The 109,364-nt window shown below is 60.4% G+C and carries 116 protein-coding genes (2 of these 116 cut by a window edge); 51 read left to right on the top strand and 65 right to left on the bottom strand.

What is annotated here, in order from left to right:
* The 4 genes from WNY37_RS02915 to WNY37_RS02900 all read left to right on the top strand — a co-directional run.
* Positions 1 to 82, top strand: partial view of a twin transmembrane helix small protein gene (locus tag WNY37_RS02915; RefSeq protein WP_342971961.1) — the 3' end only. The gene continues 122 nt to the left of window position 1, outside the view; the window shows 82 of its 204 coding nt (coding positions 123–204); its start codon lies beyond the left edge, outside the window; its stop codon occupies positions 80 to 82.
* A 9-nt stretch (positions 83 to 91) separates the two neighbouring features.
* Positions 92 to 664, top strand: coding sequence for a cob(I)yrinic acid a,c-diamide adenosyltransferase (locus tag WNY37_RS02910; protein ID WP_342971960.1), 573 nt, complete (start codon positions 92 to 94; stop codon positions 662 to 664).
* A gap of 10 nt (positions 665 to 674) precedes the next feature.
* The gene (locus WNY37_RS02905; RefSeq protein WP_342971959.1) at positions 675 to 1,097 is read left to right on the top strand and encodes a hypothetical protein; all 423 of its coding nucleotides are present in this window, start codon (positions 675 to 677) and stop codon (positions 1,095 to 1,097) included.
* 62 nt (positions 1,098 to 1,159) lie between these two features.
* Complete coding sequence (locus tag WNY37_RS02900) at positions 1,160 to 1,414, top strand: DUF3297 family protein (protein WP_342971958.1); 255 nt, start codon at positions 1,160 to 1,162, stop codon at positions 1,412 to 1,414.
* A gap of 10 nt (positions 1,415 to 1,424) precedes the next feature.
* On the opposite strand, the gene WNY37_RS02895 is transcribed toward WNY37_RS02900, so the two are convergent.
* The gene (locus tag WNY37_RS02895) at positions 1,425 to 2,840 is read right to left on the bottom strand and encodes an alpha/beta fold hydrolase (protein ID WP_342971957.1); all 1,416 of its coding nucleotides are present in this window, start codon (positions 2,838 to 2,840) and stop codon (positions 1,425 to 1,427) included.
* Between the two features lie 199 nt (positions 2,841 to 3,039).
* Between WNY37_RS02895 and WNY37_RS02890 the strand changes: the two genes are divergently transcribed.
* Complete coding sequence (locus WNY37_RS02890) at positions 3,040 to 3,786, top strand: electron transfer flavoprotein subunit beta/FixA family protein (protein WP_342971956.1); 747 nt, start codon at positions 3,040 to 3,042, stop codon at positions 3,784 to 3,786.
* Entirely contained in the window at positions 3,786 to 4,715 is a 930-nt protein-coding gene (locus tag WNY37_RS02885; protein WP_342971955.1) for an electron transfer flavoprotein subunit alpha/FixB family protein, read from the top strand. Before WNY37_RS02890 ends, WNY37_RS02885 begins: the two co-directional genes overlap by 1 nt.
* Positions 4,716 to 4,771: 56 nt before the next feature.
* On the opposite strand, the gene WNY37_RS02880 is transcribed toward WNY37_RS02885, so the two are convergent.
* Together WNY37_RS02880 and WNY37_RS02875 are read right to left on the bottom strand one after the other, a co-directional pair.
* Positions 4,772 to 5,527: a Sir2 family NAD-dependent protein deacetylase gene (locus WNY37_RS02880; protein WP_342971954.1), complete on the bottom strand. Its 756-nt coding sequence runs from the start codon at positions 5,525 to 5,527 to the stop codon at positions 4,772 to 4,774.
* Between the two features lie 22 nt (positions 5,528 to 5,549).
* Entirely contained in the window at positions 5,550 to 6,251 is a 702-nt protein-coding gene (locus WNY37_RS02875) for a glutaredoxin (protein ID WP_342974864.1), read from the bottom strand.
* Between the two features lie 189 nt (positions 6,252 to 6,440).
* Here WNY37_RS02875 and WNY37_RS02870 point away from each other — a divergent pair, with 189 nt between their 5' ends.
* Together WNY37_RS02870 and WNY37_RS02865 are read left to right on the top strand one after the other, a co-directional pair.
* Positions 6,441 to 7,157, top strand: coding sequence for a TMEM175 family protein (locus WNY37_RS02870; protein WP_342971953.1), 717 nt, complete (start codon positions 6,441 to 6,443; stop codon positions 7,155 to 7,157).
* Between the two features lie 138 nt (positions 7,158 to 7,295).
* Positions 7,296 to 8,174, top strand: a complete 879-nt coding sequence (locus WNY37_RS02865) for a 3-hydroxybutyryl-CoA dehydrogenase (RefSeq protein WP_342971952.1) — start codon at positions 7,296 to 7,298, stop codon at positions 8,172 to 8,174.
* A 1-nt stretch (position 8,175) separates the two neighbouring features.
* Here the strand turns inward: WNY37_RS02865 and WNY37_RS02860 are convergent, their stop codons facing one another.
* A complete protein-coding gene (locus WNY37_RS02860; protein ID WP_342971951.1) occupies positions 8,176 to 8,805 on the bottom strand; it encodes a MarC family protein in 630 nt (209 codons plus the stop codon).
* Positions 8,806 to 8,913: 108 nt separating this feature from the next.
* Complete coding sequence (locus tag WNY37_RS02855) at positions 8,914 to 9,354, bottom strand: MarR family transcriptional regulator (RefSeq protein ID WP_342971950.1); 441 nt, start codon at positions 9,352 to 9,354, stop codon at positions 8,914 to 8,916.
* Positions 9,355 to 9,409: 55 nt separating this feature from the next.
* Between WNY37_RS02855 and WNY37_RS02850 the strand changes: the two genes are divergently transcribed.
* A complete protein-coding gene (locus tag WNY37_RS02850; RefSeq protein ID WP_342971949.1) occupies positions 9,410 to 10,123 on the top strand; it encodes a DUF1428 domain-containing protein in 714 nt (237 codons plus the stop codon).
* A gap of 3 nt (positions 10,124 to 10,126) precedes the next feature.
* Here the strand turns inward: WNY37_RS02850 and WNY37_RS02845 are convergent, their stop codons facing one another.
* Positions 10,127 to 11,239 carry an aromatic ring-hydroxylating dioxygenase subunit alpha gene (locus WNY37_RS02845; RefSeq protein WP_342971948.1) on the bottom strand — a complete coding sequence of 371 codons (1,113 nt, stop codon included), beginning with the start codon at positions 11,237 to 11,239 and terminating at the stop codon, positions 10,127 to 10,129.
* 108 nt (positions 11,240 to 11,347) lie between these two features.
* Here WNY37_RS02845 and lepA point away from each other — a divergent pair, with 108 nt between their 5' ends.
* From lepA to WNY37_RS02830, 3 genes are all read left to right on the top strand, one after another.
* Positions 11,348 to 13,153 carry a translation elongation factor 4 gene (lepA, locus tag WNY37_RS02840; RefSeq protein ID WP_342971947.1) on the top strand — a complete coding sequence of 602 codons (1,806 nt, stop codon included), beginning with the start codon at positions 11,348 to 11,350 and terminating at the stop codon, positions 13,151 to 13,153.
* Positions 13,154 to 13,241: 88 nt separating this feature from the next.
* Positions 13,242 to 15,095 (top strand): polysaccharide deacetylase family protein, encoded by a 1,854-nt coding sequence (locus WNY37_RS02835; RefSeq protein ID WP_342971946.1) that lies wholly within the window; start codon positions 13,242 to 13,244, stop codon positions 15,093 to 15,095.
* 130 nt (positions 15,096 to 15,225) lie between these two features.
* Positions 15,226 to 16,071, top strand: a complete 846-nt coding sequence (locus tag WNY37_RS02830; protein WP_342971945.1) for a rhamnogalacturonan acetylesterase — start codon at positions 15,226 to 15,228, stop codon at positions 16,069 to 16,071.
* Here the strand turns inward: WNY37_RS02830 and WNY37_RS02825 are convergent.
* Together WNY37_RS02825 and WNY37_RS02820 are read right to left on the bottom strand one after the other, a co-directional pair.
* Positions 16,068 to 17,822: a hypothetical protein gene (locus WNY37_RS02825; RefSeq protein ID WP_342971944.1), complete on the bottom strand. Its 1,755-nt coding sequence runs from the start codon at positions 17,820 to 17,822 to the stop codon at positions 16,068 to 16,070. The genes WNY37_RS02830 and WNY37_RS02825 overlap by 4 nt on opposite strands.
* The gene (locus WNY37_RS02820; protein ID WP_342971943.1) at positions 17,812 to 17,946 is read right to left on the bottom strand and encodes a hypothetical protein; all 135 of its coding nucleotides are present in this window, start codon (positions 17,944 to 17,946) and stop codon (positions 17,812 to 17,814) included. The genes WNY37_RS02825 and WNY37_RS02820 overlap by 11 nt, the downstream gene beginning before the upstream one ends.
* Positions 17,947 to 18,039: 93 nt before the next feature.
* On the opposite strand from WNY37_RS02820, the gene WNY37_RS02815 reads away from it, so the two are divergent.
* From WNY37_RS02815 to WNY37_RS02800, 4 genes are all read left to right on the top strand, one after another.
* Entirely contained in the window at positions 18,040 to 18,621 is a 582-nt protein-coding gene (locus WNY37_RS02815; protein ID WP_342971942.1) for a shikimate kinase, read from the top strand.
* Positions 18,614 to 19,744 carry a 3-dehydroquinate synthase gene (gene aroB / locus WNY37_RS02810; RefSeq protein WP_342971941.1) on the top strand — a complete coding sequence of 377 codons (1,131 nt, stop codon included), beginning with the start codon at positions 18,614 to 18,616 and terminating at the stop codon, positions 19,742 to 19,744. Before WNY37_RS02815 ends, aroB begins: the two co-directional genes overlap by 8 nt.
* Positions 19,745 to 19,747: 3 nt before the next feature.
* Complete coding sequence (locus tag WNY37_RS02805) at positions 19,748 to 21,019, top strand: HlyC/CorC family transporter (RefSeq protein ID WP_342971940.1); 1,272 nt, start codon at positions 19,748 to 19,750, stop codon at positions 21,017 to 21,019.
* A 92-nt stretch (positions 21,020 to 21,111) separates the two neighbouring features.
* Positions 21,112 to 22,521, top strand: coding sequence for a VWA domain-containing protein (locus WNY37_RS02800; RefSeq protein ID WP_342971939.1), 1,410 nt, complete (start codon positions 21,112 to 21,114; stop codon positions 22,519 to 22,521).
* A gap of 3 nt (positions 22,522 to 22,524) precedes the next feature.
* On the opposite strand, the gene WNY37_RS02795 is transcribed toward WNY37_RS02800, so the two are convergent.
* Positions 22,525 to 23,310, bottom strand: a complete 786-nt coding sequence (locus WNY37_RS02795; protein WP_342971938.1) for a 3-hydroxybutyrate dehydrogenase — start codon at positions 23,308 to 23,310, stop codon at positions 22,525 to 22,527.
* Positions 23,311 to 23,387: 77 nt separating this feature from the next.
* Between WNY37_RS02795 and WNY37_RS02790 the strand changes: the two genes are divergently transcribed.
* The 6 genes from WNY37_RS02790 (at position 23,388) to WNY37_RS02765 (ending at position 29,406) form a co-directional block, all read left to right on the top strand.
* The gene (locus tag WNY37_RS02790) at positions 23,388 to 23,819 is read left to right on the top strand and encodes a DUF350 domain-containing protein (protein WP_342971937.1); all 432 of its coding nucleotides are present in this window, start codon (positions 23,388 to 23,390) and stop codon (positions 23,817 to 23,819) included.
* Positions 23,820 to 23,834: 15 nt separating this feature from the next.
* A complete protein-coding gene (locus tag WNY37_RS02785) occupies positions 23,835 to 24,665 on the top strand; it encodes a serine protease (RefSeq protein WP_342971936.1) in 831 nt (276 codons plus the stop codon).
* Entirely contained in the window at positions 24,662 to 25,543 is an 882-nt protein-coding gene (gene pyrF / locus WNY37_RS02780; RefSeq protein ID WP_342971935.1) for an orotidine-5'-phosphate decarboxylase, read from the top strand. The genes WNY37_RS02785 and pyrF overlap by 4 nt, the downstream gene beginning before the upstream one ends.
* Positions 25,544 to 25,657: 114 nt before the next feature.
* Positions 25,658 to 27,934, top strand: a complete 2,277-nt coding sequence (locus tag WNY37_RS02775) for a PQQ-dependent dehydrogenase, methanol/ethanol family (RefSeq protein ID WP_342971934.1) — start codon at positions 25,658 to 25,660, stop codon at positions 27,932 to 27,934.
* 79 nt (positions 27,935 to 28,013) lie between these two features.
* Positions 28,014 to 28,547 (top strand): TerB family tellurite resistance protein, encoded by a 534-nt coding sequence (locus WNY37_RS02770; protein ID WP_342971933.1) that lies wholly within the window; start codon positions 28,014 to 28,016, stop codon positions 28,545 to 28,547.
* 43 nt (positions 28,548 to 28,590) lie between these two features.
* Entirely contained in the window at positions 28,591 to 29,406 is an 816-nt protein-coding gene (locus tag WNY37_RS02765) for a sulfotransferase family protein (RefSeq protein ID WP_342971932.1), read from the top strand.
* Here the strand turns inward: WNY37_RS02765 and WNY37_RS02760 are convergent.
* The 3 genes from WNY37_RS02760 to WNY37_RS02750 are packed head-to-tail and all read right to left on the bottom strand — an operon-like array spanning position 29,384 to position 31,342.
* On the bottom strand, positions 29,384 to 30,061 hold the full coding sequence (locus WNY37_RS02760) for a glutathione S-transferase (protein ID WP_342971931.1): 678 nt from the start codon (positions 30,059 to 30,061) through the stop codon (positions 29,384 to 29,386). The genes WNY37_RS02765 and WNY37_RS02760 overlap by 23 nt on opposite strands.
* Entirely contained in the window at positions 30,058 to 30,351 is a 294-nt protein-coding gene (locus tag WNY37_RS02755; RefSeq protein ID WP_342971930.1) for a YciI family protein, read from the bottom strand. Before WNY37_RS02755 ends, WNY37_RS02760 begins: the two co-directional genes overlap by 4 nt.
* Position 30,352: 1 nt before the next feature.
* Positions 30,353 to 31,342 (bottom strand): NAD(P)H-dependent glycerol-3-phosphate dehydrogenase, encoded by a 990-nt coding sequence (locus tag WNY37_RS02750; RefSeq protein ID WP_342971929.1) that lies wholly within the window; start codon positions 31,340 to 31,342, stop codon positions 30,353 to 30,355.
* A 78-nt stretch (positions 31,343 to 31,420) separates the two neighbouring features.
* Between WNY37_RS02750 and WNY37_RS02745 the strand changes: the two genes are divergently transcribed.
* Positions 31,421 to 32,035, top strand: a complete 615-nt coding sequence (locus tag WNY37_RS02745) for a TetR/AcrR family transcriptional regulator (protein WP_342971928.1) — start codon at positions 31,421 to 31,423, stop codon at positions 32,033 to 32,035.
* 313 nt (positions 32,036 to 32,348) lie between these two features.
* On the opposite strand, the gene glmS is transcribed toward WNY37_RS02745, so the two are convergent.
* Positions 32,349 to 34,187, bottom strand: coding sequence for a glutamine--fructose-6-phosphate transaminase (isomerizing) (gene glmS / locus WNY37_RS02740; RefSeq protein WP_342971927.1), 1,839 nt, complete (start codon positions 34,185 to 34,187; stop codon positions 32,349 to 32,351).
* A 228-nt stretch (positions 34,188 to 34,415) separates the two neighbouring features.
* Between glmS and glmM the strand changes: the two genes are divergently transcribed.
* Positions 34,416 to 35,762 carry a phosphoglucosamine mutase gene (glmM, locus tag WNY37_RS02735; protein WP_342971926.1) on the top strand — a complete coding sequence of 449 codons (1,347 nt, stop codon included), beginning with the start codon at positions 34,416 to 34,418 and terminating at the stop codon, positions 35,760 to 35,762.
* Between the two features lie 100 nt (positions 35,763 to 35,862).
* On the top strand, positions 35,863 to 36,633 hold the full coding sequence (locus WNY37_RS02730; RefSeq protein WP_342971925.1) for a formyl transferase: 771 nt from the start codon (positions 35,863 to 35,865) through the stop codon (positions 36,631 to 36,633).
* Here WNY37_RS02730 and tilS read toward each other — a convergent pair.
* The 15 genes from tilS to htpX form a co-directional block, all read right to left on the bottom strand.
* Positions 36,597 to 37,772, bottom strand: a complete 1,176-nt coding sequence (tilS, locus tag WNY37_RS02725) for a tRNA lysidine(34) synthetase TilS (RefSeq protein WP_342971924.1) — start codon at positions 37,770 to 37,772, stop codon at positions 36,597 to 36,599. The genes WNY37_RS02730 and tilS overlap by 37 nt on opposite strands.
* Positions 37,773 to 37,789: 17 nt before the next feature.
* Positions 37,790 to 38,764 (bottom strand): tol-pal system protein YbgF, encoded by a 975-nt coding sequence (gene ybgF, locus WNY37_RS02720; RefSeq protein WP_342971923.1) that lies wholly within the window; start codon positions 38,762 to 38,764, stop codon positions 37,790 to 37,792.
* A 101-nt stretch (positions 38,765 to 38,865) separates the two neighbouring features.
* Positions 38,866 to 39,414: a peptidoglycan-associated lipoprotein Pal gene (gene pal, locus WNY37_RS02715; protein ID WP_342971922.1), complete on the bottom strand. Its 549-nt coding sequence runs from the start codon at positions 39,412 to 39,414 to the stop codon at positions 38,866 to 38,868.
* 136 nt (positions 39,415 to 39,550) lie between these two features.
* Positions 39,551 to 40,909 (bottom strand): Tol-Pal system beta propeller repeat protein TolB, encoded by a 1,359-nt coding sequence (gene tolB, locus WNY37_RS02710; protein WP_342971921.1) that lies wholly within the window; start codon positions 40,907 to 40,909, stop codon positions 39,551 to 39,553.
* A 20-nt stretch (positions 40,910 to 40,929) separates the two neighbouring features.
* On the bottom strand, positions 40,930 to 41,832 hold the full coding sequence (locus tag WNY37_RS02705) for a hypothetical protein (RefSeq protein WP_342971920.1): 903 nt from the start codon (positions 41,830 to 41,832) through the stop codon (positions 40,930 to 40,932).
* Between the two features lie 6 nt (positions 41,833 to 41,838).
* On the bottom strand, positions 41,839 to 42,285 hold the full coding sequence (locus WNY37_RS02700) for a biopolymer transporter ExbD (RefSeq protein WP_342971919.1): 447 nt from the start codon (positions 42,283 to 42,285) through the stop codon (positions 41,839 to 41,841).
* A 3-nt stretch (positions 42,286 to 42,288) separates the two neighbouring features.
* A complete protein-coding gene (locus tag WNY37_RS02695) occupies positions 42,289 to 42,993 on the bottom strand; it encodes a MotA/TolQ/ExbB proton channel family protein (RefSeq protein ID WP_342971918.1) in 705 nt (234 codons plus the stop codon).
* Between the two features lie 183 nt (positions 42,994 to 43,176).
* Positions 43,177 to 43,620: a YbgC/FadM family acyl-CoA thioesterase gene (locus tag WNY37_RS02690; RefSeq protein ID WP_342971917.1), complete on the bottom strand. Its 444-nt coding sequence runs from the start codon at positions 43,618 to 43,620 to the stop codon at positions 43,177 to 43,179.
* 3 nt (positions 43,621 to 43,623) lie between these two features.
* A complete protein-coding gene (gene purH, locus WNY37_RS02685) occupies positions 43,624 to 45,210 on the bottom strand; it encodes a bifunctional phosphoribosylaminoimidazolecarboxamide formyltransferase/IMP cyclohydrolase (RefSeq protein WP_342971916.1) in 1,587 nt (528 codons plus the stop codon).
* A gap of 78 nt (positions 45,211 to 45,288) precedes the next feature.
* Positions 45,289 to 47,166 (bottom strand): nucleoside-diphosphate sugar epimerase/dehydratase, encoded by a 1,878-nt coding sequence (locus WNY37_RS02680; RefSeq protein ID WP_342971915.1) that lies wholly within the window; start codon positions 47,164 to 47,166, stop codon positions 45,289 to 45,291.
* Entirely contained in the window at positions 47,163 to 48,890 is a 1,728-nt protein-coding gene (locus tag WNY37_RS02675) for a heparinase II/III family protein (protein ID WP_342971914.1), read from the bottom strand. Before WNY37_RS02675 ends, WNY37_RS02680 begins: the two co-directional genes overlap by 4 nt.
* A gap of 31 nt (positions 48,891 to 48,921) precedes the next feature.
* On the bottom strand, positions 48,922 to 49,578 hold the full coding sequence (gene rpe, locus WNY37_RS02670) for a ribulose-phosphate 3-epimerase (RefSeq protein ID WP_342971913.1): 657 nt from the start codon (positions 49,576 to 49,578) through the stop codon (positions 48,922 to 48,924).
* A gap of 87 nt (positions 49,579 to 49,665) precedes the next feature.
* Positions 49,666 to 50,160: a glycine zipper 2TM domain-containing protein gene (locus WNY37_RS02665; RefSeq protein WP_342971912.1), complete on the bottom strand. Its 495-nt coding sequence runs from the start codon at positions 50,158 to 50,160 to the stop codon at positions 49,666 to 49,668.
* Between the two features lie 107 nt (positions 50,161 to 50,267).
* Entirely contained in the window at positions 50,268 to 51,557 is a 1,290-nt protein-coding gene (locus WNY37_RS02660) for a transcription antitermination factor NusB (protein ID WP_342971911.1), read from the bottom strand.
* Positions 51,554 to 52,459, bottom strand: coding sequence for a zinc metalloprotease HtpX (gene htpX / locus WNY37_RS02655; protein WP_342971910.1), 906 nt, complete (start codon positions 52,457 to 52,459; stop codon positions 51,554 to 51,556). Before htpX ends, WNY37_RS02660 begins: the two co-directional genes overlap by 4 nt.
* A 112-nt stretch (positions 52,460 to 52,571) precedes the next feature.
* Here htpX and WNY37_RS02650 point away from each other — a divergent pair, with 112 nt between their 5' ends.
* On the top strand, positions 52,572 to 52,757 hold the full coding sequence (locus WNY37_RS02650; protein ID WP_342971909.1) for a DUF1674 domain-containing protein: 186 nt from the start codon (positions 52,572 to 52,574) through the stop codon (positions 52,755 to 52,757).
* 151 nt (positions 52,758 to 52,908) lie between these two features.
* Entirely contained in the window at positions 52,909 to 53,496 is a 588-nt protein-coding gene (locus tag WNY37_RS02645; RefSeq protein ID WP_342971908.1) for a hypothetical protein, read from the top strand.
* 75 nt (positions 53,497 to 53,571) lie between these two features.
* On the opposite strand, the gene WNY37_RS02640 is transcribed toward WNY37_RS02645, so the two are convergent.
* Entirely contained in the window at positions 53,572 to 54,342 is a 771-nt protein-coding gene (locus tag WNY37_RS02640; protein WP_342971907.1) for a glycerophosphoryl diester phosphodiesterase membrane domain-containing protein, read from the bottom strand.
* A gap of 74 nt (positions 54,343 to 54,416) precedes the next feature.
* Positions 54,417 to 55,406 (bottom strand): DMT family transporter, encoded by a 990-nt coding sequence (locus tag WNY37_RS02635; RefSeq protein ID WP_342971906.1) that lies wholly within the window; start codon positions 55,404 to 55,406, stop codon positions 54,417 to 54,419.
* Between WNY37_RS02635 and WNY37_RS02630 the strand changes: the two genes are divergently transcribed.
* Positions 55,405 to 55,689 carry a hypothetical protein gene (locus WNY37_RS02630; RefSeq protein WP_342971905.1) on the top strand — a complete coding sequence of 95 codons (285 nt, stop codon included), beginning with the start codon at positions 55,405 to 55,407 and terminating at the stop codon, positions 55,687 to 55,689. The genes WNY37_RS02635 and WNY37_RS02630 overlap by 2 nt on opposite strands.
* A 4-nt stretch (positions 55,690 to 55,693) precedes the next feature.
* Here the strand turns inward: WNY37_RS02630 and WNY37_RS02625 are convergent, their stop codons facing one another.
* Positions 55,694 to 56,575 carry an SDR family NAD(P)-dependent oxidoreductase gene (locus tag WNY37_RS02625; RefSeq protein ID WP_342971904.1) on the bottom strand — a complete coding sequence of 294 codons (882 nt, stop codon included), beginning with the start codon at positions 56,573 to 56,575 and terminating at the stop codon, positions 55,694 to 55,696.
* Positions 56,576 to 56,701: 126 nt separating this feature from the next.
* Positions 56,702 to 58,900 carry a prolyl oligopeptidase family serine peptidase gene (locus WNY37_RS02620; protein ID WP_342971903.1) on the bottom strand — a complete coding sequence of 733 codons (2,199 nt, stop codon included), beginning with the start codon at positions 58,898 to 58,900 and terminating at the stop codon, positions 56,702 to 56,704.
* A 146-nt stretch (positions 58,901 to 59,046) separates the two neighbouring features.
* Here WNY37_RS02620 and WNY37_RS02615 point away from each other — a divergent pair, with 146 nt between their 5' ends.
* Positions 59,047 to 59,529, top strand: a complete 483-nt coding sequence (locus WNY37_RS02615) for an arsenate reductase ArsC (protein WP_342971902.1) — start codon at positions 59,047 to 59,049, stop codon at positions 59,527 to 59,529.
* 69 nt (positions 59,530 to 59,598) lie between these two features.
* Here WNY37_RS02615 and WNY37_RS02610 read toward each other — a convergent pair whose 3' ends face one another.
* Complete coding sequence (locus WNY37_RS02610) at positions 59,599 to 60,111, bottom strand: hypothetical protein (RefSeq protein WP_342971901.1); 513 nt, start codon at positions 60,109 to 60,111, stop codon at positions 59,599 to 59,601.
* Positions 60,112 to 60,213: 102 nt separating this feature from the next.
* Here WNY37_RS02610 and WNY37_RS02605 point away from each other — a divergent pair, with 102 nt between their 5' ends.
* Positions 60,214 to 60,672 (top strand): helix-turn-helix domain-containing protein, encoded by a 459-nt coding sequence (locus WNY37_RS02605; protein ID WP_342971900.1) that lies wholly within the window; start codon positions 60,214 to 60,216, stop codon positions 60,670 to 60,672.
* A 2-nt stretch (positions 60,673 to 60,674) separates the two neighbouring features.
* Here WNY37_RS02605 and WNY37_RS02600 read toward each other — a convergent pair whose 3' ends face one another.
* From WNY37_RS02600 to WNY37_RS02590, 3 genes are all read right to left on the bottom strand, one after another.
* Positions 60,675 to 62,213, bottom strand: a complete 1,539-nt coding sequence (locus WNY37_RS02600; protein ID WP_342971899.1) for a TadE/TadG family type IV pilus assembly protein — start codon at positions 62,211 to 62,213, stop codon at positions 60,675 to 60,677.
* Positions 62,214 to 62,336: 123 nt separating this feature from the next.
* Positions 62,337 to 62,882, bottom strand: coding sequence for a DUF1465 family protein (locus tag WNY37_RS02595; protein ID WP_342971898.1), 546 nt, complete (start codon positions 62,880 to 62,882; stop codon positions 62,337 to 62,339).
* A 108-nt stretch (positions 62,883 to 62,990) separates the two neighbouring features.
* On the bottom strand, positions 62,991 to 63,161 hold the full coding sequence (locus WNY37_RS02590; RefSeq protein ID WP_342971897.1) for a DUF1192 domain-containing protein: 171 nt from the start codon (positions 63,159 to 63,161) through the stop codon (positions 62,991 to 62,993).
* An 82-nt stretch (positions 63,162 to 63,243) separates the two neighbouring features.
* On the opposite strand from WNY37_RS02590, the gene WNY37_RS02585 reads away from it, so the two are divergent.
* From WNY37_RS02585 to WNY37_RS02565, 5 genes are all read left to right on the top strand, one after another.
* Positions 63,244 to 64,221 (top strand): NAD(P)H-quinone oxidoreductase, encoded by a 978-nt coding sequence (locus WNY37_RS02585; RefSeq protein WP_342971896.1) that lies wholly within the window; start codon positions 63,244 to 63,246, stop codon positions 64,219 to 64,221.
* 126 nt (positions 64,222 to 64,347) lie between these two features.
* Positions 64,348 to 65,766, top strand: coding sequence for an HWE histidine kinase domain-containing protein (locus WNY37_RS02580; protein WP_342971895.1), 1,419 nt, complete (start codon positions 64,348 to 64,350; stop codon positions 65,764 to 65,766).
* Positions 65,767 to 65,820: 54 nt separating this feature from the next.
* Positions 65,821 to 67,470 (top strand): serine hydrolase, encoded by a 1,650-nt coding sequence (locus WNY37_RS02575; protein WP_342971894.1) that lies wholly within the window; start codon positions 65,821 to 65,823, stop codon positions 67,468 to 67,470.
* Positions 67,471 to 67,566: 96 nt separating this feature from the next.
* Positions 67,567 to 69,261, top strand: coding sequence for a DUF4332 domain-containing protein (locus WNY37_RS02570; protein WP_342971893.1), 1,695 nt, complete (start codon positions 67,567 to 67,569; stop codon positions 69,259 to 69,261).
* Positions 69,262 to 69,404: 143 nt separating this feature from the next.
* Positions 69,405 to 70,073: a cell cycle transcriptional regulator TrcR gene (locus WNY37_RS02565; RefSeq protein ID WP_342971892.1), complete on the top strand. Its 669-nt coding sequence runs from the start codon at positions 69,405 to 69,407 to the stop codon at positions 70,071 to 70,073.
* A 69-nt stretch (positions 70,074 to 70,142) separates the two neighbouring features.
* On the opposite strand, the gene WNY37_RS02560 is transcribed toward WNY37_RS02565, so the two are convergent.
* The gene (locus WNY37_RS02560; protein ID WP_342971891.1) at positions 70,143 to 71,057 is read right to left on the bottom strand and encodes a methyltransferase domain-containing protein; all 915 of its coding nucleotides are present in this window, start codon (positions 71,055 to 71,057) and stop codon (positions 70,143 to 70,145) included.
* Here WNY37_RS02560 and WNY37_RS02555 point away from each other — a divergent pair.
* From WNY37_RS02555 to WNY37_RS02540, 4 genes are all read left to right on the top strand, one after another.
* Complete coding sequence (locus tag WNY37_RS02555; RefSeq protein WP_342971890.1) at positions 71,056 to 71,826, top strand: ComF family protein; 771 nt, start codon at positions 71,056 to 71,058, stop codon at positions 71,824 to 71,826. The two genes, WNY37_RS02560 and WNY37_RS02555, sit on opposite strands and share 2 nt — an antisense overlap.
* Positions 71,827 to 71,854: 28 nt before the next feature.
* Positions 71,855 to 72,115, top strand: a complete 261-nt coding sequence (gene grxC, locus WNY37_RS02550) for a glutaredoxin 3 (protein WP_342971889.1) — start codon at positions 71,855 to 71,857, stop codon at positions 72,113 to 72,115.
* Positions 72,116 to 72,127: 12 nt separating this feature from the next.
* Positions 72,128 to 72,565: a DUF1178 family protein gene (locus WNY37_RS02545; protein WP_342971888.1), complete on the top strand. Its 438-nt coding sequence runs from the start codon at positions 72,128 to 72,130 to the stop codon at positions 72,563 to 72,565.
* Between the two features lie 98 nt (positions 72,566 to 72,663).
* Positions 72,664 to 72,966, top strand: coding sequence for an aa3-type cytochrome c oxidase subunit IV (locus WNY37_RS02540; protein WP_342971887.1), 303 nt, complete (start codon positions 72,664 to 72,666; stop codon positions 72,964 to 72,966).
* Positions 72,967 to 72,975: 9 nt separating this feature from the next.
* Here the strand turns inward: WNY37_RS02540 and WNY37_RS02535 are convergent, their stop codons facing one another.
* From WNY37_RS02535 to WNY37_RS02515, 5 genes are all read right to left on the bottom strand, one after another.
* Positions 72,976 to 74,139 carry an epoxide hydrolase family protein gene (locus tag WNY37_RS02535; RefSeq protein WP_342971886.1) on the bottom strand — a complete coding sequence of 388 codons (1,164 nt, stop codon included), beginning with the start codon at positions 74,137 to 74,139 and terminating at the stop codon, positions 72,976 to 72,978.
* A gap of 74 nt (positions 74,140 to 74,213) precedes the next feature.
* Positions 74,214 to 74,384 carry a Flp family type IVb pilin gene (locus tag WNY37_RS02530; RefSeq protein WP_342971885.1) on the bottom strand — a complete coding sequence of 57 codons (171 nt, stop codon included), beginning with the start codon at positions 74,382 to 74,384 and terminating at the stop codon, positions 74,214 to 74,216.
* Positions 74,385 to 74,394: 10 nt separating this feature from the next.
* The gene (mutT, locus tag WNY37_RS02525; RefSeq protein ID WP_342971884.1) at positions 74,395 to 74,799 is read right to left on the bottom strand and encodes an 8-oxo-dGTP diphosphatase MutT; all 405 of its coding nucleotides are present in this window, start codon (positions 74,797 to 74,799) and stop codon (positions 74,395 to 74,397) included.
* Positions 74,796 to 76,046 (bottom strand): bifunctional glutamate N-acetyltransferase/amino-acid acetyltransferase ArgJ, encoded by a 1,251-nt coding sequence (gene argJ, locus WNY37_RS02520; protein WP_342971883.1) that lies wholly within the window; start codon positions 76,044 to 76,046, stop codon positions 74,796 to 74,798. The genes mutT and argJ overlap by 4 nt, the downstream gene beginning before the upstream one ends.
* On the bottom strand, positions 76,046 to 77,026 hold the full coding sequence (locus WNY37_RS02515; protein WP_342971882.1) for a peptidylprolyl isomerase: 981 nt from the start codon (positions 77,024 to 77,026) through the stop codon (positions 76,046 to 76,048). Before WNY37_RS02515 ends, argJ begins: the two co-directional genes overlap by 1 nt.
* Before the next feature lie 190 nt (positions 77,027 to 77,216).
* Between WNY37_RS02515 and secA the strand changes: the two genes are divergently transcribed.
* Entirely contained in the window at positions 77,217 to 80,009 is a 2,793-nt protein-coding gene (secA, locus tag WNY37_RS02510) for a preprotein translocase subunit SecA (protein ID WP_342971881.1), read from the top strand.
* 83 nt (positions 80,010 to 80,092) lie between these two features.
* On the opposite strand, the gene WNY37_RS02505 is transcribed toward secA, so the two are convergent.
* Both WNY37_RS02505 and WNY37_RS02500 read right to left on the bottom strand, forming a co-directional pair.
* Positions 80,093 to 81,283, bottom strand: coding sequence for a mechanosensitive ion channel (locus tag WNY37_RS02505; RefSeq protein ID WP_342971880.1), 1,191 nt, complete (start codon positions 81,281 to 81,283; stop codon positions 80,093 to 80,095).
* An 88-nt stretch (positions 81,284 to 81,371) separates the two neighbouring features.
* Entirely contained in the window at positions 81,372 to 82,259 is an 888-nt protein-coding gene (locus WNY37_RS02500; RefSeq protein WP_342971879.1) for a 1-acyl-sn-glycerol-3-phosphate acyltransferase, read from the bottom strand.
* A 231-nt stretch (positions 82,260 to 82,490) separates the two neighbouring features.
* On the opposite strand from WNY37_RS02500, the gene WNY37_RS02495 reads away from it, so the two are divergent.
* The 3 genes from WNY37_RS02495 to zapE are packed head-to-tail and all read left to right on the top strand — an operon-like array spanning position 82,491 to position 84,773.
* The gene (locus tag WNY37_RS02495; protein WP_342971878.1) at positions 82,491 to 82,925 is read left to right on the top strand and encodes a response regulator; all 435 of its coding nucleotides are present in this window, start codon (positions 82,491 to 82,493) and stop codon (positions 82,923 to 82,925) included.
* A 57-nt stretch (positions 82,926 to 82,982) separates the two neighbouring features.
* Positions 82,983 to 83,600, top strand: a complete 618-nt coding sequence (locus tag WNY37_RS02490) for a rhomboid family intramembrane serine protease (protein ID WP_342971877.1) — start codon at positions 82,983 to 82,985, stop codon at positions 83,598 to 83,600.
* Between the two features lie 6 nt (positions 83,601 to 83,606).
* A complete protein-coding gene (gene zapE / locus WNY37_RS02485; RefSeq protein ID WP_342971876.1) occupies positions 83,607 to 84,773 on the top strand; it encodes a cell division protein ZapE in 1,167 nt (388 codons plus the stop codon).
* On the opposite strand, the gene WNY37_RS02480 is transcribed toward zapE, so the two are convergent.
* Together WNY37_RS02480 and rpmE are read right to left on the bottom strand one after the other, a co-directional pair.
* On the bottom strand, positions 84,732 to 85,442 hold the full coding sequence (locus WNY37_RS02480; RefSeq protein ID WP_342971875.1) for a hypothetical protein: 711 nt from the start codon (positions 85,440 to 85,442) through the stop codon (positions 84,732 to 84,734). The genes zapE and WNY37_RS02480 overlap by 42 nt on opposite strands.
* A 174-nt stretch (positions 85,443 to 85,616) precedes the next feature.
* On the bottom strand, positions 85,617 to 85,832 hold the full coding sequence (rpmE, locus tag WNY37_RS02475; RefSeq protein WP_342971874.1) for a 50S ribosomal protein L31: 216 nt from the start codon (positions 85,830 to 85,832) through the stop codon (positions 85,617 to 85,619).
* Positions 85,833 to 85,959: 127 nt separating this feature from the next.
* Here rpmE and WNY37_RS02470 point away from each other — a divergent pair, with 127 nt between their 5' ends.
* A complete protein-coding gene (locus WNY37_RS02470; protein ID WP_342971873.1) occupies positions 85,960 to 87,795 on the top strand; it encodes an ABC transporter transmembrane domain-containing protein in 1,836 nt (611 codons plus the stop codon).
* A 48-nt stretch (positions 87,796 to 87,843) separates the two neighbouring features.
* Here WNY37_RS02470 and WNY37_RS02465 read toward each other — a convergent pair whose 3' ends face one another.
* Together WNY37_RS02465 and efp are read right to left on the bottom strand one after the other, a co-directional pair.
* Positions 87,844 to 88,653: an inositol monophosphatase family protein gene (locus WNY37_RS02465; RefSeq protein WP_342971872.1), complete on the bottom strand. Its 810-nt coding sequence runs from the start codon at positions 88,651 to 88,653 to the stop codon at positions 87,844 to 87,846.
* Positions 88,654 to 88,661: 8 nt separating this feature from the next.
* Positions 88,662 to 89,228 carry an elongation factor P gene (efp, locus tag WNY37_RS02460; RefSeq protein WP_342971871.1) on the bottom strand — a complete coding sequence of 189 codons (567 nt, stop codon included), beginning with the start codon at positions 89,226 to 89,228 and terminating at the stop codon, positions 88,662 to 88,664.
* A 145-nt stretch (positions 89,229 to 89,373) separates the two neighbouring features.
* On the opposite strand from efp, the gene WNY37_RS02455 reads away from it, so the two are divergent.
* The gene (locus tag WNY37_RS02455; protein ID WP_342971870.1) at positions 89,374 to 89,640 is read left to right on the top strand and encodes a DUF4282 domain-containing protein; all 267 of its coding nucleotides are present in this window, start codon (positions 89,374 to 89,376) and stop codon (positions 89,638 to 89,640) included.
* Positions 89,641 to 89,712: 72 nt separating this feature from the next.
* On the opposite strand, the gene thiE is transcribed toward WNY37_RS02455, so the two are convergent.
* Complete coding sequence (thiE, locus tag WNY37_RS02450) at positions 89,713 to 90,378, bottom strand: thiamine phosphate synthase (RefSeq protein WP_342971869.1); 666 nt, start codon at positions 90,376 to 90,378, stop codon at positions 89,713 to 89,715.
* 44 nt (positions 90,379 to 90,422) lie between these two features.
* Complete coding sequence (locus tag WNY37_RS02445; protein ID WP_342971868.1) at positions 90,423 to 91,205, bottom strand: glutathione S-transferase family protein; 783 nt, start codon at positions 91,203 to 91,205, stop codon at positions 90,423 to 90,425.
* A gap of 149 nt (positions 91,206 to 91,354) precedes the next feature.
* Between WNY37_RS02445 and WNY37_RS02440 the strand changes: the two genes are divergently transcribed.
* Entirely contained in the window at positions 91,355 to 91,831 is a 477-nt protein-coding gene (locus tag WNY37_RS02440) for a VOC family protein (protein ID WP_342971867.1), read from the top strand.
* Here the strand turns inward: WNY37_RS02440 and WNY37_RS02435 are convergent.
* The 6 genes from WNY37_RS02435 to gap all read right to left on the bottom strand — a co-directional run bounded on the left by WNY37_RS02435 (position 91,828) and on the right by gap (position 96,698).
* Entirely contained in the window at positions 91,828 to 92,061 is a 234-nt protein-coding gene (locus WNY37_RS02435; protein ID WP_342971866.1) for a DUF1272 domain-containing protein, read from the bottom strand. The genes WNY37_RS02440 and WNY37_RS02435 overlap by 4 nt on opposite strands.
* Before the next feature lie 98 nt (positions 92,062 to 92,159).
* Positions 92,160 to 93,053, bottom strand: a complete 894-nt coding sequence (locus tag WNY37_RS02430) for a fructose bisphosphate aldolase (RefSeq protein ID WP_342971865.1) — start codon at positions 93,051 to 93,053, stop codon at positions 92,160 to 92,162.
* A gap of 53 nt (positions 93,054 to 93,106) precedes the next feature.
* Positions 93,107 to 93,796, bottom strand: coding sequence for a hypothetical protein (locus WNY37_RS02425; RefSeq protein WP_342971864.1), 690 nt, complete (start codon positions 93,794 to 93,796; stop codon positions 93,107 to 93,109).
* Between the two features lie 24 nt (positions 93,797 to 93,820).
* Positions 93,821 to 95,020, bottom strand: coding sequence for a phosphoglycerate kinase (locus WNY37_RS02420; protein ID WP_342971863.1), 1,200 nt, complete (start codon positions 95,018 to 95,020; stop codon positions 93,821 to 93,823).
* Positions 95,021 to 95,024: 4 nt separating this feature from the next.
* Entirely contained in the window at positions 95,025 to 95,660 is a 636-nt protein-coding gene (locus WNY37_RS02415; protein WP_342971862.1) for a class I SAM-dependent methyltransferase, read from the bottom strand.
* A gap of 30 nt (positions 95,661 to 95,690) precedes the next feature.
* Complete coding sequence (gap, locus tag WNY37_RS02410; RefSeq protein ID WP_342971861.1) at positions 95,691 to 96,698, bottom strand: type I glyceraldehyde-3-phosphate dehydrogenase; 1,008 nt, start codon at positions 96,696 to 96,698, stop codon at positions 95,691 to 95,693.
* A 204-nt stretch (positions 96,699 to 96,902) separates the two neighbouring features.
* Here gap and WNY37_RS02405 point away from each other — a divergent pair, with 204 nt between their 5' ends.
* A complete protein-coding gene (locus tag WNY37_RS02405) occupies positions 96,903 to 97,661 on the top strand; it encodes an autoinducer binding domain-containing protein (RefSeq protein WP_342971860.1) in 759 nt (252 codons plus the stop codon).
* A 3-nt stretch (positions 97,662 to 97,664) separates the two neighbouring features.
* On the opposite strand, the gene purT is transcribed toward WNY37_RS02405, so the two are convergent.
* The 3 genes from purT to WNY37_RS02390 all read right to left on the bottom strand — a co-directional run bounded on the left by purT (position 97,665) and on the right by WNY37_RS02390 (position 100,458).
* Positions 97,665 to 98,849 (bottom strand): formate-dependent phosphoribosylglycinamide formyltransferase, encoded by a 1,185-nt coding sequence (gene purT / locus WNY37_RS02400; RefSeq protein ID WP_342971859.1) that lies wholly within the window; start codon positions 98,847 to 98,849, stop codon positions 97,665 to 97,667.
* Between the two features lie 3 nt (positions 98,850 to 98,852).
* On the bottom strand, positions 98,853 to 99,317 hold the full coding sequence (locus tag WNY37_RS02395) for an ABA4-like family protein (RefSeq protein ID WP_342971858.1): 465 nt from the start codon (positions 99,315 to 99,317) through the stop codon (positions 98,853 to 98,855).
* Between the two features lie 73 nt (positions 99,318 to 99,390).
* Positions 99,391 to 100,458: a citrate synthase/methylcitrate synthase gene (locus WNY37_RS02390; RefSeq protein ID WP_342971857.1), complete on the bottom strand. Its 1,068-nt coding sequence runs from the start codon at positions 100,456 to 100,458 to the stop codon at positions 99,391 to 99,393.
* 77 nt (positions 100,459 to 100,535) lie between these two features.
* Here WNY37_RS02390 and WNY37_RS02385 point away from each other — a divergent pair, with 77 nt between their 5' ends.
* A complete protein-coding gene (locus tag WNY37_RS02385) occupies positions 100,536 to 101,666 on the top strand; it encodes a citrate synthase (RefSeq protein WP_342971856.1) in 1,131 nt (376 codons plus the stop codon).
* Here WNY37_RS02385 and tkt read toward each other — a convergent pair.
* Positions 101,663 to 103,630 carry a transketolase gene (gene tkt, locus WNY37_RS02380; protein WP_342971855.1) on the bottom strand — a complete coding sequence of 656 codons (1,968 nt, stop codon included), beginning with the start codon at positions 103,628 to 103,630 and terminating at the stop codon, positions 101,663 to 101,665. The genes WNY37_RS02385 and tkt overlap by 4 nt on opposite strands.
* 96 nt (positions 103,631 to 103,726) lie before the next feature.
* On the opposite strand from tkt, the gene WNY37_RS02375 reads away from it, so the two are divergent.
* From WNY37_RS02375 to WNY37_RS02365, 3 genes are read left to right on the top strand one after another with little or no spacing between them, the layout of a single operon-like run.
* Positions 103,727 to 104,002 (top strand): DUF4164 family protein, encoded by a 276-nt coding sequence (locus WNY37_RS02375; protein ID WP_342971854.1) that lies wholly within the window; start codon positions 103,727 to 103,729, stop codon positions 104,000 to 104,002.
* Positions 104,002 to 104,307, top strand: a complete 306-nt coding sequence (zapA, locus tag WNY37_RS02370; protein ID WP_342971853.1) for a cell division protein ZapA — start codon at positions 104,002 to 104,004, stop codon at positions 104,305 to 104,307. Before WNY37_RS02375 ends, zapA begins: the two co-directional genes overlap by 1 nt.
* A complete protein-coding gene (locus tag WNY37_RS02365) occupies positions 104,304 to 105,101 on the top strand; it encodes a glycosyltransferase family 2 protein (RefSeq protein ID WP_342971852.1) in 798 nt (265 codons plus the stop codon). The genes zapA and WNY37_RS02365 overlap by 4 nt, the downstream gene beginning before the upstream one ends.
* Here the strand turns inward: WNY37_RS02365 and WNY37_RS02360 are convergent.
* The 5 genes from WNY37_RS02360 to WNY37_RS02340 all read right to left on the bottom strand — a co-directional run.
* On the bottom strand, positions 105,071 to 105,514 hold the full coding sequence (locus WNY37_RS02360; RefSeq protein ID WP_342971851.1) for a bifunctional diaminohydroxyphosphoribosylaminopyrimidine deaminase/5-amino-6-(5-phosphoribosylamino)uracil reductase RibD: 444 nt from the start codon (positions 105,512 to 105,514) through the stop codon (positions 105,071 to 105,073). The two genes, WNY37_RS02365 and WNY37_RS02360, sit on opposite strands and share 31 nt — an antisense overlap.
* The gene (gene purU, locus WNY37_RS02355) at positions 105,511 to 106,365 is read right to left on the bottom strand and encodes a formyltetrahydrofolate deformylase (protein WP_342971850.1); all 855 of its coding nucleotides are present in this window, start codon (positions 106,363 to 106,365) and stop codon (positions 105,511 to 105,513) included. The genes WNY37_RS02360 and purU overlap by 4 nt, the downstream gene beginning before the upstream one ends.
* Positions 106,366 to 106,371: 6 nt before the next feature.
* The gene (gene gpmA / locus WNY37_RS02350; RefSeq protein WP_342971849.1) at positions 106,372 to 107,085 is read right to left on the bottom strand and encodes a 2,3-diphosphoglycerate-dependent phosphoglycerate mutase; all 714 of its coding nucleotides are present in this window, start codon (positions 107,083 to 107,085) and stop codon (positions 106,372 to 106,374) included.
* Between the two features lie 124 nt (positions 107,086 to 107,209).
* Complete coding sequence (locus WNY37_RS02345) at positions 107,210 to 108,562, bottom strand: aromatic amino acid lyase (RefSeq protein ID WP_342971848.1); 1,353 nt, start codon at positions 108,560 to 108,562, stop codon at positions 107,210 to 107,212.
* Positions 108,540 to 109,364: the 3' portion of a hypothetical protein gene (locus tag WNY37_RS02340; RefSeq protein WP_342971847.1), read on the bottom strand. It continues 525 nt past the right edge of the window; only the last 825 of its 1,350 coding nucleotides appear in the window; its start codon lies beyond the right edge, outside the window; it ends in the stop codon at positions 108,540 to 108,542. The genes WNY37_RS02345 and WNY37_RS02340 overlap by 23 nt, the downstream gene beginning before the upstream one ends.

Genomic DNA, 109,364 nt, shown 5'->3' with positions numbered 1-109,364 from the left:
GATGCGCCTGAGGGTGCTTATTCAGGCCATTGCAATTGCGCTGCTTTGCGGTCTCGGCTTTGTTGTGGGCGCGTTCAACTAGGCAGGAGCCATGGTCAAACTCGACAAGATCTACACGCGCAGCGGTGACAAGGGCAAAACCCGGCTCGCTACAGGTGAACCTGTCGACAAATGGGATGGCCGCGTCACAGCCTATGGCAGCGTGGACGAGGTCAACGCTGCACTGGGCGTCGCTGCCCTTGAAGCCAGGGACGAAATGGCGAGCGCCATCCACCGCGTCCAGAACGATTTGTTCGACCTTGGCGCAGACCTGGCCACGCCAGACCGCGGCAAGGAGCTCGGATGGGAACCGCTGCGTATCGTCAAGTCACAGACAGAGCGGCTGGAGCGCGAAATCGACGCGATGAACGCCGATATCGCCCCACTCGACAGCTTCATCCTGCCGGGCGGCTCGGCCCTCTCAGCCCATCTTCACGTCGCCCGCACGATCTGCCGGCGCGCCGAACGCGATGTCGCCAAGCTTGCGGCCAATGAAGACGAGCGTGTCAGCGCGCATGCCCTGTCTTATATCAACCGCCTGTCGGACTGGCTCTTCGTGGCCGCCCGCGCGGCCAATGAGAATGGCACCAAAGACGTCAAATGGGTGCCCGGCGCGAACCGTTAGGAGTCGCCCCATGAGCGAAAAACTGCATCAACGCTTTATCGGCCACTGGGAGCTGGACCCATCATCCTGCGACTACAAGCAGGGCGACCCGCCAAAATCCGGCACCTATGTCATTCGCGAGGATGGCGATGAGCTGATCTTCGACATGGCCTGGACCGATCTGGCCGGCCAACCTCACGAAGCTTCGTTCAAGGGAACGCCCGATGGTGAACCGAAGCCCTTCAATGGCGGCGATCTTGTCGACAGCCTCACCATCACTGCCGAAAGCCGCAGCGAGCTCAATTCAAGCGCGGGCATGAAGGGCCAGACGCTGATGCATGCCACCCGCACCCTGATTGATGATGATACGATGCGCGTCGTCCAGATCGTCTATCTTCCGGACGGCACAGCGCCAACGAACAAATCGGTCTATCATCGCCAGTCTGTCGCCTGAAATGTCGCCAAAAGCGCTTCAGGGCTTGAGTGTTCGCTACTCTCAGGGCAAAGCATGGCGCCATGAGTGATACACCGCCTGACCGCCTGAGCCTTGACCCTCGCAGCCCGCACTATGACGAAGCGCTGATCGCGCGCGGCGTCGGCGTCCGCTTCAAGGGACAGGAACGCACCAATGTCGTCGAATACTGCCTGTCAGAAGGCTGGATTCGCATCGTCGCCGGGAAAGCCGTCGACCGGAAAGGCCAACCCCTTACGCTCACGCTGAAGGGTCCGGTAGAGGTATGGTTCGAAGACGCCCAGAAAGACGCCGAGTAAGCCCTAGGGCTCACTCCGAAAGAACGTCGTCCAGCCAGTCGCTCATCGTATCGAGCGCGACCGGATCGAACGTCGTCTCAATCGATATGTACTCATCTGGTGAGCCAGTCCCCGCAGGCTGGAACAGATGGTTCAACCCGTCCAGCACGACCACTTCGGACTGCGGATTGGACAGCGCCTCTTCCATGAGCGGCGCGCTGGTCTGCGCTGACACCTGCAGGTCCTTCGACCCGTAAAGCGCCAGGACCGGCCCCTGATAGGCCTCGAGCGCCGGGACCGGATCATAGTCCAGCGCCCAGGCAAGCCACGGGCCCTGAATCTGTTTGAACGTCGAGTCTTCGAGTGACGGCGGCAGGCCTGAGTCTGCGATAATCTCCTTCAGCGCCGCGCGCATCTCCTCCTCGCTCATGCCCTCGCGGATGAGATTGAATGTCTTGCGGCTGAAATTGGCGGAGGCCTCCACCGCACTGTCCGAGGCACCCGCGGCGCGCGAAATGTCTTCCGACTGCTCCAGCATCACCTCACCAAGCGTCACCGCAGGTCCCGCCAGCAAGACCAGAGCGGCAGCCTCCTCGGTCTGGGTGGCGAGCGGCGCGGCCAGCCCGCCTTCGGAGTGGCCGATATAGGCCGTCCGCTCCGGGTCGATCCGTGGGTCTGCCTTCAGATAGGCAAGCGCCGCCGCCGCATCGAGCGCAAAATCTTCCGTTGTCGCCTGTCCGAAATCGCCTGTGCTCTCGCCGAATCCCCGGTCGTCATAGCGCAGCACAGCATAGCCTTTCCGTGTCAGGTCGTCGGCGATCACGAGGAATGGCTTGTGGCCCGCCAGTTCCTCATTGCGGTCCTGCGGCCCTGATCCGCTGATCAGCACGGCCGCCGGGAACGGCCCCTCGCCCTCCGGCAGGGTGAGCTCGCCCGCCAGCATGACGCCATCCTCCGCGCCGGGCACACGGACCGCTTCCACGACATAATCCTGGCTCTTGGGTTCCTGCGGCCTGTCCAGCTCTGGCGACCGGTCGCCGGGCTTGAGCGTGAACGGCATCGGCATTCCCTGCAACCACACGCCGTTCATCTCGTCGCCCTCGCCGGGCCGCATGGTGAAGGTTGCGCCAAGGGCGGGAAATTCGGCAGAGAAGACCCCCTCCTCGATTTTCGCACCCTCGCCGGGAATGCCGTTCACGCTCTGGGCGGGACTGTCCATCGTTACCGCAAGCGCGCCGTCCTCGCCTTCCGTGACATGAAAGATCAGCCACAATTGCGGCCCGCCCGGGATGTTCAGCTGGCCGGACCAGTCACCGATGACGCTCGTCGCCGTGAGCTCGCCGGTCTCGCTGCTGGCCTGCAGGTCGGCTTCGTCCGGCGCGTCGGACGGCTCGGGTGAGCAGGCTGCGCAAACAAGGAGGAGGATAAGGGCGCTCAGATACTTCATGTCGGGCTCTCCGCTTTTGAGCCATGCAATCGAAGCCCCGCCCGATTGTCCAGCGCTTACAGGTTTTCGCGGCGACAAATGCCGCCCATGCCCATTACAGCGACGATTTGACCCTTACGTTAGCGTTAAGCTTGATTGTTGCGCCCGCCTCTTCTAGTTCTCCACCAGATTTCAGGATCAATTTATAAGGAGCCAGCCCATGAAGGTGCTCGTGCCCGTCAAACGGGTGATCGATTATAATGTCAAAGTCCGGGTCAAGTCTGACCAGTCGGGCGTTGACCTTGCAAACGTCAAAATGTCCATGAACCCCTTCGACGAAATTTCCGTCGAAGAAGCCGTCCGCCTGAAAGAAAAAGGCGCGGCAGAGGAAGTGGTCGTGGTTTCCATCGGGCCGCAACAGGCGCAGGAAACCCTCCGCACCGCGCTCGCCATGGGCGCTGACCGCGGCATCCTGGTCAAAACCGACGATACGGTTGAGCCTCTGGCGGTCGCCAAGATCCTCAAGGGCATTGTCGAGGCCGAGGGCCCCGATCTCGTCATCCTCGGCAAGCAGGCCATTGATGACGACTCCAACCAGACCGGTCAGATGCTGGCCGCGCTGCTTGACTGGCCACAGGCAACTTTCGCCTCCGAAGTCGTGCTGGAAGCTGGCAAAGCCACCGTCACGCGCGAAATCGATGGCGGCCTGCAGACGCTATCGCTTCAGACGCCGGCAATTGTCACGACTGACCTTCGCCTCAACGAGCCACGCTATGCGTCGCTTCCAAACATCATGAAGGCCAAGAAAAAGCCGATTGATGAGAAGGCCCCTGGCGATTTTGGCGTCGACACCACACCGCGCCTCAGCGTTGTGAAAGTGACCGAGCCACCGGTTCGCGAAGCTGGTGAGAAGGTCGAGGACGTCGCCACGCTCGTCTCCAAACTCAAATCGAAGGGAGCAATCTAATGGCTGTTCTCGTAATTGCTGACCACGACAACTCCACCCTGACTGACGCCACCCACAAAACGGTGACGGCTGCTGCCGCTTTCGGCGGTGACATCGACGTCCTCGTCGCTGGCAAGGATGCAGGCGCTGTCGCAGACGCGGCCGCCAAGATTGACGGCGTCCGCAAGGTTCTGCTGGCTGAAGGCGATGCTTATGAAAAGCAGCTCGCTGAAGCCATGGAAGCTCTGATCGTCCCGCTGATGGACGGCTATGACGCGCTCTTCTCGCCTGCTACCACGATGGGCAAGAACGTTACCCCACGCATCGCGGCCAAGCTCGACGTCATGCAGATCTCCGACATCACCGGCATTGAAGGCACCGACACGTTCGAGCGCCCGATCTATGCTGGTAACGCGATCATGACCGTCAAATCGTCCGACGCAAAGAAAGTCGTCACCGTTCGCGGTACGGCCTTTGATGCGGCTGGCGAAGGTGGCTCGGCATCGGTTGAAAAGATCGACGCGCCAGCTGGCCCGTTCAAGTCAGAGTTCGTCGAAGAAAAGATCGTCCAGTCGGACCGTCCGGAACTGACCTCCGCCAAGACCATCGTGTCCGGCGGCCGTGCGCTCGGCTCGAAGGAAGAGTTTGACCGCCTGATGATCCCACTGGCTGACAAGCTCGGTGCTGGTATCGGTGCCTCGCGCGCCGCTGTCGACGCAGGCTACGCGCCGAACGACTATCAGGTCGGCCAGACCGGCAAGATCGTCGCGCCAGAACTTTACATCGCCATCGGTATCTCGGGCGCCATCCAGCACCTTGCTGGCATGAAGGACTCCAAGATCATCGTTGCGATCAACAAGGACGAAGAAGCGCCAATCTTCCAGGTCGCCGATTACGGCCTGGTTGCAGACCTCTTCAACGCTGTGCCTGAGCTAACCGAAGCTCTCTAGGCCAGCGCCAGATCGATAATATCGAAAAGCCCCGGGTCCATGGCCCGGGGCTTTTTTTAATCCATGGCCTCCAGCTCGCTCATGACATCCTGCATGAGCGGCCCGATCTCGGTGTTGAGTACCAGATGGGCGTAGGGGTCGAGGTCGGTCGGCTCACGGTTGACGATGACCAGGCGCGCACCGGCCCGCACAGCCATAACCGGAATACCGGCAGCCGGATAAACAACGAGCGATGAGCCGAGCACGATGCAGAGGTCGGAGGTCTCCGCCTCTGCCGTGGCGCGCTCCATCTTGTCTTCGGGCATCGGCTGGCCAAACGAGATCGTGGCCGTTTTCAACAAGCCCGCGCAATTGACGCAGATGATCTCCTCATCGGCTTCCCAAGGCGCGCGAAGCTCTTCCAGCTCATGCCGCATGCCGCAGTCGAGGCATTTGGCGTAGGACGCATTGCCGTGGATCTCGATCACCTTGTCGTCGGGCACGCCGCCATCCTGGTGGAGATTGTCGACATTCTGCGTAACGACCGCCGTCACCTTTCCCATGTCGACAAGCTTGGCGATGGCGCGATGTCCGTCATTCGGGCTCGCGCCGACCCATCCGGCCGACTTGTTGAACACCCGCGTCCAGGCTTCACGCCGCTTTTCGCGCGAGGCGACAAAGTCCTGAAAGTAGATTGGCTCCATCTTGGACCAGACGCCGCCCGGGGAGCGAAAGTCCGGAATGCCGCTTTCGGTCGATATGCCGGCGCCGGTGAAGACCACCACCCGGTCAGCCGCCTTGATCAGTTCGGCGAGTTTTTTTGCATGGCTCATAGGACGCTAGCTTATACGAGGCCTAGAACAGCATCCAGATGCCCATGAAGATCATCATGAGATTTTCTGTCAGCGAGATGAACCCGAGCGGCACGTTTGAATTGCCGCCGACACAGGCACATTTGAGGTCACGCTTGTCGATATAGACGGCCTTGAACACCGAGATCGCGCCCACCGACCCGATGAAGATCGCAATCGGTGAGGCAAGCCATAACAGTGCGCCCGCGATCATCAGCACACCCGCCAGCGCCTCGCCGAAGGGGTAGAGATAGGCGTATCGCACCCACTTCTGGGCCAGCAGGTCATAACCGAGGAACTGATTGGAAAAGCTTCGCAGATCGCGGAGCTTCTGAACGGCCAAGAGACACATGGACATGGCGACAAACCACTCCAAAGCCCGCCAGGTGAAGACCGTTCCAAAGACGGCCCAGCTCGTCGCCAGCGCCATAAGCGCGCCCATGGCGAAGATTGCGAGCACCGGCGTGTAGGTCTTCTTGTCCGGATCGGGCAGCGGCTCGCCAAAATATTGCTTCAGCGCGTCATAGCCACCGATCCGCTCGCCATCGATGAAGGTCTGCGGCGTTGTCTTTACATCGTGTTTTGCCTTGAAGGCATCCGTCTCCTCGCGGGTGGCAAGATGATGATTTTCCACCTCGAAACCCTTGCGTTTCAACAGGTCACGCGATTTGAGGCCGAACGGACAGATATGTTTGTCCATCACCATGCGGTAGAGAATGGCCTTTTTTGCGCCGGAGGCGCGATCGTCATTTTGAGGGGCAGGATCGACTGGATGTGTATCGGGCATGGTGCTTAGTAAATGGGCCTCACCCACAGCTTGTTCCACGCCCGGCTGCTGGCCTATTCCCAAAGGCCCGGCGGGCGATTACGCTGAACACCTGCTTGGGAGATGCCCATGATCCGCGAAACGGCGATGAGGGAACTTGACCATGATCCGCGCTTTGAATGGCGCGGCGGGTCAGTCACCCGCATAGAGAACCTGTCGGATATCGTTTTTGCCTTGGCGCTCGGTATGATCGTGTCTTCCGCATCAAGGCCTGAGACGTTTACTCAGCTCACCGATCATCTTTTCACGATCCTCCCGGTCGGCGCCGCCTTTGTTCTGCTCTTCATGATCTGGAACCATCACTATGTCTTCTTCCGCCGATACGGCGTGGCCGACGGCAAGATCATCGTCCTCAATTGCATCTTGCTTCTGCTTGTCCTGTTTATCGCCTATCCGCTGCGCTTCATTTTCGACGGGCTTTACGGCTTTGTCGAAGGCTTGATGGGCGACTGGAGCCGTCTTGAGGCGGCCGGCATCACCTATTCAATCGCCGGCACCATCATGGGTTACTTCGCCCTGGGCTATGGGCTCATTTACCTCATCATCAGTCAGATGTACGCGCACGCCCTGAAAAAGGCAGACCAGCTGGGCCTGACGCCGTCTGAGCGGGCAATGACGCGGCAATCCATCTGGGTGTTCCGCGTCCAGATCATCGCTGTGACCATCACCGGCCTGTGCGCCACCTTTACGCCGATGTACGCCTTTTCGGGCTGGTTGATGATCCTGATCTGGCCAGGTGCCCTGCTCGTTGACCGTTTGGTCCCCATCCCTGAGGTGGAAGACTGAGCGGGTCGGAATGGCCGCCTGTGCCCCCCGCGCCACAAAGTCCCCCCGATTGTGCGTCGATATGCTGACAGGTCTTGATCTTTGACGCGCTGCACAATCAGTCTACGTGTCTAGGTTTTGCCTCTGATGGAGGGCATTTTGGGCCAGATAGAAACGATTGGTGTCATTGGCGCCGGACAGATGGGTAATGGCATCGCGCATGTATGTGCGCTTGCGGGGTATGATGTCAGGCTGAATGACATCTCCGATGAGGCCCTCAGTAAGGGCATTGAAACCATCGAAGGCAATATGGCCCGCCAGGTCGCGCGCAACATGATCACGCCAGACGCGATGACCACGGCGATCAAGCGCATCAAGCCTTCGACCAGTCTTGATACCTTCAACGCCGTAGACCTCGCCATCGAGGCTGCGACGGAAAAACGCGAGGTCAAGGAAGCCATCTTCAAGGATGTCTGTGAGGCCGTCCCTTCGAACGCCTACCTCGCCACCAATACCTCTTCCATCTCGATTACGCGCCTGGCGGCCACGACAGATCGCCCTGAAAAGTTCATCGGCCTGCACTTCATGAACCCCGTGCCGCTGATGAAGCTGATGGAGGTCATCCGCGGCCTCGCCACCGATCAGCAGACCTATGAAATGGCGCTTGGTTTTGCAGACCGTCTCGGCAAGACGACGACGAATGCCGAAGACTATCCGGCCTTCATCGTGAACCGCGTTCTGGTGCCGATGATCAATGAAGCCGTCTACGCCCTCTACGAAGGCGTCGGCACGGTCGAAAGCATCGACACCGCGATGAAGCTCGGCGCGAACCATCCGATGGGGCCGCTGGAGCTGGCCGACTTCATCGGTCTCGATACCTGCCTCTCCATCATGCAGGTCCTGCATGACGGGCTCGCCGATACCAAATACCGCCCTTGCCCGCTTCTGGTGAAGTATGTTGAGGCCGGCTGGGTTGGCCGTAAGGCCAAGCGCGGCTTCTACGACTATCGCGGCGACGCGCCCGTCCCGACGCGCTAGGCTATATTTCGACTGTCCTGATCAGTTCGATCACTGCCAGAATAACCGTATTCACCGCAACGGCGGCGAGGATCATGCCCATGATCCGGCTGACCAATGCGGCGCCTGTCATCCGAATGACCTTGAGGATCGGCGTTGCCGACAGCATCAGGATCAATGCCGCCAACATCACCAGCAGCATGATCCCGGCCGTCACAGCCTGCTGCTCAATGCTGAACCGATTATTGTCCGTCAGCACGACGATAGCGAGAATGGCGCCGGGCGATGCAAGCGATGGCATGGCCAGAGGAAAGATCGCGACCGAGCCTTCTGCCTTTGTGCGGGTATAGCCTTCCGCCTCGGACTCCGGCTTGGAATCACCGAAGATCATCGTCAGCGCGAACAATAAAAGCACGATACCGCCAGCGATCTGAAACGCTGGCAGGCTGATCCCGAGCGCATTGATCAGGAATTGACCCCCGATCAGAAACAATAGCAGCACCATCGTCGCTGCAAACACGGCCTGTATCGCAATTTTCCATCGCTTCTCGGCAGCGACCGAAGCCGTCACGGCAATAAACACCGGAATTGTGCCGATGGGGTCGATGACGACCCAGAGAAGTATGAATTGCTCAAGCAGATTATGGCTCATCCGGAGGGGTGCGCCCTTTGTCGATTTAAATGTGGTAGAGACCATTCAAATCGGCGCACAGCCGGGATTTGCAAGCATCGCACGCCGCGAAACCTGTATATGCCACTGCTATGCCAGCGCGCTGAGACCTTTGCGCAACACATCTGGCTGGAGCGCCTCGATTTCTGCGTCGATGGCCGCGTGCTCACTTTTCCAGATGGGCACGGCTTGCTGGAGAAGCTCATGGCCAGCATCCATCAGCTTCAACAACCGGCTTCGTTTATCGGCCGGGTTCTGGATAATTTTGACAAGGCCCCGCCGCTCGAGCGGCTTCAGATTTGCGGTCAGCGTGGTGCGATCCATGGCCAGAAGTTCGGCTACCGGTCCGAGCGGCGGCGGCTCCGGGCGGTTCAGCGCCATCAGCAATGAATACTGCCCACTAGTGATGCCGAGCGGACGAAACGCTTCATCAAATCGGCGCGCTAAAGCGCGGGCTGCCCGCTGCGCGGCAAGGCACAGGCAGTGATCCTTCACCTGAAGCGTTGTCTCGTATGGAATTTGATTCGTCATTGACTCTCTTATTTATGTTGATATCAACATTTTTAGTCAAGGAAAGAAGGCGCCCATGACTTACATCCAGGGCTTTGTTGTCGCCGTCCCCGAAGCGAACAAGGAACGATACAAAAAGCACGCGTCCGATGCTTTCCCGCTCTTCAAGGAATTCGGCGTCACCCGCATGGTCGAAAGCTGGGAAGACGACGTGCGGGATGGCAAAGTCACCGATCTCCGCCGCGCCGTAAAAGCCGAACCTGGCGAGAAGATCGTCTTTTCCTGGTTTGAGTTTCCATCAGCGGACGTCGCAGAATCCGCCAGCAAGAAAATGATGGAAGACCCGCGCATGGAGCAGTTTGGCGGCGAGATGCCGTTTGACGGCAAGCGCATGATTTTCGGCGGCTTCGAGGTGATCGCCGATACCGGCTCTGCCGACGGCATGGGCTATATCAGCGGCACCGTCATTCCCGTCCCCACGGCCCGAAAGGACGATTACGCCGCCTCCGCCAAACAGATGGGAGCGCTGTTCTGTGAACATGGCGCCGGCCGCGCGGTCGATGGCTGGGCTCACCACGTGCCCGAAGGACAGGTGACCGACTTTCAGCGCGCTGTGGCCCTTGAGGACAACGAAACAGTCGTCTTCGGTTGGGTGGAATGGCCGTCAAAGGCGGCTAGCGGCAAGGGATGGGAAAAGATCATGCAGGATGAGCGGATGGGCGGCGATATGCCTTTCGATGCCGGACGCATGATTTTCGGCAGTTTCACGCCGCTGCTGTACCTGAGCTAGGCTCTAGCTCCGCCAGCGCAGTGTCACCGGCTTGATCGGATTTTCGAACGGGCGGTCTTCGGTTCTGGAGCCTGCCCATTCCTTTTTCAGCGTGCGGTACCATTTGGCCTGAACGTCGATATCGTCGATCCAGATCATCGCCTTCTGATACTTCATGCCTTCATTCTGAAGGTCGACAATGTCGCCGTCCTGGCGAAGGAATTTCCGGGCCGCAGGCTTGAAGATCGGGATGGCCAGATTGAGCAGCGGCGCCCCGGTAAACCAGGTCACCTGCGTGATCACCGTCTTCTTCTTGTAGACCGGCGTGAGGCAGGTCAGCGTCAGCAGCCGCGCCTTCTCATTCTCGACGATCTCCCAGCGATAGCCCGGCAGCTGGAAAATGATCTCCGTCGTCACCTTGCCGCCGAAGATGGCCTTATAGGCCAGCGAATTTGAGGATGGCTGGTGGCGATCAATTGCCCAGCCCCGGTCGCGCGGCACAAAGGGCTTCTCTTTCAGTTTCAGGCCAACACTCGGTGGGCGCCACCACCATTGCGAATGGACGAAAGCGACATGCGCCGGATCCATCAGACCGACGACGGCGTCATCCATATGCGCGTTAAACGCTTCCTGGATCACGAATTTCGGCGTGTCCGGCAGCGCGCCAAAATCCGGCGGCGGCACGTCCGGTTCGCCCTCGAACTTCGGATCATGCGCAATGAAGACGAAAATCATCCCGTTCTTTTCGTGCACCGGATAGTTGCGAACCTTGAACCGGCTCGCCTCATAGGGCTGCTCTTCCAGCACGGAGGGCATATGGCGGCAGACACCATCGGTCCCGAAGCGCCAGCCATGATACGGACACTCGACCGTGGGCTCGCCCGCCGTGTCGATCATCTTGCCCGCCGAAAGCGGCACAAGGCGGTGCGGGCAGACATCGCGCAGCGCGAACGCCTCCCCCTGCTCTGTGCGCCCAATCACAATCGGCTGGTCCAGCATGATGACATGCTTCAGCCCGCCGGGTTTCAGCTCTTTCGACGTACAGCCCAGATACCAGCTATCGGTCAGCCATCCTTCCGGCGTGATGCCGGGCTGGGTCTCGACAGTCTTGTCTATGAGGGTCTGCGTATCTGGCATTTGAGCCTTTTATACTGCGCGAGTGTTTACAGAAACCCTGTGGCTCACCCGCATTGACAGCAAGTCCCCGCTAGTCGCAGCGGCCAAGCCCCGCTATATGCCGCAGACATGACACCTCGCGATAAGATCCGCAATTTTTCCATCGTGGCGCATATCGACCACGGCAAGTCCACCCTCGCTGACCGGCTGATCCAGGTCACGGGCGGCCTCACCGATCGCGAAATGCGCGAACAGGTGCTCGATTCCATGGATATCGAGCAGGAACGCGGCATCACGATCAAGGCCCAGACTGTGCGCCTCAACTATACCGCCAAGGATGGCGAGACCTATGTCCTGAACCTGATGGACACGCCGGGACACGTCGACTTTTCCTACGAGGTCAGCCGTTGTCTCGCGGCCTGCGAAGGCTCGTTGCTGGTGGTCGATGCCTCGCAAGGCGTCGAGGCCCAGACCCTCGCAAACGTCTACCAGGCGATTGAGCAGGACCATGAGATCGTGCCCGTCCTCAACAAGATCGACCTGCCAGCCGCCGAACCCGACCGCGTGAAAGAGCAGATCGAGGACATTATCGGCCTCGATGCCTCCGACGCGATCATGACGTCTGCGAAGAATAATATCGGCATCGAGGATGTGCTCGAAGCCATTGTGACCCGCCTGCCGCCGCCGCATCAGGGCGACCGCGACGCGCCCCTCAAGGCGTCGCTGATCGACGCCTATTACGACCCCTATCTCGGCGTGGTTGTCATCGTCCGCATCGTCGACGGCGTGATGACGAAGAAGCAAAAAATCCGCATGATGCGCGCCAAGTCGACCTATGAGATCGACAAGGTCGGCATTTTTGGGCCGAAGCCGACAGATGTCGACGAACTCGGTCCGGGCGAAGTCGGCTTTTTCGTCGCCTCGATCAAGGAAGTCGCCGATACGGCCGTTGGCGACACGATCACAGATGAGCGCAATCAGGCCACCACGCCGCTGGCCGGCTATAAGGAAGTCGTTCCGATGGTGTTCTGCGGGCTTTTCCCCGTCGACGCCGGCGATTTCGACGATCTGCGAGCGGCAATGAGTAAGCTGCGCCTCAACGATGCGAGTTTTACCTGGGAGATGGAAACCTCCGCCGCGCTCGGCATGGGCTTCCGCTGTGGTTTCCTTGGCCTGCTTCACCTTGAAATCATTCAGGAAAGACTGTCACGCGAGTTCGACCTTGATCTCATCGCGACTGCGCCATCGGTTGTCTACGAGATGTCAATGACAGACGGTACCGAAATAGAACTTCATAATCCGGCAGACATGCCAGACGTCGTCCGCATCGCCGAAATCCGCGAACCGTGGATTTCCTCGACGATTTACACGCCGGATGAATATCTGGGTTCCATTTTGCAACTTTGCCAGGATCGCCGCGGTATCCAGAAAGAATTGTCCTATGTCGGCGGCCGCGCCATGGTGAAATATGAGCTGCCGCTGAATGAAGTCGTGTTCGATTTCTATGACCGTCTGAAATCCATCTCCAAGGGCTATGCGAGCTTCGATTACGAGATCATCGGCCACCGCCCCGAGAACCTTGTGAAGATGTCGATCCTCGTCAATGACGAGCCGATCGATGCGCTGTCCATGCTGGTTCACCGCGACCGCGCCGAAGGCCGGGGCCGTCAGATGTGCGAGCGCCTGAAAGACCTCATCCCCCGCCAGATGTTCAAGATCCCGGTCCAGGCTGCCATTGGTGGCCGCGTTATCGCGCGCGAGACCATTTCGGCGCTGCGCAAGGACGTGACCGCGAAATGCTATGGCGGCGACGCGACCCGCAAACGCAAACTGCTCGACAAGCAGAAAGCCGGCAAACAGCGCATGCGCCAGTTCGGCAAGGTCGAAATCCCGCAGGAAGCCTTCGTCGCAGCCCTGCGCATGGATAATGACTAGGCCTCTTTGCCTGGCACTCTCCATAGCGGCCAGAACAGCCTGACCCGCGATTGATCGGCTGTTAAAGCTTGCCCGCTAGAGATGGGCAATGCGCCTTTTCTATGCCGGTCTGATACTCCTCGTCCTTATGGGCGTGGTCCTTGCGCTGGCTTTCCTGTTCCAGCCTGATCGGATGAGTTTGTGGGAACCGCTCGAAGGCCCGGAACAACCGAGCCTGATCGAAGAGCTGCCAATCGCGCAGCTTTCTGACTATGGCACTGGTGATGAAAACCGGCTCGCCGTCCTCGTTACAAGTGACTCATCAAACTGGCTCGGTCTCGCCCATGGCCTGAAGACAATCGGCGTGCCTTTCATCATGACGACGGACGTTCAACGCGCCCTCAGCCATGATGTCGTCCTCGTCTATCCCGTCATTTCCGGCCGCGAAGTGGACACTGACACACTGCGCGCGCTGGCAAGGTTTCCGCAGAATGGCGGCACCCTGATCGCGACCAATGTGCTCGGCGGCGGCCTCGCGCCAGTCTTCGGCTTCGACAGCGTGACCGAATCGCGCGCCCACACCCACCTCGTCTTTGATGGCGCATACGACATCACCGCCGATTTCGAAGCCCTGGGCCAGTCGAGGATCAAGATTGGCAGTGCGACCAAGCTTGCGACCAATCCCGGCACAAATGCCTATCTCTCACCGCTCCAGCCGCCGGTGGCCGTTTACGAGGATGGCTCAGCCGCAATCGTCCGCCGCGACTATGAGAACGGGACAGCCTATGCCCTCGGTATCGACCTCGGCCAGCTCTTGCTGAAGGGCTACAATTTCAAGGAAGACGATATTTCCGAGGCCTATGCCAACCAGTACCAGCCGACGCTCGATACGCTACTGCGTCTTGTGGCGGCCATCTATCGCGAGGGCGAAGCCGATGCCATCACGCTCGGCACCGTGCCAGATGGCAAGACATTGTCGGTGATGATGACGCACGATGTCGACTACCGGAAGTCCGTCCGTAACGCGATCAAATATGCCGAGATGGAAAAGCAGAACGACATCCGCTCGACCTATTTCATCCAGACCAAATACATGAAGGATTTCAATGACGAGACCTTCCTGGACGAAGACGGCACAGAGCAGGTCAGAAAGCTCGACGCGCTGGGCGTTGAGATCGCCAGCCACAGCGTGTCCCATTCTCTGCAGTTCAACACATTTGGTCTCGGCTCCGGCAAGGAAGCCATACCGGCCTACCGCCCCTTCGTCCGCAATTCCAACGATACCAGCGATGCCAGCATTCTGGGCGAGCTGCGCGTCAGCAAATTCATCCTCGAATCGCTAACAGGCAAGCCGGTAAAATCCTTCCGGCCCGGCTATCTGAGGATCCCGCCGCAGCTGCCTGAAGCGCTTTCCTGGTCAGGCTATTCCTACAGTTCGTCCGTCACGGCCAACAAGTCACTGACGCATTTCCCGTTCAGGCTCATGGCTGGACGCGGCTTTGAAACCAATGTCGACGTCTTCGAATTTCCGATCACGATCGAGGACGAGATGCCGCCCCTGATGGGCGAACGTCTCGATGATGCCATCGCAATCGCTGACCGGCTGGCCGCTTATGGGGCGACGATGGTCGTCCTTAGCCATCCGGACATACTCGACCACAAATTCGACTTCGCGGAAGGCTTCATCGCCCATGTGAAGCCCTTCGCATGGATGGGCACGGTCTCGGACTTCGGAGACTGGTGGGCCGCACGGGACGCCGTCGGCGTTGATGTCATATCGTCAGACACTGGTAAATCCATCGAGCTGCGCTGCGCATCACCCATCGAGGGGCTGACACTGCACGTGCCTGACGCCTATGCGATCCCGGAGCGCATCGAAGGCGGCACCGTCATTGAGGCCCGAAAAGGCGCCTGGCTGGTCGACTGCGCCGGCCCGCTCATGCGAATGGACGTTGCCGGCTGAAGCCTTCGCCGCTCGGCAGAGAATAGACCAGCAGTGCACAGGGCTTTCCGAACCCTTCGCCGAACATGTACATCATGTGTGTCTAAAACGCCTGCCGCAGATACGGTTGGAGGATGCGAGGGGAGATGTCATGCAGATCAGAGACAGGCTGAAGGCGATTGCATTCGGTGCGGCGCTAGCGATTTCAGCCTGCTCGCCCGGCTCCGGCTCGGATGCTGACAAGCCGCGTCTGATCCTTGTCGGCGACTCGACGGCGTCTGATTACACCGCCATCGCGGCCCCTCAAGCCGGGTGGGGACAGGCCTTGCGCTACTTCCTCACAGATGCCGCGCAATTCGAGAACCGCGCCGTTAGTGGCCGAAGCCTGCGCACATTCATCGCCGAAGGCCGCTGGGACGACATTCTGGAAGGCCTCCAGCCGACAGACATCGTGCTCATCAGCATGGGGCACAATGATGCGCGCGACGACACGCCCTCACGCTATGCTGATCCGAGAACAGACTTTCCGGACCTTCTTCGCCAGTATGTGCAGGATGTGCGGGACCACGAGGCCACGGCCGTGATCGTCTCGCCTGTCCCGCGCCGTCTGTGGGAGGGCAACGCCATGGTCGAAACCCATGGGCTATATCTGGAGGCCTACCGCACCGTCGCCGCGCAAATGGACGTGCCATTCGTCAACCTGTCGGAACTCGGCCTCGCCTATTTAGAGACAATCGGCGCGGAGGAGACAAAGAAGGATTTTCTCTGGCTCACGCCGCAGGACAGGAACCGGCAATACCCCAGCGGCATCGAGGACAATACCCACCTTTCGAGGCTCGGCGCATGCGGCATGGCCTATGTGCTGGCCGGCGCACTGGCGCAGTCTGATAAGCTGGCACCATACATAGACGACGAAAAGCCCGACCAAACCGGCAAGGCTCGTTCACGGCCCGCAGCGGTCAACGCCTGTGCATCATTCCTGGACGAGACGATCTAGCGCCGCACCAGTTTCCAGATTTCGCCGGCTTCCAGCGCAAGCTGTTGCGCCTCGTCCTCAGCATCGATCAAGCGAAGCACCTCAATCGTGTCCTGAAGATCAGCGCCTGAAAGCTGTTGTGGCTGGCCGCGCGTTTCACCCAGAAGGGAGAACAAGGCTTCCCCCGGAGCATCATTGCGCGCAGCCGCCTCGATTGCGACCATCTTGCCGGACGCAATACGCCGCGACTGCAGATCGGCGTCGGCCAGCACCATACGCGCGCGGACCGGCATCGGCATGTCGAACCCAGACCAGAGCGACATCAGCCGCAGGGCCTGTTCCTGCTGGCCCGGTTCGATACCCGTCTCCAACAGCGTGTCAGCGACAGCCCGCGCCGCTTCTGCCGACCGCTCGGCGCCGCCAATGTCGGCATAGCCGCGCAAGAGCGCCGCATCGAACGCATCGACATTGGAGATCTCGTCTTCATCAAGCCCGTCGAGCCAGCGCACAGCCCCTGCCTGATCGCCCACCGACAACAACGCGGCGGCAAACGGAATCGCAGCAAAGCGCGTATCCTCATTAATGGCGAGCTGGCCAAGGTCAGCCTGCAACAGGCGCGCAACGGCAAGCAGCTCATCCTGACGGCCGCCCGCCTGGCGCAACGCTTCGGACACGGCAAGCGCCTGCTCCTCGGCCAATGAAATCTCATCAACCGTTTCGGCCTCCAGCGCGTCTGGCGATACGTCTTCAGGCTGAACGGGCTCGATCCAGTCCTCGTTCATGGCGCGCAGGTCACGTGGACCACCCGTCGATTGCGCCAGGGCGACGACCTCAGGCTCAGGCACGGCTTCCGGTTCGCGCGCGAGGACAACAAAGGCAGCCTCGATCGCGGTTTCAGGCTCAAATCCCTCTGTTTCGATCAGGTCAGCATACAGCCTGCGATGTGCTTTGGGGTTCAGGGCGCCGGCAGCCGCCGCTTTGCTTGCCGCCATCAGGCGCAGGGTCAGGTCTATATCCTCATCGCCAGCGATCTCGGCGGCGATCTCCGGCGTCATGCTGTCAATCGTGTCTTCGGTGATGGGCAGCCCGGCAAGCTGCGAGAGCGCAATCTCAAGCCCTGACCCGTAACGGGCATCAGGCAAATCTTCAGACTCGGCGAGCACGGCAATCGCTGTCTCAGAGAACCAGGGCTCAACCCCTTCCTGCTGGGCAGCGATTTCGATGGATAGCTCTGCGGCCGCATAATCTTCATCGCTCAGTGTGCAGATCGCGCGGAGCTGCGCCCAGAACGCCCCTTCCGCAGCCGGGTCCATCTGGCGGCAGACAACGTCGAGGTCGCCATTGGCAAGACGCCGGTCGGACAGGATAGCATCACCATCAAACCCCTCCGGGGGCTCATCGAACTGCCGCGCAAGCTTGCTGGCCGCGCCGTCCTCACCGAGCGCCACCAGCAGGTCCAGGCGCTTGGCCAGAACCGCAGCGGCATCATCTCCGCGCAGACCATTGGCAGGGCTTCGTAAAGCCCGGCTGAGAACATCCCGCTCGGGAACTGTCAGCTGGTCGACGTCGATCGCATTCAGAAGCTCCAGCAGGTAGTCGCCATCCGAGCCTGACCAGACCTGGTCACCAAGGCTTTGTTCGCCGCGCTCGAGCAGGCTGACGCCCCAGCTGTCGACGTCATCGAGCCCCGCTGATTCGATCTGCGCATTTGCGGGGAGCACAGCAAGGACCAGCGCAGCGGCATAACCCGCGCACCGTCCTTTAGAAAACATTGTCGATCTCCATGCGAACTTCGCCCTGGTCAGGCTTCGACGCCTCGACTTCGGTGCCCAGCCACCACAAGGCTGCAAGGACGCCCAAAATCAGGACAACAAACAGGATTAGCCACTTGCGCAAAACGGAACCTCTTTCCCCGGCCGAGTTCCACCGGAATCATTGCTCGTATCCACCGAGACTGTATAGGACAGTCATAGCGAAACCGAAAAGCCCATGACCGCAAAGAGCAACTACACAGCAGACGCAGGCAGAATTGAGGCGGCGCTGTCCGACCGCACAATCGCCCTCGTTGGCCTGATGGGCGCTGGAAAATCGACAGTCGGCAAGCGGCTGGCCGATGCGCTGGGCCGAAAGTTCTTTGACAGCGACCATGAGATCGAAAAGGCCGCCGGGCTATCGATTGCCGACATTTTCACGCTTCATGGTGAGGCTGAATTCCGCCGCGGTGAGCGCCGGGTACTCGAACGCCTGCTCGGCGATTCGCCTCATGTGCTGGCCACAGGCGGCGGGGCCTATCTTGACCCTGACACGCGAAACCTGCTGCGCGAGAAAGCCGTAACCATCTGGCTCAATGCCGACCTGGAGACCCTTTGGCGCCGCGTTTCCCGCCGCAGCCACCGCCCGCTGCTCAAGGCCGACAACCCGAAAGGCGTGCTCAGCCGGTTGCTCGACGAACGCCGCCCCATCTATGAGAAGGCTGACCTGATTGTGACAAGCCAGGAAGGCCCGCACAGGGCGACCGTCGATTCCATCCTGAAGGCACTCGAAGAATGGTCCGATGCCCGCCATGACTGATACAATGACACCCCCGACATCCGTTCGCGTCGATCTTGATGATCGCAGTTACGATATCCTGATCGGTAATGACCTGCTTGCCACAGCAGGCACGCACATCGCTCCGCTGGTCAAACAGAAACGTGCTTTCGTTCTGACTGATGGCACGGTTGGCGGTCTCTATGCGGGCGCCCTGGAGGACAGCCTCCGCAGCGCCGGGCTCACAATGCACCTGAAAGCCGTGTCTGATGGCGAGGGCTCGAAATCCTGGGAGACGCTTGGCGGCGTTCTGGACTGGCTTCTTTCCGAAGGCGCCGGACGCGATGATGTTCTGATCGCCCTCGGCGGCGGCATTGTCGGTGACCTGACGGGCCTTGCGGCGTCGCTGATGAAGCGCGGCATGAAATTCGTCCAGATCCCAACCACATTGCTGGCCCAGGTCGACAGCTCCGTCGGCGGCAAGACAGCGGTCAATGCGAGCCAGGGCAAGAACCTCATCGGCGCCTTCTACCAGCCGCAGCTGGTTCTGGCCGACACGTCCGTTCTCTCAACCCTGCCGGAGCGCGAGCGCCTCGCCGGCTATGCCGAGATCGTGAAATACGCCCTCATTGATGACCCGGCCTTCTTCGACTGGCTGGAAACCAATGGGACGCGCGTCGTCGCGCTGCAACTCGAAGCGCTCGCGCATGCCGTTGCGGTCTCATGCGCCTCGAAGGCCCGCATCGTCTCTCAGGATGAGCGCGAATCGGGCGTTCGCGCGCTGCTCAATCTCGGTCACACCTTCGGGCACGCTCTGGAAGCGGCTAATGGCTTCAAGTCCACCCTGCTGCACGGCGAAGCGGTCGCAACCGGCATGGCGCTCGCGCTTCGATATTCGGTGCGTCTTGGCCTCATGACCGGGCAGGACAGCATCCGCGCCAGCAAGCTGCTTGATTCGGCGGGCCTTGTGACACACTTAAACAGCCTTCCAGGAGGGCCTTATCCAGCTGATACGCTTGTTGAAGCGATGAAGCAGGACAAGAAGGTACGCGCCGGCCGCGTTCCCCTCATCCTGGCACGCGGGCTGGGCCGCGCCTTTATCCAGCCGGACGCTGACCTTTCAGACGTCCGCGAATTTCTAGACGAGGAGCTTCAGCAGGGCTGAGCCATGATTATAGGAACCGCTGTCGCCATCCTGATCCTACTCGGGATGTCGGCCTTTTTTTCAGGGTCAGAAACAGCCCTCACCGCAGCTTCCAGAACCCGGATGCACCAGTTGGAGCGCGACGGAAACAAGCGCGCCGCCACCGTCAATGGCCTGATCGCCGACCGCGAACGATTGATCGGCGCCATCCTGCTCGGCAACAATCTGGTCAATATTCTCGCCTCAGCGCTTGCAACGACCCTGTTTGCCTCGCTTCTGCCCGGCGCGGTGGGCGTTGCTGTCGCCACAGCGGTAATGACGGTGCTCGTTCTCGTCTTTGCTGAGGTGTTGCCGAAGACCTATGCCATCACCCGGGCCGACTCGATGGCCATGTCGGTTGGAAAGCCAATCAGCTGGCTGGTGAAAGCCGCCTCATGGATTGTCCTCATCATTCAGGCCATCGTAAACACAACGCTGCGCCTGGTCGGCGCCGGCGCGCCGGATGCGAGCTTCACCGCCGAAGAGGAAATCCGCGGGGCCATCGACTTTCACCACTCTGAAGGCGGTGTAGACGAAGCCGACAGGCATCGCCTCGTCGGCGCGCTGGATCTCAAGGACATGACCGTCGAAGAGGTGATGATCCACCGCAAGAACATCACCATGCTCGATGCGTCTGCCCCGTCGGCTGAAATCATCAAGCAGGCGCTGAACAGCCCGCACACCCGTCTGCCGCTCTATAATGCCGAAGACGATGAGATCACCGGCATCCTGCACGTGAAGGACCTGCTGCGCGCCGTCGTTCACCAGAAGGGCGACCTCGACGATATCGACATGACTGAGCTGCTGCGTGAGCCCTGGTTCGTGCCCGAGACGACCCCGCTTCAGGACCAGCTCGACCTCTTCCTGACAGAGCGCAATCACTTCGCCCTCGTCGTCGATGAGTATGGTGAGCTGCAGGGCCTCCTGACCCTGGAAGACATTCTCGAGGAAATCGTTGGTGACATTCGCGATGAGCATGATGTGCCCGTCCAGGGTGTCCGCCCGCAGTCTGATGGCTCTGTCATCGTTGAAGGCTGGGTCACGATCCGTGATCTCAACCGCGCGACCGGCTGGCAGCTGCCCGATGATGAGGCCGTGACCGTGGCCGGGCTCGTGATTCACGAGGCCCAGACCATTCCTGAACCCGGTCAGCGCTTCTCCTTTCACGGCAGTCGCTTCGACATCATCCGCAAGACGCGCAACCAGATCACAGGCCTTCGTGTCGCGCCAATCCCGGAAGAACCCGAAGTCGAATAATCGAGCCTCGGCAACCTATCGCCTCCGACCTGCCTTGATTGTGTCCAGATTTTAATCCTGACTGCGTCCAGATCAGGAGAAGGGGACGTATCATGCGATTCACAAAGACTGCCGCGCTCGCCATGGCGAGTGTGCTCGTTCTGGCCAGCTGCGCGACGGAGCATTCAGGGGAAGACACTGATGCGCTCGTCGTTACCGGGTCACGAAGTGATGATGGCGGCAGTGACGGTTACAGCCCGCCTCCTCCTCCGCCGCCTCCCCCGCCTCCTGCACCCCCGCCACCTCCACCGCCCGCTTCAGGGGTTGTGAGCGCGGAACCGGCCCCGGCTGAAGCACCGGTCGGCAGCCCTACGGACACGATCGAGAAAAGCGTCAAAGAGCCCAAACCGCTTCCGCAGTCGGGCATGCTCACGGCGGGGGACTATGACGACGTGCTCAATCCCGGCCTCTATGAGGCCTATCTGAAACAGAAGAAGTCGCTGATTAACCGCAAGCAGCTTCCCTATGTGGACGCGGCCGACCGGGTCGAACTGAAACTGACCGACCGCCTTGGCAAGCCGGTGCCCTTTGCCAAGATCCTCGTCCAGAACGGTCAGGATAAGACGATGTTTCCGCTGCGCACCGGCGCCGACGGCATGGCCTATCTCTATCCGCGATTTGATGCGCTGGGCGACGGCGTCGTCATCAAGGCCTCTGCGCCCGGTAGCAAAGGCATCAAGAAGACCATCGATCTCACCGATGGTGGGCCAGACGCCCCTGTCGAGATGAGCTTTTCGTCGGATGCGTCCAAGGTCACCAAGCTCGACCTGTTGCTGACGGTCGATGCTACCGGCTCAATGTCGGACGAAATGCGCTATTTGCAAAGCGAGCTGATCGCCATTCTGGACCGCGTGCGTGACAGCCAGGGCAGCCTCGACATCCATGCCGGCCTCATCGTCTATCGCGACACGGGCGACGCCTATGTCGTGCGCGATTTTGACCTCACTGGCGATCTCGACGCCTTCGTCGAGTATCTGAAAGCGCAGAGCGCGGGCGGTGGCGGCGACTTCCCAGAAGCCATGCAGGACGCGATGAAGGCCGGGCTGGACTTCGCCTGGCGCGACGACGCCGTAAAGGTCAACATGCTTGTCGCCGATGCGCCGCCGCACGATCAGGACATCCAGTCGACCTGGGAAAGCGCGCTGCTGTCCCGCACCAAGGGCATTCATGTTGTTCCGCTCGCCGCGAGCGGTGTCGATGACACAGCCGAGTTCCTGATGCGCGCCATGAGCCAGATCACAGGCGGTCGTTATCTCTTCCTCACCGATGATAGCGGCGTCGGCAACGCGCATGCCGAGCCGACTGTAGACTGCTATGTCGTCACTCGCCTCGACAGCCTCGTCGAACGCGTCCTGATCGACCTTATTTCCGGCCAGCGGGTCGAGCCGGATGGCGATGAGGTCATCCGCGTGGTCGGCGATTACAAGGCCGGGATTTGCAAAGTGGAAGAGGCTGAAAGCTAGCGACTACTGCGCGACCCAGCCGCCATCCATCTGCATCAGGGCGCCATTGATCTGGTCGCCGGCCGGACTGGTCAGGAAGACCGCCATGGCGCCCACCTGTTCGACGGTGACGAACTCCTTGGTCGGCTGGGCCGCCAGAATGACGTCATTCACAACCTGCTCCTCCGTCATGCCGCGCGCCTTGGCGGTGTCGCCAATCTGCGCATCGACCAGAGGCGTGTGGACATAGCCCGGACAGATCGCGTTGCAGCGAACCCCATGCTGTGCGCCTTCCAGCGCGACCACTTTGGTGAGGCCAGCAATGCCGTGCTTGGCCGCGACATAGGCTGACTTGTAAGGCGAGGCGACGAGGGCATGAGCGCTGGCCGTATTCACGATCCGGCCCCAGCCTTTTTCTTTCATCGGCTTCATGCACATGCGCGTCGTGTGGAAAGCGGCGCTCAGATTAAGCGCGATGATCAGATCCCACTTGGCGACCGGAAAATCCTCGATTGGCTCGACATGCTGGACGCCGGCATTGTTGACCAGAATATCCACGCCGCCAAAGTCGCGCGTCGCGTATCCGATGAGGCCCTCAATGGCCTCTGGATCGGTGAGGTTCGCGCCGGAAAATCCAAACTTTCCATCATACTTGCTTTCGAACTCCTCGACGAGTTTGTCGTCCTCGCCCGGCTTTACGAGGCCATTGAGCACGACATTCGCGCCCTCTGCGGCAAACGCCTCAGCAATCGCCTTGCCGATTCCACTCGATGAGCCTGTGACGAGCGCCGTTTTTCCGCGATGCAGCATGTTTTCTCCATTGTCCTTGAGTGAGAGCTGTAGCTTGTTTAGGACAAGTCTATCCAAGACAACAGGCCGGTAAATTCATGGGTTCCGTATTACAGTCATTCCAGGAAGGTTTTCCGACATTCCTGCTCTGGACCGGGGCCGCTGGCCTCATGCTTATCCTCGCCGTTTCCGTCTATGTCCTTTTAACTCCATGGAAGGAACTGGCGCTGGTCAAAGGCGGCAACGGAACCGCAGGTCTGGCGCTTGCTGGCGCCATCGTGGGGCTCGCTATCCCGCTCGCGTCCTGCCTGGCGTCCAGCGTTTCTCTGCTCGATCTGATGCTATGGGGCATTGTTTCCCTCATTTTGCAGCTTCTTGCCTATCGACTGACGGACCTGATGCTGCGAGACTTGCCCAAGCGTATTCAGGATGATGAGGCCGGGGCTGCCATCGTGCTGATCGGAACCAAGCTCGCAAGTGCCATGCTACTGGCTGCGGGCCTCTGGGACCCTGCGCTTCAACGGTTCTAAGGAGGAGAAGCCCCTTTGCGTTTCGTTCCTGACTGGCTGATCTACACGCTCGCCCTTCTCGCGATTGTTGGCGGTGTCTTTTCCAATGTGCCAGACCAGGATGCGCCGCCGGCGACGCCGGACTCGGTTGAACGCGAAGGCGCCACCCTGCCGCCGCCATCAGCCTTCGACGAAACCGTCCTCGTCCGCGTGGACAGCCCGCGTGACGGCATCGGCACCGCATTTTCCATCAACACGGACGGCCAATGGCTGACCGCCCGTCATGTCGTGGACGGGTGCGAGGATGTTTCGCTGCTCGTCGCCCCAAACCGCTATTTGCGCGTCGAGAAAGTCTCCGTTTCGCCCTCCACTGACCTAGCGCTGCTGACTGCTCATCCGAGCCTGTCGCCGGTCGCGCTCGATACCTCGCCAAACCTTCGCATCGGCTCCTACGGCTTTCACGTTGGCTACCCGCAAGGGCGGCCCGGCGAAGCGGCAAGCCGGCTCATTTCGCGCTCCAAGCTCGTCACAAGCGGCCTCCGCAAAGGCGAAGAGCCGGTTCTGACCTGGGCAGAGACCGGACGCACATCCGATCTCACCGGGTCACTGGGCGGCCTTTCCGGTGGCCCAGTCTACGATTCCGATGGCCGGGTCCGCGGCGTCATCGTTGCCGAAAGCCCGCGCCGCGGCCGGATCTACAGCGCGTCGCCAGAAGCCATTGCCGCCTTCCTCTCCGAGCAGGGGATAGAACCGCTCGGCGACCGGCCTGCGCCCTTCGCCCCTGAGACCTATGGCGGCTCTGCCGACCGGGCGCGTCAGAGTCTGCAAGTGGTCAAAGTCGCCTGCCGCGTTGGTGACGACTCTTGAGAGCGTTTGCCGACCGGCTCATCGAAGCGACCGAAGAGCATGGTCCGCTCTGTGTCGGCATTGATCCGCACGCCGGGCGTATTCCGGCGCTCTTCGGCGGCGATACGGCAGAAGGTATCGAACGGTGGGGAGAGGCCCTCGTCGAGGTCGCTGCCGGAAAGACCGGTGTCGTCAAACCGCAAATCGCCTTTTTCGAGCGTCATGGCTGGGCCGGCCTGCGGGCGCTTGAGCGTATCGTTGCCGGTGCCCGCGACGCAGGCCTCCTGGTGCTGATGGATGCAAAGCGCGGCGATATCGGCTCGACCGCCGAAGGCTACACCGCCGCTTTCCTGAAAGAACCATCACCCTTCACCTGCGACGCGCTGACCGTGAACCCGTATATGGGTCTCGACACAATCGAGCCGCACGTGAAAGCCGCAGAACAGTGCGGCAAGGGCGTCGTCGTGCTCGCTCGCACCTCAAACCCCGGATCGGCGGACTTCCAGTCCCGCGACATGGAAGGCGCACCGCTTTTTGAGCGCGTGGTCGAGGCTCTCTCGCCGATGATCGAGCGGCTGAAAGGGGAGAGTGGCTGGTCCGGCCTGATGCTGGTCACCGGCGCGACCGGCCCGGACGAAGCCAGACGCCTGCGTGAGCTCGCCCCGGATGCGCTCTTCCTGGTGCCAGGCTATGGCGCGCAGGGCGCTGGCGCAAAACAGGCTCTTGCCGGCTTCGTCCCACGCGGAAACCGCCTTGTTGGCGGCATCGTGAATGCGTCCCGCTCGCTCAATTTCCCGGACGGCGCTGACAAGGCCGGCTCCATCGCCGAATGGAAAGAGATTGTCGGCGCTGCGATAGACGACGCCCGCGCTGATCTCATGGCCGCCGCAGGCCTCTAGCCAGTTTCCCTCGGGTCTGCCTCGACAAGCATTCCAAAAAAGCTAGCATACCGCTTATCAGGGTAGACCCGCGCAAAGATGGGGGCCCAGGGAGAGGCAAACTCAGGAGTGATCATGAAATCTGTTCGCTTGATAGCGACCGCCGCTTTGTCAGCGTTGATGCTGGCCGCGTGCGGTAACCCGTCTGATACCGTTGAAGACGTCGAAACCCCACCGGCACCGCCTGTCGATGAGGCCGAAGCGCCAGACACCACCGGCACCGCCGACGTTGACGAAGCGCGCCTTCTGGCAGCGGCAGATACGCCGCAGGAATGGCTGACCTATAATGGCACTTATGACGAGCAGCGCCATTCAGGGCTGACCGGCATCACCAAGGACAATATTTCCGAACTCGCGCCGGCCTGGACTTATGATCTGAAAACCGGGCGCGGCATTGAATCAACGCCAATCGTGGTCGACGGCGTGATGTATGTGACCTCCACCTGGTCCGTCGTCTATGCACTCGACCCGGTCACCGGCGACGCGCTCTGGGTCTATGACCCGGAAGTCGACAAGTCTGTCGGCGTCAACGCCTGCTGCGATGTCGTGAACCGCGGCGTTGCCGTCTATGATGGCAAGGTCTTTGTCGGTGTCATCGACGGACGCCTCGAAGCCATCGATGCCAAGTCCGGCGAGATGGTGTGGAGCAAGGTCACGGTCGACCAGTCCAAGCCCTATACGATCACCGGCGCACCGCGCATCGTCAAAGGCAATGTCCTGATCGGTAATGGCGGCGCAGAACTCGGCGTTCGCGGTTACCTGTCCGCCTATGATACCGAGACCGGCGACCTCTCCTGGCGCTTCTACACCGTCCCGAACCCGAACAAGGAACCGGACGGCGCAGCTTCTGACGCCATCTTCGAAGAGCTTGCCAACGACACCTGGGGCGATGACGGCGCATGGGTCACCGATGGCGGCGGCGGAACCGTCTGGGATTCCATTGTCTACGATACCGAAAATGATCAGGTCATCTTCGGTGTCGGCAACGGGTCGCCATGGAATGCCGACCTGCGCGACCCCAATAGCGATGGCGACAATCTGTTCGTCTCCTCAATCGTCGCGGTCGATGCCGACACGGGCGAGTATAAGTGGCACTATCAGACCACGCCGCGCGACAATTGGGATTATACAGCCACCCAGCACATCATGCTGGCGGACCTGCCGCTTGGCGAGAATGGCGAGACCCGCCGCGTCGCCATGCAGGCCCCGAAGAACGGCTTTTTCTATGTCGTGGACGCCGCAACCGGTGAGCTGATCTCCGGCGAGCCTTATGCCGCCATCAACTGGGCCGAGGGCTTAGATGAAGATGGCCGGCCGATCGAGAATCCTGAGGCGCGCAACAATGACCCGGCGACCTATACCGGGTTTGTCCAGGTTCCCGCGCCCTATGGGGCTCACAACTGGCACCCGATGGCGATGAATCCGGATCTCGGTCTCGTCTATATCCCGGCCATGGAGCTCGGACAGGCCTATGTCGCCGACCCGCGCTTCAAGTCGAAGCCGGCCAAGTGGAACACCGGAATGGATTTCTCTGCCGGTATGCCGCTTCGCTATCCTGAGGGGACGGTGCAGGCCCTTCGTGCGGCGGCCAAGGGCACGCTGGTCGCCTGGGACCCTGTCGCGCAGGAAGCCCGCTGGACTGTGGAGCATGATGCGGCCTGGAATGGCGGCCTGCTGTCGACCGCCAGCGGCATCGTCTTCCAGGGCAAGCTCGACGGATCATTCGTGGCCTACGATGCAGCGACCGGCGACGAACTCTGGTCAGAGCAGCTGCATTCGGGCGCCCTTTCCGGGCCTGGCACGTTCGAGGTCGACGGCGACCAATACGTCACGATCACGACAGGCTGGGGCCATGCCTACGGGCTTGCTGCCGGCTTCCTGTTCAAGGACACCGTGCCGCCTGCCGTTGGCAAGGTCATTACCTTCAAGCTTGGCGGCGAAGGAGAGATCGAACCGCTCGACACAGACCTGATCGTCGCGCCTGAACCCAAAGCCGACCCATTCGGTGATGAAGAGATGCTTCAGGCCGGTCTCATTCACTACTCCCGCAACTGCGCCGTCTGCCACGGTATGCTGGGCATCAGCTCGGGCGTCCTGCCCGACCTGCGCTGGTCGACTTACACTGCCAGCGCCGAGGCCTGGAAGGGCGTTGTGATCGACGGCAATCTTGCCGCCAATGGCATGGTGTCCTTCTCTGACGTCCTGACACCGGAAGATGTCGAAGCCGTCCGCGCTTATGTCGTCACGCAGGCACACATGAATGAAGACACGGCCGCGCCGGCTGAAGATGCTGTCGAGGCCCCCCCCTCCGACGATGCAGAGCCAGAAATGGAAGCGGGCGAAGGCGACTGAGCCAGACCAGATCACGTCTTCTAATCCGAAGGCGAACCCTATAAACTCTCCGGCGGGGGACTGCCGGAGAGTTTTTTTAATGCACATTTTTCTCGCCTTGCTTGGATTCCTGACCTTTATCGCGGTCTGGTACTGGCGGCTGAAAATGCTGCACGGCGCGGCGAAAGATGGATTTAACGCCGCAAAAGGTCTTGCGAACAAACCGCGCGAGCTCAGCTTCAAGCATCGCGCGCGCAAAGGTGGCCTCAGCGCCGTCCAGGATCCACGCGAAGCCGCTGCGGTCATGATGCTCGAAATCGCCCGCACGCGCGGCGCGATCACCGAAAAGCAGGAAGCGGCCATGCGCGCCGAGATGATCGAGCACTTCGAATTTTCAGATAGCGATGCCGATGAGATGGTGACGCAAGCCGGTTGGCTGACGCGCAATGCGCCGGCCTCGCATGTCGTCATGGGCAAAATGAGCGACGTCATCGTGCGCACACCGGGCATGAGCCATAAGGAATTCGACGATCTTGCCAGCATGCTGGAGAATGTCGCTGTGGCCGACGGCGATGTCAGCGTGATGGAACGCGACCTCATCCAGATCTGGCGCCGCAAGGCCGGACTGAATTGAACTGCTTGGCAGGTTGCCGCACGCCAGACTACAAGTTGACCCCATGAGCACCGCATTCGACAAACGCGTCCGCAAGGACAATTGGGGAAACTACTCCATCCTGCGCCATCGCGCCTTTGACGGCGTGCTGGTCACGTCGAAGAATTCCGGTACGCACTGGGTAAAATACATGTTCTCGGTGGCCCTCGCCGACACCTATAACGTGCCGCGCCCGCTCTATTTTTCCGAAGATGCCGTTCGCCCCTATATTGGCTGGCCAAAAGACAAGCCGACTTACAAGGAGCTGCCGCGCCTCGCTTTCAGCCACACCATCCCTCACCGGCTTGCCGACTGGGGCTGGGCGCGCCGGCTGGCGGCTCTGCCGCCTTACGTCCTCTTCGTGCGTCACCCGATGAGCATCCTCGCCAGCCACCATGCCAAGTGGAACCATGAGCTGGACGTCGACTGGCTCGATTATCTGCGCGGCGACCCGACCGGCTCCGTTTATCGCTGCGATCTCTATTGGCTCGCGCGCTTCTGGAACCGCTGGGGCGAAATCCTCGAGAACACGCAGGACAAGATTTACCGGGTCCACTATGAGGATACGCGCGCCAATCCACGCGCCATTCTCGGCGGCATGGCGGCGCACTGGAAGATCGCCCTGACGCCGAAGTCCATCGACGCCGCGCTGAAGGCCGGCACCAAGGAAGCGATGGCGAAAAAGGTCGATCCGCAAGCCGAAGCCAATGTGCTTCAGTTTCGCAAGACACCGCTGGAAGAACAGTTCTCAGGCGAAGCGCTTGATATCTATCGTCAGCGCGTCGGCGAACTCTTCCGCCACGATCTTGGCTATGACCTCATGAATTTCCCGAAGGTATAGTTCCAGCGCTTCGCCCGGTCTCATCATATTTGATCCACCAGGGCTCGGCCGCGGCCTCTTCGGCCAGCCGCACCATCAAGGGATGCGCCATCACGGCGTCCATATAGGCTTGGGCGGCTTCACTCCGCGGCAGATTATAGGTGATGAACCGCGTCACGACAGGCGCATAGACGGCATCGGCTGCAGACCAGTCACCGAAGAGGAAGTCGCCGCGCAAGCCAAACTGCTGGCGGGTCTCAGACCAGATCGTGTCGACGCGCTGCATATCCGCCTGCAGCGCCGCTGTCAGCTCGGGCGTTCCATGCCGGGAGCGAATATCCATCGGACAGGCTTTGCGAAGCGTTGGAAAGCCGGAATGCATTTCCGCCGAAATGGCACGCGCCCTGGCTCTGGCGACAGCATCTTCCGGCCAGACGCCCTTATAGCGCTCGGCCAGCCATTCGATGATGGCCAGCGAATCCCAGACAATTTCATCATCCCACAGCAGCAGCGGCACTTTACGGGTCGGGCTGATCTCGGCGAGACGCGTCGTCGTATCGGGAAAATCGAGCGGGACAATTTCTTCCTCGACCTCAAGCCCGACATGACGCGCCATCAGCAGCGCCCGGATCGACCAGCTCGAATAATTGAGATTGCCGCTGACAAGTTTCCTCATGGCTTTCCCGACCCCATCACCCATTTGAACGGCATGATCTCGACAGACTGGAACAGGCCCGCCTGCGCGTAAGGGTCTCGCGCGGCCCAGTTTTCAGCCTCGTGAAGCGTCTCGAACTCAACGACAAGCGCAGAGCCGGCAAAGGTCTCGCCATCATCAGCAAAGACCGGTCCGACCATCAGGATCTTTTCGGCATGGGCCTTTAGCCATTCAAGATGCGCTGGCCGGTTCGCCATGCGAAGTTCAAGCGCGCCCGCTTTGTCACGGGCATTGATCAGAAATTGCGGCATGTCAGTTCGTTTCCTGTGTGAATGGCCGCGACAGCAGCGCATTGATCGCAGCGTCCAGGCTCATCCGGTTGCTCAAGATATCGTCCACCGCTTTGCAGATCGGCATGGACACGCCCTCGCGCTCGGCAAGCGCCATGAGGGCAGGCGCTGTCGCAACGCCTTCGGTTACGGAATTGCGTTCTGCGAGAATATCATCGGCCGATTGCCCTTCGCCCAGCGCCTTGCCGAAGCTCATATTGCGTGACTGGACGGACGAACAGGTCAGCACCAGGTCGCCGAGCCCGCACAGGCCCGACAAGGTGGAGGCTTGCCCGCCCAGCGCAACGGTCAGGCGGGTCATCTCGGCAAACCCGCGCGCGATGAGCGCAGCATGAGCGGACTTGCCGAGCTTCATGCCCTCGACGATACCGCAGGCAATCGCGAGCACATTCTTCACCGCGCCGCCCACCTCTGCGCCAATCAGGTCATTCGACCAATAGGGCCGGAAGGTCGGCCGCCCGATCGCCTGCATCAGCGCGTCACCCAGCGCCTTGTTGGCGCAGGCGAGCGTCACAGCGGTCGGCAGGCCGCGGGCGACATCGGCGGCGAAGCTTGGCCCTGACAGAACCGCAGGAACAGCCTGAGGTATTGTTTCGTGCAGCACATCCGTCATCAGGCTGAGGGAGGATTTCTCAATGCCCTTCGAGCACAGCATGACCGGCGTGCCAGGCGTGACGTGCGGCGCCAGATCAGTGAAGACCTGCCGGGCATGCTGGGCCGGGACAACCGACAGAATGGCGTCAGACCCGGACAGATCGGAAAGATTTGTGGACGTCGGCATGGCCGGAAGGTCCAGCCCGGGCAGATAGGACGGGTTACCGCGCCCTTCGCTCAGCGCGCTCGCAACATCGGCCTCCAAAGCCCAGATGTGAACGTCGCGTCCGGCCTCACGCGCGGTGAAGGCGAGCGCCGTGCCCCAGGCACCCGCGCCGAGGATTCCGATTTTCTGCATCAGGAGACGTCTCCGGTTGGAACATATGCGCTGAAGAATTCATTGATCATTCAGTCTATTTCCTTATCCTGTGAGGCCATGAGCAGTAAAACAGATACACGAGAACAGATTCTCGAAGCGGCCATGAACCGTATCAAACACTACGGCTATGGCAAAACAACCATGTCGGAAATTGCCAAGGACTGCTGCATGTCCGCTGGCAACATCTATCGGTTCTTTTCCTCCAAGATCGACATCGCCGAAGCGATGGCGCGTAAATTCAATGCCGAGCTCTACCAGGCCTATTCCGAGATCGCGCGTAGTGACGGCTCTCCATCCGCGCGCCTGCGCCGTGTGTTTCATTACAATCTCAGCCAGACTTACGACGCCATCCAGCGGGAAGCGAAAATCCTGGAAGTCGCGGAAGTCCTTGGCGATGAGCGCCCGCTCTTCATGAATGAGGGCCTTGCCCAGGAGCGCATCTATCTGTGCACCATTCTGCAAGATGGTGTCGACCGGGGTGAGTTCGCGCCGATTGCCGACTGCAATTATACAGCCGAGATGGTCCAGTCCGCGCTGATGAAATTCCGCTTCCCGCAGCTCTTCACCCGCCTCACGCTTCCAAAGCTCCGCAGAGAGCTGAATGGCGCGCTCGACATCCTGATTGCGGGCCTCCAGCACGGGGTGGAAAAGACCCCGGAAGATGAACACTGAACATTTTTGAATTTATTCATTGATTATTTTTCAAGCCATGCTACATAGATGTGCATGGAACGGATGAGCGTGTCCGTTCCGCAAATGCTTGAAGGATAAAAAAACAATGAGCGTTTCCTCCCACACCGAAACCCGCCAGGGGTTCCTCGCTGCCCTGCTCAGCCTGCCGCTTGCGGCCGCGCTTGCTGGCCTCACCCTGCTGACGGCGGGTTCGATCGTATGATGCTTTCACCCCACCGGGTGGAACAACGACAATGAAAAACCCCGCACAGCACAACGCTGGCGGGGTTTTTTGATGCCTTGATGGCGCGCCCTACTCGACCGTCACTGACTTTGCGAGATTGCGTGGCTGGTCCACATCCGTGCCCTTCTCGACAGCGACATGATAGGCCAGAAGCTGCACGGGAATTGAATAGAGGATCGGGGCAACGAAGGGGTCGCAGTCCGGCAATTCAATTCGGTGCGCCGGCGCATCACCCGCAGCGCGCAGGCCCGCCTCATCGGAGATCAGGATCACTTCGCCCCGGCGCGCGGCAACTTCCTGCAGGTTCGACAATGACTTGTCGAAAAGCCCGTCAAACGGTGCCACGAAAACAACCGGTGTCTCTTCGTCGATGAGCGCAATCGGCCCATGTTTCAGCTCACCGGACGCATAGCCCTCGGCGTGAATATAGCTGATTTCCTTCAGCTTCAGCGCGCCCTCAAGGGCAATCGGGTAATGAACTCCCCGCCCCAGATAGATAACGTCCGTCGCTTTCGCGATGTCGCGCGCAAGTTTCTCGATCCGCTCATCAAGCGCGAGGGTGGACGAGATGAGGCGCGGTAATTGGGTCAGCGCCTTGCCGAGGCGAATTTCTGCGTCACGCGACAGCGTCTCGCGGCCCCGGCCCGCCGCAATTGCGACCGCAGCAAGCGCCGACAGCTGCGCCGTGAAGGCTTTCGTGGACGCAACGCCAATCTCCGGCCCCGCCAGAGTTGGCAGAACAAGATCGGCTTCACGGGCAATAGTCGAGGTGGGCACGTTGACGACCGCCGCCGTTTTCAGCCCTTTTTCTTTACAGTATCGCAGCGCGGCCAGCGTATCGGCCGTCTCGCCGGACTGGCTGACAAATAGCGCCAGCCCGCCCTGTTTTGGCAGGGCTGGTTCGCGGTAGCGGAATTCCGATGCGATATCCGTCTTTACGGGCAGGCCAGCGACCTGCTCGAACCAGTATTCGGCCACGCGGGTCGCATAATGCGCTGTGCCGCAGGCCACCATGTGCAGGCTGGTAATCTCTTTCCAGTCAATCGCGTCACCGTTCTCGCCCGGCAGCTCGACGGTTTGTTTGAGGACATTGACATAGGCGCCGATCGTGCGCGCCGTGGAGTCTGGCTGCTCGAAGATTTCCTTCTGCATGAAGTGGCGATAATTGCCCTTCTCGACCGCCGCCCCAGCGCCCTGCACCAGCGTCACGTCACGCGTAACTTCATCGCCCTTTTCGTTGAAGACCTTGTAGCCTTCGCGGTCGAGCACACACCAGTCGCCCTCTTCCAGGTACACAACCTTGTTCGTGAACGGCGCGACGGCCAGCGCGTCGGATCCGAGATACATCTCCCCATCACCGACCCCTATGGCGAGCGGGGAGCCCTTGCGGGCCCCGATCAGCAGGTCCGGTTTGCCCTCAAACAGGAAGGCCAGCGCAAAAGCGCCCTCGAGGCGGGCAAGCCCGGCCTTCACCGCTTCCACTTCGCTCATCCCGGCCTTCATATTGGACGCGATCAGGTGAGCGATGGTTTCAGAATCGGTCTCCGTTTCGAATTTGTGGCCCTTGGCTTCAAGGTCCTGGCGAAGGTCACGGAAGTTTTCGATGATACCATTGTGGACCACGGCCACAGGCCCGGAGACATGCGGATGCGCGTTGACCACGGTCGGTGAACCATGCGTGGCCCAGCGCGTATGACCAATGCCCTGGAAGCCAGAAAGCGGCTTTTCAGCCAGTTCGGCCTCGAGGTTCTTGAGCTTTCCCGGGGCACGGCGGCGGTGCATCTTGCCAGTGTCATCAAGCACGGCCACGCCCGCACTATCATAGCCGCGATACTCAAGACGCCGCAGCGCCTCCAGAAGCCGCGGCGCCACCGGCTCATCGCCAAGAATGCCAATAATTCCACACATACAAACTCAATCCATTCGGTTCACAGCTGTCGTACCCGCCATATGAGACACAAGTGCGTTACGTCATTGCAAAAACCGTGTCGGATTGTGACAGCCATTCGGCATTAATTCGATATTTTTGTCTCTGCGTCATGGTGTAGGCTAGAATTAGGCGTCCAGACTTGGCACGTGACCTGCGCATATGGCATGCCGACGGCGGAACGCCCCAGAGGAAACAGGAGAGCTTGGATGTCGCGTAAGTACTTTGGCACCGACGGCATTCGCGGGAAAGCCAATACGCCCCCGATGACGCCAGAAATCGCCATGCGGCTCGGCATGGCCGCCGGCAAGTACTTCCGTCGCGGCGGCGCCCGGCGTCACTCTGTCGTCATCGGCAAGGATACGCGTCTGTCAGGTTACATGATCGAGCCGGCCCTTGTCGCCGGTTTCACCTCTGTCGGAATGGACGTCACCCTGTTTGGCCCGCTGCCGACACCTGGCGTCGCAATGATGACGCGGTCGCTGCGCGCCGATCTCGGCGTGATGATCTCCGCCAGCCACAATTCCTTCGAGGACAATGGCATCAAGCTGTTCGGGCCGGACGGCTTCAAGCTGTCAGACGATATCGAACTTGAGATCGAAAGCCGTATGGACCGCGCGCTCGACGACAAGCTGGCCTCACCGGAAGAGCTCGGCCGCGCCCGCCGGGTCGATGACGCCCAGGCGCGCTATGTCGAGATCGTCAAGGCAACCTTTCCGCGCGGCATGCGCCTGTCAGGCCTTCGCGTCTGCATCGATTGCGCAAATGGCGCCGCCTACAAGGTCGCCCCCACTGCGCTCTACGAACTTGGCGCAGAGGTCTTTCCCATCGGGGTGAACCCGGACGGCTTCAACATCAACCGCGAAGTGGGCAGCACAGATACGCTCGCCCTTCGTGAAGCGGTCCTCAAATACCGCGCCGATATCGGCATCGCGCTCGACGGCGACGCCGACCGATGCATCCTGATCGACGAAAAAGGCAATGAGATTGATGGCGACCAGCTGATCGCCCTCGTGGCAACCCATTGGCAGAAAGCGAAGAAGCTTTCCAAAAAGGGCGTCGTGACCACGGTGATGTCCAATCTCGGCCTCGAAAAATATCTCGACTCTCTCGGCCTGAAGCTTGAGCGCACCAAGGTTGGCGACCGCTACGTTGTCGAAAAGATGCGCAAGGACGGGTTCAATCTTGGCGGCGAACAGTCCGGCCACATTGTCCTGTCTGACTATGCGACGACCGGTGACGGACTGATCGCCGCGCTGCAAGTGCTTGCGGTTCTCGTCGAAAGCGGAAAGCCCCTTTCGGAGGTCGCGTCCGTTTTCAAGCCGATCCCCCAGAAGCTGGTCAATGTTCGCTATTCCTCCGGCGCACCGCTTGAAGAGGACTCAGTCAAGGACACGATCTCCGCTGTTGAAAAACGCCTCGGCTCGACCGGCCGGCTCGTCATCCGCAAGTCCGGCACCGAACCCCTCATTCGGGTCATGGCCGAAGCCGAAGACGCCGATGAGATGGAAACGGCAGTCAATGAGGTCGCTGAAGCGGTGCGCAAGATCAGCTGACTCCGCGCCGACTTCGGTTAAATTTCACGCGAATTTTCGCGCCCGGATTCATCTTGCACGCGACTTGCAATGTTGTCCCCAGATACTTTTGGGGACTTCAATGGCTGACAATTCGGACATTATCGCACTGACTTCCGGCGGACCGCACAGCTGGATCATGATCAACGCCCTTCAGGACCGGTTCGGCGACTTTCCAGTCATCGTCGAAAAGGGTGAGCCTGAAGAGCTCTTCTGGAAACGCCGCCGCAAAATGCTCGGCCCTCTCAAGGTCGCCAGCATGCAGGCGGCGCGTCTACCCATCAAGATGACGAAGAGCGGCACCGATCGGATCATCAATGACATGATCACCCGCCACCATCTGGAGCCGGAGCCACGCCTCTGCTCCAACATCATACGCGTGCCTTCGGTCAATTCCGACGCCTGCCGCCGGGTGCTGAAAGCCGCAGGGCCGAAGGCTGTGTTCGTCGTTTCAACGCGCATCATCTCATCGGCAACGCTTGAGAGCGTCGACGCCCCCTTCATCAACTATCATTCCGGTATCAATCCAGCCTATCGCGGCATGTTCGGCGGCTATTTCGCCCTCGCGAATGGCGACCCGGAGCATTTCGGCGCGACTGTGCACCTGATCGATCAGGGCGTCGATACGGGCGAGGTTCTGTATCAGTCCAGTGTAGACGTGGAGCGCGGCGACAATTTTCACACCTATCTGTGGCGCATCGCCGCCCACAGCCGGGGTATTGTCGTGCGGGCCATGGACGATGCGCTGAACGGCTCACTCAATCCAAAAACGGTCAACCTGCCATCAAAGCAATGGTTCGCACCGACCCTCGGCGGCTATGTCTGGGCCGGGCTCAGGCGCGGCGTCTGGTAATCGCCAGCAAGCTCTGAGCCAAGTTCAGCCCCAAAGTGCAGGGCGTCAGCCCAGACGCTGAGGCGCTGAGATACGATCTCCTTCCACGGCGCATCAGGAACGCACTCGCGGACCAGGAATGGCAGGTCCGGGCGGTCCAGGCTGCACGCGCCCTGCACATATCGGCCATCCCAGACACCACCGCGCCATTCAAGGCGGGCCTCACCCGGATCACGTCCGATAAGAAGCTCGGCGCCCCGCCGCTGAATCCAGGCCCCACCGAGTGTCACGCGGCTGGTCGGCCCTGCGCTCGCAACATCCAGCGCCAGCGTATCAACAGACGCCGCCGGCGCTGCGCGACTGCCACCAGACGCCGCCTGCAGCAGAAGCGCCAAAAAGCGGCGCATAAGCAATTGAGGTGCCTTGCACCCCTGCAGATCGACAGACATCAATCCACTCGGGTCAACCTCGACGCGTCGACCCACGAGTGCGGCCAGCCTCGCATCTTCAAGCGCACGCAGCATCATCGCTCGCGCGGCAATCCTGTGGAGCCGCGCCTCATCAAGGCCGCGGACCAGCCTGCGGATGCGCACCCGTTCATAGGCGCCGGACTCGTTGCTGGGATCGCTGATCCAGGACTCCCCGGCTGCCGACAGGGAGGCCATGATCTCCGGACGTCGCAAGCCGAGTAGCGGACGGCCAATCAGCAGTCCCCGGCCTTCCGGCCAGACCGGCGAAACCGAAACCGGCTGCGGCCCCACAGAGGCTGTCAGCGTGGTCGGCCGGGCGAGCCGCATCAGCATTGTCTCTTCGACATCCGTGCGCGTGTGGCCGAGCAAAAGAAGCTCTGAGCCGGCATCCTTCGCCGCCTCAGCGAGAAGCCTGTGGCGGGCCTCTCGAGCCTGCGCCTGGCTCGGCGCACCGCCCTCCCATGTGAGCAGGCGGCTTTTATGGCTAAGTGCCGCCGCGCGCTCAACAACGCTGGCGGCCTCCTCTGCTGCTTCAGGCCTCAGGCCATGATCGACCGTCAAGATCAGCAAGTCCCGCCCTGCCCTGCTCGCCCAGTCGTGAGCGCAAAGCAACAGGGCAACAGAATCACTGCCACCCGAAACGGCAATGGCGACGGGGCCTTTTCGCCCCGCCGCCATGCGATCAATCAAATCGTGAGTATGCTCGCCTAGGTGTCGCAACCCGACCGCGTGCTTTCAAGCGCCGCAAGATTGCGCGTCACGCCCGACGCATTGGGGTACTGCTCTGGCAGGATGGCGAGCGCATTGCAGGCCTTTTCCGTGTCACCGACGAGCCGCATGGACCGCGCAAGTTTCACCAGCGCATCAGGGGCGCGGGCATTATCGGGATAATCGCGGATCATTTGCGTGTAGGCCTGACCGGATTCAGCAAAGGCTTCCTGCTGGAACAGGGTCTCTGCCAGCCAGTACTGCGCTTCACCGGCCTGCGGATCATCACCGAAGCGGTCAAGGAAGGCGCGAAACGCCTGTTCGGCCTCTTCATACTGGAATTTCAGGAGGCGCGATTTCGCCGTCGCGAAGAGCGGTCCAGCCTCGCCCGGCAGGTCGCTTGCCATCAATGTCCCGAGCGAGCCTTGCTGGCCTGGATTACCGGAGATTTCGCCCGCATTTGTCGACCGGGTAATGATACGGCGCGTCTCAGACCCCAATGAGGAGGTGCTGGCCACCTGCGCACGGTCATCGTCGGATATCTCGGGCGGGGTGCTGCGGGCGGCGACGACCGCTTCGCTGCCTTCTTCGGTAAGGCCGGTGCTCATAATGGCCTGAATGTCGCCCTCAAGATCCTGCAGGCGGCTATTGAGGCTCGCATTCGCGCTGCGCAGGCTTTCCAGCTCTTCAGCAATCTGCGCATCGTCATTCTGCATGCGGTTCATCTCATCTCGCGACTGAGAGAGAAGGAATTCAAGCGTCTCGATCTTGCCGTTGAGCTGTGCATTCCGATCCTCGAGCCGCGATATGCTCAGCTTCAGCTGGGCATTCTGCTGACGGACATCCTGGACGGCGTCAGCAAGGTTGCCGCTGGTGGCACCTCGCACGATAGGAGCGCCCTGCTGGGCACTGGCGACCGGCACAAGGGTGCATGACATGGCGAGCAGACTACAGGCGAAAGCCAGACGGTTCATAGACAAAGACTCCACGAGATCGGGTGTTCAGCATTTCCACATACGAAAAAGCCGGGGCCAAATTGTGGCACCCGGCTTGATCATTACGGTTGGCAACTGTCCTAGCTGGTAGCGCCGGACAGGATCTGGGTGAAACCGTTCCGGTTCAGAGCCCAGGCAGCCTGGTTGGATTCGGTCGCGAGCGGACGCTCTTTACCGTAAGAAACGGTTTCGATGCGTGCCGGGTCGACACCGAGGCTGACCAGATAATCTTTCACAATGCTTGCACGGCGCTCGCCGAGAGCAAGGTTGTACTCGCGGGTGCCGCGCTCATCGCAGTTACCAGCGACGAGGATGCGCACGCCCGGATAGGACTGCAGCCAGGCAGCCTGACGCTGCAGGATGTCCTGATCGTCTGCATCAAGGCGGTACTGGTCGAGGTCGAAATAGACGCGGTCGCCGACATTGACCGTGAAGTCTTCCATGGACCCGGCAGTTGGGCCGGAGTCGATGACGCGGGTTGGCTCTTCGACAACCGTGCCCGTTGTAGCCGGAGCTGTTTTCTCAGCAACCGGGGTCGGTGCGACTGGGGCTGGCTCTGGTTTGGAAGCGCAAGCCGCCGCGCCGAGAAGAAGGGCGATGGAAGCGGTAGACATTACAGTACGACGCATTGGTAACTCCTTGCTATGGTCGTTTCAACGTGCGCCTATAACCGCCGAATTTGTCAACTTCGTGGCTGATAGTCCGACCTGATTCTTGATCAACACGCTGTGGTATTTTCAACACTATACTTGAATCGGCAAGACCTCAGTTCAAAAGAGGCGACCATGCCGGGTCCGACGCATCTGTCGGCGTCGGGATCTGGCGAAGATTGCGGCCCGTCAGATCGACGGACCAGAGCTTTGGACCTGCACCGGGCGACGTCTCACGGAAGAACGTGATCACGCGTCCGTTCGGGGACCATTCCGGACCTTCATCGAGATAGGCTTCGGTCAGCAGACGCTCGCCTTCCCCATCAACGCCAATAACGCCGATATGGAATTTGCCGGAGGTCTGCTTGGTAAAGGCAATGAGGTCACCGCGCGGGCTCCACACGGGTGTGGAATAACGGCCAGACCCGAATGTGATCCGGCAGGCCGTGTCGCGGCCACCGGAAGGACAGGTCAGCGGCGTGCCATCGGTATTCATGATGTAGAGCTGCGGGCTGCCGCCGCGATCAGAGTTGAACACGATCTGGCGGCCATCTGGCGACATGGACGGCGAGGTATCGATCGCCGGGTGATCGGTAAGCCTCCGCGTGCCTTGCGTCACGAGATCACGGATGAAGATGTCCGAATTACCGCTATTGGCCTGCGTCAGGAGGACCGACTGTCCATCGCGTGAGAAGCGCGGCGCAAACGTCATGTTCTGGAAGTTGCCAAGCACTTCCTGGCGGCCGTTCTGGATATCGAAGAGATAAACGCGCGGGCGGTTATTCTCATAAGACATATAGGTGATCTGCTGATTTGACGGCGAGAAGCGCGGCGTCAGAACCGTGAAGGTACCGGACGTCAGATATTTCACATTCGCTCCATCAGAATCCATGATGGCGAGCCGTTTGACGCGGGCGTCCTTTGGACCGGTCTCAGCAATATAGACAACGCGGGAATCGAAATACGGGTCTTCGCCGGTGAGGCGGGTGTAGATCGCATCGGCAATCTTGTGTGCGATGCGGCGCCAGTCTTCCGGCTTGGCCGTAAAGCGGCGGCCGGCCTGGCCCTCAAGACGCATCACTTCCTCGCCATAGACGTCCCAGAGGCGGACAGACGCGCGGATGAACTCGACCCCTTCGACAGTCACCGTATCAACTTCGCCAACAACCAGCGCATCGGTCTGGATGATCTTCCAGTCTGCAAAGCGAGGCTGCGCATTGATCGAGAGGTCGCGCTGGATATGCGCGCTCTGCGGCGTGATCGTGAACAGGCCTGTCGAGAGAAGATCGTTCTGGACCACCGCTGTTATGTCCGCAGCGAGTTGGACATTATCGCCGCTCGCCTCGAAGGACGGGATCGCAATCGGGGTGGGCTTCAGCACCCCTTGCGATATGTTGACGGTAACTTCAGCCTGGGCCACCGGGAACAGCATGGCGAGCCCGGCGACGAGAGTTGCGGTCAGTTTTTTTAGCATGTTCATGGTCCTACACTTGATCATTGTCCGGTGTCTCCAAATCTGGAGCCCAAATTTACATTCATTATCTTCCACTCGGCATATTCATCGCGCGGCAACCGGTATGGCTGGCACTTGCGCACAGCGCGCAACGCGCGCTCGATCGCCAACGCCATGGATCTATCTCCGATGGGCGCGCGCGTTGGTCGAACGAGTTCGACGTCGATGAGGTTGCCTTCCGCATCGAGCTGAGCACGCATCTGCACATTCAACCGGCCAGGCTCCGGTTGGTCATCGACCCCGTCCCAACAGAGAAGAATCTGGTTATAGAGCATCTGCTCGATACGCACCGTATTGGCCGAGCGTTCGCCAGCGCCCTTGCGCGGCTCCTGGGCTGGGGTGATATCCTTGATTTCCGTCTGTTCCTGCTTTGGCGGATCGGTCCGGCGCTTGGTCTCGCGCTCGCTTTCGAACGTCGAGTCGGCATCGTTCAGGAAGTCATCGAGCGGATTGCGCTTTGGCGTCGGATTCGGCGCCTTGGGCTTTTCCGGCTCTGGTTCTTCAGGCTCCGGCTCAGGCTCTTCCTCCGGTTCCTGTTCGAGATCCGGCACCACATCATCTTCGGTTTCTTCCGGCGCGGATTGCTCGGATGATGTTGCGATATCATCCTCTGGTATGTCGCGCTCGTCGGGTTCTTCCTCGACAGGGTCTTCCGGCTCTTCCTCTTCGACGGGCTCCGGCTCAGGCTCTTCTTCCGGCTCAACCTCTTCAGGTTGCTCACGGACCGGCGCGACATTCGTGATCTCGCCGAGGTCAACAAGATCGACCGGGACCACCACGAATTCTTCTTCCAGCACGTCTGCGCCGACATAGGGCCATGCGATATAGCCCGCGCCAATCACGGCGGCATGAAGCAGGAGGGAGGCAGGAATGCCGCGGATCATGATGACCTACTGTTGTCCTTGCGCTTTCGGGTCGGTGACGAGGGCGATATTGCGATAGCCGGCCCGCTGCATACGGGTCATGACTTCCATCACCGCACCATAATTCACGCCGTCATCAGCGCGCAGATAGATGCGCTCCTCATAGCCCTCGCCAGCGATCGCATAAAGCGTCGAGACCAGGTCTTCAGAGCTGACTTCGGTGTCCTGAATGTACATCTTGCCATTCAGGTCCAGCGTCACCGAAAGCGGCTGCGACTTCGGCGCCTGCAGATTTTCAGCCGACGCCTTTGGCAGCGAGACTTCCACGCCCGTCGTCAGCAAGGGTGCCGTGATCATGAATACAATCAGCAGCACCAGCATGACGTCGACAAAAGGCGTCACATTGATTTCAGCGGCCATGCTGCGGCGGCCACGTTTTCCGCCTGAGGGTCCGGCTGCCCAACCACCTGCCATGGCCTAGCTCCTCTCGGTGGTGCGACGCGACAGGCGAACCAGAAGGTCCTGGCTGAAGGTGTCCAGCCGGTCTGCAAACTGGTTCAGGTCGCCGGTGAATTTGTTGTAGAAAATCACCGCCGGGATCGCCGCGATGAGGCCAAGGCCGGTCGCGAACAGCGCCTCGGCAATCGGGCCCGCGACGTTGGTCAGCGACGTGTCCTGCTTTTCGGAAATGTTGATGAAGGCGTTCATGATACCCCAGACGGTGCCGAACAGGCCGATAAAGGGTGATGACGAGCCAATCGTCGCGAGAACGCCGAGGCCCTTGCTGACCCGGCCAACTTCGCGGTCGACGCCTGCACGTAGCGAGCGCTCGGCCCGGCCGATCAGCAGATTGGCATCATCACCGGGCGGCATGCGGCGCGCATCATTCCATTCTCGGGAGATGGACGCGAACAGACGAGAGGCCGGATCGCTATTGCCTGCCCCCGGGCGCGCATCGAGATCATCGGCGCGGCCTGTCCAGAAAGCGTCCTCGAAGGCTTTGGCTTTCTTGCGGGCGCTGCCAACCGTGAACAGCTTTTCGATGATCACAGACCATGACCACAGACTGGCGATGAACAGCACGATCAACACCAGTTTCACCACAAGGTCTGCCTCTAGAAGCAGGCCTAGTAGGGAGAAGCCGCCTTCCGTAGGCGCCTGGGAGAGAGCTTCGCTTTCCATGAAAATCCTCGTTATTTGTGCATCTGACACTGCACATCCCGCGCAGCCGTTCGGAGCCAGAATTGGCATGCCCCTCCCATATCCAATGGAAATCAGGCGGAAACTTGACGCCGCCGCCTTTCATGGCAGCAGGCGCAGCATTGGAATGAACTGGTTAACGATTTGTCAGTGAATGACCGGGTTTCAGCCCTTGAAGATAAAGGTCTTCAATTGCTCCACCATTTCCGGGACGGGCCGGCGGGGGCGCCCGTCTGCATGGATCATGACAGCGGTGATTTCGGCCTCAGCCACGATGTCTTCGCCGCGAAACGCCGTTTGCTGAAACACAATGCGAGCGCCCTCTACGCCAATGTAGCGTGAACGGATATCGAGAAGGTCATCAACCCGGGCAGCCTTTTTGAAATCGACATTCACATTGGTCAGCGTAAATGCCGCCGGATCGGGCCGATTCAGCAGCGACTGATGTGAAACGCCCGCATCGCGCAGGAAATCAGATCGCCCGCGTTCGAAAAAGCGCAGATAGTTCGCATGATAGACCATGCCGGTAAAATCGGTGTCTTCATAATAGACACGAACCTGCAGCCAGTGCTGGTTCTGCTCGTCGATCTTTCCCGCAGACTTGTCCATGGATTAGTGCCTGAAGTGCCGCATGCCGGTCAGGACCATCGCGATTCCGGCCTCATTCGCCGCTTTGATGACCTCGTCATCCCGGATGGATCCACCCGGCTGAATGACCGCTGTGGCCCCTGCTGACGCAGCTTGCAGCAGGCCATCCGGAAACGGGAAGAACGCATCCGACGCGGCGACGCAGCCCTTCGTCTTCGGTTCGTCCCAGCCAGCTGTTTCTGCGGCATCTTCAGCCTTTCGCGCAGCGATGCGCGCTGAATCGATCCGGCTCATCTGGCCCGCGCCAATGCCCACAGTCGCCTGATCCTTGGCATAAACGATGGTGTTGGACTTGACGTGCTTGGCCACACGCCAGGCGAAGATGAGGTCCTTCAGCTCTTGCTCGCTCGGCGCTTTGTCGGTCGCAATTCGCAGATCATCCGCCTCGATGCGGCCAAAGTCGCGATCCTGAACCAACAGACCGCCAGCAACCGACTTCACGACCTTGCCGCGCGCAACCGGGTCCGGAAGACCATTGGTGAGCAAGAGACGGAGATTTTTCTTTTTCGCGAACACGGAAAGCGCGCCTTCATCCGCGCCGGGCGCGATGACGACTTCGGTAAAAATCTTGGTGATCTCCTCGGCCGTTTCCGCATCCAGCATGCGGTTGAGCGCCACGATACCGCCAAACGCCGACGTCGAATCGCAGGACAGCGCGGCCTGATAGGCCTCGATCGCCGTCTCTCCCAGGGCAACACCGCATGGATTGGCGTGCTTGATGATCGCGACGGCGGGCGTCTCGTCGCCAAGCTCACCGATCAGTTCATAGGCCGCATCGGTGTCGTTGATATTGTTGTAGGACAATTCCTTGCCCTGCACCTGCCGTGCATTGGAGACGCCGGGGCGCCGCTCGCCTGTCTTGTAGAAAGCGGCCGCCTGATGCGGGTTTTCGCCATAGCGAAGGCTCTGCGCGAGCGTGCCCCCAAAAGCCGCCCAGTCTGGCGCATCTTCTTCGAGCTGGGCAGCGTACCAGCCGGATATCGCGGCATCATAAGCCGCCGTGCGCGCATACGTCTTGGCCGCCAGCTTGCGGCTGAAATCGCGGCTCACTTCGCCCTCATTGGCATCCATTTCGGCAAGCGCTGCCGACAGGTCATCAGCGTCTGTGCAGACAGCGACCGAGTCGCCATTCTTCGCGGCAGCCCGCAACATGGCCGGCCCGCCAATGTCGATATTCTCGATACAGGTGTCGAAATCGGCCCCGGAAGCGACGGTCGCTTCGAAAGGGTAGAGATTGATGTAGACAAGATCGATCGGGACGATGCCATGGGTTTCGGCATCCTTGATGTGCGTGTCGAGGTCGCGGCGATAGAGCAGTCCGCCATGAACCGCCGGATGCAGCGTCTTCACCCGCCCGTCCATCATCTCCGGAAAGCCCGTCAGGTCCGCGACATCGCGAACCTCAAGGCCGGCCGCGTTGAGCGCTTTGGATGTCCCGCCTGTAGAGATCAGTTCAACACCGTGGGAGGCGAGCCGCTGCGCCAGTTTCTCCAGCCCCTCCTTGTCGGACACAGACAGAAGTGCGCGGCGAATCTTGAAACGCTCGGACATGGGCAGGCAATCTCCGGAAAGGGCAGGTCAGGCGCTGCCGTAGCACGCACCGTAACAAGGTCAACCGATCAGTCTGTCTCAGTCGCGCAGGTGTTTGGGCTTGTACTCGGGAACGAGACGCGACAGCGCCAGGATTGCCTCGTCGCGGCGACGCTGGCGGGCATGTTCCAAGAGCTCGTCGAGCTGCTCATCAAAATCATTGGCGATCACATGTTCGGACGCGACCTTGTAGATGCCTTCAATATCGATGGAATGCACTTCCTCATGATTGTAAGTCAGCATTTCATGCATCTTCTCGCCCGGGCGAAGACCGGTCGTCCTGATCTCGATATCACGGCCGGGCACCAGCCCCTTCAGGCGGATCATTGCTTCGGCGAGTGCCTTGATCTGGATCGGTTCGCCCATATCCAGCACGTAAAGTGACGAGGTGCCGGGCGCGCCATTATGGGTCGTCGACTGCAAGACGAGCGCCGAGGCTTCCTCGACGGTCATGAAATAGCGGGTCACATCCGGGTGGGTCAGCGTAACCGGGCCGCCTTGCGAGATCTGCCGCTCGAACAGCGGAACGACCGAGCCCGACGAACCAAGAACATTGCCGAACCGCACCATCGACACGGCGAGATTTGACGAACGCGCCTGGCGGGTCATCGCAATCTCGGCCAGACGCTTGGTGGCTCCCATGACATTGTCGGGGTGCACAGCCTTGTCGGTTGAAACGAACACCATTTTGGCAACGTCGTTCTCAATGGCGGCGCGGGCGGTCTTCACAGCGCCCCCGACATTGGTGAGGATTGCTTCGCAGACATTGTGCTCCATCAGCGGCACATGTTTCAGCGCGGCCGCATGGATGATGACGTCTGGATCGGCCTCCTTGATCGCACGGCCGACGCGGATCTCGTCGCGCACATCCCCCAGTTCGGAATTGATGCGCACATTCGGAAATTCTCCGCGAAGCGCGAGGTCGGCCTCGTAAAGATTGTACTCCGAGGCATCGAATAGAGTCAGAGAGTCCGGGTTCATGGCCGCACACTGGCGCGCCAGCTCTGACCCGATCGTTCCGCCACCGCCTGTCACCAGCACGCGCGAGCCTTCGATGAGGTCGGCCACGGGGCGGTTGTCCAGAATGCGCTCGCGGCGTTTTAAAAGGTCTGCTGGCCGGACCGGCAGCATCGAGCCACCATCTCCGCCCGCATCAAGTGTCATGACCTCGGTTTTGCGGTTTGCTGCCTCTTCAAGGATTTGCGTCATGTACTGGCGCTCACGCGCCGACCCGGAAACGGCAACGAGCGGTGTCTTGCCATAGCGCACCGCCAGCAGATCCAGAACCTTGCCGAGATCATCGAGGCCGCCCATGACCGGAACCCCCCGGATCGCGCGGCCAAACTCGGCGCCGTCTGGCTCAAGCAGACCAAGAACCCGCACCTTGGCACCCGCCTGGTCCTGATTCAGCGCCCGCAACACAGCCGGAGCCTCGATCGCTTTACAGATCAGCAGCGTCATCGGCGCATCACGCTGCAGGCGAGAGAAGAAAATCTGGAATGGCCGGCGCGTCGACCGCCCGAGGGCGATCATGCGGCCAAGAAAGATGATGGCGAGCCAGATAATATCTGCGATGAGAATCGCGCTGCGCGGAAATCCGATCAGCCGGTTCCAGAGGAACATGACCGGCAGGAACATCAGCGTCGCAAGGCCGACCGCCTGAATGATCTTGATCGCATCGGTCCAGCCTGCATGGCGCCAGACCTGGCGATGCACGCGCAAAAGATAGAAGGATGCAAGGCCAACAAGGGCAAAGGTCGACGTCGCCATGGCGACTGCCTGGACGGCATCGGGCGGCGCGCCGCCAGTCGAAAGCCATCTTGATATCACCGCGATGGCCATCGCAATCGCTGCCGCCACGGTATCAAAACCGAGGGTCATCGCCATGGCGCGGCGGGCTTCGTCGCGCGGCGTCATGCAGAACGGCCCTTCAGAAAGGCCCAACGGACACAATTTGGCGGACTGGAGCCGTCACTATCGGCCTGTGCACGGCCGCTGAGGACAATCTGGGAGGTTTTTTCGATCACGCCACGCCCGAGGTAAAAACTTTTCTCCAGACGAGCCGCCTCATGGCTTGTCTTGAAACGCCACACTGCCCCGGTTTCAGCTTCAAGTCGAATGGAATTGTCGCCCATCATGACCGTCACGGTCGGGTGCAGGTGAAACCGCACCGTATAGGCGATTGTGCGCGCATCATTGGCAGGCCCCTGCGAAACCGGGCGTGCCAGCGAGTCTTCTCCGGCCAGGCGGCGTCCATCTCCCGACATGAACAGGCGGCGACGGTGTAGCAGGCCAAACTGCTTCTTGTAGCCGCCATGCTGGGCGTCGAGCCATATCTCTTCAGCTTCTTCCAGACGCTTGGCCGAGATGCCTTCCGGCCCGTCCGGAAAGGTGAGGCCGGTTTCATCATTTCGAACAAAAGGGGCCGAATCTTCGCTAGCAAGGATCAAGGTCGAGTGCGCACTGGTGCGCCGCACCGCCGCCTGCCAGTCAATATCGATCTCCGGGCTGAACGCGCACGAGGTGACCAGCCGGGCCGCCCCGTCATGCAACTCAAAGCCGAGCGCACCGGCATGCGCGCGGTCTCCAAAGGGCTGTTCAGGCGCGCTTCCCGCATCCAGCAACAGGCTCGTCGCGCCTTTGACCAGCTTGTGGAACCCAGATTTTGGCGCGACCGTGAACCGCCGCGGCGACGCCCCAAGCTGCGCGATCGCCGCATCGACGATCTCCGGCAGGCTTTCGTGCCCGTCATTGAAAGGCGGCAGGGCCCCATCGCCCGCCCGGAAAAACCCGACCATGCCGCCGAGACGCTCAATCCAGCTCTGGATAAAGGGCGGGACGGTCCGTTCTGATCGCTGGATCACATCGCGTAGCACGCACAGCTCCAGCATCGATCTCAACCCACGGGCCGGCGCACGCGTCACATGTCCGCCATCCGGCAGAATCTGCGCCGTGCACTCGTTTTCCAGCCGCGTCAGGGCCTCGCTGAGCCCCTTGCCGCGCTTCAGACAGAGGGCATTGAGCACCAGCACCACGGATATCCGCCAGCGGGCGGCAGGCTCGGTGCAGTCATCATGTAGGGATTCAACGTGTCGTATCTGACGGCCGAGCGCGTCGAGGCGGCTATGGATGACCTCTTCTTCACCCACCTCGAAGAGGGCCGGGCCACAGATCATCCAGTTCCAGATGCGATCGGCTGCGCAACCCGCGCGCCAGGCGAAACCATGAAACCGGCCAAAATTCTCGATCCAGTCATCAACCAGGAAGCGGGCGCGGTCACCGCCGGCTTCGCCCTGTGTGAAGACATCCGGCAGCCAGTCGAAGCGATGCAGGCGGTCGGCAAAATGCTTTGACGGCAGCTGGCCGGACCAGGGCGCGCGGCCACCATCCAGCGCCAGCTTGTCCATCCCGATCCGCCACACATCGCGCATCAGGCTTTCGCCGCGCATATCGTCCGCCGGGGAAATCGCACGCGGATAAACACCGAAACCATCAGGCGCGGCTCCGGCAATCTTCAAACGGTGAATGGGACTTGCCGTCGACTCTTCGCCGCTTCGGCCGGTCAGCCGTGCCCACAGCTCGGCGTCCTCTTCAGGCGAACGGCGCATGGCAGGGACAGATTTTGCAAACTCTACTGTCATGGCTTGTCTGTTGCTGGGCCTGCTTGGCTACTCAGCCCCGAAGAGCCGCAATATTGGCAGCATACTGGCTTGGGCCGCCCTTGAACACCGCAGAACCCGCCACGATTGCATTCACCCCTGCAGAGATAGCCCTCGGAGCGGTCTCAGGGTTCAGTCCACCATCCACTTCGAGGATGATATCGCGGCCTGTTTCATCAATTTTCTTGCGGAAAATCTCGATCTTCCGCAGCTGGCTTTCGATGAAGCTCTGGCCGCCAAAGCCGGGGTTCACCGACATCACCAGAATCTCGTCAATGTCATCGATGATCGGGTCCACCACATTGGCGGGCGTACCCGGATTGATGGCGACGCCCGGCTTCATGCCTGCGGCGCGGATCGCCTGCAGCGTGCGGTGAATGTGCGGGCCGGCTTCAGGGTGCACGGTCAGGATATTCGCCCCTGCCTTGGCAAACGCGTCGATGAACAGGTCAACTGGCGCGATCATCAGATGAACGTCGAAAGGTTTGTCGCTGTGCGGACGAAGCTTCTCGATGACCGGCGGACCAAAAGTCAGGTTCGGCACGAAATGGCCATCCATCACATCGACATGGATCATGTCGGCTCCGGCTTCATCGATAGCGCGGATTTCCTCGCCGAGTTTTGCGAAATCGGCAGACAGGATCGAAGGTGAAATCAGGACGTCAGACATGGCTACCGCCTAAGACGAAACCGCCGCCAGCACAAGGCTGACGGCGGCAATCTACATCACGCGACAACAGCGCGCTGCGTGATAAAATCAGTAGGCGCTGAGCGGGACGACGCGAACCTTGTCACCATAAGTGACGTTCACGCGGGTGCCGGGCTGGATGAAGATGTCTCCACCCTGAATGATTTCGGCGACTTCGCCATTGTCGAAGCGGACCGTGTAGGCAAAGCCGCGGCGCGTGTTCATCGCCTTGCCAGCTTCGTTACCCGCCACGCCGCCGAGGACGGCGCCGCCAACAGCGCCAGCGGTCTGGGCCTTGTCGCCACCGCCAAGCTCAGAACCGGCAAGGCCGCCAAGGACTGCGCCAGTCGCCGTGCCCAGCCAGGACTGGTCCGGCTTGATCTGCACTTCGCGATAGGTCGTCACCGTGCCAGAGCGAACCTGGGTCTGATAGCCGACAGCGTTCGGGCTCACCGTGTTGGCACCATAGCCACTGGCGCAACCCGCAAGCGCGAGCGTCAGGGCAGCGAAAGCGCCGGCCATCATCTTGCTCGGCGTTTGAACGGTATTGGTCTCAGTTGTCATTTTGGTGCTCCTTTGCACATTCAACCGGCTCATTATCCGATTGGAACGCTGAACCTGATATGAATTCGCGCAGGCAATATTGTGGCGATTTGTCGGTATTGAAGGGCTTAAGCTGTCTTATTTCGCGTCAGACGGGATATGAAGAAGAAATCATGCCCGTATTCGCCGTTCGGCAGGGTCAGCACATCGCCCGCCTCTGTCACGCCAGCGGCAAAGTCCCCGGCTTCTTCCCGGCGGATCGGGCTCCGCACCAGATCGCCAGAGGCCAGAACACGCTCGATGACGTCGGCCCCCTCGCTGGCAAGCGGCGTGCAGACGCAATAGATAAGCGTCCCGCCCGGCTTGAGCATTTTCGACGATGCCTCCAACAGCCGCGCCTGCACCTCAGGAAAGCGCGCAATATCATCAGGCGACTTGATCCATGCGCCTTCCGGGTGGCGGCGCAGCGTGCCAAGGGCCGAACATGGCGCATCGAGCAGGATCCGGTCGGCCGGCGCCGATGGCGTCCAGTCTTCGAGCTTGGCGGCGATAATCTCGACTTTTTCGCCAAGCCCAGTCCTGGCAAGGTTGTCCTTCACCCGCTCCAGGCGGGAGGCCGATCGGTCCAGCGCGACCACGTCTGCGCCGGTCGCCGCCAGTTGCATTGTCTTGCCGCCGGGCGCGGCGCAAAGATCGAACACCCGATCTCCAGCCTGCGCGCCAAGCAATCTTGCCGGCAGCGCCGCCGCAACATCCTGCACCCACCAGTCACCGCCTTCAAAGCCCTCCATTTCGGCGATCTTGCCGGTCGGTACCGAGACGCTTCCTGGCCCGATCACCCGGCCCTCCAGGCTTGCGGCGAGCGCGTCTGCGTCTGCGGGCTGTTTCGGCGTGAGGTGCAGTTCCGGTTCGGTGAGCTGCGCCTCTGCGATCCGCGCCGCCGTTTCGACGCCAAGGCTCGTCATCATCGCGACGGTCAGCCAGTCCGGCCACACCGCGATTACCGGGGCCTTGTCGAAATGCGAGCGGTCCGAAACCACTTTGCGAAGCACGGCATTGAGAAAGCCCGACGCCGATTTCGCGCGCGCCCAGCTCTTGGCAGCGTCGACGGTCTCGCTGACCACCGCATGCGGCGGCGTCTCCATCAGCCAGGCCTGCGCCGCGCCGATACGCAGCAAGGCGCGCGCTGGCGGTGTCGCAGTATCAAGTGAGCGCGTCAGGAAGGGCGCAAGCCCCTTGTCGATCCGCCCAAGCTGCCGAAGCGCAGCGCTCGCCATGGCCCGCGCGAACCCTCTGTCAGGCCCGCTAAGGCGTTCGAAGAATTGCGACGTCGACATCGCCTCGTCGAGCGTCCGGCGATTGTCGAGAGTTTCAATGAGAAGGTCAGCAGCCGCCTGCCGGGATCTTGCGCCGCTCATCCCCAGGGGCCAGCCGCGCGCTGGTTGGTCGCGCTCGCCGTATCATCCATGGGCGCGGTCATGTCCGCCGCCATCTTGCGCAACGCCTCGACACGGTTTGCCGTCGAAGGGTGCGTCGAGAAGAGACTATCGCCCTTCTGGCCGTTCAGCGGATTGATGATGTACATATGCGCCATAGCCGGATTGGCTTCCGCGCGCTGATTGACCGCAGCGCGCGCGCCCCGGTCAATTTTCTGCAGCGCCGAGGCCAGCCATTGCGGATTACCGCATATTTCTGCGCCCAGTCGGTCAGCTTCATATTCACGCGAGCGGCTGATCGCCATCTGAACCAGACCGGCCGCCATCGGCGCGAAAATCATGATCGCAATCGATGTAATGATGCCGCCGCGCTCGCGATTGCCGAAGAAGAGCGCAAAGTTCGCCAGCATGCCGATCGCACCTGCAATGGTTGCGGTCACTGTCATGGTTAGCGTGTCGCGGTGCTGAACATGGGCCAGCTCATGCGCCATCACGCCTGAGACTTCCTCGCGCGTCAGCATATTAAGAAGGCCAGTCGTCGCGGCCACGGCAGCGTTTTGCGGGTTTCGCCCGGTCGCAAACGCGTTGGGCTGCGGGGTGTCGATGATGTAGATTTTCGGGGCAGGCAGGCCGGCATGCTCGGCCAGGGCACGTGTGTCGCTGGCAAAGGTGCGCAACACCGGAGAGCGCTCTTCCTCAGTGATCTCCCGTGCGCCCTGCATCTTCAGGACGATCTTGTCAGCGTTCCAGTATGAGAAGATGTTCATGACGAGGGCGATGGCAAAAGCGATCGCCATCCCGACAGCGCCGCCGACGAGATAGCCGACAGCCATGAACAATGCGGTCATGGCAGCGAGCAGGATGAATGTCTTGGCGGTTCCCACTTGGTTTGAACTCCTTGATTGGCAGCCGTCAGGGTCTAATTTGATACCATCGACTATATGGAATTTGTTAACGCAGATGTCAGTGACCTGCGAACTGGATGACAGAAATATCATGACCAAGCCGCTCTCCCCCGAAGCCCAGCGCGCCCTAGAAGAAGCCCGCGCCCGGCGCGATCAGCAGCTGGAGCACGAAAAAGCCCTTGAGTCTGAACGGGCAAAGGAATCGGGTGGTCCGAAAAATCGCGAACCGACCCGCTTTGGCGACTGGGAACGAAAAGGCATCACTTACGATTTCTGATGCCCCGCGCGTTCGCGCCGCAAGAAAAATTTCGCCTCTCAGGTTAACCTGTTTGCACACGCCGCCTGCACAGCGTTTACTGGCATCTGGCCTCTGGATTGCGTGAAACCCTCCAGAACAGACCGAATCTTTCGCTCAGGAGGCGAATTGCATGCCAATATGCTACAGACTTGCCGCGCTCGCAGGATCTCTTGCCCTGTTTGCAGCCCCAGCTGTTGCAGATGGATACGCGAATCGGCCGGTCAACAAGGGCCCGAGCCCACTGAAAGCATCTGAGCTGACACCGCCCGAGCCAGGCTGTTATCTCGTTGATGCGGAGACCGACACCTGGTCGTGCCCGCCGCTCCCTCAAAAAGCGCAAAGCACATCGACCCGCACCTATATCGACGAATCGAAAACACGCACCTACGTCAATCGTTATACGACGGGCGGCGAATGCTGCGGCGACACACGTCCGACCCCTCGCCCGGTCGTGACATCACGCCCACCGGTTCTGGTGGAGCGCGGGATGCGGATCAATATTTCCGGCTTCAATGGCGGCGTCGGTAGCGGTGTCGATGGCGGCTATTATGGCGGTGGCGGCGGTTTCGCCTATGCCAGCGCGTCTTCATCGGCCAGCGCCACGTCTTATGCCGCAGCCTCGCTCACTTTCCGTGGCGGCTTCAGAGGCGGCGGCAAGAAGCATAAGGGCGGCGGCTGTCATGTCTGCGGCGGCGGCAAAAAGGGTGGCGGCGGCTGAGGCCACCAGGCACCCGATAAAGTTTACCCAGGGACGGGTAAGGGTCGGCTATTTGCCGGCCCTTTTTCTTTGCCGCTAGCGGAAAACGTCAGAGATTGTGTCCAGAGACGTGCCATCCTGAAGATCGCGCAGATGCACATAGAGCACGGCCACGCCGACCGATCCAACGATGGCGCTGAGCGCACCCAGAACACCGTTCACGATTGCGCCCATGAGGGTGAAGTTCTGCGCATAAGCTGCCGATGCCATCGCGCCGCCGGTCAGCATCGTGATAATGTAGGCGACGACGGCATAAGCGATCCAGACAAGAACGATCAGCCCGAAAATCCGCCACCGCTGCCCCTTTGTCAGCTCGGCGCTACGCTCAAACGCACCGATGATCCCGGTATCCTCGACGATAAAGGACGGCACCGCCACAACCCAATAGGTCAGCAGAATGAGCCCCGGGATGATCAGCAGCATGAAGCCAATGGCCAGCCCGAGCCCCATCAGGATCGAAAGCCCGAGCAGGGGAAGGAAGACCGCAATCGCAACGCCCACCGACGTGCCAACATCCGATGGCCGTCCGGTCAGTGCTTCGACCGTTGTGTGAACCGCCGCGGCCTGCATCAGCAGCGGCAGCAGGCCCGCAACGATTGAGCCAAGCATCATACCAAGCGAGAAGGTCGGCATCATCGATCCGCTGGCCACAGCGCTGTCGAACATCGACGAAATCAGGAATGAGAGGACAATCTGCGGCACGATAACGAAAATCAGCGCCAGCAGGATCAGCTCAACGAATCGCTCGCCGATCACGCCGAAGGTCTTTTCAACAATAAAGCCGAAGTCGAGCTCTTTATCGCCCATAATATCCCCCATTAACTCTGAACCGAACCGACCATAAGTTGTGGTCTGGCGCAAGCCTTTTGCCTTGGGGTCGCCTAGCGGCCTTTCAGTATCGTGACCGGCTGGGCCTTCTTGTTGCGGTCCCGGTATGTGATGTAGATCGCCGCCACCACAATTATACCAGCCCCGATCCAGACATTCGTTCCCGGCAGAAAACCGACGATGATGAGGTCCGCCACGGTGGCCATGGGCAGGCGAAGATAATCGAGCGGAGAGATGAAGGACGCATCGCCGACTTTCACGGCTGAGATGTAACAGAACTGCGCGACAAAGCCCGTTCCCGCCATGAAGATGATCCAGCCCCATGTCTCAAGCGAGGGGTTGGACCAGTAAATAATACAGAATGGCAAAAGCAGGATGGACGACAGAACGTTTGCATAGGTCAGCAAGGCGATGGCCGAGAGCTCGGCCGACAGCGTTTTCACCAGAACGATTGCAAAGGCGAGGAAGAAGGCGCTTGCCAGCGCGCACAGGGTGCCCATGTCAAGGTTCAGATTATCGAAAGCGCCCGGCTGCCAGAAGACGAAAATGCCCGGCATCACCATGATCAAAACACCGACAAAGCCGATGCCGACCGCGCCCCAGCGATGAGGCCCGACCATCTCCCTCAGAACAATCGCCGCCAGCACCGTAACGAAGAGCGGACGCGAAAAGCTGATCGCATTGAACTGAGACAGCGACATGGTGAAGAAATCGGACACCGCCACCATCGCCAGCGTAAAGCCGAGCGTGCCGAACATGGACCGCATCAGCAAAAGGCCCGGCCGCCTGGTCTTCATCTTGTGAAGTCCCACGCGAAGGATCACCGGCACTGAAATCATGCACGCGATGAACGACCGCCAGAAGGCGAGAAAGACCGGGTGGACCTCCTTCGATAACTCCTTCGACAGGACGATGTAGACGGTAAAGCCCAAGCCAGACAGCACCATGAAGACCGCGCCGAGGGCATTGCCAGACAGGCGCGGACCTGTAGGTTCGCCATCATCCGTGCCGCTGGCATTATTCTGGCTTACCTGATCAATCATGCAGAAATTTTCCCAATCTGACCTCGATGCCATAGACAAGTTATGGCGCTCTGTCCCAGCAGATCATGTCTGGACGGGTTGGTCGGCCGCTGGGGCAGAACCTGAAGAAGTCTGGCTCTATCGCACTCGGGCCCACTGGCGCAAATTCCCGCTGCGCAAGACCAGCGAAGGCTATGCGCTCTTCGACGAAAAAGACCGCAAGGTCGCCGACGCAGACACGCTTGAAGGCCTGCTGACCGCCGTCGAGACCATTCCAGGATTGTCAGCCGACGCAAACAGCTAGCGCCCTATGGTTTGCCGGCCTGCATGGCAAGGCGCATCTGTTCGGCCTGTTCGACGCTGATGCCAAGTGCATCCAGAAGCGGCCCGCCATCGCTTTCATCCCAGCTATGGCGCGGCCCGACCGTCATGCCACCATCAACGAGAAACTCGCCGCCGGTAATGAAGGCCGCTTTGTCCGAGGCCAGATAGGCCGCCATCTCAGCGATATCCTTGCCCTGCCCGGTTCGCCCGGCCGGCTGCATCCGCCCGCCCTGCTGTTCGACAAGCGCCGCCATCTGGTCGGCCTGTTCACGCGATAGACCGAGTGACGCCCCAAAGATCGACGTCGCGATAAAGCCCGGCAGGATCGCATTGACGCGGATCTTGTATTTCGAAAGCTCGGCCGCTGCGAGTTTGGAAAAATGCGCAACACCCTTCTTGGCGACCGAATAGGTGATGGGCGCATAACCCGCGCACACAGCAGAAATGGAGGATGTATTGATGATGGAGCCGCCCTTCTCCTTCATCATCGGCACAGCCATCTTCGTGCCCACAAAGACCGACTTCAGCAGCAGGCTCATCGTCGCATCGAAGCCCTCTTCGTCGAGGTCTTCCACGCCCGTTGGCGTGCCACCATGGCCGGCATTGTTCCAGAGAATATCGAGCCCGCCAAACGCTTCTTTGGCTGTTTCGAACAGGGTCTTCAGCTCATCAGATCTGGTGACATCGCAGTGAACGTATCGAACCCGGTCCGAGCCGAACCGCGCTTCCAGCGCCTGGCCCTTCTCGTCCTGCAGGTCGCCCGCCACGACATTCGCGCCCGCCTCGACAAACACTTCAACGCCTGAAAGGCCGATCCCGCTTGCCGCGCCGGTGATGATCGCTGTTTTTCCAGAAAGCTCGCCCATAACGTCCTCCGATATCTGTCTTCATCGAAAGGGGCGCTTGAGGCCGGTTCAAGTCAAGGCTCGCCTTGGGGAAGGAAGACAGGTGTTTGGCCCCCTCCCCGTCGGGAGAGGACCAAACTGGGGACGTTACCGACCGGCTGTGGGGAATAGCCGGCGGTTCAAGTAGGTGTATTCAAGCGCAGACCTGCGCGCGGTTTCTTTTTGATTAGCCGCTGCTGAATGACCCCCGTCGATATTCTCATAATAAAAGAAGGGTTTATCAGCAAGCTCAAAAAGATGAGCCATCTTTCTGGCGTGTCCGGGGTGCACCCGGTCATCCTTTGTCGAGGTCAGGAAGAAGGGCATCGGATAGTCCGCATCCGGGTCAAAATTCTGATACGGCGAAATTGTCTCCAGAAAGGCCCGTTCTTCCGGCACGTCCGGATCGCCATACTCATCGACCCATGACGCGCCCGCCAGCAGCTTGTGATAGCGCAGCATGTCCAGCAGCGGCACCTGAATGACGACCGCGTCCCAAAGGTCCGGGCGCTGCGTCAGCATCACACCCATGAGAAGGCCACCATTCGAGCCGCCCATAATACCGAGATGCTCGGTCGAAGTGACGCCGCGCGCGATCAGGTCTTCGCCGACCGAGATGAAGTCATCATAGATGATCTGGCGTTTGCCCTTGAGGCCCGCCTGGTGCCATTCCGGGCCGAACTCGCCGCCGCCGCGAATATTGGCGAGCACATAGGCGCCGCCCTGCTCCAGCCACAGTCGGCCACGCACCGCCGAATAGGACGGGTTCATCGACACCTGGAAGCCGCCATAGCCATAGAGCAGCGTCGGCGTCGTGCCGTCGAGCGGCATGTCTTCCTTGTGAATAATGAAATACGGGATCTCCGTGCCGTCGGTGGACGTCGCAAAGAATTGCTCGACCTTGAGACCGGCCGTGTCGAATTTCGCCGGAAGACTCTTCAGCGGCGAGACATCACCAGATGCCACATCATAACGCAGCAGCGAGTCAGGCGTCAGGAAGCCCTCATAATTGAGGAAGACCGTATCGACATCCTTGTTGGCAAAGGCGATGCCGGACTGGCCCGTGCCCGGAAGCGCAATCTCGCTCGTCGTCCAGGCGCCAGACCCCGGCTCCAGCTTCAGCACCTTGCCGACAACATTCTCCTGAATCGACAGCAGCGCAGCGCCCTTGGCAATCGCCACACCGTTGACGGCCTGAGTCTCGTCGGGGCTGAAAACAAGGCTGACCGCCGGGAGCGCGCGGGTTTCAAGAAACTTGTCGAGTTCGAACGCCACAAGGTCGCCCGACTTGAAGGCGACAGGCTGCCCGTCCGGGGCCCAGTCCTGCTCCAGCGTGACCAGGAGCTGACCCTGATAGATGCCCTGCGGGGTCGACTTTGGCGGGATTGGCAGCTGGACTTTTGCGTCCTCGCCATCCGGCAGCCACCAATAGGTCGAGGTAAAGAAGGTGTCGGACTCCACAGCCATCTGAAGGCGGGTGCCGTCTTCCTTTTCCATGACGGCGGGCCAGACACCGACGTCAGTGACATCGCCGCGCGCGACTTCAACCGCCTCGGATAGCGGCGTTCCGCGCGTCCAGCGCTTGACCACGAAGGGATAGCCCGACTGCGTCACCGTGCCTTCGCCCCAGTCGGTGCCGATCAGGACGGTGTTCTCATCGACCCAGGCGAGGCCCTGCTTGGCTTCCTCAGTGACAAAGCCGTCCTCGACAAATGTCTTCGTGGACAGGTCAAATTCGCGCTGGATCACGGCGTCCTTGCCGCCATCCGAGAGCGAGACCATGCACAGCCACTTGCCGTCTTCTTCCGGCTGGAAGCAGTTTGCGCCCTTATAGACCCAGTTCTTGTCTTCCTCTTCAGCCAGCTTGTCGAAGTCGACAATCGTTTCCCATTCTGGCTCCTCCGTCGCATAACTTTCCAGCGGCGTGCGGCGCCAGAGGCCGCGCACATTGGTCTCGTCCTGCCAGAAATTATACACCCAGCCATCCCGGATGGATCCGTACGGAATACGCTCATCCGATGTCAGGACGTCGAGCGCGTCATTGTAATACTCATCATAGAGCGGGTCAGCCTGAAGCTCATCCAGCGTGCGGTCATTCTGCGCGCGCACCCAGTCGAGCGCCTTTTCGCCCTCGACCTCTTCGAGCCAGAGGTACGGGTCATTCTCGCCTGTCGGCAGGACAATTTCTTTTGTCGCTTCTACGGTCACGTCGCTCGGGGTCTCCTCGGCTTTCAGATTGGTGGACGTCTCTGTCTGGCAGCCGGCGAGCAAGCTCGCTACGACCGTGGCACAAATGACTACACGCATCAGGGCATCTCCGTTTGTGGGTGTCTGGCTCTTGCAAGTGGTTAGCTTAATGTGAAAATCCAATTGGGAAACCGGGAAGAGCGTATGAAAAGCACGACAAGACGCCATCTTCTCAAAACCGTCGCGGCGATTGTGAGGCCTGCGCAATGAGAACACGCAGCGTCCTCATCCTCTGCACCGGCAATTCTGCCCGCTCCATCATGGGCGAGGTGATCGCGTCGAGTCTGCCCGATATTCGCGGCTATAGCGGCGGCTCAAGACCGCGAGGCGAGCTGCATGCCATGGCGATCAGCGTCCTGGAATCCAAAGGTCACAATGTCTGGGATCTGGAATCCAAGAGTTGGACCACATTCGCCGAGCCGGGCGCACCGCGCATGGATATCGTGATCACGGTTTGCGACAATGCCGCACGCGAGACCTGCCCGGTCTGGCCCGGCCATCCGGTGCAGGTGCATTGGGGCCTGCCGGACCCGGCCGCCGTCGAGCAGATGTCGCGCCAACGCATCGCCTTTGAAGACATCTATGCTGACCTGAAGAAGCGCCTCACCCGTCTGGCCGAACTCGATTTCGACGCGCTGTCCGATGCTGAGCTGAAGGCCGCCGCCGAAGCGATCCATGAGGGTCGCTGACGTTTCGCAGCAAGTCGTGCAAGTCCATTATTCGCGAAGCGACTGAGCCGTCAGACCCGCCCTTCGTGCTCAATCCACCAATACGGTCCGCCAGAATTCAACCGAGGTCTCAATCTGGCCGAGCGCGTCCTTGATCGCCGCCTGATCGGTGTCGGCAATCATGAACCGTCGAACCGGCTGCGTCAGCGCGAGATGGCGGGTGATTGTCGTCGCGACAATAATCGCGTCCGGCAAGCGGGCCGCATCAATGTTCAGTCCCGTCGGTCGTGGGTGCATGACATCATTACGCGCTGCGACCAGAGGTTCGAAGGCCCGATGCTGGGCAGGCTTCAGCGGCACCGTAAACGGCTGCGCCAGAATGGTCTCATCAGCAACACGCGCCACCAGCTCATTCGGCCCCGGCATCAAGGGCAGCTCCGCGCCCGCTTCCGACAAGGCGATGACGCAGGCCTGCTGGACCATCAGCACCGCGCCGGAGACCAGCCAGGGGAGACTTGAGTCCACTTCCGGGACCATGCCTGCGTGCGAGGCGGTGAACTTTGCCGTATCGGCCAGATGTGTCGATAGCGGATGATTCGTCATGCCTCTGTTGTAAGAGGCTCAGATCGTCACATCCAGAAAATTCGCATTTCATCTTCACGCGGGGCTGGATTTGGAAGTCGAACCCATGCAGGGTCCAGAATCATGATCCCGCTATCTCGCAAATCGCCCGTTCCGCCATCCGACTGCAATCTCGCCCGCTCGATTGAGCAGATCGGCGACCGCTGGACGATGCTCATCCTGCGCTCTGCCATGTATGGCATAAGGCGGTTTGACGATTTCCAGTCAGAGCTTGGCACGCCGCGCACCATCCTTTCTGGGCGTCTGAAGGCGCTGGTCGAGACGGGCCTGCTGGAGAAGCGGGCCTACAAGGTCGAGGGACGCCGGGCGCGGCCTGAATATGTCCTCACCGAAAAGGGAGAGGCCCTCCGCCCGATCCTCATCGCGCTGACACAATGGGGCGACACCTGGCTCGACGGCGACGGCCAGCCACCGGTCAGCTTCACCGACACGAAAAGCCGCGAAGCGGTGCGCGCCGCCTTCGTCGACAAGAGCGGCCGCGAAGTCCCGCCAGACAATCTCAGGATCGTTCTGCGGCGCTAGCCCTATTTCGACAGGTAAAGGTCGAGGACATCGTCTGCGATATCGCTGAAGACGGCCTCAAGGTCATCGGCATCAGGCACGTCGAGATAATGGCCGGGTGAGGTGGCGCAGGATTTCAGCAAGGCCTCGGACCGGTAATCACCGCTCAGCTCCAGCCGGATTGTATAGATAATGACGCCCGCTCGTTTGGCATTGGTACAGCTCTCCAGCGTGCGCGCGTCCATCTCGTCATAGATGTCGCGTTGTGATGCCCCTGCCGACAGGCCGAGGCGCCCATTGGCAATGTAGCCGTATGCCGAATAGTCACTGCCACGCGCATCACCGCGCCGGCCGATAGAGTTATTCCCGTCCGACAGAAGGACAATAATCTTCTGGGTCTTGTCATCGTCATAGGCGACACCGCCCGTATAAGGCACCTCCGGCGACAGGGTCCGCCACGCCCAGGCGATGCCTTCGGTGATGTTCGTGCTTCCCTGCGCTTCAAGCTTGTCGATCTCGGACGTGATCAGCGATGCATCGGTCGTCAGCGGAATGATCGGCCGGATGGCGCACATGAACCCAGGGCCGACAGGCGTCGAGATATCGTAATAGTAGTCATAGTCGGACTTGATTTCGATCACTTCCTCGCCATCCATGTCGGACAGGCCGAAACCGGGCGTCAGCCCGTATTTCGAGACATGCTGGATGATATCCATGATGTTCGAGGACACGCCCGTATCGTCGAGATAGTCATTCGGGTAGCGGCTGCGATCATCCGGTTCGTCAGGATAGAAGGCCGGGGTGAACAGCGTCTCCGCGTCTGAAAGGGTCGGGGCCGTATCATCAGTATCATAGGGATAAGAGCGCGCTTCCACACAGCCCGGCCAGGTCTGCCCGAGTTTCTCATAGAGCACCGCCCGGTTCACATCCGGCAGCAGATTGGTCGCGCTGACAATGGAGTCGCCGGACATGTCGATCCACTCTGCGGTCGCATTCGAGGGCCCGACATTCACCCAGGTCGCGAAGGCCACAAGCGAGAATTTGCGTCGTTCCGGGTCCGATGTGCCGGTGGCCAGCTTGTTCACCAGGGTCACCGACGCGTCCTTGAGCTTGGCCAGCTTGTCGCCCTTCATCGAGCCCGTCGTATCCAGCGCCAGCGCCATCTCGACACGGCTATCGCTGAATTTGACCCCGGATTCGCGTTTGACCGACAAGGATTCGATGCCCGCCAGCGCCAGCAGCGTCGTGTCGATGGACACTTCGGCCGTCGCCGTCAGCGAGTTGTCGACCCGCTGGAACCGGAACGCCTTATAATCGAGGTTGCGGCGGGTCATCTCCGCTCTGAACAGGGCCTTGGCTTCCTGCTCGAGCACGCTGTCTTCACGTTTTCCGGACTCGTGCGCCACATAGAGCAGTGCTGCATCAAGCGCGGTCTGCGCCTGGACGGTCGCTGTCCTGTGCCGCGTCATGTCGATCGCGGCGCCAACCATCATCAGCAAAGGGACGAGGAACAGGGCGAACATCATCGCCGTGCTGGCTCGACTATCCTGTATGAACCGCATGGGGCGCCCTCGCATTCGCGCGAAGTCTAATCCGCCAAGGCTGAAACCCGGCTTTCTACGAATGTCGAAATTTGTCCGATTGCGCTTACCCTAAACGGCACGGCACGCCCACGGCACCCGGACTTATCGGGCCCGGCCCCAGACGCGCAGCGGGTCAAAGGCGCCATCTTCTGCGGCGGCTTTAAGCTCTTCGATCTGCTTCATGACCGGGCTGGTGTCGCCCGTACTGCCAGCCAGATAGATCGCAGCATCGAGGCGGCAGATGCGGCTGAAAAGGTTTTCGGCATTTTCGACCAGGTCAAGGAAATGGTCAGGCAGGCCGCGGCCGCGCTGCTTCGACGGATCGAGGGGCGGGCCATCCCGGCTGATTCTGTATTTCTTGGCGAGCGCATCATCATGCTTCATGTCGCCATCGCGAACGGCGCGCTGCATGACGAGCCAGCTGGCCGCCTGCATCAGCTTCGTCGTCAGCTCCATGCTCCACGCGGCATAGGTCAGTCCGGCTTCACGTGGCAATTTCTGCGACATGTCCCGGCCCGGACCATCCAGATAGGAGGCCGTCTCTTCGACAAGCGCCATGCCATCCGCGAACACCTTCTCGAAGACCCGGCTCGCGGTGAAGTCGGGCATGTTGAAATCGTCGTCATTGAAGTCAGGGGATAGGGCCATGAAAATCTCGGGCTCTTGTCGTCGGCTTTATTGGGTTCGCCTGTTAAGCGGGCGATACTTTTTGTTTACGGGGCAACCCGTTTAAGGGGTCTTAAGATGAGGCACCGCTCAGCTTTTAAAGATGCTGTCTGCTGCCGATTTGTGATCCTGCTTCTTGCGGATTTCAGCTTCACACGCCTCGATTTCGGCTTTCAAGGCCTCCACGCGGCTTTTGAGTTCGTCAACCGACAGTCTCTCAAGGTCGAGCTTGGCGGGCTTCGGCGGTTGTTCCTCAAACATTGATCCATCTCCCTTGTGCCTCTAGGCATGCTGCCCACAAGGCAAAGGCACAGACGCCAACAAATCAAGCAGGAATCTCCCTATGACTGACATGATGAAGGCCATCGTCGCCGAAGACGGACAACCGCTGAAAGTTGCAGATGTCGAGCGGCCGACGCCCGGCGATCATGAGGTACTGGTCAAGGTCGCCGCCGCTGGCCTCAACCGCGCAGACCTCGTCCAGCGGGCAGGCAAATATCCACCGCCCCCCGGCGCATCCGACATCATGGGCCTGGAATGTTCAGGGACGGTCGAATCGGTCGGTGCCAAGGTCACCAAATGGAAAGAGGGCGACAAGGTGTGCGCCCTGCTGGCAGGCGGCGGCTACGCCGAATTTGCCGCGATAGATGAAGGTTCGCTTCTCCCGGTTCCGGCCAATCTGTCCCTGCTGGAGGCCGCTGCCCTGCCAGAAGCCATGATGACCGTTTACGCCAATATCTTCATGCGCTGCGCCTTCAAGGCCGGCGAAAGCATCCTCATCCATGGCGGCACGTCCGGCATCGGCTCCATGGCGATCCAGATGGTCAAAGCCGCCGGGGCATCCGACATCTGGACAACCGCAGGCACCGATGAAAAATGCGAGGCCGCCAGGGGGTTCGGCGCGACGCGCGCCATCAACTACAAGACCGAAGCCTTTGAAGCCATCGTAAGTGATGGCGGCGGCGCCGACGTGACGCTCGACATGGTCGGCGGCGATTACGTCCAGAAAAACATCTCCGCCGCCAAAGTGAATGGCCGGATCTGCAACATCGCTTACCTGAACGGACCGAAGGTCGAACTTAACCTGATGCCGCTGATGCTGAAGCGCCTCATCCTGACGGGTACAACACTTCGCGCGCGGCCGGTGTCCGAGAAATCCGACATTCGCGCGGCAATCGAAGAGAAGTTCTGGCCTCTCGTCGGCTCGGGCGACATCAAGCCCGTGATCGATGAAACTTACGGCTTTGATCAGGCCGAGGCCGCGCAGGCGGCCCTGTCAAAAGGCGGACATATCGGCAAGCTGCTGCTTGATTTATCCTAGGTCAAACCGCACGTTAGACCGCTCTCCACACGGGAGAATTATGATTCGCGCACACCTTTTTAGTGTGTTAGCTTTGTCCATGTTCGCGAGGATACGCCTCTGGGCGAGCAGCAATTTGGGTCTCACATGCCACATCGGTTCGACGCCTTGCGTAAGGACGCTGCCTCAATGGAGGCGGCCTTTCATACCCTGGCCAATTCAATTCCCCAATTGGCCTGGATGGCTCAGCCGGACGGCAGCATCTTCTGGTATAATCAACGCTGGTACGATTATACGGGCACCACGATTGACGAGATGACGGGATGGGGCTGGAAATCAGTTCATCATCCAGACCATGTCGACCGCGTCTCTGCGAAATTCTCGGAAGTTTTTGCAACAGGCGAGCCTTGGGAAGACCTGTTCCCGATCAGAAGTCATCGCGGCGAGTATCGCTGGTTCCTGTCCAGGGCCTTGCCGATCCGCGACGAAAACGGAAAGATCCAGCGCTGGTTTGGCACCAATACCGACGTCACGGACCAGAAGAAATCAGAAGAACGCCAGACCTTGCTGATGCGCGAAATCGATCACCGTGCGAAGAACGCGCTGTCTGTTGCCCAGGCCGTTGTCAGTCTGACAAAAGCGGACAATGTCGAGAGCTACAAGGCCTCGGTCGAAGGCCGGATCGCCTCTCTTGCCCGCGCCCACAGCCTGCTGGCAGCCTCCCGCTGGGACGGCGCCGATCTCAAGATGCTGATCCGCGACGAAATCTCCCCGTATGATGACGGCGTCGAGAAGCGCACGTTTCTTGATGGCCCATCCATCATCCTTGAGCCTTCAACCGCGCAGTCTCTCGCACTGATCGTGCACGAGCTTGCAACCAATGCGGCCAAATATGGGGCGCTATCGCTGCCAGACGGCCGACTGGATGTCAGCTGGGAGCTGAAGCAAGGCGAAATCGAGCTTCTCTGGAACGAATCCGGAGTCGCGCTTGATGACCTGCCCAGCCAGACCGGCTTTGGAACGACCCTGCTGGACCGGCTTATCCGCGAATTCGCCGAGGGAGAGCTTCACCGCGACTGGACCAATGACGGTCTGAAGGCCCGCCTCTATATCCGAACCAATCGGGAAAACAGCAAAGTGCCAACCCGCAAATCGGACCAAACCCCGCTTAAACCCGCGCAGCCGTCTCACTCGACCAATCTTCCCTCCGTCCTGATCGTTGAGGACGAAGTGCTCACAGCCATGGATCTGGAATATCGCATCGCTGAAGCCGGATACCGGGTCATCGGCCCGGTCGGCACCGTGGACGAAGCCCGCGCCGCAATTGAAAAGGATCTGCCGAAGATTGCCCTTCTGGATGGCAATCTTGGCGGCGTGAAATCCTTCGATCTGGCCATGGACCTGCGCGTTTCGGGCGTCGAAATCGTCTTCTGCACGGGCTATGAAGAGCTGGAAAATCTGCCGGACGGCCTTGGCGATTGCCCCATCGTATCGAAGCCTTTCCGCGACGAAGTGTTGATGGACGCGCTCAGAACCGCCCGCGAAAAGCTCGAACAGCTTCAATAGTCACACGATTGCGCTAGTCTGGCTCTACCCCTCTGGATTTCGGGTGAGGCCAGCATGTTCATCAGCAGATCTCTCAAAATTCTTCGAGCCGGCGCTTTGGCGCTTGGTCTCGGCGCATGCACAACCACCCCTGCATCTGAAAGCCCGGCGCCAGACCTCATCCCGTCCGATGACGCCATCAGGACCCTGATGCAACAGACGCACGTGCCCGGCCTGTCGATTGCGCGTCTTTCATCATGCCAGGTCACGTCCACCCGCCATTTCGGCGTCGAGGATGTCGAGACGCGCGCACCGGTCACAGCCGACACCGCATTTGAGGCCGCATCGCTGACCAAGACCGTGTTCGCCACACTTGTCATGTCGCTGGCAAACGAAGGCGTTCTCGATCTGGACGAACCCCTTGCCGACACCTTCAATTATGCCCGCATTCCAAACAAGGCGCTCTATGCGCGGCTAACCCCGCGGCTCATCCTTCAGCACCGTAGCGGCCTGCCAAACTGGGCGTCCGACCCGACGGATCGGGAAACCTGGGGCCCCATAGAATTCAATTTCGAACCCGGCAGACAATTCAACTATTCCGGCGAAGCATTTCAGCTCCTGCAGGCATTTGTAGAGGACCAAACCGGCAAGTCACTGGACCTGCTCTTCCGCGAGCGGTACGGCGCCAGCCTTCCGCGCACATCGCTAAGCAAGCCTCTCGACGGCATGAGCCCGGCCTTCGGACATGACGCATCCGGCAGCAAGCAGGACGGGCGCCCGCTCAAGAACCCGCCAAATTCGGGCGCCGCTTTCTCCATGACCACGACAGCTGATGACTATGCGGCCTTCCTCGCAGGCCTTTGCGGCAACGACAGCCTGACCGACGAAATGTGGACGCCAGCCTCACCCACAAAGAGCGACCAGGTGACATGGGCGCTCGGCTGGGGCGTCCAGACCGGCAAAACGCCGATCATCTTCCATTGGGGCGACAATGGCCCCTTCAAGGCCTTCGCGGCGCTAGAGCCCCAGTCTGGCGATGGCATCGTCTTTTTCGCAAATGGCATGAACGGCCTGACCCTTATCGAGAGCCTCGCCGAACCGATTGTCGGCGACCTCGACCCGATCATTGACTGGCTCGATTATGGCCGCCCCGCAGACCTCATCGAGGCCGAGCCCGACGCGCTCGCCATTGACCGCCTGCCCGCCGACTACGCTCACAATGGCGGCGAAACAAGAGAGCCGGGCGCCATCGACATGATTGTCATCCATACGATTGGCGGCCCGCTCTGCGAAGCCGGAGAGATCCACTTCGCGGACGTTACTGGCTCTGCCACGTTCTGGCGTGACTGGTTTTTTGAGCAGGACGACAAGTCCATTCACTACATCATCGGCCGCGACGGCGCGATTGCGCAACAGAGGCCAGATTTGCGCACCGCAGGCCATGTCAGTTTCCATGGCGTCCGGGAAAATGTGAACACGCGTTCGATAGGCATAGAGCTTGTCAATAATGGTGACGGAGAGGACCCGTTTCCCGCCATCCAGATCGCGTCGACAAAAGCGCTCGTGAAAAAATTATCGGCCGATTACAGCCTCGGCGCCGAGGACATTTTCAGCCATTCCGACCTCGACCCGCGGCAACTCTCCGGCTGCGGTGACAATTACAGGCGCGTCGATCCGGGCCCGCTCTTCCCGATGGCTGACCTCAAGGCCTCCCTCGCCGACTAGGTCCCGCGCTTGGTAACCTCCCGTCAATCTGGGTTAACGGCGGCTTAACCAAAACGGGCCTCTCATGCCTCCTTGAGAAAACCAAGGGGAGCCATCATGACCACCAGCCTTCTGCAGAACGTGATTGTCGCGCATCGTTGCCGCTCGACGCATCACTTCATCGCGATGGAAGCGCTCAATCTCATTGATGGACCCGACGCCGAAGACTGGCGAAACCTGCTTGTCTCCGAACATATGTGGCTGCTGGAAGGCGCCAAAGCCCCGGACACCGACTTCAAGGACTTCAAGAACCACGTGCTGCACGTGTCCGAAGGCAATTGGGGCGGCGCACAGGACGCAGCGACCGAATGGTATGGCCGCGCCGTCGAAGCCCTTCGCGCCAGGAAGTGGAATGATGCGGCTTATGCCCTGGGCGTGATGAGCCACTATTTTTCCGATCCCTGTCAGCCTTTCCACACCGGCCAGACCGAGGAAGAAGGCTCGATCCACCGTGCCGTGGAATGGTCGATTGCCAAATCCAGAGACGAGATTGTCCGCCGCATCGAAGCCAAGGGCTATCCGGACATTGAGGCCGGCGACGGGCCGGGATTCGTTGCAGATATGGTGCTCGCCGGCGCCCAGCGCTCGCACCCGCATTATGAAACCTTCATCGACCATTACGACATTCATGTCGGCGCGAAGAACCCGCCTGCCGGTCTTGATGACACGATGCTGGATGCCATCGCCGACCTCTGCGCCTATGCCACCAAGGGCATCGCAACGCTTTATGTGCGCGCCATCAAGGAAGCGAAGGTAAAGCCGAAAAAAGTGAGCCTCAAGCTCCAGGGCTATCTCGCCACGCTCGACATCCCGATCCGCTGGGTCACCAAGAAGATGGACAATGCCGCCGACAAGGCCATCGTCGCCAGGATGTACAAGGAGCTGCAGGAGACCGGAAAGGTCATCAAGACGCTCCCGGATGACGACAAGGCGATCCGCAAGGTCCACGCCCGCGACGTCTTGCGCAAGCCGATTGCCGAGCTGGATGCTGAGCTGCCCAAACCCACCGGCACGAAGCACACCCCGCGCATAGAAGAGACTGAAGAGCCGGTCGCCAAAGCCGTCGTAGACACCCCGGCTGAAGCGCCCGAGGCAACCGAAACCGAACCTGTCGAGACCGCGGCACCTGCCCCGGTCGCTGAGCCAGAGCCCGAAATCACGCCCGAACCGGAACCGGTCCTGGAACGCGAACCCACCCCCGAGCCTGTCCTTCGGGAAACATCTGAGCCTGAGCCGGAGCCCATCATCGAAACCACCGCCGAAGAGGAAGACGAACCGGCCCCGGCCGCCGCATCTTCAGATTCAGATGACGATGAGATCATCATCTCCGAGGATTCAGACCTCACCCTCGACAGCGATGTCGTCGACGCGCCGTCCATCGGCCCGAAAACGGCCGAGCGTCTGGCGACTATCGACATCACGACCGTCGCCGACCTGCTGGATGCCGATCCGATGGTCAGCGCCGACGCGCTCGATAGCGGCTATATCACGCCCGAAAGCTTTGCCGACTGGCAGGACCAGACCCGCCTCAAAATGGCCATGCCAAGCCTGCGCGTCCATGACGTCCAGATCCTCGTCGGCGCTGGCTATCGCAGCGTGGAGTCGGTCGCCAATGCCAGCGCCTCCGACCTCTTGGCCGCGTCCATGTCCTTCGTCGAAACCCCGGAAGCCCGCCGCATGATCTCCGGGTCCAGCGCCCCGAACCCGGAAGAAATCGACGGCTGGATCGGACTGGCGAAAGAGGCGGGTTGATAACCCTGCTCCATTGACCTTCCCTTTTTCGCGCTTAGCGCTTATACTCTGCGACGTTAGGAATAATTCCCCTTCTGGAACCCTGACCGCCCGGCCGAAAGGTCGGGCGGCTTGCGTTTTAGAGACAGCAAACGGAGCCCAAAATGGCCGATATTCTGATGCCAAAGGCGACAGCCGTCTGGCTGATCGACAATACCACGCTTTCCTTTGACCAGATCGCGGACCTGTGTGGCCTGCACAAGCTGGAAGTGAAAGGCATTGCGGACGGCGACGTTGCCGAGAACATGCGCGGCGTCGACCCGATCTCGCGCGGTGAGCTGACCCGCGAAGAAATCCGCAAGGGCGAAGAAAATGCTGACTACCGCCTGAAAGTGGCGGAGTCGAAAATCGCCCACATCCCGCAGCCGAAGCGCAAGGGCGCGCGCTACACGCCGGTCGCCCGCCGCGCCGACAAGCCGGATGCGATCGCATGGTTCATCCGCAACCACCCGGAAGTCTCCGATCCGCAGATCTCCAAGCTGATCGGCACGACCAAGGCGACCATCACCAATGTCCGCGAGAAAACCCACTGGAACTCGCAGAACATCAAACCGGTTGACCCGGTGACGCTCGGCCTCTGCTCGCAGATCGAGCTCGACGAAGTCGTCAACAAAGCCGTTGACCGCCGCAAGAAGCTAGACGCCAACAAGCAGAGCGAAGGCCCGAGCCTGAAGCCTGCCGAAGATGCAGATGCCGCGTCAGAAGCGGTCCAGCCATCCTCAAACGGCGACGAGCCGAGCGCCGACGACGTGTTCAGCGCCTTCAAGAACTAGGCTTTAAAAGCCACCGGCAAACCATAAAAAGCCTTCATCCTTCCACTTTGCTCAGGATGAAGGCATTTTTTATTTGTCGTTCGACTCGCCGGCCTTGCGCACCGCATCAGCCAGCGAATGCTTCGCACTGCCGGGCCGCAAAGGCTTGGGCTGGTTCGCATCGGGCGCCCAGCCGGACAGCCAGACGACATTAAACGTTGCCCGCATCCGGCCGTCGGGGTCGGAAAACCGCTCAGCATAAATCTGCGCCATGCGCGCCAGGATACGCGGCGAGAGCGGCCGGCGCGGCGCCTTTTCATTCGGCGCAAAAGCCGCCTGCTCGCCCATGCCCTTCAGGTCAGCCAGCAGCTTGAACGGATCGCCATAGCGCACCGTCACCGGCGCCACATCGACCACGGGAAGCGCAAAGCCGGCACGCTGCAACAGCCCCGCCATATCCTGCAGGCCCGGCAGCGGTGACACGCGCGGCGTCGCGCCGCCCGTCACCTCAGCTTCGGCTTCCAGCAGGCTGGTGCGTAGTTCGTTCAGCGTCCCTGCCCCGAACAGGCAACCGAGAAACAGCCCATCCGGCTTCAGCGCCTGCTTGATCTGGATCAGCGCGCCCGGCAGGTCATTGACCCAGTGCAGTGCCAGGATGCTCGTGACCAGATCATAGCGTTCAGCCGGAAGGTCAAATGCTTCGCCCTGCAGCGACCGAACCGATACGCCCCGCGCCTCTGCAAGCTGCCGGAACCCATCTGAAAGCTCCACCGCCTCGACCGAACCCACCTGGTCATGCTGGGCCAGCATCTCGGCTGCCGTGCCGTCATGCGTCCCGAAATCCAGCACAGTCGAGAACGTCCGCGAGACGTCTTCCAGTCTTTCAATGAGCTGACTCGACTCCCGGCGCTTCAGGAAGTCATACTCACCATAGGTTTTGGCGGCCCGGTCGCGGTGCATCTGCAATTGCGCCGAGTCAAAAAGCTTGGGTGGGGTAGGTGTCATGGATCTCGATATGCACCGCATGTCGCGTGCAGCAAAGACCGGACTGCGGTCGCTGGGCAGTTTTGTCTGGCCATCGCGCTCGCTTGTCTCGGGCGAACATCATGGCGGCGACGGTCTGATCGCACCCGATGACTTCGCGAAACTTACCTTCCTGAGCGGTTCGGGCTGTCAAAAGTGCGCCCTGCCGCTTGAGGCCGATCTTGGCGATGCCGGCATCTGCGCAGCTTGCGTGGCAAGGCCCCCGAAATGGGATGCGGCACGCGCCGCCCTGCAATATGACGACGCGTCCCGCAAACCGGTCCTCGACCTCAAACGCGCCGGGCGCCGCGATGGCCTGGCCACCTATGCCCGCTGGATGGCACTTGCCGGGCGGGACATTATTGATCGCGCGGACCTGATTGTCCCCGTTCCCCTTCATTACCGGCGGCTTGCGTCTCGCGGCTACAACCAGTCCGGCTGGCTCGCAGATGCACTCTCCCGGCAGACGGGTAAGCCTTGCAGTCACGACGCATTGAAGCGCACCCGGCCTACGCCGACCCAAGGCAACCGGTCTGCGCGTGAGCGCCACCTCAATGTGCGCGGCGCCTTCATGGCTCGCCCCAGCCGTCTCAAAAGCATCGAGGGCGCGCATATTCTTCTGATTGATGATGTGTTCACCACTGGCGCGACCCTTGCAGCGTGCACGCGTGCCCTGAAGAAGGGCAAGGCGGCTGAGGTGTATGTGCTGGTGCTCGCACGCGTTGTCAGGCCTTCAGACGTCACCATATAAGTTGAAGATACCAATTTCTGGAGCCTGAATGTCCAAAGTTACCATCTATACGCGCAGCTTCTGCCCTTTCTGTTCACGGGCCGTCTCCCTCCTCAAGAAGAAGGGCGCCGAGTTCACCGAGATCGATGCGGGCATGGACCCTGACAAGAAAGCGGAAATGATTCAGCGTTCAAATGGCGGCCGGACGTTCCCGCAAATCTTTGTGGGAGACACCCATATTGGCGGCTGCGACGAGATGTTTGCCCTTGACCGGGCCGGCAAGCTCGACCCGATGCTGCAAGGAGCCTGACGAGACTGGAAGATGATCCGCTACGCGCTTCAATGTGATGACTGTGATGCCAGCTTCGACGGATGGTTCGGCTCGTCTGAAGGGTTCGACAAGCAGGTAAAAGCCGGGCTGGTCACTTGCCCGTCCTGCTCGGGCACGGCGGTCCGCAAACAGGTCATGGCGCCATCTGTGCGGCCCTCCGAAAAATCCGGGGCAAGCGATCCTGAAAAAGTCTTCGGCAAACTCGCCGCAAAGGCCCGCCAGCACATTTCGGAAAATTATGACTATGTCGGCGACGGGTTCGCCGAAGAAGCGCGAAGCATGTTTTATGGCGAACGCGACCACCGCCCGATCTGGGGTGAAACCACGAATGAAGAACGCGAAGCCCTGAAAGAGGAGGGCGTTCCGGCCGCTCCGCTTCACCCTGACTTCACCCCGAAAAAGCAACCGGACAAGTCAAAGCTGAACTAGCGCAGACACTCGCGCCGCAGCCCGCGACCACTTGGCCGCTTGACGCTGGCCCCGGTATAAATAAAACGGCGTGGAAGACCCCGCTTTGGAGACGACCAATGGCCGAGAGCAATTACACACATGGCGAGATGAACATCGACGCCCAGTCCAGCATGTATTCTGGCTTCATGAGAGCCAGCGCCTGGGGCAGCCTGATCCTGCTGGTCGCTGTTGGCTACATGGTCTTCACCCTGTCCATCGGCATTAACTGGCTCGTCTCGCTCATTCTGATGGCTGGTGCGGGCATTGCCATCGGCGTCGGCCTGGGATTTGGCGGCGCGTGGATCGCAACCATTGTGGGCCTAGCCGGCCTGGCGCTCTTCATTCAGCTGATGATCACGCTCATCAATCTGGCGATGTAGCCGGTCGCCCTAGACCGTCCGCGCCCAGTTTCTGATATTTTCGACAAACAGGTCTGGCACTTCCATTGCCGCGAAGTGCCCACCCTTCGGCATGTCTGACCAGTGCTGGATATTGTAGCCGCGATCCCAATAGCTGCGCGGCGGTGAAAGCATGTACGTGTCGCCCGGATAATTGGCGACGCCTGTTGGCACCTCGACGCGCTCGCCTTCCGGCAGGCTGCCGCCCCCTTCCATATAGAAACCTGCATAATACCAGACCGACGTCGCGATTGCCTCATTGACGAGATAGAGCATGACATTCGTGATCAGCTGGTCGCGGCTGTAGACGCTCAGCAGGTCTCCGTCAGAGAGGTCTGACCAGGCGTGGAATTTCTCAAGAATCCACGCTGCCGACCCAAGCGGCGAATCCATCAGCGCCATGGCGAGGGTCTGCGGCTTTGTCGCCTGCTCCATCAGATAGGCGCCTTCTGCCTGCATGGCCGCTTGCGCCTTCCCCATCCAGGCCCGCTCCGCATCCGTCGTCGGCGTCGCCGGAGACGGGCGCAGGCCGAACATGTTGAGATGGATCGCTGCGCAGCCGCCGCCCTTCGCCTGCGCATGATTGAAACCGAGCCAGCCGGTCACCACACTGCCCCAATCGCCGCCTTGCGCCAGATAGCTTTCATAGCCCAGCACATCGTGCATCAGCCTATCGAACAGCTCAGCCGTTCGGCGCTGGCCTATCGGTGAAGACGGCTTGCCCGAGAAGGCATAGCCCGGCAGGGACGGGATCACGAGGTCGAAAGCATCTTCGGCCTTGCCGCCATGTTTCGACGGGAAGGCGAGCGGGCCAATGGCCTCGTAGAATTCATAAAACGAGCCAGGCCAGCCATGGGTCAGCAGCAGGGGTCTTTTGCCGCCTGCCTCGCCGACAATGTGCAGAAAGTGCAGCTCCAGCCCATCCACATCCGCCATGTAATGCGGCCAGGCATTGAGTTCGGCTTCGACCTTTCGCCAGTCATATCGATTGAGCCAATAAGACTGAATGTCCTTCATCACCCTGGTGGACATGCCGAATTGCCACTCGCCGCCCGAATCAGGGGCCGGAAACCAACGATAGTCGCGCACGCGCTGACGGATGCGTTCAAGCACCTGCTGGCGAATATCGATGGTAAAAGGCTGCGGCTCGCTCATGCTCTGCTCCGGTCTGTTTCCAGTCAGAGCATGATCGGTAAGACGCCCGCGTCAATTGTCACGCGGCAGAAGGCTTAGGTCGGATAAGCCTGCGCGGCCGAGTCGATATTATTGGTCGTCTGAGCGCCAACCGCCGTGATGCCGCCAACAATCGCAATAACCATGAGCCCGAGGAGAAGTCCGTACTCCACTGCCGTAGCTGCGCGCGTATCGCCGATTAGGGAGAGAACAAGATGCCGGACCATGTGGACCCCTTCAGAAGCGCGCCGCCAGGTCCGCAAAAAGCGGAATATCTGCTGGAGGCGCAGGATAGGTGTGAAGATTAGCTGGTCTGACCCACTCGAGCGTCTGGCCCTCAAGTGCGACAGGCTCACCAACCCAGTCATTCACCTGAAAAAGTGGCATCAAAAGGTGAAAATCCGGATAATCAAAACTTGCGAAATTTATCGGTTTCAATTTTAGGGCGTCGACGGTGATCTGTAGCTCTTCCTGCAGTTCACGGACCAGCGCTTCGGCCGGGGTTTCGCCCGTTTCAACCTTCCCGCCCGGAAACTCCCACAGGCCCGCCATGGCCTTTCCTTCAGGCCGCTGAGCCAGGAGAATGCGCCCATCGCCGTCAAAGATCGCCGCCGCAGAGACCAGCAGAAGCCGCTTCGTCATGTCCGGTAGGCGCCGTTAATGTCGACATAGGCATGGGTCAGGTCGCAGGTCCAGACCGTCCAGGCCTCATCACCGGCAGCGACATCGACCCGGATCTCGATACTGTCTTTTGCAAAGTGAGCGCTCGCGGCGGCCTCGTCATAGGTCGGCGCCCGCAGCCCGCCTTCAGCGATCAGCAGATCACCGAACCAGATGCGCATATTGTCACGAACGATGGGCTCCAGCGATTTGCCGACGGCCATGACGATCCGCCCCCAATTCGCGTCTCCGGCTGCGATGGCCGTCTTCACCAGCGGCGAGTTCGCAATGCTGAGGCCGATAGCCTTGGCCGAACGGGCTGTGACAGCGTTCTCGACGCGAATTTCGACAAATTTGCTCGCGCCCTCGCCATCCTTTACCAGCTGGTGGGCGAGATCACGAAAGACGCCGCCAAGGGCTTCGCGAAACGCGTCCAGCCGCGGGTCCGACCCGCTCTCGATCATCGGCGCACCGGAGGCCCCCGTCGCAAACAGCATGCATGTGTCGGAAGTGGAGGTATCGCCGTCGACCGTGACCGAGTTCAGCGTCGGCTCGACCGCCTCGCGCAGCAGCTCATCCAGCACATCGGGGGCGATCGCCGCATCGGTAAACACATAGCAGAGCATCGTCGCCATGTTCGGCATGATCATGCCGGAGCCTTTCAGGATGCCCGAAATGGCGACCTCAGTGCCATCAATCTCGCTTGTCGCGCCCGCGCCCTTGGGAAACGTATCGGTGGTCATGAAGGCACGCGTGCAGGCCTCCCAGTCGGGCGCACCCAGCTTGCTCCCAAGCTCCGGAAGCATCTTGCCGACATAGGCCGGGTCCGGCAGCGGCTCGCCAATGACGCCGGTCGCGGACAGGAAACATTCCTCCTTCGGCACGCCCAGCGTTTCGACCATGGCCGCCAGCGTCGCTTCATTCTTTTTCACACCCGCAACGCCTGTGAAGGCGTTGGAATTGCCCGCATTGGCAATCACGGCCCGTCCTTTTCCCGCGCCCTTGATTAACGCCTCACGGCACCATTCGACATCTGCCGAAGCGGTGTGCGAGCGGGTAAACACGCCCGCCGCCGAGGTGCCTTCCGGCATCAGGAACAGGAAAACGTCATCGCGCTCGACGCCGCGCTTTGCATAGAAACCGCGAGATGCCGTCGCCGCGCGCACGCCCTTGACGGTCGGGAGCGCCGGAAACTCCGCCGGCGCAAAAGGAGAGGGTGTCAGTTGCATTATTCGCTGGGGCCTTCGTCTTCGCCGGTCGGAAGCGTTTCATCCGGTTGTGGTGCGGTGTCTTCTCCACCAGCTTCCGGCTCTGCTCCCGCGTCGTCTTCCTCGACCAGCGGTGGCGGCTCCAGGGCGCGCCCGCCATCGCGCTGCTCAATGCTGGCATTGGTCCGCAAGTCGCGCAGGATCTGGCTGATCTTGGTAAAGGTGAGATAGGTGACGATCTCCGGGCGCATCTCATCCTTGGTCTTGGGCGGGCGCGTGCGCCGGTCTTCGACTTTCAGGATATGCCAGCCCTGCTCGGACTCGAACGGCTCTGAAATCTCGCCAACCGTCGTATCAGCGATGACGGACGGAAACGGGTCGATCATTTCATTGGGCGAGACCCAGCCAAAGGACCCGCCATCGAGGCGCGTGCGCGTATCCTTGGAAAATTCGAATGCCAGCGCCGTAAAATCTTCCCCATTGCGAGCCCGGGGCAGCACGGCCTCGGCCTCTTCTTTGGTGTCGAACAGGATGTGGCGGATGCGCACTTCGTCGTCGATCTGCTGCAGCTTGACCTGCTCGTCATACATCTGGTCGATCGCCGCGTCGGTCACTTCGGTGGCGACGAGGTCCTCCATCAGGAAGTTTCCAAGCAGGCGCTCACGCGCTGTTTCCAGCCGCCGCTGCGCGCTCGGGGACCGGTCGAGCCCGCGACGGACGGCCTCCTGCGCGAGCAGGCGCTGATCGATCAGCTGCTCGAGAACAAGCTGATATTCCGTGTGGTCGGGGCCAAAAGCCTCGCCCGCTTCGATGCGTCCCTGGGCAACCGCTTCAAGCTCGACATCGGAGATATAGATCGGCTCACCATTCACGACGGCTGCTGTGGAAGCGTCGAATCCGACAGGATTTCGCGCGGGATTGGTAAACTCCGTGTCACATGCCGCCGCCATCAGGCCGAGTGATACGCAGAGTCCGAGAAGCAAAGCCCGGGAGGATTTCATGCAATTTCCCTTCTGATTCACGTACACCCATCCGCATTGACACCCCACAGCGGCGTTCTTAAGTCTCCGGCGGGTACTGGTCGAGAGGTTAGTGTGCCCGTTTGCATACACTTCCGTGTGCACCTCCTGTAAAGAAGTTCAAGGCAGGAGGGCCTAACCAAGTCAACCGCGTAGATTGGTGCGAGACCCCATGCTCTCAGTTGCCCGCAAGATTTTCGGCTCTTCAAATGACAGACGGATCAAACCGATGCGAAAGCGCGTCGAGAAGATCAATGCTCTGGAAACGTCCATGCAGGCGCTCAGCGATGACGAGCTGAGAGCAAAAACAGACGAATTCAAAAAGCGCCTCGCCGATGGCGCTGGTCTCGACGACATTCTCGAAGAAGCGTTTGCGGTGGTTCGCGAAGGCTCTGTCCGCTCGCTTGGCATGCGGCATTTTGACGTGCAGCTGATTGGCGGGATCGTCCTGCATCAGGGCGCGATCGCGGAAATGCGCACCGGTGAGGGCAAGACGCTCGTTGCGACGCTGGCTGTCTATCTCAATGCGCTCGCCGGCAAGGGCGTTCACGTCATTACCGTCAACGACTACCTCGCCAGCCGCGATGCGGACTGGATGGGCAAGCTTTATAGCTTTCTGGGTCTCACCACGGGCGTCATCGTCCACGGCCTGAACGACCAGGAACGCAAGGCGGCCTATGCCTGCGACATCACCTACGGCACGAACAATGAGTTCGGCTTCGACTATCTGCGCGACAATATGAAATACTCGCTCGACCAGATGGCGCAGCGCGGCCACGCCTATGCCATCGTCGACGAGGTCGACTCCATCCTGATCGACGAAGCCCGCACCCCGCTGATCATTTCCGGCCCGACCGACGACCGCTCGGACCTTTACCGCACCATCGACAAGCTGATCCCGCAACTCGACGACGAAACCGATGTCGAACTCGACGAAAAGCAACGCTCCTGCGTCTTCACAGAAGAAGGCATGGAGAAGATGGAGCAGATGCTGGAAGAAGCCGGCCTTCTGGAAGGCTCGCTCTGGGATCCGCAGAACGTCACCATCGTCCACCACTCCAATCAGGCCCTGCGCGCGCACAAGCTGTTCCACCGCGACAAGGACTATCTGATGAAGGACGGCCAGGTCATGCTGGTCGACGAGTTCACCGGACGCATGATGGAAGGACGCCGTCTGTCCGAAGGCCTCCACCAGGCGATCGAGGCAAAGGAAGGCGTCGAGATCAAGCCGGAGAACCAGACCCTCGCCTCGATTACCTTCCAGAATTATTTCCGCCTCTATGAAAAGCTCGCCGGCATGACCGGTACCGCCATCACCGAGGCCGACGAATTTGCAGATATCTACAAGCTGGACGTCTACCAGCTGCCGACCAACAAGCCGATCCAGCGTATTGACGATGATGATGTCGTCTACCGGGTCGCGTCGGCCAAGTATCAGGAAATCATCAAGGAAGTCCGCGATGCGCGCGCCAAGGGCCAGCCGGTCCTGCTCGGCACCGCGTCTATCGAGAAATCCGAAATCATCTCCACCCTGCTGACGCAGGCCAAGGTGCCCCACAAGGTTCTGAACGCCCGCCACCACGAGCAGGAAGCCGAGATCATCGCCGATGCCGGCCTGCCGGGCGCTGTCACCGTCGCCACCAACATGGCCGGCCGCGGCACCGATATCCAGCTTGGCGGCAACCTCGAAATGCGCCTCTGGAAGGCAATTGACGAGTTCAAGGAAAAGCATGGCCGCGACCCTTCCGAAGAGGAAGAAAAGGCCATGGAAACCGAGCTGAAAGCCGACATCGAAGTCGGCAAGAAGGAAGCGCTCGCCGCCGGCGGGCTCTTCGTGCTCGGTACCGAACGCCACGAAAGCCGCCGCATTGATAACCAGCTGCGCGGCCGTACAGGCCGTCAGGGTGACCCCGGCAAATCGAAGTTCTTCATCTCGGTTGAAGATGACCTGATGCGCGTCTTCGCCGCTGACCGTCTCAATTCGATCATGAAGAGTCTCGGCATCAAGGAAGACGAAGGCATCACCCATCCGTGGATGAACAAGGCCATCGAAACCTCCCAGAAGAAAATCGAGCAGCGCAATTTCGAAATCCGCAAGAACGTCCTCAAATATGACGACGTCATCAACGATCAGCGCAAAGCCATCTTCGAGCAGCGCCGTGACTTCATGCACGCCGACAATGTCACCGCCGTTGTCACAGACATGCGCCACGATGTGATCGACGGCTATGTCGCCATCGCCATGCCGCCAAAAGCCTTTGCAGAACAGTGGGACGTTGATGGCCTCACCGAAACGCTGAAAACCGAACTCGGCATCGACCTGCCGATCGCTCAGTGGGCCAGCGAAGAAGGCGTCGCCAATGACGAGATCGCCGAACGTATCCGCGTTGCCGCCGACCAGGCTTTCGAACAGAAGGTCGAACAGGTCGGCAAACAGCAGATGCAGCAGGTCGAGAAGCAGGTCCTCCTGCAAGTCCTGGACGGCCGCTGGCGCCAGCACCTGCAGCAGATCGACCAGCTTCGCTCGGTTATTCACCTGCGCTCCTATGGTCAGCGCGACCCGCTGAACGAGTTCAAGGAAGAAGCCTTCAAGCTCTTCAATGACCTGCTCGACACGATGCGCACCGAAGTCACTCGCATCCTGATGAACATCCGCATTGCACCGCCAGCCACCGATGAGCAGCGCGCCGAAATGGCCGCCGCCCGTCAGCAGCTGCTACGCCGCGAACAGGCCCCGCAGCAGCCCGCCATGCAGGAAACCCATCTCGATCCGGACACCGGCGACAATGAGATGACCCCGGATGTCATCGAAGGTCCGAATGATCCGCATGCCGGGCCACCGCTGCATCAGGCTGAGGATGACTGGTCCAACACGCCGCGCAATGCGCCCTGCCCGTGCGGCTCCGGCAAGAAATACAAGCATTGCCACGGCTCCCTGACCGGCGCGGATCAGCAGCAGGTCTGATCGCCGCAAAGCCCCCAGGAATGCAAAAAGGCCGCCCCCTCGGGAGCGGCCTTCTTCAATTGTGAGGCTTGAAAAGTGGCGCTCTAGCTTTTCCACTTCTCGAGCTGGCGCGCGAACCAGTCGCGGCCGCCCCAGCCAAAGCCGATGCCAATAGCAATGGCGAGACCAACGGCCACGCCCATGACCAGCATTTCGGCGACGTTCAACACGAACTCACCACCGGTCGGGTCCAGCTCCATGCGGGAAATACCGAGGATGATGGCGAGGCCGACAATCAACCACTTCACCACTTTCGCAGCCGTGTCGCTGATGCCTGAACCTGTCGCAGCCATCGCGCCGCTCACCAGCCGCGCAATGATAACGCCCGCGACGATGATAACCGCGCCGAAGACGATAGAGGCTGCAAGATCAAGCACCGTATAGGTCGCATTGGTGAGCACATCGAACTCAAGCGCACGCAGCGCCTGAATAAGACCAAGCAGCACAATGAAGAACATGGCGCCCTTGGCGATGACACTGGAGGCCGTCAGGCCCTTGTCCGCGCCCTTCAGGATGCCGAGTTCAGCAACGGCCGAATCCACACCAAAACCAGGCAGTGTCCGCATGATGAGATTATGCACGAAGCGGCCGATCAGGACGAAGACCGTCAGCAGGATCGCCGCAATCAGGATACGCGGTATGGCCGATACGATATCGCGCAGCATGTCATTTGCCGGGCCTGAGATCGCTTCAATCGCCAGCACGTCAAAGGCTGCAATCGCGCCCAGAATTCCGATAATCGCGGCCAGCACGGTGGCTGTAATGCCTGAGATGTTCACGGGCTTTGAGGCCAGTCCGAGTTGTTGCGGCACAGGATCGGCAAAGACAAAAACCGCCTTCGCTGTCTTCTGCACGACATTCGCGACAATCATGAACAGGACAAAGATGATCACCGCACCGAATATGTTCGGCAGATACCCAAGGACATCAGCCAGCATATTGTTGAGCGGATCGACAATCTGGGTCAGTTCAAGCCGTGTCAGCGCCTGTATGACGCCGATCAGCATGACGATCCAGAACGCGGCTATGCCGAGACTGTCGCCCAATGACTTTGTCGCTTTCCCGTCAGGATCGACGGGGCCCTTGCCGAAGCCGGTCTTGTTGATCGCCGTCGAGATGACCCATTTGACCAGCAGTGCGACAAGATAAGCGGCAACGAGGATTGCGATGGCGAAGAGTATCTTCGGCCCGTAATCCTGCACCTGTTGCACAGTGTTGTTCCAGAATTCTTCCATGAATTCTCCCCTTTCTGACACGGTTCCAAATTAAACCGTTAATAGTCAGTAAGGTGCAGACAGACCGGAAGTTCCAGATTTTCCCCGATTAATTGAATGGCTTGTCCGGATTTTTCGCCAGTTCATAAGCCACATGATGCTTCAACCGGTCCGTGACCTCCGACGCGTCCCCTGCCAGATCGTCCGGCGCAATCAGCGGACCGACGCTCATATCGAAGCGCGCACCCTTCTTGTTGAGAAGCTCGTGAAACAGCGTGATATCGCGCAATTCGCCATTGATCTGGCTGAGTTTGTAGAACAGCCAGGAATTCTTCGCCTTTACATGTAGCGGGGCGATAGGCGCTTTCTGCTTGCGCGCCAGGCTGACCACGGTCGGGAACCAGTCCTGTTCGGTCAGCCTCCCGTCGATCCGCTTGGCCAGCTTCCCGGACGGGAAAATCACGATGCACTTTTCTTCCGCAAAGGCTTCGGCCGCGCGCTTCAGCGTCTCGCGCGTCTTGGCCGGAGACCGCTTCTCCGCGACCCACTCGATCGGGATGATGACATCCTGGAATTGCGGATTGACGCGGATCGCATCGGCATTTGCGAAGAAAACGATGTCCTGGCGCTTCTGCATCAGCGCGTCCCACACGGCCACACCGTCAGCCAGGCCCGTCGGATGGTTGGCGGCGACCACCACACGTCCCTTTTCCGGCAGATGGTGCAGCTGGTCGATCGACACATCGACATCGAGTTCCTGGGACAGGTACTCAAAAGAGCGACGTCCATTCAGCTGCATCAGCGCATCGGCCATGTTCCGCGCTTTTTTGTAGCCAAGCATTGAATAGAGCGTCGGGCGCACGACCGGCCAGCTCCAGTGCGAGACGAAACTCGGGCACCGCTCCTCGATCAGCGTGTCGACGATGTGCGCATCGGTTTCTTGAAGGCCTTCAAGAAAAACAGACACCTGATTATTTTTTTTAATCGCGTCTTCCATGCTCTGTTCCTGCCCGGGCGCAGATCTTCCGCCTGAATCGCCTGTCATTGCTTAGCTTATCACGGATTTTGTATCACGCATCGCTTTAACTGCGGCTCGCCAGAAAAGTGAATCTGTAAAGAACTCAGCAAGTTCTGCTTTACCAAGCTGTAAGCAGAAGCTGCCAGATTGTTCATAACTGAGGGGGAGCGCTGATGGTGCTCCGGTCACTGGACGAAACAGGGTAGAGTTATGAAAGTATTGTGGATTGAGGATCATGAGCCAGTCAGAGACATGCTGGCCATTGCTGCGGACAAGGCCGCCCGGGCCCGCGTGCAGATTGACCTCGTCCTCGCGCCGACCCTCATGGAAGCTGAGCGGCGCCTGCGCCTGGAACGCTTCGATCTGGTCGTCACCGAACTGACGCTTCCTGACAGCTATGATGGCGACATGACGATTGCCCGCATCGCCAATATGGGCCGTCATCGCATCGCGGTGTCTACAGCCCATGCGGACCGCGACAAGATCGTCGAAACCGCGGTTCGCTGCGGCTGCAACATATCTGAAGCGCCGGTCTTCAAGGCAAAACTGCCTTATAATCGCTTCATCCAGCGCCCCGAAGCCATGCTCGATTTCTTCTTCGAACAGATGGAAGCGCCAGCCCAGGCACAAATCGCGGCGGCATAAGGCATTTTCTACAGGAAAACCGATGCACTCGGCGCGAAGCTGGGTTAGGCGTTCCTGATGGAGAATTTTGCCGCCTATCCGGCCACCCTTACCCTGATCGCGGTAAACGTTGCCGCCAGCATATTTGCCTGGTCGAACCCGCAATTCCTGATGGGAAACCTGTTCTATGTCGCCGGCATCCGCCAGCGGCGTGAATATCACCGTTTCCTGACCTCAGGCTTCCTGCACGGCGGTGTCTTCCACTTGCTCATCAACATGTTCGTCCTTTTCCAGTTCGGGCGGATCATTGAAAGCGTTCTCGGCACGCCGAAATTCCTCATCGTCTATTTCGCCGCCCTTCTTGGCGGCAATGTCTGGGCGTATCTGGAGAATTTCCGCAATATGGAATACCGCGCGCTCGGGGCCTCAGGCGCAACCAGCGGCGTCATCCTGTCCTTCTGCCTGTTCATGCCGTTCGCGACGCTGATCCTCTTCATCATCCCGATGCCTGCCGTCGTTTTCGCAATTGCCTTCATCGGTATCTCGATCATGCTGGCGCAGAATGAGAACCGCGTCATCGGACATGAAGCGCATATTGGCGGCGCGATCTGCGGCCTGCTTGCCACGATCGCTGTTGAGCCGGGGGCTCTGCACATCTTCTCCGAACAGGTGGCCAGGGTCCTTGGAGGCGGGTGATCGAGAATGAGTGTCGAGTCTGCCTACAAAGCCCGGATCGCCAATGGCCAGCTGATCGAGGACCCGTCCCAGCTTGAGGCGGCCCGCAAACTCGACGGCGTGCTTGACCGGCTGAAGAATGCCGGCTCCGGCGGCCTTTTCAGCAAACCGCCGCAGATTCGCGGTCTCTATATGTGGGGCGGCGTCGGGCGCGGAAAATCCATGCTGATGGACCTCTTCCATGAGCTTTCGCCCGTTCCCTCCAAACGCGTCCATTTTCATGAATTCATGGGCCGGGTTCAGGATGAGATGAATACCTGGCGGGAGATGAGCGACACTGAGCGCCGCCGCGCCGCTCACCGGGTTCGCAAGGCTGGAAATGATCCAATCGCCCCAGTGGCGAAACTGATCGCCTCAGAGGCGAAATTGCTTTGTTTCGATGAGTTTCAGGTCACGCAGATTGCCGACGCGATGATCCTGGGCCGCTTGTTCGAGGATCTGTTCGAGCGCCGCGTCACGGTCGTCGCCACATCGAACCGCCACCCTGACGAGCTTTACAAGAACGGTCTCAACCGCCAGCTCTTCCTGCCCTTCATCGACATCATCAAGGATCAATGCGAGGTCTTCCACCTCGCTTCGGAACGCGACTACCGGCTGGAACGCCTGAAGGAAGCCCCTGTCTGGCATGTCCTGACGGGCGACGAGGCCGAAGCGCGCCTCGACAAGGCATTTGACCGCCTCACGCTCGGCGCGCAGCCCAATCAGTGCTTCCTGCATGTGAAAGGCCGCAAGCTGCTCGTCCCGCGCGAGGCGGCGGGCGTGGCGCGCTTCACCTTTGACGAGCTATGCGCCCGCCCGCTTGGCTCACGGGACTATCTCACCATCGCCGCCAATTTTCACACCGTCCTCATCGACGACATTCCGAAGCTTACAAAGGACAAACGCAATGAAGCGGCCCGCTTTGTTGCCCTGATCGATGCGCTTTATGAGGCACGCGTCAAACTCGTCGCGACCTCGGCCGCAGACGCCGACACGCTATATCCGGCCGGTGATGGCAGTTTTGAATTCCAGCGCACGGCGAGCCGCCTCCACGAAATGCGCTCAGAGGAATATCTCGCTCTCGAACACCGTGTGCCGCCGCGCGTCGAAAAATCAGAAAGTGGCGGCGACGAAGGCCCCGACGGCGAGACCTGAATCTGTGACATCAACAATATTGCCGCCTTCAACCGTGTCGGCAAAGCTGTCCTGATTGGCGAACTCCATGCGCGCATAGCCGCCAAATTCGGCGGTTTCGCCCACGGGCCGGACAGCGCCGATCTCGAAGCCGCCATAGGTGCGTGTATCAGACCCGTCTCCCGGCTCAACGAAACCGGCGCGGGCAATCATATAGCTCGACCAGTTCCCGACATCCCATTCCGGCCCGGCCGTCACTTCCAGCCCGTAATCCTCAAACTCAGTGTCGTAAAAAGCCGCAATCGTCGGGCCGAGCGGCGCATCAAGCCCGATCTCTCCAGCCAGCTCCAGGCTCGGCTCATCGGCGAGGCCTGGATAGGTCAGCCAGCTGGCCGAAATATCCGCCGCATACCCTTCGCCGTCCCAGGCATAGCCGAGCGTATAGTCGAACTCGTCGGCGAAGGCTTCCTGGTCCTGGCCGAGCGGCGTCAGCCGATAGAGCGCGCCATAGACCTCGCCAGGGCCAATCACCCAATCGGCGCCGACGGCGACCTGAAGGCTCGGTCCACCGATCTGTTCGCCTCGGTCAATCACCGAGGATGAGACAATCGCCTCTGAAAAATACTCAACTTCCGCCGCCGCTTCTGCGACAGGCAGCACAGCCAGCAAGGCAGGGCCAATAGCGCGCATGGTTTGATCTCCGTAGCGATCTCATCTCAGCTATGGCCAAAGTCTACCAAGGCAAATGCGCGCCCAGAACGGCGTGAAGCGTGTCAGACATCTTCTGACCCAATCTCGACAATCAAACACAAAAAACCCCGCCGTTTCGGGCGGGGCTTGCTGTCTGATGGAGTCAGATAAGGCTTACACGAAGCCTTTGAACTTGTCCTTGAAGCGCGACACGCGGCCACCGCGGTCGAGCTGCTGGGTGCCGCCGGTCCAGGCTGGGTGCGAGCTGGAATCGATGTCCAGCGTAAGCTTGTCGCCTTCCTTGCCGTAGGTCGAGCGGGTCTGGTACTCGGTACCGTCTGTCATGACGACGGTAATGAAGTGGTAATCGGGATGGCCTTCGGCTTTCATCGTCTCTATTCCTTGCGGGTCAGCGGCTGCACCTGTGCGGTTTGGCCTCTGTGAAATTCGGAAAGCGGGGTCTTAGTAGAAAGAGACCGCCCCTGCAAGGGGGTCGCCGCAATCAAGGTGTAATGCGATGAGTGACACGAGCAGCCAAACGGTCAACGACCGGCGCGAAACCGGAGGGCAGCAGGCCGGTGCAGATCGTCCGAAGGGCCGAAGCGTCAAGCCGCTTGCCCTGCTCTGGCCCTATGTGAAGCGGCATATCGGCCTCGTCTTCATCGCCGCCATCTTCCTTGTTGTAGCCGCGATGTCGGCCCTGACCATCCCGTGGTTGTTCGGTCAGGCCGTTGATGCTGGCGAGAGCGGGGAGCGAGGCACGCAGCTCCTCGAGACGATTGACCGCTACTTCTTCTACGTCCTGGCCGCCGCCATCGCGATGGGCATTCTCTCGGCGCTTCGCTTCTATTTCGTCTCGCGCTTCGGCGAACGCGTCGCCGCTGACCTGCGCACGGACCTTTATTCAAAACTGCTCAGCCTCAGCCCGCGCTTCCATGCCAATATCCGCTCCGGCGAAGCGGTGTCGCGCCTTACCGCAGACGTCTCGCTGATCGAGACCTTTCTTGGCTCATCGGCCTCGCTCGCCACCCGCACCATCCTCTCGACAGTCGGTGCCATCATCATGATGCTCGTCACCAACTGGAAGCTCGGCGGCACCCTCCTCCTGATGATCCCACTCGCCATGTTCCCGGTCATGTTCATCGGCCGCATCATTCGCGGTGCCTCCAACACGGCGCAGACCAAGCTCGCTGATGCCGGCGCGCAGGCATCAGAAGCGCTCGACGCGATCGAACTCGTGCAGGCCTATGGCCAGGAAAAACAGCGCGAGGCCTCCTTCACCGCCGCCGCAGAAGCCGTCTTCAGAGCCGCGCTGAAACGGATCACCGCCCGCAGCTTCATGATCCTCGCCGTGTCCATCATGCTGCTTGGAGGCATGGTTGGTATCCTCTGGCTCGGGGCCCGTTCCGTCGCCAATGGCAACATGACCCCCGGTGAGCTCACCCAGATGATCCTCTACGCCTTCTATGCTGGCTCCGGTTTCGGCATGCTTGCTGAGGTCTGGGGCGAGGTCATGCGGGCTGCCGGCGCCGCAGACCGGGCCACCGAAATCCTCGATGAGACGCCGGAAATCCGCGCGCCCGCCACTATCCTGCCAACCGCGAAAGACCATCGCGGCCATCTCGTCTTCGACAAGGTCGACTTCTCCTATGGCACGGAGGATGCGCCCGCCCTGAAGGGTTTCTCGCTCGATGTGCAGCCCGGCGAATTCGTCGCGCTTGTTGGCCCATCGGGGGCCGGCAAGTCGACCGTTTTCCGCCTCGCGCTTCGCCTGTTTGACCCGCAATCTGGCCGTATCCTCGTCGATGACGTCGCCGCCAGCGACACAGACCCGGCCCTCTGGCGCGCCCAGTTCGCCTATGCCCCGCAGGAATCGGCCCTCTTCACCGGCACGGCCCGCGAGAATATCGCCTTCGGCGCGCTCGGCGCCGTCTCCGACGAGCACCTCGTCAAGGCCGCGACCATGGCCGAAGCCTGGCGCTTTCTTGAGGAAAAAGGCGGGCTCAATGCCGATATCGGCCAGAAAGGCCGCAGCCTGTCCGGCGGCCAGCGCCAGCGCGTCGCCCTTGCCCGCGCGCTCGTCCGCGAAGCCCCGATCCTGCTGCTCGATGAGGCGACATCCGCCCTCGACAGCGAAAGCGAAGGTCTCGTTCAGAAAGCCATCGCGACCGCCGCCGAAGGCCGCTCAACCCTCGTCATCGCGCACCGGCTCTCCACGATCCGCCGCGCTAACCGCATTATCGTGATGGATGATGGCCGCATCGTCGAGGAAGGCAGCCATGACGCGCTTGTCGAAAAAGGCGGACTCTATGCGCGGCTTGCTGAAATGCAGTTCGCGGCGGCAGCGGAGTAGCTATAAGCCGCTCTTCCCGACCAAAGCCGGGATGAGCGGAATCGGGCTTTATTCCCCGAAGGCCTTGGCTTTGCGCAGACGCTCTTTCAGCTTCGGCAGGAGCGGTTCATTCGCGGCAATGATATTGCCCGTCGTCTGAACGTCGCCGCCTTCGATCTCGTCAACAAAACCGCCGGCTTCACGGACCAGGACGATCCCCGCCGCAATGTCCCACGGCTTGAGGCCGCGTTCCCAGAAGCCGTCGAAACGGCCCGCAGCGACATAAGCCAGATCAAGCGCAGCAGAACCATAGCGGCGAATGCCGGCCGTCACCGGCGTGATGGCCGCGATCTCCTGCGCGAACTGGCGGTGTGAAGCCTCGCCCTTGCCGATCCACGGCGTGCCGGTCGCGAACACGCTCTCTTCGAGGCGTTTGCGGTTCGCCACGAACAGCTTGCGCTGGTCGAGCCACGCGCCGCGGCCCGTCTCAGCCCAGAAAATCTCGTTCTTGGCGACATCATAAACGACGCCCGTCAGCAGCTTGCCTTCGCGCTCCAGCGCGATCGACACAGCATAGTGCGGCTGGCCGTGCAGGAAGTTCAGCGTGCCGTCGAGCGGGTCAACGATGAAACGGTTCGACTTGTCTGTGCCTTCGACGACGCCGCGCTCTTCCATGAGGAAGCCATAGCCCGGCCGTGCCTTGGAGAGGCTTTCATAGATGATCTCTTCGGCGCGGTGGTCGGCATTGGAGACGAAATCGGCAGGCCCCTTCTTGGAAATCTGAAGGTTTTCCACCTCGCCAAAATCGCGCGCAAGCGAGCGCCCGGCCTGGCGGGCGGCATTGATCATCACGGTTCCGACGGGGGAGGGTTTGGACATGTCGTTTCCTAGTCGGCGCGTTTCAGATAGGTCGTGTCGGAGGTCTGCACGACGATGCGCTCGCCCTGACCGACAAATGGCGGGACCATGACCCGGATGCCATTCTCGCAGACGGCCGGCTTAAAGCTGTTGGCAGCCGTCTGGCCTTTGACCACAGGCTCTGTTTCCTCAATCGTCAGGATCACCTGATCCGGCAGGGAAATACCGATCGGCTTGTCTTCGTAAAATTCGATAACGACCGTCATGTCACTCTGCAGGAAGACTTCCTGATCACCGATGAAATCCTTCTGGATCTCGATCTGCTCATAGTTTTCCTGGTTCATGAAAGCGTGTGCGTCACCGGCATCGTACAGATAGGTGTAATCGCGCTGCTCGAGACGGATCTTTTCAACCGTTTCTGAAGAGCGGAAGCGCTCATTCAGTTTCGAGCCATTGATAAGGTTGCGCAGCTCGACCTGGTTGAACGCGCCGCCCTTGCCGGGCTTCACCGAATTGGTCTTCACAGCGCGCCAGATCGACCCCTGGTGCTCGATGACATTACCGGGCTTGATTTCGTTTCCATTGATTTTGGCCATGGATAGCTCCTGATAAACCTGTGGGCGCGGGCGTAGCCGGGGGATAGGGCCTGGTCAAGCAGCCCGGCGCTGCTGATATGGACAGTCACTGAATATTCAGTTTATTTCTGCACCTTAGGGGCTGAATCCAATAGAGGGGGCACCCATGAACATGATCTCGAATTTCCTGAGCTTCGAAAAGCCAATGGGCGAGGTGCTCACCAAGTTCCTCTTCTATGTCGGCATCCTTGTTATTCTGTGGTGGGGCCTGCACGACCTCTGGCACTACATCACCTGGTTCGACAATGACTGGGACGAAGCCCTGTGGGGCGTGATCAAGACACCCTTCATTGTCGTGATCCGCCTGCTGATCCTGCGCGTGCTCTCAGAGTTCGTCCTGTCGGTCCTGCGCCTCGACAAACCAAAGGTCTGAACGCTTCAGGGACAATCATCAAAAGGCTTCATGGTGAGCGACGTCGAACCACGAAGCCGCCGCGCGAGCCCGCTAAAAAGCGCCTTCCGCCTCATCCAGCGCCGCATTGAACGCGGCCACAGCCGCCTTCGGCCCGCCCGGATGCGACCACACCGCTGAACTCACCGCCACGAAATCGGCGCCCACCAGCGAAATGGCCTTGGCGCGCTCTGCCGTGATCCCGCCAATCGCGACGCAGGGGACTTCCATCACCGCCTGCCACCATTCCAGCAGCTCAGGCTCGGCAGGGACGGTATCGGCCTTGGTCTCAGTCGGAAAGAAAGCGCCGAACGCGACATAATCGGCGCCCTGCTCTCCGGCCTCCATGGCGACATGGCGCGAATTCTTGGCCGTCGCGCCGATGATGAGATCCTTGCCGAGGCGCTTGCGGGCGTCCTTCACGCGCATGTCCATCGCCCCGAGATGGACGCCGTCCGCGCCGACCTTTTCGCACACATCCACGCTATCATTGATGATCAGCGCCACATCATTCTTCCGGCAGACCGGCAGCAGCGCGCGCGCGACCGCTTCGGTCCCGGCCTCGTCGAGCACACCACCCGGTTTGATCCGCACCTGCAGGCAAGCAACGTCGCCGCCCTGCAGCGCGGCCTCGACATCCTTGGCAAAGGCGTCGGCATCCGGCACTTCCGGCGGCGTGATGAGATAGAGGCGTGTGCGCTGGCGTTTTGGTTCGGTCATGGCGCGACTGTGTATGTCGACTTCATTCCAAATGAAACACTTCGTCAGCCGAAGTCCGGCGTGAAGCGGATATTGTCGCGCTTCAGCCCGTCCAGAACGACGTCCAGACCGCCGGACTTGATCATCCATTCCAGACGGTGGTCGCGGTATTCCCGCTTGAACAGTCCGGCTTCAATAGCGGCCGCCACGTTTTCCATATTGCTGATGGCGGAGACAGCCTCTGTCGCCGTCCTTGCGACGCTATCGCGGCGCATCGCACGGCTTCTCCAATCAGACAGCGCGCTGCCGAGCTTCGGCTCGAAGCCAAAGCGCGTCGACCCGTTCACATGCGGGAAAACACACAAATCCGCCCATCCGAAAGTCTCGCCATTAAACCAGGTCCGGTTGCCAAGCCGCCGCTCCAGCCAGTCATGAAGACCCGCAATCTGCTTGCCCGCGCGTTTCTCCATGGTGGCTTTCAGCTCCCCTTCGGCGCGTTCGAAATAGTTGAGCTCTCCCAGCCCCCAATTGATCGCCTCATAATGGGTATCCATCACCTCCTCGATCTGTCGGGCGCGCGCCCGTTCGACCGGGGTCTGCGGCAGCATGGGCGGGCTCGGCCACCTGTCTTCAATATATTCTAGGATGACCGTCGAATCGAAAATCGCAGCGTCTCCATCGCGAAGGAAAGGCACTTCGCCGCGCGGATTACCGCGCAGGAAATCACTATCAGCGCCGGTCCCGAGGCCTGCTGGCGGGCGGCTTTCGAATTCGATGCCTTTCTCCCGAAGCGATATTTTGACCTTCTGCGCATAAGGCGACAGCGGATGTTCGTAGAGGATTGGCATTCTGGGCTCCCTTTTCTGGCGGCGCGTCCCGCTCGAAGACTCAAGCGCTGTCCGGCCAGCAGGTTCCATCTTGCAGCTTGATTATAGGAAACTATCGCGACATTCTCTTCGGCGGACCGGGCAAGCAGAGCCCGGCTTTGGAGGAAACCATGAAGATATTCGCCGCCGCGTTGAGCCTCGCCATCCTTGGTGCATGCGCCAGTCCGGCCACCATCGCTGAGGAGACAGACAACATGCCGAAAACGCCCGCCACATCCCTCTCTGCTGTCGGCATTGGTGTGGCCGACCTCGACGTCTCCAACACATTCTACACCGACGTGATCGGCATGCGCCCCGTCGCGACGTTCAATCTCGACTATATGGACGAGATTGTCCTCGTCATGCCGGGCGGCGGCAGCGCCATCGTCCTGATGGAGTGGACCGATGGCAGCGAGCGCACGCTTGGCAGCAATGGTATCAAGCTCGTGCTGCGCTCACCAGACCCGGCCGCGCTCGCCGCCAGGATCCGTGACGCCGGATACGAGATCATCCGTGAGCCAACGCCCTCCGAAGCGGTCGGCGGTGCCATTGTCGGTTTCGCAAGAGATCCGGACGGTTATCTGCTCGAACTGCTGCCGCTCAGCTAGGACGGCCGATTGATAATGCGCTCTGTGCTCGCCGGGTGTTTGGCCAGCGCCTTGCCCTTGCGCAGGGGACGCGGATAGAAGCCGCCGCCGCAATTGGGGCAGATACCCTTGTGGGTATTGCGCGCGCAGTCCTTGCAATAGGTGCACTCAAAGGAACAGATCACCGCGCCAGTCTCATCGGCTGGCAGGTCTTTGCCGCAGGTTTCGCAACAGGGTCGCATCTCTAGCATGGCCAGACCGTACGCGATTTGCCGGCGCGCGTCATGATAAAGGCGGCCCCGAAAGGCCGCCTTTTCACTTAAACATTTGTCACGTGATCCGTGGGCGGTCAGCCAGCGCGAGACGCTTCGCAGATACTGTCGATGGAGTTGGACAGCATGCTGTTGAAGGCGTCATCGGCCTGATCGGCAGACAGGCCTTCGGTCAGCGCACGTGAGAAGCTTGCAATCATGCCGGTATTCTTCGACAGCCGGTCATTCGCTTCTTCGCGCGAGTATCCACCCGACAGGGCGACAACCCGCATCACATTCGGATGATCAACCAGCGACTTGTAGAGGTTCGCCTTCTCTGGAAGCGTCAGCTTCAGCATCACTTTCTGGTCCGCGCCCAAGGCGTCGAGCTGCGTCTTGATCTCCTTGAGAAGGATCTCTTCAGCCTCGGCCTTGTCAGCGATCGAAATCGTGACTTCCGGCTCAATGATCGGCACGAGGCCATGGCCGAGAATCTGGCGGCCAACATCGAATTGCTGGTGAACGACCGCGGAAATGCCCGCCGGGTTCGCCGCATTGATCACAGAGCGCATCTTGGTGCCGAAAATGCCTTTGGCGACCGCTTTTTCCAGCAGCGCATCAAGGTCCGGCATTGGCTTCATCACCTGAACGCCGTCTTTCTCGTCTGCCAGTCCCTTGTCGACCTTGAGGAAAGGAACGACACCGCACTCTTCCCAGAGATACTTCGCCGTCGGCGTGCCATCGATGTCGCCATCCATGGTGCGTTCGAACAGGATCGCGCCCATCACCTTGTCGCCATTGAAGGCAGGTGACTTGATGATCCGTGCACGCATGTCGTGGATGAGGCCGAACATCTCCTCATCATTGGAATAGGCATCTTCGCTCACCCCATAGAGCCGGAGCGCCTTCGGTGTCGAACCGCCCGATTGGTCGAGCGCAGCAATAAAGCCGTCCTTCTCGCTCGCCTGTTTCGTCATTTCAGCATTTGCCATCAATATTTTTCCCTAGATTTAGATATTTTATCTCAAACGCGCCGACGCTGCGGTTATTGGGCCTTTAGGTCCTCATTTAAGTCACCGCAGCGAATAAATTGCGCAAAGATCTCGTCCGGCTCCCTGGCGACCTTTGGAATTTGAGCAATGACCGCACTCAGGTCGCCGCCATCCAGCGGGCGCAAGGCCACCTCGAAATAGTCGACCCTTGCACTCTCCATTTCCTTGAAGCCGTCGTCCCAAAGCAGCTCTGTTTCAATCAGGGCCAACAGATATCGTTGTGGCGCAATCGCGGCGATCCAGATTTCCTGAGCCGGAATAATCGTCATACCATCGGAATGCCCTCGATACAGGATCCAACGCTCGCCTTCCTCTGCAAACTGAATATCACCCATGACGGAGGAACTGTTTTCAACATGGTCGAACTGGGTTTGCTCATCCCAGCGATCGCTTGTGCGATTGTCGCGGCTGACGTTATCCCACATCTGTTCGTGGCAGAAATTGAACCGCTTTTCCTTGATCTGGTCACTGAACCACTTGTTTTGGCCTTCGGGGTCAAACGTCCTGAGAAGCGGCGGATCGATCACGACCATTACAAACGGCGCCTCTAGCAGCGTTTTGATTTGCGGTGTGGGCGCCAGCCAGTTCAGCCCCTCTTTCAGCGCGACGGCCGGCTCGGCAATGGCCGCACCAACCGGAGCAAGTCCAGCGAGCGCCGACGCGCCGACGATCAGTCGTTTCACCCAGCTTGTCCGCATTATTGTCCCCTAATGCTTCAGTGCTTCCACGCCTGGAAGAGCTTTACCTTCCATCCATTCAAGAAAAGCGCCACCGGCCGTCGACACGAACGTGAAGTCTTCCGCCGCCCCTGCATGATTGAGCGCTGCAACCGTGTCACCCCCACCGGCAACAGCGATCAGATGACCAGCTTTCGCGCGTGACGCCGCGCTGCGCGCAGCCGAAACCGTCGCGACATCGAACGGATTGAGCTCGAACGCGCCGAGCGGGCCGTTCCAGACCAGCGTCTTCGCCCGGTCCATGGCCGCTTCCAGCGCCTCGACTGTCGCTGGGCCAGCATCGAGGATCATTTCGTCCTCTGCGACATCGCCGGCCGCACAAGTCCGGTTCTCGGCATTGGCCGCAAATTCCTTCGCCACGACCACGTCCACCGGCAGCAGGATTTCGCAGCCCGCGTCTTTGGCATTGGCTTCGATCTGCCGGCACGTATCGGCGAGGTCATGCTCACACAGCGACTTGCCGACATTCACGCCGCGCGCGGCCAGGAAGGTGTTCGCCATGCCCCCGCCAATCGCCAGCATGTCCACTTTTGAGACGAGGTTTTTCAGAAGGTCGATCTTCGACGAAACCTTCGCTCCGCCGACCACAGCCAGCACCGGTCGCTCAGGCGACCCAAGCGCCGCATTCAGCGCATCGAGCTCCCGCTCCATGGACTTGCCTGCATAGGCCGGCAGGCGGCGGGCCAGGCCCTCAGTGGAGACGTGTGCGCGATGCGCGGCTGAAAACGCATCATTCACATAAAGGTCGCCGAGCTTTGCCATCTCGTCGGCGAGATCCGGATCATTCTTCTCTTCGCCCGGCTTGAAGCGCGTATTCTCCAAAAGGACAACGCCGCCGCCCTGGACGGAGTGGATGGCATTTTCGGCCACTTCGCCGACGCAATCGGACGCAAACGCCACTGGCGCGCCCAGTACGCTCGCAAAGGCCTCAGCGACAGGCTTCAGGCTCATTTCGGGCTTCACTTCACCCTTTGGCCGCCCGAAGTGGGCGAGCAGCGCAACCTTGGCACCCTTGCCGGACAAGGCCTGCACCGTGTCCAGCGCCGCGCGAAGGCGCGTATCATCCGTCACCTCGCCCGCATCATTCATCGGCACATTGAAATCGACGCGAACCAGGGCCGTCTTTTCGGCGAGCCCGTCTGCATCGTCGAGCCGTTTGAAATCTGCCATATGTTTAGTCTCCATCCTTGCGGAACACGGCGCGCAGCAGCGCCGCAGGCCCCGTGTGATATTTGCCTTCATTCAGCGTCTCGACACCGGTCCAGAAGGCCAGTGTTTCCAGATCGTCGAAATCGCCCTGGATCATCCCCGCCGCGTAGAGCATGTCCACCTCCTGCGGGCCACCGGAATTGTATCGTTTCTGATAGGCGATCTGCTCAGGCGAGAAGCCTTCAATGAAAATCAGTCCGCCGGGCTTCAGCGTCTTCTTGTACAGTGCGTGAAGCTTTGGCCTCGCATCTGGCGGCATATGCGCGAACATGGAGGCCACAACGTCGAATCCGGCGTCCGGCCAATCCCATTCGAAGAGGTTCGCCTGGACCGTTTTGACCATCACGCCGCGCGCCTTCGCGAGCGCTTCGGTCTTGGCCAGCCCGAGCTCGGACATGTCTACCGCTGTCACGTCTAGACCGAGCGATGCGAGATAGACGGCATCGCGCCCCTCTCCACAGGCGGGCACGAGCGCTGTCTTCGCCTCGGAGGAGACGACATCGCACCAGCCCATCAAAAGACGGCTGGCGCGATCTCCATAGGCAAATTCGTCTCCGGAAAACCGGTCATCCCAGAATTCTTTTGGAATGGGCGGCTTCATGAGCGAGCGTCTCCCGTTCGAAACCTCGCCCTAGATAAACTTGGACATTGCGACGGCCGTATCGCTCATCCGCGTCGAGAAGCCCCACTCATTGTCATACCAGGACAGGACCGAGCACAGCGTGCCGTCCATGACCTTGGTCTGATCGGTGTGGAACACCGAGGAGTGCGGGTTGTGGTTGAAATCGATGGAGACGTTCTTGACGTCCGTATAGCCGAGTACGCCTTTCAGCGGGCCATCAGCGGCCTTGCGGATCGCATCATTGATCTCTTCGACCGTCGTGGCGCGCTTGGCGATGAATTTCAGGTCAACGACCGACACGTTCGGGGTCGGCACGCGGATGGCGAAGCCGTCGAGCTTGCCATTCAGTTCCGGCAGGACCAGGCCGACAGCCTTGGCAGCGCCGGTCGATGTCGGGATCATCGAGGTGGCCGCAGCCCGGCCGCGATAGAGATCCTTGTGCATCGTATCCAGCGTCGGCTGGTCGCCGGTATAGGAGTGGATCGTCGTCATCATGCCTTTTTCGATACCGATCGTATCGTTCAGCACCTTGGCGACAGGCGACAGGCAGTTCGTGGTGCACGACGCGTTGGAGACGACCAGATCGTCCGCCGTCAGCACATCATGGTTCACACCATAAACGATGGTCTTGTCAGCGCCGGACGCCGGAGCCGAAACGAGAACGCGCTTTGCACCCGCGGTAAGGTGCATCGACGCTTTTTCCTTGTCGGCGAAGATGCCGGTACATTCCATCGCGATGTCGACATTGTTCTCGCCGTGCGGAAGCTCTTTCGGGTCGCGGATCGCGGTCACCTTGAAAGACTGGCCACCGACCTTGATCGTGTCACCCTCGACAGAGACATCCATCGGCAGCGTGCCGTGAACCGAATCGTATTTCAGAAGGTGTGCATTGGTCTCGACCGGGCCCAGATCGTTGATGGCAACCACTTCAATATCAGTGCGTCCATTCTCCAGGATAGACCGAAGAACATTCCGGCCGATCCGGCCAAATCCATTAATGGCGACACGAACAGCCATATCTTTTCCTCCAAATGGCATTAGCGCCCGCGAAGATGCAGGTTTCGGGCCGGGTCTAGACGCCTTGGCCAATTTGGTCCAGCGCTGACCCGGGAATCCGCATGTTCTGTCGCACTCTGTCGCACAATCTGTGGGTTTCGTTGCACGTAGAACAATTCTAACGGGAATATCGACGTTTCGTTTGCGGCGCTGTATATTGCGGCGATGAAAGACAAGCTGGTCGCACTCCTCTCCTCGCCTGACGTTCCGACGCTCAGGAACCAGACCAGTGACATCTTTCGCGACCTGGGTTTTGACGGCGCCTTCTATCTGACACCTGTCAGCAAGGTCCGCGTCCCGGATGGCCGTCTGGCCAATCACGGCTTCACGCGCGAGTGGGAGGCCCTGTACCGCAGTCAATACTACGCCGTGGATCCGCTTCCCGAACTGGCCGTGCGCACCCCGCAACCAATTGTCTGGCACCGGCTCGACCGTTCCAAACTGAGCGGACGGGAGACCGAATATATGGATCGGCTGCCGGAATGGGGCATGGAGCAAGGTGTGGCTGTGGCCGCATTCGGACCGGCTGCCCGGATCGGCATTGCCTGCATCAGCCGCCCGAACTCGAAAGAAGCGGGCGAGAATCCAGACACGGCGAGCCTGCAAATTGCCACACAGATCTCGTTTCTGCGGTATTGCGCCCTTTCAGACTCGCAGCTGCAAAGCCCGCCAGAGCTCTCCCCGCGCGAGCTGGAGGTGCTGCATGCGATCGCACATGGCCGCAGCAAGGCGACCATCGCTGCCAATCTCAATCTCTCCAAAGACACCGTCGATACATATGTGAAGCGGCTCTACGTGAAGCTCGGCGTCTCCGACAGGGGCGAAGCCGTCGCGCAAGCGGTCGCGCAGGGGCTTTTCTCTTCGGTTGATGTTGAAGTGTCGCCTGAGCTTCTGAAAAGCCAGCCTACCACCTTCGACGACTAGGCGTCAGGCCTTGCGAACCCGCACGCGGGAGGCCGCCTGACGCGCCCGCTCGCGCGCCTCTTCCACCGTCTCACCGCGCGCAACCGCCACACCCATGCGGCGCTTCTTATAGCTCACAGGCTTGCCAAACAGGCGAATGTCAGAGCCGGGCACCGAAAGCGCCTCTTCCAGGCCCTCAAACACAACCCCGTCCGCATCAACGCCGCCATAGATGACAGCGCTCGCGCCGGGATTGCGAAGATCCGCATCAACCGGCAGACCCAGTATGGCCCGCGCATGCAGCGCGAATTCGCTCTGGTTTTGCGTCGCCAACGTGACGAGACCTGTATCATGCGGGCGCGGACTGACCTCGGAGAACCAGACCATGTCGCCCTTGACGAACATCTCGACCCCGAACAGGCCATATCCGCCCAGCGCATCGGTCACTTTGCGGGCCATGTCCCTGGCCGCCGTCAGCGCCGCCTCGCTCATCGGCTGGGGCTGCCAGCTCTCGACATAGTCACCGCATTCCTGGCGATGCCCGACCGGCTCACAGAACACCGTCCCGTTTGCGGCCCGCACGGTCAGCAGCGTGATCTCGAAATCGAAATCAACCGCGCCCTCCACGATCACGCGCGTCTCGCGCTTGCGGCCTGCTTCCAGCGCATAGATCCAGGCATGATCAATATGCGCCTCGGTTTTAACGTGCGACTGTCCCTTGCCGGAAGACGACATGACCGGCTTCACGAACACCGGATAGCCTATCTTTTCCGCCGCCTCCGCAAGCTCATGCCCCGTCGATGCAAACGCATACGGGCTGGTCGGCAGACCCAGCTCTTCCGCGGCCAACCGCCGAATGCCTTCCCGGTTCATGGTGAGCTGCGTCGCGCGCGCTGTCGGGATGACCGTCGCGAGCCCGGCCTTCTCGATCCCCGCCAGTTCGTCTGTCGCAATTGCTTCGATTTCCGGCACGATCAGGTCCGGCTTCTCCTGCTCGACCAGCGCGCGAAGGGCGGCCGCATCCGTCATGTCGATGACATGGCTGCGATGGGCGACCTGCATACCCGGCGCATGCTCATACCGGTCCACGGCGATCACTTCCGCGCCGAGCCGCATCAGTTCGATCACGACTTCCTTGCCAAGCTCGCCAGCGCCCAGAAACATGATGCGCGTCGCCGATGGCGAAAGCGGTGTCCCAATCGCAACCATGATCTAGCGCGCCTCTTCCGCTGGCGTTTCGAACAGGCTGATGCCTTCGCCCTTCACAAGCCGCACCAGCATATAGGCGAGCAGGCCCACCGGCCCGAACAGGAAGCTCGCAATCATGCAGGGCGCGACCGCCATATGCGGCAGGTTGCGGCGCAGCGCGTCCCGGCCAATCCAGGCGCCGACGAAGAGGTCAAAAACGAGATAGTGGCTCCAGCCGACAATCACGCCATTCGGATGATCGAACAGCGCCGAAACAGCCCCTATAGAGTCCATGCCGACACCTTCGGCCCGCTGCCCGAAGAAGATCGAGGCGATCAGGCAAATCGTATAAAGCGCGCCGTAAGCAAGCGGATAAATCCCCGAATGCACGACGAGCTGTGTCGTCCGCCATCTTGGTGCCAGCACCAGCAACAACCACGCCGGCACCACCAGCGCATTGATCAGCATGAACAGGATGTCGTAAATCATCGCCCGCCAGATCTCCCCATTAGCCTCGGGAGGCTTATAGGTAGAGCCGGGCGATGACTGCAACCGCTATCGTTTAAACCATCTCCGGAACCGGCCCGGTATAGACTGATTTCGGTCGAACCAGCCGGCCCTCATCGATCTGTTCGCTGGCATGCGCCACCCAGCCGAGGATTCGCCCCATTGCAAAGATCGCCGTGAACGCCTCGCGCGGAATATCCAGCGCTTCGAGCAGGATGGCCGTGTAGAACTCGACATTGGTTTCCAGAGACCGGTCCGGATATTTCCGGGAAAGCTTCTCCAGCACCGCCCGCTCAATATGTTCGGCAAATTCGATGCGGCCGGTCGTGCCCGGCAGCTTCGCAACTGCCGCCTTCAGCGCATCGGCGCGCGGGTCACGCACCCGGTAAACCCGGTGACCAAAGCCCATCAGCCGTTCCTTGCGGGCCAGCGCGCCATCGATCCAGCTTTCAGCCTTCTGCGGCGTCCCGATGTCGTCGAGCATATCCAGCACAGGCCCGGGCGCGCCGCCATGCAGAGGGCCTTTAAGGGCAGACAATCCGGCGAGCGCCGCTGAAACCAGCCCCGCCCGCGTTGAGGCCACAACGCGCGCTGCAAAGGTCGAGGCGTTCAGACCATGATCCGAGACGGTCACAAGATAGGCCGAGAAGGCCTTCACTTCGTCATCTGATGCCCGCTCACCCCGGATCATCCGCAGGAAGTCTTCCGCCTGGCCGAGAGACGCATCCGGCGCGATCGGTGCCAGGCCCTGCAATTCGCGAATGGCGGCTGCCGTAAACACCGCTGCGGCCGCGGGCAGCGCGATGGCGCTCGCCAATGTCTCGTCATCCTTCAGCAGGCCCCACCCGGTACGCAGATAGGAGACGACGCTGACAGCTGGCCCGAATGTACCGACATGGCTGAAGGCGGCCCGCCGCGCCTCGCCAAGCTGGCGCTGAATGGCGCTCGAATTTCCTAGATCGTCAAAAAAACCGTTCCATAGAAGTCCAAGTGTCTCTTCATAGCCGAGCGACGCCGACAGTTTTTCCACCGGCCAGCCTCGGATGACCAGCCGGCCCGCTTGTCCATCAACATCCGAGAGCACGGTTTCGGCGGCGACAATGTTTTCAAGTCCTGAGTCCATTGCGATTTCTCCTGTTTTTCAGGAGAGATATCTGGTATCAACCCATCAGCGTCAATCTTGATCAATAGAATCAATATATGAAATGGATCCCTCGCGATCTTGCCATGGAGCGGCTCGGCGTTAAATCGCAGACACTGTACGCTTATGTGAGCCGAGGGGCGATCCGGTCGCGCCCGGACGAACATGATTCCCGCATCAGCCTTTATTCAACTTCAGATATCGATTCCTTTGTCGAAAGGCGACGCACAGGCCGAAACCGGACCGAAATTGCAAAGGCCGCAATTGCCTGGGGCGACCCGGTCATGGAAACCGCGATCACCACGGTCCGCGATGGAACGCTCGTCTACCGGGGCCAGTGCGCCATCACGCTCGCTGAGACAGCGACGCTGGAAGAGGCCGCCGCCATTCTGTGGCAGACCGAGGAATATCCAGACATTTCCCCTGTCCTGACGGCCGTACCGGGCGCCGCCGCAAAGTCACGGCTGCTGTCCAGTCTTGCGGCGCAAGCGGCCACCGCCCTTCCCGGCTTCGGGCGCGGACATGAGACTTTGGTCCTCGACGGGGCGCGGCTTCTCGACAGCGCCTCGCACGCCATAACCCGCCACGCTGCCAATATTCCATTTCATACAAGGCTTGCCCGCTTCTGGGGCGTCGGCGCCGACGCGGAAGACCTCATTCGCCGCACACTCGTTCTTCTTGCCGACCATGAGCTGAATGCCTCGACCTTTGCCGCTCGCATCGCGGCCTCGACAGGGGCATCGCTGGCCGCGTGCGCGCTTGCAGGCTGCGCAACCCTGACCGGACCGCTGCATGGTGAAGCGACCGCACGTGCGCTCGCCTATCTGCGCCACGCCGTCGAAACCCGCCCGAATACCGCCCTCGCAGCGTTGGCCGCACGCGGCGAACGCGTTCCCGCCGTTGGCCACCCGCTTTATCCCGATGGCGACCCGCGGGCCGCCGCCCTCATCACCTGGCTATCGCCCTCGCGCCCGGTGGAAAACGCCATAGCGGGCGCCGAGGATGCGATCGGCAAACCGGCCAATATCGACATGGCGCTGGCCGCGCTCACCGTTGAGCTTGGCCTGCCCGAAGACGCACCCTTCATGCTATTTGCGAGCGGGCGGATGGTCGGCTGGGTCGCTCATGCCATAGAGCAGCTCACCTCAGGCAAGCTGATCCGCCCAAGAGCCAAGTATGTGGGCGACTAGGCGAGTTTCTCGGCAAGCGCCACAACCGCCTCAGACGTGATGCCGAACTTCTTGTAGAGGTCCTGATAAGGCGCGCTCGCACCGAAGCTGTCCATGCCGACAAAGCCGCCATCAAAGCCGATCCAGCGGTCCCAGCCAAAGCGCACACCGGCTTCGACCGCGATCTTTGGCAGGTCGCCGCCAAGCGTCTCGCGCTGATAGCTCGCAGGCTGGGTTTCGAACAGCTCGACGCACGGCATGGAGACAACGCGTGCTCCAATGCCCTTGGCTTCCAGATCGGCCTGCGCCGCCATGGCGATTTCGACTTCAGAACCGGTCGCAATGATCACGATCTTTTCGTCGGCCTTGGCCGGTGACAGCACATAGCCGCCCTTGGCCGAGAGGTTTTCGTCGGTATGCGTCTTGCGCACGCTCGCGACTTTCTGGCGGGTCAGGGCGATGGTCGACGGGCCGTTTGTCTGCTTCAGCGCCAGCTCCCAGCATTCGGCCGTTTCGACACCGTCTGCCGGGCGGAAGACCTGCATGTTCGGCATCGCGCGGAGCGAAGCGACATGCTCGACCGGCTGGTGGGTCGGTCCGTCTTCGCCAAGACCGATGGAATCGTGCGTCATGACGTGGATCACGCGCTCACCCATCAGTGCGCCAAGCCGGATCGCCGCGCGCGAATAGTCTGCAAAGACAAGGAAAGTACCGGAATAAGGAATGATGCCCTTGTGCAGGGCCATGCCGTTCATCGCCGCGGCCATGCCGTGCTCGCGAATACCGTAGTGAACGTAGCGCCCGCCCCAGTTTGCAGGCGTCATCGGCTCTGTCACCTTGGTCTTGGTGTTGTTCGAACCGGACAGGTCTGCCGAACCACCCACCATTTCAGGGATGGACTTCGTCAGCTCTTCGAGCACCGCGCCCGACCATTGACGCGTCGCCTTGTCTTCGCCGCCCTCGACGACGGCTTTCTTGTGCGCCCTGACGACGGCTTCGATGTCGCCCAGCTCACCGGCCAGCGCCTTGTCGAAATCGGCTTTTGCAGACGCCTTGGAATAGCGCGTCTTCCACTCATCATGCAGATGCGCGGCGTGCGCGCCTTCGCGCTTCCAGGCCTGTTCGATGTCTTCGGGCACGTCGAAGGGTTCGTGCGACCATCCGATGTTCTCGCGGATGCCGGCGACTTCCTCCGCGCCATAAGGGCCGCCATGCGCCTTGCCAGTGCCGGCCAGCTTTGGCGCGCCATAGCCAATGATCGTCTTGCAGGCGACCATGGCTGGCTTGTCCTGATTCTGCGCCCATTCCAGCGCTTCGTAGATTTCTTCGGTGTTGTGGCCATCGATACGCTTGGTCGCCCAGCCAGCCGCCTCAAAGCGCTTGCACTGGTCGGTATCGTCAGACAGGTCCGTTGAGCCATCAATCGTGACGGAATTATCGTCAAACAGGACAATCAGCTTGTTCAGCTTGAGGTGCCCGGCGAGCGTAATCGCTTCCTGGCTGACGCCTTCCATGAGACAGCCATCGCCAGCCACCACCCAGGTCTTGTGGTCAACCAGCTCATCGCCGAAGCGCGCATTGAGGTGACGCTCCGCCATGGCCATGCCGACTGCCGTCGCGATCCCCTGGCCCAGCGGACCGGTCGTCGTCTCGACACCCTTGGTGACAAAATTTTCCGGGTGACCCGGTGTGCTGCCGCCGAGCTGGCGGAAATTGCGGATATCGTCGCGGCTCACGCTGTCATAGCCTGTCAGATGCAGCAGCGAATAGATCAGCATCGAACCATGGCCCGCCGACAGGACGAAGCGGTCACGGTCGGCCCAATTTGGGTCACGCGGATCATGTTTCAGATAATGCGTCCAGAGGATGGTCGCGACATCCGCCATGCCAAGGGGGAGGCCGACATGACCCGACTTTGCCTGCTCGACAGCGTCCATTGACAGGGCACGGATCGCATTTGCCATATCTTTGTGCTCGACAGCCATAAGTACCCCTCTGGTTTTTGCGCTGCTTTGGACGTCTACTGCCTTTGATGTCAAGCCGCTTGGCCAATTGGCCTGCATCCTGCTATCGGAAAGCATATGGATAAACTGAATTCAGCTGCGGAGAGTCTTGATCAGGCCCTTTCCCGTCTTGAGGGAGCGCTTGATACGCTGTTTGAACGGGCCGGCGACCCCGGCGTTGTCAAACGCGAGCTTGCCGCCATGATTGCCGACCGCGCCCGTCTGGCCGATGAGCTGGACGCCTCGCTGGCCCGCGAGCGCCAGCTGCAGGCGCTGGCCGACGAAGCCTCAGAAGCGCTTGGCTCGGCCATCAATGAAGTGCGCGCCGCCCTCAACCGTGAAGGCTCCAGCTAATGGCCAAGGCAGATATCACCATTCGCGGACGGGAATACGCCGTCGCTTGTGCGCCAGGTCAGGAAGCCCGTCTGGTCGAGCTGTCCAGAAGCCTCGACAAACGCGTGCGCCAGATTGCCGATGCCGTTGGCGATATCGGCGAGGCGCGCCTGCTGCTCGTTGCAGCCCTCGCCTTGCTTGACGAACTCGATGCCGCGCGCCGTTCCGCACCTGCCGACCTCAGCCAGCAGAAAGCCGCTTCAGCCCTTTCGGACGCGGCTGAACGCATCGACGCGCTCGCCAGGCGCATTGAGGCGGGCCAGTGACCGCAGAGGCACATGCTGGCAAACAGCGCGACATCTCTGTGCTTATTCCTTTCTTCAACGAAGAAGGAAACGTCATCCCGCTTCTCGACGAGGTCCACGGCGCGCTTGCCCATCTCGACTATGAAATCGTCTGCGTGAATGACTGCTCGGCCGATGCGACCGGCGCTGAACTCCTCGAAGCCCAGGCCAAGCATCCAGACCGCGTCATCATTCGCACCCATGTACGCCGTGCCGGCAAGTCCGCCGCCCTGATGACCGGTCTGCGCGCCGTTTCCGGCCGCTGGACGCAGCTGATTGATGGCGACGGCCAGAACGATATCGCCGACACCAAACGCCTCTGGGCCGAAATCATCGCGCCCGGCAATACCGGAAAGCTTGGCCTCATCGCTGGTAAGCGTAACAGCCGCAATGATTCCGGCTTCAAGTGGCTGCAATCGCGCGTGGCCAATGGCATTCGCCGTTTCATGCTGCGGGACGACGCCACCGATACAGGTTGCGGCTGGAAGCTGATGCGCACGGATGCGTTTCGGGAGCTTCCCTATTTCGCCAGCATGCACCGCTTCTTCCCGGCGCTCATGAAGCGGGCCGGATGGGAGGTTCGCGAGGAATTGGTGAATGACCGGCGCCGTTGGCACGGATCATCAAAGTATGGCTTTCTCGGACGCCTCGGCGCAGGCATCGCCGACCTGATCGGCATGTTCTGGCTGGTTCGCCGCGGCAAGCCCGGCATTGCCGAAGAGTGGAATGATCCGCGCGCCGACTCTCAGTCCAGCGACGCGAAGAAATCCTCGTAAAGCGCTGCAGCCTCGCTCTCGAGCAGGCCTGTCTCTACCGGCACACCGGCGTCTTCCAGCGCGCCTTTACCGCCCGTGCCCTGCGGATGCAGGTCCATCACAGACACGAACACTTTGGCGACACCGGCATCGATCAGCCGTCTGGAGCAAGCATCCTCGCCCGTTGAGCGTTCCCGGCACGGCTCCAGCGTCACATAGGCGACCGCCCCGATTGCAGGTTTGCCCTTCATGCCACTCAGCGCCAGCTGCTCAGCGTGGGGCCGTCCTTCATCACCGGTCGCCCCCTCACTGAGAATCTTTCCATCTGGCCCGACGATCACGCAGCCGACAGCCGGATTCTTGCCGGTCCGGCCGTGCTGGACCCTGGCGAGCGCAATGGCGCGGCGCATATAGGTTTCGTGATCAAGCTTCATTCAAATACCACTGTTCTGACACCGTTGAGGAAAACGCGGCCCTCTGCATGCGCTGTCACCGCGCGAGAGAGCACCCGGGCTTCGATATCGCGGCCAATCTGCGCCATCCGCTCCGGCGTCAGGCGATGGTCCACGGGGGTCACGTCCTGCGCGATAATCGGGCCTTCATCGAGATCGGCCGTCACATAATGGGCCGACGCGCCGATCAGCTTTACGCCTCGCCGGTGCGCCTGGTGATAGGGCTTGGCCCCTTTGAAGCTTGGCAGGAAGGAATGGTGGATATTGATGCAGCGCCCGGATAGCTCACGGCAGAGACCATCGGACAAGACCTGCATATACCGCGCAAGCACCACGAAATCGCTCTCGGTCTCGTCGATCAGTTCCAGCAAACGCGCTTCGGCGGCTGGCTTGGTAGCGGCTGTGACCGGCACATGGTGAAATGGCAAATCGTGGCGCTCGGCCAGCCAGCGGGCGTCGTCATGGTTCGACACCACCGCGCTGACATCTGCGCCGAGTTGGCCGCGCCGATGGCGGTAAAGCAGGTCATTCAGGCAATGATCACCCTTCGACACCATGATGAGCGCCCGCGGCACGTCATTCTTGCGCCGCAGCGACCAGGCCATGTCGCGCTTTTCCGCCAGCGCGCGAAAACCGGCTTCAAAGCTCACCCGGTCAAACGCTTCGGACGATTCAAACTCCACCCAGATGAAGAAACGCCGGGAGTCCGGATCGCCAAAATCCTGGCTTTCCGCCACATTCAGTCCGGCGCGTGCAATATAGCCGGCCACGTCGGCCAGAATACCGATGGCGTCAGGCGCCGCAGCGCGCAGGATGTAGCGTGTGTTCGGCATTAAGGCTTAAGGCAGCGCTGGCAGGTCGCGCGCGCGCGCTTCGTCAAGATACCGCGCCCCCGTCGGCTTCAGTGATCCGTCGAGCTCAATGAGCAATGGATTTCCAGTCGGAATCTCAACGCCTGTAATCGTTTCGTCCGGAACGGCGAACAAATGCTTCACCAGAGCCCGCAGCGAGTTACCATGCGCCGCGATTACCACATCGGTGCCAGCAGACAGGACCGGCGCGATATCGCTCTCCCAGAACGGCAGAACGCGCTCCAGGGTCAGTTTCAGACTTTCGGTCGCTGGCACCTCGATGCCTTCATAGCGTGAGTCTTTTGAGAGATCGAACTCGCTCCCCGCTTCCATTGGCGGCGGCGGTACATCATAGGAGCGGCGCCAGATATGGACCTGCTCATCACCATGCTTTTCAGCGGTCTGATTCTTGTCGAGCCCTGTCAGCCCGCCATAGTGGCGCTCATTGAGGCGCCAGTGCTTCTCCACCGGCAACCATACGCGCTGCATTTCCGTCAGCGTCAGCCACAGCGTGCGAATGGCACGGGTCTGCACAGACGAGAAGGCCTGGCGCGGCTCGAAGCCTTCAGCCTTGAGCAGTTCTCCGGCGCGCTTTGCCTCAGCCTCGCCATTGGCTGTGAGGTCGGCATCCCACCATCCGGTGAACCGGTTTTCGAGGTTCCACTGGCTCTGGCCGTGTCTGATCAAGGCAAGGGTCGGCATACTGGATGTCCCGTCACTATTCTTCCACAAGTTCCGCCTTTAGAGCATGACCATGCCAAATCCAAGCGCGACACAAAGCGCGCACGCAAGAAATGTGCGCTTTTGGGCTTCTTTGATTAAACGTTCACAGTCGCCGGATCGCCGCAGGCATCTCCCTGATGCGCCTCTCCAGCGCGTCGGCGGCGACGTTGATGTCGGCTGTCTGCGGCGTCTGGTGATGGTTCATCACCGCATGCTCAAGAACCAGAATTTCGCTCAGCATGGCCGACGCTTCGGCAAGCTGGTCGGCCACGGTAACCCCATGGCTCCAGAAATCCTCAATCCCCTGCGATGTCGAGCCACCAGAAAGGAAGGCGCGGCCAGCAAATTTCAGGCGCATGGTTTCGAGTTTCGCGACCGCCATTTTTGGCCACTGGATCAGGCCCAGCGGATTGTCCGCCGTGGCGCCATCCTGCGCGACGGCCTCAACCTCTCCGCTGAGAAAATAGGTAATCCTGCGCGTCACATGCCAGGCCGTCATGAGCAGGGTGTTGATCACGGCGTCGGCTGAAATCGTCAGGCTCGGCAGGACAAATGAGCCACTCGGACGCACCTCATAATCGCCTGCTGCAGTCTGGCTGATCAGCGGGTTTCCACTCGGCCGCATCAGATGAGCGTCCAGCTCGTCGGCGAAATGGCCAAGCGAACCGGCGAAAGCGTCGATCGTCTGCTCGATCGCGCGAACGGAGACCGGCGGCTGGCGCTGATCGCCCTGCTGTGCCCGCGCATCCTCGAATGCAAAATCGGCAGCCCGCGCCGACAGCGCTGTCCGGCCTGCGCCCCTCTCGGTCCGCGCCCCCGCCGCGCCCGGCACACGGCTCACAAAATCACGCGTATTGGCGAGAAATTTCAGCCACACCTGCTCGGCCTTTTCGATGGCCCAGACGGAGGTTCCAATATGCACGAAAGCGCCATTGATGATCGCCATGCCCTCGCCCGGCTTGAGCGCATAGCCGGGATCGCGGCGCAGGAGCTGGCGCGTCCAGTGCGCGGCGGGAATAACATCACCGGAGGAATAGCTGGCATGTCTCGGAATGGCCGGAACGAAGCCGGGATCGCTGGCTGCCGACAGGATCAGGCGGTTCAATTGCGGCGAGATCAGACTGCCCCCCGCGGCAACCGAATAGGCTTTGGCATAGGTGACAAAGGCGCCGACCTCGTCGGGAAACTGCTCACGCGTGGGCACGCAGTGGCTCTCGACAAGCGCATGCTGGTAGCGCTCCTCGAAATCGGCGTCCGGCTGCTCATCGTCCCGATGACCAGGCAGCGTCGTCAGACCATAGATCCGGGCATTGGGGTCCGTTTCGCGCAGCTGCAGCAAGGCCGCATAGTCGGATTCCACACGGGCCCGGCCAGCCTCAAGACGCGCCGGCAAGGTGCGCGCGCGGCAAGCCGCAACCATTTCCCGCAGGACATCACTCTCGTTTGATTGTGGCATAGAAGGCTCCTGCTAGCACAAGGACGATGGCCACATGCATGGTGATATTGAAGTCCATCCACCTGAAGAGATCGTAAGCGCCGGGGACCTGGAACGTCCGCGACTCGCCTGAAAAATCAAAAAGATCGACAACAAGCGACAGTAATTGAGCGGCCCCCAGAAGAAAAATGACGAGTTGCAGCGTTCGCCGATCGGCCCGCTGCAGAAGGAATGACCGACGCTGCAGCCGTGACTGCACCAGCTCATCGCGCTTGCACACGGCCTCAATGAGCTGCCGCGTCCCGAACACCCGGTTCAGCCCGTCAAACAGGACCCGGCGCGTGCCCTGAAAGGATATCTCGGCATTCGATAGCTCATTGCCGGTATAGTCGATGAAATTCTCCATCCGGTTATACTTCCGGATCGATCGCTTCATCAGTTTCATAGACGGCTTGGACGCAATTTCCCGGTACAGCCGGTTCTGATTGGAATTCAGGATGTCGAACAGGCAATAGAAGTATTGCGAAATGGCGCAGGACCGCAGGAACTCGGCAACCATGCCCGCCTCGCCAACCACACTCGACCCAACGTGCAAGGTGCAATCATCCTTCACGCGGGTGCCAAACGCATTGATGTCGTCCAATCTGAGAAGCTGTGCGGCCTCCGGCGACTGTCTGATGGCATCATCCAGCACATAAACCCTGTGAGCCCAGAAGAAGGCCGGGATCGAATCGTTCCAGCCCGGATAGGCGTGCTCATTGAGATCGGAAAAGATCTCATAGGCCTGTTTGGGCCGCGTGAAGCTGTGTTTCGCGCCGATGTG

It is taken from the genome of Henriciella sp. AS95 (genome assembly GCF_038900055.1).
Classification (GTDB): domain Bacteria; phylum Pseudomonadota; class Alphaproteobacteria; order Caulobacterales; family Hyphomonadaceae; genus Henriciella.
Note: the sequence above shows the minus strand (reverse complement) of the source record. Positions and strands in the feature narration are given on the sequence as shown.

What these genes read in the sequence shown, in the direction of transcription:
- WNY37_RS02910 (WP_342971960.1), top strand. Translation starts at nt 92, where the DNA reads ATGGTCAAACTCGACAAGATCTACACGCGCAGCGGTGACAAGGGCAAA.
- WNY37_RS02905 (WP_342971959.1), top strand. Translation starts at nt 675, where the DNA reads ATGAGCGAAAAACTGCATCAACGCTTTATCGGCCACTGGGAGCTGGAC.
- WNY37_RS02900 (WP_342971958.1), top strand. Translation starts at nt 1,160, where the DNA reads ATGAGTGATACACCGCCTGACCGCCTGAGCCTTGACCCTCGCAGCCCG.
- WNY37_RS02895 (WP_342971957.1), bottom strand. Translation starts at nt 2,840, where the DNA reads ATGAAGTATCTGAGCGCCCTTATCCTCCTCCTTGTTTGCGCAGCCTGC.
- WNY37_RS02890 (WP_342971956.1), top strand. Translation starts at nt 3,040, where the DNA reads ATGAAGGTGCTCGTGCCCGTCAAACGGGTGATCGATTATAATGTCAAA.
- WNY37_RS02885 (WP_342971955.1), top strand. Translation starts at nt 3,786, where the DNA reads ATGGCTGTTCTCGTAATTGCTGACCACGACAACTCCACCCTGACTGAC.
- WNY37_RS02880 (WP_342971954.1), bottom strand. Translation starts at nt 5,527, where the DNA reads ATGAGCCATGCAAAAAAACTCGCCGAACTGATCAAGGCGGCTGACCGG.
- WNY37_RS02875 (WP_342974864.1), bottom strand. Translation starts at nt 6,251, where the DNA reads ATGGTGATGGACAAACATATCTGTCCGTTCGGCCTCAAATCGCGTGAC.
- WNY37_RS02870 (WP_342971953.1), top strand. Translation starts at nt 6,441, where the DNA reads ATGATCCGCGAAACGGCGATGAGGGAACTTGACCATGATCCGCGCTTT.
- WNY37_RS02860 (WP_342971951.1), bottom strand. Translation starts at nt 8,805, where the DNA reads ATGAGCCATAATCTGCTTGAGCAATTCATACTTCTCTGGGTCGTCATC.
- WNY37_RS02855 (WP_342971950.1), bottom strand. Translation starts at nt 9,354, where the DNA reads ATGACGAATCAAATTCCATACGAGACAACGCTTCAGGTGAAGGATCAC.
- WNY37_RS02850 (WP_342971949.1), top strand. Translation starts at nt 9,410, where the DNA reads ATGACTTACATCCAGGGCTTTGTTGTCGCCGTCCCCGAAGCGAACAAG.
- WNY37_RS02845 (WP_342971948.1), bottom strand. Translation starts at nt 11,239, where the DNA reads ATGCCAGATACGCAGACCCTCATAGACAAGACTGTCGAGACCCAGCCC.
- lepA (WP_342971947.1), top strand. Translation starts at nt 11,348, where the DNA reads ATGACACCTCGCGATAAGATCCGCAATTTTTCCATCGTGGCGCATATC.
- WNY37_RS02835 (WP_342971946.1), top strand. Translation starts at nt 13,242, where the DNA reads ATGCGCCTTTTCTATGCCGGTCTGATACTCCTCGTCCTTATGGGCGTG.
- WNY37_RS02830 (WP_342971945.1), top strand. Translation starts at nt 15,226, where the DNA reads ATGCAGATCAGAGACAGGCTGAAGGCGATTGCATTCGGTGCGGCGCTA.
- WNY37_RS02825 (WP_342971944.1), bottom strand. Translation starts at nt 17,822, where the DNA reads ATGTTTTCTAAAGGACGGTGCGCGGGTTATGCCGCTGCGCTGGTCCTT.
- WNY37_RS02815 (WP_342971942.1), top strand. Translation starts at nt 18,040, where the DNA reads ATGACCGCAAAGAGCAACTACACAGCAGACGCAGGCAGAATTGAGGCG.
- aroB (WP_342971941.1), top strand. Translation starts at nt 18,614, where the DNA reads ATGACTGATACAATGACACCCCCGACATCCGTTCGCGTCGATCTTGAT.
- WNY37_RS02805 (WP_342971940.1), top strand. Translation starts at nt 19,748, where the DNA reads ATGATTATAGGAACCGCTGTCGCCATCCTGATCCTACTCGGGATGTCG.
- WNY37_RS02800 (WP_342971939.1), top strand. Translation starts at nt 21,112, where the DNA reads ATGCGATTCACAAAGACTGCCGCGCTCGCCATGGCGAGTGTGCTCGTT.
- WNY37_RS02795 (WP_342971938.1), bottom strand. Translation starts at nt 23,310, where the DNA reads ATGCTGCATCGCGGAAAAACGGCGCTCGTCACAGGCTCATCGAGTGGA.
- WNY37_RS02790 (WP_342971937.1), top strand. Translation starts at nt 23,388, where the DNA reads ATGGGTTCCGTATTACAGTCATTCCAGGAAGGTTTTCCGACATTCCTG.
- WNY37_RS02775 (WP_342971934.1), top strand. Translation starts at nt 25,658, where the DNA reads ATGAAATCTGTTCGCTTGATAGCGACCGCCGCTTTGTCAGCGTTGATG.
- WNY37_RS02770 (WP_342971933.1), top strand. Translation starts at nt 28,014, where the DNA reads ATGCACATTTTTCTCGCCTTGCTTGGATTCCTGACCTTTATCGCGGTC.
- WNY37_RS02765 (WP_342971932.1), top strand. Translation starts at nt 28,591, where the DNA reads ATGAGCACCGCATTCGACAAACGCGTCCGCAAGGACAATTGGGGAAAC.
- WNY37_RS02760 (WP_342971931.1), bottom strand. Translation starts at nt 30,061, where the DNA reads ATGAGGAAACTTGTCAGCGGCAATCTCAATTATTCGAGCTGGTCGATC.
- WNY37_RS02755 (WP_342971930.1), bottom strand. Translation starts at nt 30,351, where the DNA reads ATGCCGCAATTTCTGATCAATGCCCGTGACAAAGCGGGCGCGCTTGAA.
- WNY37_RS02750 (WP_342971929.1), bottom strand. Translation starts at nt 31,342, where the DNA reads ATGCAGAAAATCGGAATCCTCGGCGCGGGTGCCTGGGGCACGGCGCTC.
- WNY37_RS02745 (WP_342971928.1), top strand. Translation starts at nt 31,421, where the DNA reads ATGAGCAGTAAAACAGATACACGAGAACAGATTCTCGAAGCGGCCATG.
- glmS (WP_342971927.1), bottom strand. Translation starts at nt 34,187, where the DNA reads ATGTGTGGAATTATTGGCATTCTTGGCGATGAGCCGGTGGCGCCGCGG.
- glmM (WP_342971926.1), top strand. Translation starts at nt 34,416, where the DNA reads ATGTCGCGTAAGTACTTTGGCACCGACGGCATTCGCGGGAAAGCCAAT.
- WNY37_RS02730 (WP_342971925.1), top strand. Translation starts at nt 35,863, where the DNA reads ATGGCTGACAATTCGGACATTATCGCACTGACTTCCGGCGGACCGCAC.
- ybgF (WP_342971923.1), bottom strand. Translation starts at nt 38,764, where the DNA reads ATGAACCGTCTGGCTTTCGCCTGTAGTCTGCTCGCCATGTCATGCACC.
- pal (WP_342971922.1), bottom strand. Translation starts at nt 39,414, where the DNA reads ATGCGTCGTACTGTAATGTCTACCGCTTCCATCGCCCTTCTTCTCGGC.
- tolB (WP_342971921.1), bottom strand. Translation starts at nt 40,909, where the DNA reads ATGCTAAAAAAACTGACCGCAACTCTCGTCGCCGGGCTCGCCATGCTG.
- WNY37_RS02705 (WP_342971920.1), bottom strand. Translation starts at nt 41,832, where the DNA reads ATGATCCGCGGCATTCCTGCCTCCCTCCTGCTTCATGCCGCCGTGATT.
- WNY37_RS02700 (WP_342971919.1), bottom strand. Translation starts at nt 42,285, where the DNA reads ATGGCAGGTGGTTGGGCAGCCGGACCCTCAGGCGGAAAACGTGGCCGC.
- WNY37_RS02695 (WP_342971918.1), bottom strand. Translation starts at nt 42,993, where the DNA reads ATGGAAAGCGAAGCTCTCTCCCAGGCGCCTACGGAAGGCGGCTTCTCC.
- WNY37_RS02690 (WP_342971917.1), bottom strand. Translation starts at nt 43,620, where the DNA reads ATGGACAAGTCTGCGGGAAAGATCGACGAGCAGAACCAGCACTGGCTG.
- purH (WP_342971916.1), bottom strand. Translation starts at nt 45,210, where the DNA reads ATGTCCGAGCGTTTCAAGATTCGCCGCGCACTTCTGTCTGTGTCCGAC.
- WNY37_RS02680 (WP_342971915.1), bottom strand. Translation starts at nt 47,166, where the DNA reads ATGACGCCGCGCGACGAAGCCCGCCGCGCCATGGCGATGACCCTCGGT.
- WNY37_RS02675 (WP_342971914.1), bottom strand. Translation starts at nt 48,890, where the DNA reads ATGACAGTAGAGTTTGCAAAATCTGTCCCTGCCATGCGCCGTTCGCCT.
- rpe (WP_342971913.1), bottom strand. Translation starts at nt 49,578, where the DNA reads ATGTCTGACGTCCTGATTTCACCTTCGATCCTGTCTGCCGATTTCGCA.
- WNY37_RS02665 (WP_342971912.1), bottom strand. Translation starts at nt 50,160, where the DNA reads ATGACAACTGAGACCAATACCGTTCAAACGCCGAGCAAGATGATGGCC.
- WNY37_RS02660 (WP_342971911.1), bottom strand. Translation starts at nt 51,557, where the DNA reads ATGAGCGGCGCAAGATCCCGGCAGGCGGCTGCTGACCTTCTCATTGAA.
- WNY37_RS02650 (WP_342971909.1), top strand. Translation starts at nt 52,572, where the DNA reads ATGACCAAGCCGCTCTCCCCCGAAGCCCAGCGCGCCCTAGAAGAAGCC.
- WNY37_RS02645 (WP_342971908.1), top strand. Translation starts at nt 52,909, where the DNA reads ATGCCAATATGCTACAGACTTGCCGCGCTCGCAGGATCTCTTGCCCTG.
- WNY37_RS02640 (WP_342971907.1), bottom strand. Translation starts at nt 54,342, where the DNA reads ATGGGCGATAAAGAGCTCGACTTCGGCTTTATTGTTGAAAAGACCTTC.
- WNY37_RS02630 (WP_342971905.1), top strand. Translation starts at nt 55,405, where the DNA reads ATGCAGAAATTTTCCCAATCTGACCTCGATGCCATAGACAAGTTATGG.
- WNY37_RS02635 (WP_342971906.1), bottom strand. Translation starts at nt 55,406, where the DNA reads ATGATTGATCAGGTAAGCCAGAATAATGCCAGCGGCACGGATGATGGC.
- WNY37_RS02625 (WP_342971904.1), bottom strand. Translation starts at nt 56,575, where the DNA reads ATGGGCGAGCTTTCTGGAAAAACAGCGATCATCACCGGCGCGGCAAGC.
- WNY37_RS02620 (WP_342971903.1), bottom strand. Translation starts at nt 58,900, where the DNA reads ATGCGTGTAGTCATTTGTGCCACGGTCGTAGCGAGCTTGCTCGCCGGC.
- WNY37_RS02615 (WP_342971902.1), top strand. Translation starts at nt 59,047, where the DNA reads ATGAGAACACGCAGCGTCCTCATCCTCTGCACCGGCAATTCTGCCCGC.
- WNY37_RS02610 (WP_342971901.1), bottom strand. Translation starts at nt 60,111, where the DNA reads ATGACGAATCATCCGCTATCGACACATCTGGCCGATACGGCAAAGTTC.
- WNY37_RS02605 (WP_342971900.1), top strand. Translation starts at nt 60,214, where the DNA reads ATGATCCCGCTATCTCGCAAATCGCCCGTTCCGCCATCCGACTGCAAT.
- WNY37_RS02600 (WP_342971899.1), bottom strand. Translation starts at nt 62,213, where the DNA reads ATGCGGTTCATACAGGATAGTCGAGCCAGCACGGCGATGATGTTCGCC.
- WNY37_RS02595 (WP_342971898.1), bottom strand. Translation starts at nt 62,882, where the DNA reads ATGGCCCTATCCCCTGACTTCAATGACGACGATTTCAACATGCCCGAC.
- WNY37_RS02590 (WP_342971897.1), bottom strand. Translation starts at nt 63,161, where the DNA reads ATGTTTGAGGAACAACCGCCGAAGCCCGCCAAGCTCGACCTTGAGAGA.
- WNY37_RS02585 (WP_342971896.1), top strand. Translation starts at nt 63,244, where the DNA reads ATGACTGACATGATGAAGGCCATCGTCGCCGAAGACGGACAACCGCTG.
- WNY37_RS02580 (WP_342971895.1), top strand. Translation starts at nt 64,348, where the DNA reads ATGCCACATCGGTTCGACGCCTTGCGTAAGGACGCTGCCTCAATGGAG.
- WNY37_RS02575 (WP_342971894.1), top strand. Translation starts at nt 65,821, where the DNA reads ATGTTCATCAGCAGATCTCTCAAAATTCTTCGAGCCGGCGCTTTGGCG.
- WNY37_RS02570 (WP_342971893.1), top strand. Translation starts at nt 67,567, where the DNA reads ATGACCACCAGCCTTCTGCAGAACGTGATTGTCGCGCATCGTTGCCGC.
- WNY37_RS02565 (WP_342971892.1), top strand. Translation starts at nt 69,405, where the DNA reads ATGGCCGATATTCTGATGCCAAAGGCGACAGCCGTCTGGCTGATCGAC.
- WNY37_RS02555 (WP_342971890.1), top strand. Translation starts at nt 71,056, where the DNA reads ATGGATCTCGATATGCACCGCATGTCGCGTGCAGCAAAGACCGGACTG.
- WNY37_RS02560 (WP_342971891.1), bottom strand. Translation starts at nt 71,057, where the DNA reads ATGACACCTACCCCACCCAAGCTTTTTGACTCGGCGCAATTGCAGATG.
- grxC (WP_342971889.1), top strand. Translation starts at nt 71,855, where the DNA reads ATGTCCAAAGTTACCATCTATACGCGCAGCTTCTGCCCTTTCTGTTCA.
- WNY37_RS02545 (WP_342971888.1), top strand. Translation starts at nt 72,128, where the DNA reads ATGATCCGCTACGCGCTTCAATGTGATGACTGTGATGCCAGCTTCGAC.
- WNY37_RS02540 (WP_342971887.1), top strand. Translation starts at nt 72,664, where the DNA reads ATGGCCGAGAGCAATTACACACATGGCGAGATGAACATCGACGCCCAG.
- WNY37_RS02535 (WP_342971886.1), bottom strand. Translation starts at nt 74,139, where the DNA reads ATGAGCGAGCCGCAGCCTTTTACCATCGATATTCGCCAGCAGGTGCTT.
- WNY37_RS02530 (WP_342971885.1), bottom strand. Translation starts at nt 74,384, where the DNA reads ATGGTCCGGCATCTTGTTCTCTCCCTAATCGGCGATACGCGCGCAGCT.
- mutT (WP_342971884.1), bottom strand. Translation starts at nt 74,799, where the DNA reads ATGACGAAGCGGCTTCTGCTGGTCTCTGCGGCGGCGATCTTTGACGGC.
- argJ (WP_342971883.1), bottom strand. Translation starts at nt 76,046, where the DNA reads ATGCAACTGACACCCTCTCCTTTTGCGCCGGCGGAGTTTCCGGCGCTC.
- WNY37_RS02515 (WP_342971882.1), bottom strand. Translation starts at nt 77,026, where the DNA reads ATGAAATCCTCCCGGGCTTTGCTTCTCGGACTCTGCGTATCACTCGGC.
- secA (WP_342971881.1), top strand. Translation starts at nt 77,217, where the DNA reads ATGCTCTCAGTTGCCCGCAAGATTTTCGGCTCTTCAAATGACAGACGG.
- WNY37_RS02505 (WP_342971880.1), bottom strand. Translation starts at nt 81,283, where the DNA reads ATGGAAGAATTCTGGAACAACACTGTGCAACAGGTGCAGGATTACGGG.
- WNY37_RS02500 (WP_342971879.1), bottom strand. Translation starts at nt 82,259, where the DNA reads ATGGAAGACGCGATTAAAAAAAATAATCAGGTGTCTGTTTTTCTTGAA.
- WNY37_RS02495 (WP_342971878.1), top strand. Translation starts at nt 82,491, where the DNA reads ATGAAAGTATTGTGGATTGAGGATCATGAGCCAGTCAGAGACATGCTG.
- WNY37_RS02490 (WP_342971877.1), top strand. Translation starts at nt 82,983, where the DNA reads ATGGAGAATTTTGCCGCCTATCCGGCCACCCTTACCCTGATCGCGGTA.
- zapE (WP_342971876.1), top strand. Translation starts at nt 83,607, where the DNA reads ATGAGTGTCGAGTCTGCCTACAAAGCCCGGATCGCCAATGGCCAGCTG.
- WNY37_RS02480 (WP_342971875.1), bottom strand. Translation starts at nt 85,442, where the DNA reads ATGCGCGCTATTGGCCCTGCCTTGCTGGCTGTGCTGCCTGTCGCAGAA.
- rpmE (WP_342971874.1), bottom strand. Translation starts at nt 85,832, where the DNA reads ATGAAAGCCGAAGGCCATCCCGATTACCACTTCATTACCGTCGTCATG.
- WNY37_RS02470 (WP_342971873.1), top strand. Translation starts at nt 85,960, where the DNA reads ATGAGTGACACGAGCAGCCAAACGGTCAACGACCGGCGCGAAACCGGA.
- WNY37_RS02465 (WP_342971872.1), bottom strand. Translation starts at nt 88,653, where the DNA reads ATGTCCAAACCCTCCCCCGTCGGAACCGTGATGATCAATGCCGCCCGC.
- efp (WP_342971871.1), bottom strand. Translation starts at nt 89,228, where the DNA reads ATGGCCAAAATCAATGGAAACGAAATCAAGCCCGGTAATGTCATCGAG.
- WNY37_RS02455 (WP_342971870.1), top strand. Translation starts at nt 89,374, where the DNA reads ATGAACATGATCTCGAATTTCCTGAGCTTCGAAAAGCCAATGGGCGAG.
- thiE (WP_342971869.1), bottom strand. Translation starts at nt 90,378, where the DNA reads ATGACCGAACCAAAACGCCAGCGCACACGCCTCTATCTCATCACGCCG.
- WNY37_RS02445 (WP_342971868.1), bottom strand. Translation starts at nt 91,205, where the DNA reads ATGCCAATCCTCTACGAACATCCGCTGTCGCCTTATGCGCAGAAGGTC.
- WNY37_RS02440 (WP_342971867.1), top strand. Translation starts at nt 91,355, where the DNA reads ATGAAGATATTCGCCGCCGCGTTGAGCCTCGCCATCCTTGGTGCATGC.
- WNY37_RS02435 (WP_342971866.1), bottom strand. Translation starts at nt 92,061, where the DNA reads ATGCTAGAGATGCGACCCTGTTGCGAAACCTGCGGCAAAGACCTGCCA.
- WNY37_RS02430 (WP_342971865.1), bottom strand. Translation starts at nt 93,053, where the DNA reads ATGGCAAATGCTGAAATGACGAAACAGGCGAGCGAGAAGGACGGCTTT.
- WNY37_RS02420 (WP_342971863.1), bottom strand. Translation starts at nt 95,020, where the DNA reads ATGGCAGATTTCAAACGGCTCGACGATGCAGACGGGCTCGCCGAAAAG.
- WNY37_RS02415 (WP_342971862.1), bottom strand. Translation starts at nt 95,660, where the DNA reads ATGAAGCCGCCCATTCCAAAAGAATTCTGGGATGACCGGTTTTCCGGA.
- gap (WP_342971861.1), bottom strand. Translation starts at nt 96,698, where the DNA reads ATGGCTGTTCGTGTCGCCATTAATGGATTTGGCCGGATCGGCCGGAAT.
- WNY37_RS02405 (WP_342971860.1), top strand. Translation starts at nt 96,903, where the DNA reads ATGAAAGACAAGCTGGTCGCACTCCTCTCCTCGCCTGACGTTCCGACG.
- purT (WP_342971859.1), bottom strand. Translation starts at nt 98,849, where the DNA reads ATGGTTGCGATTGGGACACCGCTTTCGCCATCGGCGACGCGCATCATG.
- WNY37_RS02395 (WP_342971858.1), bottom strand. Translation starts at nt 99,317, where the DNA reads ATGATTTACGACATCCTGTTCATGCTGATCAATGCGCTGGTGGTGCCG.
- WNY37_RS02390 (WP_342971857.1), bottom strand. Translation starts at nt 100,458, where the DNA reads ATGGACTCAGGACTTGAAAACATTGTCGCCGCCGAAACCGTGCTCTCG.
- WNY37_RS02385 (WP_342971856.1), top strand. Translation starts at nt 100,536, where the DNA reads ATGAAATGGATCCCTCGCGATCTTGCCATGGAGCGGCTCGGCGTTAAA.
- tkt (WP_342971855.1), bottom strand. Translation starts at nt 103,630, where the DNA reads ATGGCTGTCGAGCACAAAGATATGGCAAATGCGATCCGTGCCCTGTCA.
- WNY37_RS02375 (WP_342971854.1), top strand. Translation starts at nt 103,727, where the DNA reads ATGGATAAACTGAATTCAGCTGCGGAGAGTCTTGATCAGGCCCTTTCC.
- zapA (WP_342971853.1), top strand. Translation starts at nt 104,002, where the DNA reads ATGGCCAAGGCAGATATCACCATTCGCGGACGGGAATACGCCGTCGCT.
- WNY37_RS02360 (WP_342971851.1), bottom strand. Translation starts at nt 105,514, where the DNA reads ATGAAGCTTGATCACGAAACCTATATGCGCCGCGCCATTGCGCTCGCC.
- purU (WP_342971850.1), bottom strand. Translation starts at nt 106,365, where the DNA reads ATGCCGAACACACGCTACATCCTGCGCGCTGCGGCGCCTGACGCCATC.
- gpmA (WP_342971849.1), bottom strand. Translation starts at nt 107,085, where the DNA reads ATGCCGACCCTTGCCTTGATCAGACACGGCCAGAGCCAGTGGAACCTC.
- WNY37_RS02345 (WP_342971848.1), bottom strand. Translation starts at nt 108,562, where the DNA reads ATGCCACAATCAAACGAGAGTGATGTCCTGCGGGAAATGGTTGCGGCT.